Here is a 110,520-nt window from a genome sequence, read left to right on the forward strand (position 1 = left end):
CATCCAATATATGCGGAGGTATCGTCTCTACTGTTATAGATAACGAAAGACTTCCCGGCTACATATTTGCTGAAGGAGAAGTACTAAAAAATAGCTTTTCAGTTGTTAGCTTTGAAAACGTAAAGTTTGAGATGGGCTTATCCACGGGAATCTTTAAGAGAGGTCCCATATACACAATAACCTCAGGTAAAGGCTTTTTCATATACGAGCTTGATAACAAACCCGCAGGTTTCCTCCCTCAAGCCCTTTTAAGGGGAATTGAAAAAAGGAAAAAGGAATACCTCTGGTACACTCCCCTCGTTATTATGAACGAGGAGGGGGAACTATTAGCACTAAGGACCTTCAAAAACTTTACCGATAGGTACGTAGAGGTTTGGGCTCCAGTAGAAAAAGGACAAAAAGTCAAGTTAGCTATCGTAATCCCCGACGAGATACTAAGAGACACGGAAATTGTGGCTAAGTCCGTCAAAGAAAAAATAGGCTTTGCGGAACTGGTTATTAACTTTTCCTGCACTGCACGACAGTACACCTTAGAAGACCGAGCCCACGAGGAAGTTGAAATCTACGGCAAAATACTAAACGCCCCCATTTTTGGTTTTTTCACCCACGGTGAAATAGCTTTAGGAATTGACGGAAAGAAACTGAAGTTACACAACCAGACCTCTGTTGTAGTAGCTATCAGGGAGGAAAAATGAGAGACAACATTAAACTGAGAATATTTATTAACTACTTGGACGAACTTACGAGGAAGTATGATGAGATTTTTTCCCTAAAAGAGCAATTAATGAAGGAACTCCAAGAGAGAGCCACTTATGACCTTCTAACAGGCCTCTACAACCGTTACGCCCTTTTTGATTTTCTGGAAAGGGAGCTCCAGAGGCTCAAGAGAAAGGGAAAGGGCAAAATATACGTAGTCTTTCTTGACTTAGACAACTTCAAGGTCGTTAACGATACATTCGGACACAGAAAGGGGGATGAAATTTTAAAAGCAGTGGCGGAGCTCCTGAAGGAGAACTTCCGCAAGTACGATATCGTCTCCCGCTTCGGAGGGGATGAATTTGTCATTGTTATCAGCGATGAAAACGGTTCTTGCGAGATAAACACTCTCCTTTCTAGGGTGAGGAAACTAATAGAAGAAGAATTTTCCCCCTATTCCCTCTCTGTTAGCTATGGAGTTGCTGTTGCCCCAGATGAAGGAACTGATGCCTACCAGCTGATACAGCTGGCAGACAGCAGAATGTACGAGATGAAAAATGGAAAGAAGGGGAAGACCCCCCCGACTATTTGTTAAGGGCAGCAAATATCTTCTCTATCTTGTCCTTGAGAGTTTCTGCCGTAAACGGCTTAACAATATAGTTGTTGACACCAGCCTTAATGGCCATTAGGACGTTTTCCTTCTTAGCTTCAGCAGTAACCATCAAAATCGGCAAGTGCTTTAGTTTTTCATCTTTCCTTATTTCCTGAACGAGCTCTATTCCAGTCATGTTGGGCATATTCCAATCTGTAATGACAAGCTGATATTTATCAGGATTCCTCCTGAGTATCTCAAGAGCTTGCTTACCGTCCTCGGCCTCGTCAACGTTCTTGTAACCGAGCTGGGCAAGAAGCGTCTTAAGTATTTTCCTCATCGCTGCCATATCATCAACGATGAGGATATTGATGTCACTGTTAGGCATCGCCATCCTTTACCTCCTTTCTGGTAGCTTAGCGTACTCGTGAACAAGTTTAACTAAGTCTGGCGCATCAAATTTTACAAGGTGAGCATCTGCTCCAACAAACTTACTTTTATCAACGTTAGCTCTATCGCTTAAGGAAGTGTTTATTATTACTGGAATTTTGGAGAGCTCCGGGTCCTCCTTAACTTTCCGCGTAAAGGTCAGCCCGTCCATTCCCGGCATTTCTATATCTGAGATTATCAGCTGGACGTACTCCGTTATATCTTTACCGGACTTCTTAGCATCTTCAAGCCACTTGTGGAGAAGTTGTAGTGCCTCTATGCCGTTCTGAGCTTCAAAGACTGTATGTCCATCAGCTTCCAGTATTCTTCGTATAATCTTCCTAGCTACCGGGCTGTCGTCAAGTATGAGGATGTTAAAGTGTCCCTTCCTCTCAATACCCTCTATAACGTCCTCCGGCGTTTCTACGCCGAATATCTTTATCATTCCAAGCTCGTCAAGAATTCCCTCAAAGTCTAAAAGGAGCAGTAGCTTGTTATCTTCAATCTCTACAACGCCTATTACTTTACCTCCAAGTTTTTCGTCTATGCTCCTCGGAGGTCTCCTTATATCTGCCCAACGTATTCTTCTTATTCTCTTTGCCTCGTGAACAACAACTCCAACAATTTCCCTAAGAAACTCCATAACGATAACGTACTTGCCAGCCCCCGGAGGCTCCTTTATCCTCATCCAACGGGCAAGGTTGATTATGGGAACCATCTGTCCCCTTATCTTCGCAAGTCCTTCCGCTTCCTTTGGAAGTCCGGGAGCTTTCACTATATCCTTAGGCTTAAAAATCACCTCCTTAACCTTAGCTACGTTTACGCCAAGTATCCACTCGTAGGTGCCACCATCTTCAAGGACTTCAAACATCCTAAAGTCTATAATCTCAAGCTCGTTAGCTCCTGTCTCAAGTATTTTGGGGAGAAGTTCCTTTTTCCTTGCCATAGCTTATTTCCTTTGCTGGTTTTTAAGAATCTCAGAAATCGCTAATATGAGGTTACTGCTAATCTGGCTTGTTATCTCTGCAATCTCAGACTCTTTGTCAGCCATCTCTTCAACGTCGTCGGCATTGAGGGCAAGGAAGAGCTCCTTGAGTAACAGTTTAACGTCAAATAGTCTCTCTTCAACGTCGGAGAAGTACTTCTCTATTCCGGGGTATTTCCCGATAATCTCTGCTAAGTCCTTATCCTGCGGGCTCAGTAGCCTTATAAGCGTATCAACCTCTGAGATAATTGAGATATCGGGGTTAATGCCGTCTACAAACTTGCTCTTAATAACCTCGTTAACCTTCCTGCTAAACTCTCCAAGCTTAGCAAGCCTATCAAGGATGACAGCAGCGTCACCTATATCAACCAAGTAGAATGTCTCCCATATCTTGTGGAGGCTCGCGTCGGTCTTCTCGGCTATCTTGATAACCTTGTCGGACTGTTCCCTTACAGAGGTTATAAGGTTGTTGGATCTGTGGATGTTCTTGACGATTTCGTCTATCTTCTCCTTCTGGATGTTAACAACCTCTGAGAGGTTGTTGATTACGGAAAGAACTTCTTTTGAGGATTCCTTAAGGGAGGTGTAGGTGTTCTGGTTTTCCTTGAATATGTTCATACCCTCTTCAACCGCCTGAACGCTCCTGCTCGTTATCTCTGCCGTTTTGCCCATCTGCTCACGCATGTTCTTAACAACTTCCCTTATCTCAATTGCCGACTTGTTGGTCCTCTCTGCCAGCTTCCTTACCTCATCGGCAACTACGGCAAAGCCCCTTCCGGCCTCTCCAGCCCTTGCCGCTTCAATAGCCGCGTTGAGGGCAAGGAGGTTCGTCTGTTCCGTAATTGAGGTTATAACTTCAACTACCCTGTCTATCTGCTCCGTCTGAACTTGAAGGGACTTAACGACTTCCTCCATCTCCCTCGTTATGTCCCTAATGTACTGCATCTGCTGGATTGACTCTATCGTCTTGGTCTCGGCCGTCTCAAGCTCTTTTAGGACAAACTGGTAGTTCTCAAGGAGCTTCTCTGAAACTTCAACCAGCTTGTTAACGGCCTTTTCAATGTCCTCAGTAGAAACTATCTGGCTCTCAGATAGCTTAAGAACTTCTTGAAGTTCCTTAATAGCAACAGAGATTGCCACTATGGTCTCTAAGTTGTTTACTAAGGACTGCTTTGTAGCTTTAAGGTTCTGAAGGAACATTCTTTGGGCGTTTTCAAGCTGTTTTTCTATCTCCTTCTCTGCCGTTGCGTCCTTCCAAGTGGCTAAGTAGTACCTAATAGAACCGTCCTTGTTGGTTATGGCGTGCCTGTAGGAGGCCATTACGTAAGGGCCAACCTGTATGTCGGCGTTCTTCTTGTGTTCTCCCGGACGTAGAGCTTTGAGGAGCTCCTTAACCCTTTCTGGATCCTTGTGGAAGAGGTGAATACTCGCTCCCACGAGCTTGTCCGGGTCAATACCAAACTCAGAAACGAAAACCTCCCTCCACTTGTGGGCTATCTCCAGAGCTCTCCTGTTGGCGTAGACTATCTTGTTACCGTCCCTTCCCGGTTTAAAGTCGGGCGTCGCTAAGAAGATTGCCTCCTCCATTAGGGAATCAAGTATCTGCTTGTACATGTGTATGTCATTTTCAAGGAGCTCTTTTTCCTTCCTTAGGGATTCAAGCTTTTTTGAGAGTTCAAGGTTCTTCTGAGAAAACTTTGAGAGCTCTCCGTTAAGCGACTCTTTTTCTTTCCTTAAAGAGTCACACTCCCTTTTTAGCTTTTCGTTTTCTTCCTTCAAAGACTCAAGCTCCTTACGGAGCCTCTCTATCTCCCTTCTCTCCCAAGAGCAAAACATCACTAATCCTCCCGATTGAAGATTGACTCTATGTTCAGAATTATCAGAAGCTCCCTATCAAGCTGAACAACGCCGGATATGTACTTAACGTCTATTCCTATCGTGCCTATGGGCTCTGGCAGGATGTCTCCCTCTAGGAACTTTATAGAACCAACAATCTCATCAACGACTACTCCCACCTCTCCCTTTGGAGTTTCAACAATGACAATCTTGTTCCTTGAGTAGATATCCTCAGGAATCTCGTCCACTATCCCAAGGTGCTCTTTAAGGTTTATGACAGGAACGATTTTTCCCCTTAAGTTCATTACGCCAATTACAAAGCTTGGGGCTTTGGGAACGGGGGTTATATCTCTGTTGTTCGTAATCTCAACTACCTGTTCTATTGGAACGCTTACAAGCTCTTCCTTTAGCTTAAAGGCTATTACCTGAATTTCTTTCTCGTGAACCTCGCCTATGAGCTCTTCAACGCCGATAACGTTTATCTCTTTCTTCTCTGGCTGGTTCATCTCCTCACTCCAATTAGCTTGACCTTGTAGTCTGAAAGGAGGGAGTTTAGGTCCAAGATTAGAACTACCCTTCCATCTCCTGCAATCGTTGCCCCGGCTATACCGGGAATGTCTGAAAGGAGCTCCCCAAGGGACTTAATGACTATCTCCTCCTCACCGTAGAGGGCCTCTATTGAAACGGCTATTAACCTTTCCCCAACCTTTACGATTACGATAAAGTGCTTTTCGTCCTCGTCCTCAACTTCAAGGAGCTCGTTGAGAGAAAAGAGAGGTAGAACCTCGTCCCTAAGCATAAAGCTCTTAAAGCTTCCGACCTCCTTAACGAGGCTCTCGTCGTACCTTACTACCTCAACGACGGAGTGGAGGGGCACGGCGTAAACCTGTCCCCTTATGCCTATCATGAGGGTTCTTATGATTGCTACAGTTAAGGGAAGCTTGAGAAGGATAGTAGTCCCTTTACCCAGCTCGCTGTCTATCTCTATTGAGCCCCTCAAGGAGTGAATCGTGCTTGCAACAACGTCCATACCGACGCCCCTTCCGGAGACGTCGCTCACCTTCTCGGCCGTAGAAAATCCCGGCAGGAAGAGAAGCTCGTAGGCCTCCTTGTCGGACATCTGGGCTGCCTGCTCCGGCGTTATAAGGCCTTTTTCAAGGGCTTTCTTCTTAACTTTTTCAGGGTCAATGCCCCTACCGTCGTCCTCTATGCCAACTACGATGTGGTCACCCTCGTGGAATGCAAAGAGCCTAATGGTTCCGGTTTCAGGTTTTCCTTTTTGAACTCTCTCCTCCGGAGGTTCTATTCCGTGGTCAACGGCGTTCCTGACAAGGTGGATGAGGGGGTCTTCAAGCTTATCAAGGATAGACCTGTCAAGCTCTGTATCTTCTCCCTCTATAATGAGCTGAACCTTTTTGCCAAGCTTTCTTGCAAGGTCCCTAACCACTCTTGGGAACTTGCTGAATATCTTCTTTATCGGCTGCATCCTCAGCTTCATAACGGCGACCTGAAGGTCGCTCACAGTTCTATCAAGACTCGTTACCGCCTCTATTAGCTTCTCAACGGCCTCACTCCTGCACTCCCTATCAACGTCGGCCGTTACCCTGAGTATCCTGTTTCGGTCAAGGACTATTTCACCAACGAGGTTCATAAGGTTCTCTACCCTTTCAACGTCTATCCTTATGGTCTCTGAGGATTTCTTCTCCGACTGCTTCTTCTCCTGCTTCTTTGTAGACCGTGGAGGGAACTCTTCTTTCTTCTCAGCTGGAGGAGGTGGTGGAGGCAGTTGAGGTTCTTCCTTCTTCTCCTTTGGTTTTATTAAGTCCTTAACGTCCTTACCCTCTTCAATTAACTTCTCAATCTCCGGTATAACCTCCATAGGACGCTCGTCCGGAGGCATCAGGATGATTTCCTCAAGGATGCCTGCAAGGTCCTTGTCGGGGAAACGCAGAATTAGCTTTTTAAGCTCTTCAGAAATTCCCTCTACGAACTCTATTTCACCTTCCTGAATTTCTTCTTCTCTTTTTTCCCTTTCTTGCGAGGGTTCTTCACCTTTTAGAGCAGCGTCAAGCTTTGATAGGAGTGTCTGAATCTCCTCTATATCCGGGAGCTCCTCCCTCTCCTTTAACATCTGGAGGGCAGACTTCAGCTGGTCTATTCCCTCTAAGATAACGTCCATGAGCTCCGGAGTGAGCTCCATCTCGTCGTTTCGGAGTTTATTGAAAACGTCCTCTATCCTGTGGGCTATCTCAACGATTGGTGTAAGGTTCAGGAAACCGGCTCCCCCCTTTAGGGTGTGCATTCCACGGAAAATCTTGTTGAGGAGCTCCTTATCTTGCGGGTTGTTTTCAAGGTCAACGAGGTCTTGGTCAAGGTTTTCAAGTATCTCCTCAGCTTCTACCAAGAACTCTTCAAGTATCTCTCTAAGCTCGTCGGGGATGTTTACCTTCATGACTGCCTCTACATTCCGAACTGTTTCATTATTTGGTCTACTTCATCCTGAGAAATTTCTTTCTTCCACTCCAGCTCTTCTAATTTCTTCTGAAGGTCCTCCCTTCTCTCGTTCTCGCTCTCCTCAATACCGGCCAAGATAACAATCCTTAGTATGCTCTTTTCAACATCGGAAAGAAATCCCTTGATTTTAAGTAGCCTCTGAGCCATGATGTCCTGAAACTCAAGGAGCGTCAAGGCGTTCATTAGACTCTCAAGTGTACTGGAAAGGAGCTTCTCTGCCTTCTCTTTCTTTTCACCCTCGGGAAGTTCCCTGATGAGCGACAAAGCTTCCTGAACGGCCTCCATAGAGCTCCCTATCAGGTCTATTATCTTCTTCGTTGCCTCTTCGCTCTCTGAAATTGCTGTGTCTATGTGGCGGCTTACAGTCTTGAAACCTTCTTTTTGCTGGGAAATCTTGGAAATTTCAGATTTAAACGACTCTATGAGGTCTAAGAGCTTCTTGATTTCCTTCATAAGGTTTGTTTCCATCTCTCCTCCCAACATTCTCTAAAACTAATTCTATTTTATAAAATTTCAGTTTTCTGCAATGAAAAAACGGATTGCTATAATTAGATACATGAGGGAGGGAAAAAGTAAGAACAACTCTTCAGGAGGGGAAAACTCATGAAAAGAGTCTGTGCCATAGGAATTCCCAATGACGACGAGGACCTACAGTCGCTGCTTGAAGGTTTTTCTCCACTAAAGGAACTCTCATTCTACGTTGAACCCGTTGATACAGTACCCACTCGTGAACTGGCCGATTTTATAGACCTACTCGCAATATCTCCCTCAAAGAAAAACCTTCCACTGATAGACCACGCTGTTGAGTCACTTAACCTCCCAGTTGTTGTGGTCCTGCCCTTTAGAGGAAAAGAGAAACTACTGGAAAACATCTATCCCTACATCAATAGAGAGAGTGCCCTCATACTTGTTACCTACAGCGGAGAACTCTTTGTAAAAACAGGAATTAAACTCATTGTCAGAATTTCAAACAAGCTCAAGCTTGAAGTAAGGTCAAAGGAATTTCTACAGCTGAGGCTCTCTCCCAACTGCTCTCACCTTGAGAAGTTCAAGGCAAAGAAGCTCCTAAGGAGGAACTCCCTTTCCTTCAAAGAAGCACTAATGCTAAAACTTTTCTTTGAAAGCCCGGGAGAAGTTATCCCATACGAAAGGTTTTTGGAGCTCGGAATAAAGGAAGATAGCTTGCCTGTTTACATATCAAAGCTCAGGAGAATGCTCAAATGTCTTGAGCCATCGGTAGTCATAAGGAGTAACAGGAAAAACGGCTACACCTTAACTCAGGGCTTGTAAACGATTGTTGAAATCGCGTGTTTGTAAACCAAGATGTTACCCATGTAGTTCCTTATCTTAATGCAGAACCTGTCAAAACCTTTTAGCTTCCCTTCAACCCGACTACCGCTCCGGAAGTAGATTATCACCCTCTTTCCCATAGCGCTGCGGAGCTCCCTGCTCTGCACGCCCCCCATGTAGGAGCAGGCAATAAGCTTGTGACCTTCCGCAAGCTTCTTCTCAACGTCCTTCTTCTGCTCTTCCGTTAGAATCGGTGGGATGGCTGGAATGAGAGAGGACGGCCTGATAATAAGCTCGTCTTCTATCTCTTCAAAGACAATGTCGCCAGAGGAACGCATTAGCTGGAGGAGCGGTTTTATACTCTCAGGGCGAACCTGAAGCCTTTCGGCCAGCTCTTCTATCGTTCCCCTGAACTCACCTTCAGACTCAAGGAGCTCTATGAGCTCTATCTGTGCATCCTCAAGCGTTTTATACCTTTTCATCCCTCTCCTACTCAAAGATTATTGTGGCAATAGCGTGTTTGTAGACAAGGGATTTCCCTTTCGGAGCAGTCATTGAAAGCGTAAAGTTGTCAAAGTCAAGGAGCTTACCTTCAAGCCTTGTTCCGCTTATGAGGAAAACGATAATGTCCTTACCAAGTAGAGAGTTAAGAACTTGGTCCTGAAGTGAAACTTTCTTCTTTTTCTTCTCCTCCTTCTCATCCGGCTGTGGCTTTGTCTCTTCCACGGCCGGTACCTCCTGAGTATCTTTTTTCTCCTCTTCCGCTTCTTCTTTTGCTTCTTCTTTGCTCACTAGAACGATTAAAAGTCCTTTACCTCTCTTTGACTCTGCCTTAAGGAAACCTTCCTCCTCAAGGTCTGAGAGGGCTTTCTTTATAAGGTAGGGAGATGCGTTTGCTAAGTTAGCAAGCTCTTCAAGGGTACCTGAATACTCCCCAAACTCAGAAAGGTACTCCTTAATCCATATTTTTACTTTTTCTGATTTAGACTGAGATGCCATTTCGTCCTCCGGATAATATTTGCAACTTTAAAAGGTTGTATCCAAGCTGCATTAGCGCAAGTGCTCAAACGGTTTTTATTTGCGGCAAAATTTTAGTCTCAAGTATTTTTGTGTCAAGCTCTCCTCTTATAAAGTTTTCATGCTCTAATAGTTTTATATGAAAGGGTATTGTTGTTTTCAAGTTTCCCTCAATGATAAACTCAGAGAGAGCTCTCTTCCCTCTCCTGATAGCTTCCTCTCTCGTTTCTCCCCAAACTATTAGCTTTGCAAGGAGCGAGTCGTAATACTGGGGAACTGAATACCCCTCGTAAATGTGGGTATCAACCCTTACTCCGAACCCTCCGGGAAGGAGTAGCTTTTCTATTTTTCCCGGCGTTGGACGGAAGTCCTTTTCAAAATCTTCACACGTTATCCTAAATTCTATAGCGTGTCCTTTCAAAGTGGGTTGATTTAAGTCAAGTTTTTCACCGGCAGCTACCTCAATCTGATACCTTATAAGGTCCTTACCGGTAACAAGTTCAGTAACAGGGTGCTCCACCTGAATTCTGGTATTCATTTCTATGAAGTAGAAATTCCTGTCCTTATCAACGAGGAACTCAACCGTTCCAGCACCCTCGTAACCAATGTACTCTGCAAGCTTTTTTGCCGCTTCTGAAAGCTTCTCCCTTAAAGTCTCATCCACAAATGGGGATGGCGCCTCTTCAACTACTTTTTGGTGTCTCCTCTGAAGGGAACACTCCCTTTCTCCAAAGGTTACCACATTACCGTGACCATCGGCAATGAGCTGTATCTCTATGTGCCTTGGGTTTTCTATGTACTTCTCTACGTAGACCTCCCCATTACCAAAGGCAGCCTCAGCCTCAGCCATTGCAGTAGCTATGAGGGTTTCAGCCTCATCGGGAGACTCTATAAGCCTCATTCCCCTTCCTCCACCCCCGTGGGCAGCCTTCACAAGAACTGGATAGCCAATCTCCTCACACGCCTTTAGGGCTTCTTGAACGTTCCTGAGGATTCCACTACCCGGAACTACCGGAACGCCTGCTTTAACAGCTACTTCCCTCGCCTTGGCCTTATCGCCCATCAGAACCATCGCCTCTGGCGATGGCCCTATGAACTTCATACCGCAGGCGGTACATATTTCGGCAAAACCCGGATTTTCCGATAGAAAGCCGTAACCGGGATGTATAGCGTCAGCCCCAGTGACTTCGGCAGCTGAAATTATGGCCGGAATGTTCAAGTAGCTTTCCTGAGGAAGAGGACCTCCTATACAGATAGCTTCATCAGCTAAGTAAACGTGAAGGGAGTCCCTATCAGCCGTTGAGTAAATAGCAACGGTTTTTATACCGAGCTCCTTACAGGTTCTAATGATTCTTACTGCTATTTCACCTCTGTTGGCTATGAGGACTTTCCTGAACATAAGACTACCTCGGTTCTATGTAGAAGAGGGGCTGACCGTACTCCACCGGTTGACCGTTCTCCACGAGGATTTTCCTAACTATTCCGGAAACTTCTGACTCTATCTCGTTCATAACTTTAAGGGCCTCTATTATGCAGAGTGTTTGCCCCTTTTCTACAAAGTCCCCTTCCTTCACGAAAGGCTCAGCGCCGGGGGCAGGAGCTCTATAAAAAGTTCCCACCATTGGAGCTTCTACGACGTAGTAGTTGGTCTTTTCTTCCTCAGAAGGAGCTTCTTGAGCGACCGGCTCTGCCGTTTTAGTTTCTTGAAGGGGAGCTGGAGCTCCAGCTCCCTTTTCCCTCTTAAACTTGACCCTAACTTTCAGACCTTCAGTCTCTACTTCAAGCTCTTCAACAGAAGTATTTTCAAGAGCCTTTAAGAGTTCCTTTACTTTGTCCAGCAACAGCTCCTCCAGTTAAATCATTTAACACTTACCCTTTCTATGTACTCACCCGTTTCAGGGTTAACTTTGATGTAATCTCCGGGGTTTATAAACATCGGAACTTGAACAACCGCTCCCGTTTCCAAAGTAGCAGGCTTAGTAACGTTAGAAACTGTGTCGCCCTTAAATCCGGGCTCAGTATCAACAACCTGAAGAACAATACTCTTTGGCAACTTCACAGAAATTGCTTCTCCTTTATAGAACTGAACGATAGTGGTTGTATTTTCCTTTAGGAACTTAGCTTTCTCGCCGAGGGCAGCGGCGGAAACGCCAACCTGCTCGTAAGTCTTGGAGTCCATAAAGTAGTAGTACTCTCCGTCGTTGTAAATGTACTCCATTTCCCTCTCTTCAAAGTCGGCAAGTTCTAACTTTTCTCCAACTTTGTAGGTTTTCTCAACAACGTTTCCAGTTTTAAGGTTCTTGAGCTTAATTCTTGCAAAGGCCTGTCCTTTACCGGGCTTAACGTGCTGGTAGTCTATTATCTCGTAAGGCTGTCCGTCAATTTCAAGTTTCATTCCCTTGGCTATCTGGTTAACATCTATGGAAGCCAACTTTTACCTCCTAACCGTGTGTTTTGCGCAAAATTATATCAGCAAAAGCTACCTGTGCTAAAATCCTTTCCACCCGAAAGCTACAGGAGGCAGTGTGAAAAAACTGCTTCTATTTTTCCCTTTACTTTCACTCTTTTCCTTTACAACGTGCGGAAGTAAGGGAGACCCAAAACCTCCCTTCAGCAAGTTGCCTTCTCCACCCCGTATTTCTATTATACAGCAATCCTTTAAAAATCCAGTAGTTGTCTGGCAAAAAGTAACCACATTCGCCGACGGTAGAAAACTGCCAATACCGGATAGAGTCTCCTACGTAGTCAGCGTTAACTTCGGAAAACGAAAAGTCAAGGTTGATAAGACCTTCTTTTCTGACCCTATACCTATCTCAGACGGTGAAAGGCGTTGCTACGCTATAATCGCCATTTACGACAGTTACGAGAGTGAGCCTTCAGAGCCGGTCTGTATAATCGGCAAGGAACCGATAGAGGACAAACCCCGTATTAAAGAGGTCAAGTCAGGTGATGGATTCGTTGCTTTTACTTTTGAGCCTTATCACGATTATTCAGTTGAAATTTTCAAGAACGCCCACCCTCCTTTTGTAAAACCCTTTAAGACTCTACCACCGGGAACTCTTAACTTCAAGGATGAGGCGGTAAAGAACGGCTCTACCTATACTTACCGCTTTAGGTTTTCTAAGGACAGCGTTAAGGGAGCTCTCTCTAAAGCTATAACGGTGACCCCCCTTGACACGACTCCCCCGCTTCCTCCGAGAGCTCCAATCGTGCTTAAATCTTTAAAGGGTTGCTTAGTTATTTGGGAGCCCTCACCCTCAGCAGACGTTAGCGAGTACAGAGTTCTCGTTAAAGGAAAACGGTTTTCAACTAACGGAAAGGGAATATACTTCTACTTTCCAGAGTGTCCAAGAGGAAATGTTTTTGTTGTAGCGGTTGATAAGGCAGGAAATCTTTCAAAACCAGTGAAAGCAAAGGAGGTGGTAGATGAAAAAAGTTGCAGTAATAATGGGAAGTAAATCGGACATGCCTATCATGGAAAGCTGTACTGAAACTCTTGAGAAGTTCGGCATTCCCTACGATGTAAAAGTTCTCTCTGCCCACAGAACTATTGATGAGGTTATCGCTTTCTGTGAGAAGGCAGAGGAGGAGTACGACGTTATCATTGCAGCTGCCGGTTACGCTGCCCACCTTGGAGGAGTAATCGCCGCAAAGACGGTTCTACCCGTTATAGGAGTTCCTCTTGATGCCTCCCCTCTTAAAGGAATTGACTCTCTCCTCTCCATCGTTCAGATGCCGGGAGGTATCCCGGTTGCAACAGTAACGATAGGTAAAGCTGGAGCTAAGAACGCAGCAGTCTTGGCAGCAGAAATTATGGCGATAAAGTACCCAGAACTAAAAGAGAAACTGAAAGCTTACAGGGAAGAGATGAAGAAGAAGGTATTAGAGGGTTAAGATGAAAGTCTACCCTGAATGCATACCCTGCTTTATGAAACAGGTGCTTAACGTTGCAAGGGTTGCGGAGATTCCCGACTCCGCGACCCTTGATATACTCCGGGAAACAGCCAAGTTCATCTCAAAAGAGCTCCGACCAGACAAATCTCCCGGCCACAACGCAACTTTCATCCACAGGATTTTTAAGGAAAAAACGCAAGTAAAAGACCCCTACAAGACCCTCAAAGACAGGTATAACGATATTGCCTTAAAGCTTGAACCTATCTTAGAAAGGGACATCTACGAAAAGGCTGAAGACAAGCTCTCCATAGCCATAAGGCTAGCAGCCTTAGGAAACGTTATAGACTTCGGAATACCGAAACCCTTTAGTCTTGAAGAGGAAATAAAAAATGTCCTGAGCGCACCCTTTGCCTACTTTGATATTGCTCTCTTAGAGCGCTTTTTAGTCCCCGGAAAGCAGGTTCTCTACGTGGCCGATAACGCCGGAGAGATAGTCTTTGACAAGTTCCTGATACGGGAGCTTAAAAAGTACGGACTGAAGGTTGTCCTCGCCGTAAGGGGAGGCCCTATCCTCAACGACGCAACAGTTGAAGACGCCTTCAAGACAGGAGTCGTAGATTACGTAGACGAGCTCATAACAACGGGAAGGGACTTTATAGGCATTGACTTTGACTTCGTATCTCAGGAATTTTTAGACCACTGGAACAGGTCGTTCTTTGTTATCTCAAAAGGACAGGCTAACTTTGAAACGCTGGACGGCATTGATTCAAAAGATATATTCTTCATCCTCAAGGCTAAGTGCCGGCCTGTAGCGAAAGAGCTCAACTGTAACGTGAACGACCTCATATTCCTCTATAACAAGCGCCTTTTTGAGATAAGAGAGAATGAAGGTTGTTAAAAAGGATGTTACTAACGTTAAAGAAATTGCAAGAGCTCTAAGAGAGGGAAAACTCATCTGTGCTCCAACGGATACGCTTTACGGGATACTGGGAAACGCCTTAGACAAAAAAGCAGTCGAAGAGGTCTACAGAATAAAGGGTAGAGACCCTCAAAAACCCCTCATAGTTCTCTTTGAATCTGTGGAGCAGCTTACAGAGCATGGAGTTGTAATACCGGAAAGGTTTAAAGACAAACTAAAAAAGCTTATTCCGGCTCCTATCACCTTTGTTCTCCCTTTAGACTCTGAAAGTCCCTTTAGAGCTCTCTTTTGTAGGGACAACTTGGCCGTTCGGATTCCAGACGATAATTTTTTAAGAGCTCTCATAAAGGAGACTTTTCCCCTCTTTGCGCCCAGCGCTAACCCTCAAGGAGAAAAGCCGGCAACTAACTGCAAGGAGTGTTATCGTTACTTTAGAGATAAACTCGCCTACTGCGTTGAAGGGAAGCCGGGGAACGTTCCCTCAACGATTGTCTCTCTCCTTGGGAATACTCCAGAGCTTATAAGGGAAGGAGCTATCAAATTCTCTAAGGTAATGGAGGTCTTAGTTGGAGAGGAAGCTTAAAGTTGTCTTTATGGGAACTCCAGACTTTGCCGTTCCCTCCTTAAATGCCTTAAAGGAAGCTGGCTACGAAGTGCCTTTAGTGATAACCCAGCCAGATAGGCCTGCTGGAAGGGGAAAAAAGTTAACGCCACCACCTGTAAAAGTACTTGCAGAAGAGCTTGGCATCCCAGTTTACCAGCCAGAAAAGGTAAAGGGGAACAGGGAACTCCTTGAAACCTTAAGGAAGATAAATCCTGACCTCATCGTCGTAGCAGCCTACGGGAAAATCTTACCCGACGAGATACTCAACCTACCAAAGTTTGGCTGCATAAACGTCCACGCCTCTCTCCTACCGGAGTACAGGGGAGCTTCCCCCATTCAGTCTGTCCTACTTGACGGTAAAGAAGAAACCGGCGTAACGATAATGAAAATCTCTCCAGAGCTTGACGCCGGCGACATCATCTCTCAACGAAAAGTAAAAATAGAAAAATCAGACAACGCTCAAACTCTCCACGATAAACTCGCCAAAGTAGGGGCAGAGCTCCTTGTAGAAACGATTCCAGACTACGTCTCAGGAAAAATTACCCCAGTTCCTCAGGACCACTCTAAGGCTACCTACTGTAAACCGATAAAGAAAGAAATGGGAAGGATAGACTGGACACTGCCGGCAGAAAGGATATTCAACATGGTAAGGGCCTTTACCCCTTGGCCTTCTGCCTACGCAGAGTTTAAAGGAAGAAGGGTAAAAATAACAGAAGCAGAACCGGTAAACCTTCAAGGGAAGCCGGGAGAGGTTGTAAAAGCAGATAAAGAGCTCGTTGTAGCTACTGGGGAGGGAGCTCTCAGGATAAAGAGAATTCGCCCCGAAGGCAGGAAAGAGATAACTGGCGAAGAGTTTATCAGGGGTTACCGAGTAAAGGTTGGCGATATGTTCTCATAGAGAATATATTCCACCTTACAATTTTACGGGGAAAAGGATGGAACTTGAAAGGAAGCTGGAGCTCTTTAGGGAAAAGGCGAGAGAGGCAGGGTTAAAGGTTACTCCCCAGAGGATAGCAATTTACAGGGAACTGGCCTCCCGTAACGACCACCCATCGGCGGAAGAGCTCTTTGAGAGCTTAAAGAACAAGATAGAAGGGATTTCCCTTACCACTGTCTACAGGACGCTTGCAAGCCTTGAGAAGGCCGGACTTGTAGTGAGAGTTCCAACCCTTAAAGACAAGGTTCACTACGACGCAAGGGTAGAACCCCACAGCCACTTCGTCTGTGTAGAGTGCGGAGCTATTTACGATATTGACATCCCCTCAGAACAGCCCTTCAACAAGCTCAAGGAAGAGGGATTTGAAATCGTAAACTGCACAGTTCTGTGCTACGGCATATGTAAAAAATGTAAAAAAGAAGTTAAATAAGGGGGAGGGAAACTCCCCCTTACAATGTTTACTCCATAGTTTCATTATTCTCTGGTTGATTAACCTCATTCTATCACCGTTGAAGAAGTTTCGTGAGACTCCTCAAGTTCACTTTCGTTATTTGCCTCAGTAGTTCCTGTTAATTCCTCGTGTTCTCCTTCCATCTCACTTTCGGTAGTTGCCTCTGACGTTTCAGCGTGCTCCTCGTGTTCTCCCTCCATCTCATTTTCAGCAGTTACCTCTGACGCTTCAGCATGCTCCTCGTGTTCTTCCTCATAGGGTTCCATACAAATGACACCAGAATCTGGAGTCATGATGCAGAATTCTTCATGCTCAAGCTCTATAATCATATCCTTAGTTCCGTCACCTTCGTAAAGGTAGGGAATCCCCTCTTCCACTTTAAAAGTAACAGCATCATCTTCTACACCACTTCCAGAGCAGTTCGTTATTTCTCCAGTTATCGTTTTAGCGTTCTCGTCAGAACTGGTAATAGTAAAAGTGCAAGTTCCGTTTATTGAACCATCCTTAGACTTTAACAAAACTGTCTTTCCATCAAGATACTGCAATGTCTCTCCTAAACGTTGATAAACCGACTTTTCTATGTGATTTTCAGCAACAGTAATCTTATCCTTGACTTCCTCTCTCAAGTCTTCAGGGATGGGTAAATTGTCCACCAAGGACACGACATCAACGTCAGCAGAATGCTCCTCTTTTTCAAGGTCTACCTCTTCCTCAAGCTCATCCTTCAGCTTCTCAATAGCTTCTTCTTTTATCTTTATACCGTTGTCAGGATTTCCATCCTCATCAAGGGAGATAAGAAAGGCAGAAATAAGTTCCATTTTCTTCTGAAGTTCTGCTGGATCGGTTGTATCATCAGAGAGAAGGTCAACGAGAGTCACGAGGTCTTGACCCTTTGTTTCACCTATAACAACCTTACCTACTTTGAAAACCACAGTATCTCCCGGTCTATACTTGAAGTAGCCGTTTTCGTCCGTTCTTCCTGTTATACCTGAGGAAGTTTCATACTCAACGTTTGCTACTTCACTGTCAACAAATTGACCAGTTAAAGTTGTAGACACTGAGCTACTTCCTCCACCTCCGCAACTTGCAAGTCCCAAAGAAACTAACACTGCGGTTGCTAAAAAAAGCTTTTTCCTCATCTCCAACTCCTCCCGTTTTAACTTAACTTTGGTATTGATGTTAGCATTCAAAAGTGAAAATTTCGTGAAAAACCTTACTTTAAAAACTCATTTAGACGACCGTAAAACACGTAAGTATTATGAAAGCCCCTGCGCTTATTCCGGTTGCTTCCGCGAAATATAACAACGTCTATTCCAAGTTTACGGCAAACAGGACAGCTGCACTCTCTCCAAACCTTACTTTCTAGGAGCTCCCTGTATAGTTTCTCATACTTTCCTTCTTTAAACTCTTCCCTGAAAAAGAGTCTATCGTAGGTCATAACGTCCTCAATCAAAGCGTCAAGTTCTTTTACTTTTCCACTATCGTACTCCCTTAAAGCCCTTAAAATTTTTTGCTCCTGTTCATAAATATCAGAAGGACTAAGGTTAGACCTCATTATCTTTTTCTTAAGTCTTGGATTCCTGCTGTCTGGAACTCTTATAGAGGCGTACCATTTGTAGTCAATTCCTAAATAGTTTTCCTTAGCTTTAAGCCAAGCTTTTCTTAGGTAAGAGGCGCTGTCAAAACTAAAAATCCCCCACTTAACCATTTCTGGAAGGAGCTCCTCCCTTAAGACCCCAAGGAGGTGAACCCTCACTCCTTCAAGATCTACTTCCTCAGCAAGTTTTTTTAAGAGCTCTTTTATAAAGTCCGTCCTTCGGGGGACAAGTCCTCCAATGGCTATAAACGTGTAGCCGTAACGAACAAGCTCTTTTACGCTGTCTATGTAGGTTTCAACCGAATACCCTTGCGCTGCCCCAACGGGGATAAAGGAGGCGTTCTTTGAAAGTTTTAAGAATTCTCTTGCGTTTTGCAGGCTAAGCTGTCTTCTTTCTTCAAGCTCATCAGTAGAGAGTGTAAGCTTTAGTTTTCCTTTTCCGGTCTCTTTTAAGTCAACGAACTTAAATTCCTTTTCCTTTCCCCTCTCTACAGTTACGGTTTCACAGCAAATATGGTCAACGGATATCCCGTAGTCAAATCCAAGCAGGTGGTAGTGGGAAGCCGCCTTTTCAACAGAAAGGGGAGGACGTTTTTCATTTACGTAAGTAAAAGCTCCACAGTCGCCAAGAACTGGAAGTTTACCCTTTGTCCTTAAGTAATCCTTTATGTTTGAAAAGCCCCTTATTTTCGGTTTTCCGTTTTCTTTTATGAGCTTTAGTTTCAGCTCAAACATTCCAAGGCTAACCAAGACTCCATCGTAGGGAGGAGGGGAGTATATTTCGTGGGCAAAGATGGAGTTTTCGTATCCCCCGCTGTAGCTGTCTGTTAAGGGGTCAAAGTCCTTATGAACCCAGTCTTCCCAGTAAGGCAGAAAGAATTTCATCGGCCAATTATAGCACCTTGGGACAGTCAAACCTGAAGTCGCACTGCTTGCAGGTTTCCTCGTCTATTTCGGCAGGGAGCTCCCAGCTGTTCGTCTCCCGAGATTTTTCTATCCTCTCTACTATTCGTTTAAACTCAGAGATAAACTCCTTAACTTCCCTCACAGTCTCTTCTTTCTCAAAGTCAACAACGTAAATGGCGCTCTCTGGCCTTTTTTCACAGTTAAGGAGCTCATTCATAAAGTAGAGAACCGCCCTCTTTGGAAACTCCCCACTCCTTTCTTTAAAGAGGTAACCGTAGACGAACATCTGCTTTCTGTACCTTTCAAGCTTTTCCCTTCCAAAAGGTTTCCTCTCGTCCGGCCTTCTCATTCCCTTGTAGTCCCATATCTCAAGCGCCTCTCCATCCCTCTTTAAGACGTCAACTATCCCGTAGAGGATGAAGTTATCAAGCTCCTTTATTAGTTGGAGCTCTGCCTCAAGAACCGAACTAAAGAAATTCTTTCCCTCAATCCTGCAGAACTTTTTTAAAACAGAAAGGGCACTTTCTCTTGCCTTCTCACTTGAAGCCCTTACACCTTCAGCTTCCATTGCACTTTCTATTCTGTGAAAAATCTCCTCTATTACCTTTTCATCGGGAACTTCCCCGTTTTTTAGAAAGTAAAGGTGAGCTCTCTTTAAAAATCTGTGAATGATGCTACCGTACCACTCTTGAGTAGGGTTTGAGGGTGCGTAACCCAAGAACTTGTAAAAGCCGTACTGCCTCGGACAAATTGAGTAGGAAATGATGTCTCCAGTAATGCTGTAACGCCTCTTTAACTTCTTCCTTGAGGAGGTTAGGGGACTTCCAAGGTGTAAGGAAAACCTCTCTAAACCCTCTACCAGCTTCTCAATGTCCACCTCTTTCCCTCTCCCTTAGCTTTTCTCTAAACTTCCTTGAAAACTCCTCATGCCATTCTCTCTCAAAACCGGGTAGAGCGGCAAGCTTCCAAGGTTTACCCTCCTCAGGCGTTTCCTCTTCTGGCTTCCTAAGTATCAGGAGGCAGTACTTTGCCCTTGAGTATGCCACGTAGAACTTCCTGACGGCGTCTATCGTGTTCCTCTCCCAGCTTAAGTCCCTTCCAAAGAGCCTTTCAAGGCGACCGAGCTTAAAGTCTCCCCTGTGTTCCGTTAGGTCTCCAACTATTACAATGGGAAACTCAAGCCCTTTTGACTGGTGGAAGGTCATTATGGGAAACATATCCTCAGGAACGGACTCAACCTCTTTAAGGTCTGCGTCTTTCACGGAAAGGAGGTAGAGGAAAGTTCCGTAAAACTCACTAAGCCATTCCTTTTTAACTTTACCGTTTTCAACTGGAATCTCCCCTACCCTCTGAGAAAAGAGCGAAAGAAGCTGGCTGAACTTTGCCAAGTTTAAGGAAGTAAGGAGCTCCTCCTTAAAGCTCTTTAAAGGCTCAAACTGTAAGAGAGAGTAGAAAATTTCCATAACATTAAAACTTTCTTCCTTTGACGATTCTACCTTTTCCTTCCAGTTTCTCACGTGCTCTTTCAGTTTCGGGGAGGCCTCAGAGTTAAAAGTTCCCTTCCAAAACTTTACCTTCTCGTCTATAACTTCCTGAAATTCTTCAGACGGGAAGATTTCGCAGAGAGCTCCAATAACCGTTGCCACTTCTTTTTGCATTACAAGGGCTTTTGAGCGCGGGTTGTAAACGGGGATTCCTTCCCTCGTGAAAACCTCTTTTATGTAGCCTGCAAGCTTTTCCCCAGCCTTTGAGAATTCCCTCGTGCTCGGGAGTAAGAGAACAACGTCAGAGTAGTTTTTTATAACCCCTTTTCTTTTTAGCTCCTTTACGAAAAAGCAGCACTTTCTTGCAAGCTCCTCATTGCTACCTGCCTTTATCTCTACAACAGAATCGCCGAGAAACTCGTGACTTTTTATGCCGGATGCAAACTTTATTTTCTCCTTGTTCTTTACCGAGAGCCTTTCCCAACCTCTCCTAATCTCATTGTTAACTTTAAGGTGCTTTGTTATAAAGTAGTTTATGAAAGCCACTATTTCCCTGTCAGACCTGTAGTTCTTGCTAAGGTTTACTACCTTTACTTCTGTGCCAAACCTCTCTTTACATTTCTTTTCAAAGTCTATAAAACAGTCAACTACAGCTCCCCTGAACCTGTAGAGGGCTTGGTTATCGTCTCCAACAACCGTTATGTTTTTACTCCTTGAAGCAAGGGCAAAGTAAATTTCCTCGTCAAGGGGGTTCGTATCCTGATACTCGTCAACCATAACCCAGTCTATTCCGGGGAAGAACTCACTCCCGTCCCCGTTAAGAAACCTTTTCCCCTCTTCAGACTCAAGAAACCGTAAAAAGAGTTCTTCAGCGTGAACGTAGTCAAGACGCTTTTCGTTCTTAAGTAGTTTCCTGTAGCGGACGTAGAGCTCTACAGCTTCCCCAAGTGTCCCCTTCTTCCCTCTGAGCCTCCTCCAGTCAACAAGGTTCTGAGGAATGAACTCAAATAGACGGCTCAAAACGTCAAGCTTTTGAAGGTAGAGCTCTTCTTGTGTAATCCCTTCCCTCTCAAGCTGGAAGAAGTCAAAGAAGTATCTGTACTTACTCCCCTCTTTTAAGTCCTGAAATTCCTTAAAAAGGATGATGTCTCTTTCAAAATCTTCCAAGAGCCTGTAACGTTCAAAACGGCTAAATTGAAATTCTTCCATCACCTTCAGGGCTAAGGAGTGAAGGGTTCCGGCGTAAATGTCGTAGGGTTCAAAGGAAAGTTCCTTTACTTTTTCTTTCAGAGCTCCGGCGTAGGTTACAAATCGGGAAAAGAACTCCTCAGAGGCCTTCTTTGTAAAGGTAACCAAGAAAATTGAACGGGGATTCACCCCCTTAACGGCAATTAGGTAGAGAGCTCTGAGAACGATAACCTCCGTCTTCCCTGAGCCGGGACCTGCAACTACCTTTAAAGGCCCATCTGTATAGGTTATGGCCTCTTTTTGCTCGTTGTTTAGCCTTTTTCCTCCAATTTCCTCTACGAGCTCAAAGAACCTTTCATCACCTAAAAGCATAGCCCAAGCTCTTTAGAACCTCCCCTAACTTTCCAATGTCACCCATATTACCGTAACCAAAAACTATGAACTCCTTTCCTAACTTCTCTGCAACCTTCTTTATACAGTCAAGGTAGTCCTTTCTTGCTCCACCCCTGTAGTAGACGATAACATCATAAGCCTTTAACCTTTCGGCGATTTCTCCTTCAAGCTCCCTACACCTTTCTTCTGACATAACTGCGTTGTAAGGAGAAATCATCTCATCCCCAGAAACAAGGCCGTAGCCTGCACTCAAGATAAAGAAAGGAACGCCGAGCTCCTTTGACTTCCGGTAAAGGTGCCTTATCCTTGCAGACTTGTAGAGCTCCCCAGCAGGTCTTGGTTTTTCTTCTTTTTTATTTCCGCAGGCCGTAACGAGGACAACCTTCTTTTTCAATTCCCTTCCTCTTAAGGAAAAGTTTCGTATTATTATTTTACAAATCTCCTTAAAAACTTTGGAGGGATAAGATGAAAATCCTTAGCACAGTCTTGGCTCTTTCACTCGCACTATCACCACTCGCCTTTGGTAACGAGGTAAAAAACGAGGTAAAAAAGGACGAGGAGCTTATTAGGACAGTCCTGAAACCTTTAGAGAAAAGGGGAATAAAGATAGGCAGTATCCAACCCCTTACAGACTTAAAAGTTCCCGGCTTTGACGGTTTCATCGTAGAGGTGATAGATGAAGGAAACGCAAGAAAAATAAAAAGGTACATATGGGTATCAAAGGACGGAAAATACATAGCTCTAAACCTCCTTGAAGTTACAGAGGTAAAGGGCGACAAAATCCTGAAACCTCTACAACCAAAGAACGCCGTCTCACCACTAAAGATGGACCTCTCTTGGCTGAAAAGTGTTGACGAGAAGTTAAATAAAGCAGGAATTCCCCACGTCATAGGAAAGGGAGATAAGAAGCTCTACATCGTATGGGACGTCTTTTGCCCCTTCTGCTACAGACACTTTAACCAGTTCAACGAGGAAACGGCTAAGAAACTGGACGTAGAGCTCCACCTGATTCCCTTTGCCGTTCACGGTGAAAGGTCTATTAAAGGCTTTGTCCACTTTGCAAAACTTGCAAAGGAAAAAGGCATAGAGGAAACCTTCAAGCACCTATACTCCTTAGGAAACGGAAACTTCAGGAAGTACTCATCTGAAATCCAGAAGGAGATGAAGAAAGAGGGAGAAGATAAAGAGCTTGCTAAAGTCTTTAAGGAACTTAAGGACACCCTTGCAAAGAACAAAGTTAGAGCGACGCCAACCATCATATTCATCCCCTCAGGAAATGAAGGTTACATCTTCGTTGGATTTAGACCTCTTGAGGAAGTGGTAAAGCTTAAATGAAGGATGGAATTACACTTAAGAACCTTTCCATAGGGTATAAAACTCCCCTTCTGGAGGGACTCTCCCTTCACATGGCAGAAGGGGAGTTCTGGGTAATCGTCGGTCCAAACGGCGTTGGCAAGAGCACCTTAGTTAAGACTATCTTAGGAATAGTGCCTCCCCTCTCGGGGAGGATTCTCATACACGGTAAAGACTGCACCCACGGGTGCGAGGAAAAAAGATTCTTAAGTTACGTTCCACAGATGGAAGACTACTCCCACCACTTTCCAGCAACAGCCCTTGATGTTGTCCTTTCAGGTTTCTTCCCAAGGTTAGGAAGGTTTGAAAGGATTACAGAGAAAGAGGTTGAAAGAGCTCTCTACTGGATGGAGCGTTTCGGAATTGCAGACGTAAAAGAAAAACCGTTCAACGAGCTCTCAGGGGGACAGCAGAGGAAGGTTTTAATAGCGAGAGCTCTCGTTGGAAATCCCCACTACATCTTCCTTGACGAGCCAACTACGGGCGTTGATCTCAAAAGTTCAAAACGGATACTTGAGATAATAGACACCCTCCACAAGGAAAAGGGATTTGGCATCTGCATGGTAACCCACGAGCTAAACTTTGTCTGGGACTACATTGAAAAAGTAGTTCTCATCGGCTACAGAGAGTTCTTCGTTGGTAGGAAAGAGGAAATTCTCAACGAGGAGCTCCTTTCACGCATTTACCAAGTAGATGTGAAAATAGCCAAGACAGACTTTGGCCCCGTTTTCCTCATAGGTGATAAACACGTTTAAGAGGTGTGCTGTGGCAAGGGTAGCCATTCTTCTTGAAGATTTCGTTGAAGAAGTAGAGTTCATCTATCCCTTTTACCGCTTTAAGGAAGAGGGCTTTCAGGTAGACGTTCTGGCGCCTCGTTCTGGTAGCTTTAGGGGCAAAAAGGGGCTCTCATTTGAAGCAAACGGGAAAGTTAACCCTGAGAGAGCTCCAGACTACGACTGCGTCTTTATCCCCGGCGGTTACGCTCCGGACAGGCTCAGGAGGAGCGTTAAGGTTTTAGAGTTTGTCAGAAACGCCTTTAATAACGGGAAGTTGGTGGCGGCAATCTGTCACGGCCCTTGGGTTCTCATATCGGCCGGCATTGTCAAAGGAAAGAAAGTAACGGGCTTCTTCTCAATAAGGGACGACTTAGAAAACGCTGGCGCCGTATATACGGGAAGTCCCGTTGAGGTGGACGGCAATCTCGTAACAGCTACAGACCCTTCTGCAATGCCGGCAATGCTGAAGTTAATCGTGGAAAGGCTTAAGGGAAGCGGGAACTAATTCCCTTCTTTGTAACCGGATACTGCCCAAAACTTCCTTCCCATATCAACGAGGAGCGTTAGAGCAATAGCAGTATCCTCTGGCGACAGGAAACGTTCTACTCCTTCTGAGAGCAGGAAGCTTGATAAAGGCTTCACAGAAACGTTAAGTAAATGTTTTTCAAGAATTTTCCTGAGGTAGCCAAAGTCAACTGAAGACGTAAGGTCAGCCCTTCCCGGAAACTCTAAGTAGTTGTCTATCAAGGTGTGTTTACTGAAGGCCCTAAAAGTTCCCACCTTGCGGTTTCTAAGGTCTTCGCAGGAGCTCCCATAGTCAAAGGTTAAAAAGTAACCTCGCCTGACCCTCTTAAAAAGTCTTTCAAGAAAGTCTTCCCATCCGGTAAAAAAGCTGTACTCACAGCCCTCCTCAAGCTCACAGGGAAGACTTCCAGAGTAGGGGATAAGATCCTCCATAAGCTTTTCTCCCTCCAATTTTACAACCACCTCCCACAGTTTCTCCTCCCTTTTTACGACCCTCTTAAAGGGAAAAGCGTCAAAGAACTCGTTTGAGATAACGAATCCCGAAAACTCTTCTATCTCCTCTACGCAGTTAACAACTCTGACATCTGGTACAAGCTCCTTTGCAACTTCTGACTTTTCAAGAATTACGTAACTCTCAACAGGAAAGCTTTCCATCAAATCCTTAGCAAGAAAACCCTTTCCTCCACCAAGTTCCAAGATGTTTAAAGGGATATCCTTTTCCCGCGAAATCCTCTCTATGTGGTGGGCAATCGTCCTTCCAAAGACCGGTGAGAGCTCCGGCGCTGTAAAGAAATCCTCGCCGGGAAGAGCTCTAACTCTTTTTGTCGTGTAGTAACCAAACTCTGGATGGTAGAGACAGAGCTCTACAAACCTGTCAAAGGTTATAAATCCTTCCTTTTCAATCTCTCTCCTGATAATCTCCTTCAGCATACCGTGTAGACGCTCCCATCTCTGCGGATTATTCCTTCCATCTCCATTTCAACGAGAAGCATAGAGAGCTCCGTAATCTCCATCCCAGAGAGCTCAGCTAATTTGTCAAAGGTCATAGGCTCTGAAAGTAAAAGCTGGTAGAGTTCTTTAAACTTTCCGGGGATTTCTCTTCTTGTCCTTCTTTTTAAAAAGGGGAGCTCTTCAAAAATATCCTCTGGCGAAAGGAGAGGGATAGCCCCTTCCTTTAAAAGTCTGTTAGTTCCCCTACTAAATGGTGAGTCCACGTTTCCCGGAACAGCAAAGACCGTTCTTCCCTGCTCTAAGGCGTAACTAACTGTGATGTTTGCTCCACTCCTTTCCCTCGCCTCAACGACAACGACAGCGTGGGATAAACCGCTTACTATCCTGTTTCTCCTTGGAAAAGTCTCCTTAGAAGGAAGCGTCCCTAAGGGGAACTCTGAAACGAGAGCTCCACCCTCTTCCACTATTCTTTTAGCCAGCTCCCTGTTACCCCTTGGATGAATAACGTCAACGCCACTACCAAGCACCGCAACGGTTTTTCCTTTCCCAGCTAAAGCTCCCTTATGGGCAGAAGAGTCTATCCCGTAGGCAAGACCACTTACCACGCAGATTCCACTTTCTGACAGGAATTTGGCAACTCTAAAGGCTGTTCGCCTGCCGTAGTCAGAGCACCTCCTTGAGCCAACAACGGCAACGCAAGAGTTTTGGGGAAGTTTCCCCGCTACGTAGAGAACTATTGGAGGTTGCTGGATTTCCTTAAGCAGAGAAGGATACCTATCAGAACACAGGGGAACTATCTCCACTCCGAGTTTTTCTGCTTTTAGGAGTTCTTTTTCCGCTTCTTTAAGTTCTTCATCAAGCTCAATAGCTTCCTCTTTTACGCCTTCTGAAATAGAGCCGAACTTTTCAAGGAGCTTCAGGTAGCTTCTTCCCCCAAACCCCTTTTTGAAAGAGAGAGCTAAAGAGAGTAGGAGCTCTTCCATCAAAGTCATCAAATTATCCTTATTGCAGAGAGTATCCTTTTCTCCGTTTTCTCTTTCCTGTAGGAGTAGTAAAGATCATTGTTGCAAACCGTACAGCCTTCTATCTCTCTGATAACTGGAACACCTGCAGCTTTTAGCTGTATCCTGTTGGCTTTCCTAAGGTCAAAGAGGTACTTGCCGTTACCGAGAGGCTCAAAGCAGCTCTCATACTCGGAGCTGAAAAGCTTTCTAACGTCTTCTCCTACCTCGTAACAGTTTTTACATATACAAACTCCGAGTATAGCCTCCCTAACGGGGGAAAATCTACTTATGTATTTAACCGCGTTGTAAGTAATGCCTTTCAGCGTTCCCCTCCAGCCGGCGTGGACAATACCAACCGTTCCGTCCCCAACTAAGAACACGGGCAGACAGTCTGCGCTCAAAACTCCTATCCAGATTTTTTTACTGTCCGTCACCAAGGCATCAGCCTTAGGAGGAAGTGATGATTTCTTACCTACAAAAGCAATCCCAGCACCGTGAACCTGAAAAGGCTTGATAACCGGTAAACCTTTGAGCTCCTCTATTTCCCTTCCGTCAACTGGCTTTCTTGATACAAAAATTTCGTATTTCACCATAGTGGTAGAATTGTAACATGCTGAAGGTTAAAGTTACCGTGAGGGTAAAGGACAGACAGTTCCCTGCTCTCTACGGCCTTTTGCCATCTGAAGCTTTTGAGCTTTTTAAAAAGCAGGTTGAGGTCGTCCTAAGAGAGCTCCCGTCTGAAAGGCTAACCAACAGGGCCTTAAAGGAGCTTATGAAAAAAGAGGGGAAGAAGAAACTTCAAAAACTGGAAAAGAGCTTCAGGAGACTGGACTCAGCTTCTCCCCTTTCAAAGAAGATTGTTTACAGCTCCTTTTACAGGGTTTTCCAGAGGCTCCACTGGGCAGAGAGGGCAGGAAGCGAAAGGGAGATAGAACTCCGAAACTGGATTACCTCCTCTATTGACTTCCTAACAGAAGTCCTTAGAGTGCTGGAGAAGAGGGATGGTTGAAGAGAGTAGTTACTGGGTCCTACAGGAAGTTTTCGTAGATTCTGGAGTGGCTGGAGATTTGGTGGAATGCGAGCTTAACCTCAAGACGGCTTCAAGTTTAAAGAAGGATGGGGAAAAAAGGCTAAAGGTTACCGTTGAGATTTCTGGCTCTCTTATCTGCGGGCATGAGCAAATTGCAAACATTCGGTTTGTAAACGTAACGAAACTCTCCTTAAACAGAAAAGTAACAAGGGAAACTATTCTTAAGAGGGTTACTAAGAAAAAAGTAGAAGAGCTAGTTTCTTTTCTTCCTCTCTACTTAATGAAAGCAGGAGTTGTTGTGAAGGAGCTTTCCTATGAGCTGTAGTTGCCGAAAAGGGAAAAGTATCAAGAAGCTTGAAAGCGAAGAGATAAAAGAGCTTTTAAAGTTCCTTGAAAAAGAACCTGCAATTTTTACGTTCATCCTTGACCTTATAAACAGCTTTAGGCCGACAGATTCAAAAGATATTAGAGCAGAAAGGGTCTTTTTGACGGTTAGAGAAATTCAGGAACTTGGCCTTTTGGACTTTTTACAGGCTGAAGAGCTCCTTAGGATTCTTAAGAAATTCTTTGTGCAGAGCTCCGACGCTCAAAGGGGAAATTTCTTAGAGGTGCTCGTCTCCCGCCTTGGACCTTTTACATTTGAAGGAAGGGTGAAAAGGGTTAATCAGTGCAAGGTCTTTTTGAAAAGCAGGAAACTTTCCGAAAAAGAGATAGACGTTGCCTTCTCTGGAAATGGATACCTTGAAGTCCACGAGTGCAAGTCAAACATGGCAAGGCAGTGGAGAGACCCCCTTTCAAAGAGAAGCCGCCGCGGAGCAAAGCTTTACTTTCTCAACAACCTTCCCGATGTATGTAAAGGCGATAGGCAGGTAATTCCCTGCTGTAGCGGCCCTGACGGAGAGCTTACAACTAAGTACGTAAAGAAAGTTTTCAGGTTTTACGGCTTTAAGAGGATAAAAGTTTTTGGAAGGAAGGAACTAAAGGAAAAGTTTCTTAAAAAACTCCAGAAATCTAAAAGCCATCGCAATAAATGCTAATGTATTCCCTCCCCGCAAAAGGGGAGGGGAAACGGTTTATATCCTGTCTTTTATTAGGAGCTCCAGCCTCTTCCTAACTTCCTCTGTAATGTACTCCGGCTTTGTCTGGATTGCTCCGACGAGGGCTGTCCTTGCAGGAGAGTTTTCAAGGTCCTCAGGCTTTATGTTCTTGATAACCCTCTTAAGCATTCTCTTGGCGTTCTCTATGTTCTTGGCCATCGTTTCTAAAACCTTCTCAACGTTGACTTCTTCACCCTCTTTCCAGACATCGTAGTCAGTTGCAAGAGCTACAGAGGAGTAGGGAATCTCTGCTTCCCTTGCAAGTTTAGCCTCAGGGATGTTTGTCATTCCTATAACGTCAACCCCCCAGCTCCTATAAATCTTAGACTCGGCCTTTGTTGAGAACTGAGGCCCCTCTATACAGATGTAAGTTCCCTCCTTGTGAACCGGAATTCCCTCCTCAACACATGCGTTGTAGATGATTTCGTTGAGGAGCGGACAGGTAGGAGTGTCAAAGGGAATGTGAGCAACGATTCCGTTTCCAAAGAATGTGGATGGTCTGTTTTTGGTTCTATCAAAGAACTGGGTAACGATAACAAAGTCTCCGGGCTTTATCTCCTCCTTCATAGAGCCGACTGCACTTACAGAGATAATGCAGTCAACGCCGAGCATCTTAAAGCCGTAAATGTTTGCCCTGTAGGGAACTTCTGAAGGAAGGTAAACGTGTCCTCTGCCGTGTCTTGGAAGGAAGTAAACATCTTTTCCTTCAAGCTTTCCGTGGATGTAGGCGTCGGATGGCTTTCCAAAAGGCGTTTCAAGATAAATCTCCTCAACGTCAGTAAGGCCTTCTATGTTGTAAAGACCGCTTCCGCCGATAATTCCTATTTTCATCAGAACCTCCCTACTTGAGCTTTATTATTGTTCCCATTCCCCAGACGTTGATAACCTTGTCTCCATCGTTATCTACACCTTCTAAGATTTGGATGCTAATGTTCTTCACGCCGTCAGCTTTCAGCTGGACAGCTTGCTGTTCAAGCATGCCAACAACTCTCATTACGGGATCAATTGGGAGCTCCCCGTTAAACCACTTGCTCTGCTTTTGCTGTGCAAATGCGTAGGCAATGTTTACAATTTCGTGCTCCTGAGGAATTTCACCGAAGGATAGAATCATAACTTCCCTCCTTGTATGAGATTTAACCAGTGGATATTGTACCAACTAAGCTATAATTCTATCTCCAAAAGACTTTTTCTACCGTAAAAACGGAGTAAACAATGATAGAAGTCAAAGTAGGAGATGTAACGAACCTATACTGCTTTTACGAAGAGCTCCTTGTGATGGGAAAAGGAGTCGTAATTGAAGTAGATGAGTCCAAAAATCTCATTGCTTGGGAGGTGGACGACGTAGTCTCTAAGGCCTCTTTCTTGGAAAAGAGGCTTTTCTTAAAAAACGGCGATAGGTGGATAGGAGCAGACATTGTCTTTAGGGACAGAAACTTCCTCAGCGCTAAGCTTCTCAGAACCATTTACGAACCTAGGCTTAGAAGAAGTTACCTTAGAGTAACCACTTCTTTGTCTTCTCCTGTAGAGGTTGAAGTTTCCAAGCTTTTCTCTCCTAAAGCCCAGTCCAAGAAATATCCCGTATTTGACATTTCAGAAGGCGGGATAGGCATACTCGTTGAAAAGAAAAACAGGTTCTTCAAAATGGATGAAGGATTGGCCCTGTCCCTACACTTAACTCTTGATAACAAGGTTCACTACATCCCGGCCAAGGCTAAGGTCGTCCACATAAGTGAGTTTGCCGGAAGAAAGAAGGTAGGACTCTTTTTTGTAGACATTTCTTCCGACGACAGGGACAGGATACTAAGGTACATAACAAAGAGACAGAGGGAAATAATCCGGGGACTCAAACTATAAACTGTCCATTAATCACAACCTAACAGGAACTCCTTTTTCTTTAAGGAAGGCTTTGAGTTCAGGTATAGAAATTTCTCTAAAGTGAAACACAGAAGCTGCTAAAACAGCATCAGCTTTTCCTTCTACAAGTCCCTCATAGAAGTGTTCTTTCGTTCCCGCTCCTCCAGAGGCTATAACCGGAACGGAAACGGCCTCAGCTATCGCCCTTGTCAGTTCTATATCGTAGCCCATCTTTGTCCCGTCCCTGTCCATTGAGGTAAGGAGTATCTCTCCTGCACCCCTGTCAACTGCCTCTTTTGCCCACTCTACAGCATCCTTTCCCGTAGGTGTTCTTCCCCCGTGAATGAAGACCTCCCACCTGTTCCCTACCCTCTTTGCGTCTATAGCAACGACTATGCACTGAGAGCCAAAGAGTTTTGCTCCAAGGGTTATAAGTTCGGGATTCTTAACGGCGGCGGTATTGATAGAGACCTTATCAGCTCCGGCGTTAAGGAGCTCCCTTATGTCCTCAACCGTTCTTATACCACCTCCTACCGTAAGAGGCATAAAAACCTGTTCCGCCGTTCTCCTTACAACGTCTATCATTATCTTCCTTTTTTCATAACTGGCGGTAATATCAAGGAAGACAAGCTCGTCAGCCCCCTGTTCGTCGTAAACCTTAGCGTTTTCAACGGGGTCTCCGGCATCAACGAGGTTAACAAAGTTAACGCCTTTGACCACCCTACCTTCCTTAACGTCAAGGCAAGGGATGATTCTCTTTGCAAGCATCTTTCTACCTCTCCTTAAAGTCGGCAAGATTTTAACAAACTTGTAAATCTTTAATCTTTGCTTTAAATTTGGGAGAAACAGTAAGCTATGGAGGTAACATGTCAGCAGAAGTAATTAAGAAGGCCTCTGAACTCGCTCAGGCAATTGCAGAATCTGAGGAGCTTAAGAACTTAAGGGAAGCTGAGGCGAAACTCCAGAACGACCCAGAGGCTATGGAGCTCCTTCAGGAAGTTCAGAGACTCCAGCAGATGGCACAGATGTCCGGAACTCCTGAGGCAATGCAGCAGCTTGAAGAAGCCTTCAACAAGTTTGCCGAAAACCCAGTTGCAAAGGAGTACTTAGAGGCAAACCAAAAGTTCAGCCAGATGATTGAAACAGTAAACGCCCTCCTTCAGGAGGCCATAGAAGGTCCTAAGCACGGACACGGTTGCGCTGGCTGCTCCGGTTGCGGAATGTAAACCAAACCCCGCTCTCCGCGGGGTTTTACTTCTTGTATATAAACCTTCCGCAGTAGGGGCACTTGGTCTTCCCCGGCTGTAATCGGTGTAAGAGCTCCCTAAACTCAGCACTTGAGTAGGTCATACCACAACCTTCGCAAGAGCCTGTTGAGATATCGGCAAAAACTAAGCCGTTGAACTTTTCTTTCATCTTTTCAAACTCTTCAAGCTCTCCATTGGGAATGGAGGACTTAATCTGCTCAATTTCTGAAATAACCTTCTCTATTTTCTTATCAACAGCTGCCTTTTCTTCGTTTAAGTCGGAAATATTTTCCTGAAGCTCCTTTATCTTTGGCTGGAACTGCTCCTTCACCTTAACGTAAGCATCCTTCAAGGCTTCTATTTCTGTCTCAACTCCCGTTATCTGCTGGCTGGCTTTTATGATTTCATCCTCGCTCTTTGCTATCAGTCTAAGTATCCTCTTAAACTCCTCCCTATCCTTTGCACTTTCTTTCTGTCTTTTAAGCTCTTCTATTCTTTCCTTTTTATAGGAGATAAAGTTTTTAAGCTCCCTAAGTTGCTTCCTTTTTTCTTCCAACTTAAGCTTGGCACTCTCTATCTTCTTCTCAAGGTCTTCCACTTTTGAAAGGAGCTCCTCTTTTTCCTCTTCAAGCTCCCTCTTTTTTGTCTTTAGCCTGATTAACTCTATCTCCTTCTGTTGGAGTTTGAGTAGCTCCTCTCTCAACACCATGGTCATACCACCTCAAAGGGAGATTTTTCGCACAGGAGTTTAAATTTCAGCGAAGGAAAAGCCTTGGCAAGTAGTTCCTTTAGTTTCCTGTAAAAGAGCCTCTCCGTCCCAAAGTGTCCCATGTCAAAAAGGGTAAGTCCTAAGTCTATACTCTTTAAAGCGTCGTGATACTTAACGTCCCCCGTAACGTAGACATCGGCTTTACCGGCAACAAGGTCTATAAAAGAAGCCCCACTTCCAGAGCAGATGGCCACTTTCTTGACAACATTTTCAGGTTTGAACCCAACTACCCTATAAACGTCCTTCTCCAGAATTTCAGAGAGTTTAAAGAAGAGCTCCCTCTGGGATAGTGGAGTGGGGAGAGTTCCTAAACTTCCGTAGGGAGGAGAAGTAACTATTGGAACTCTATCTAAAAGTCCAAGCTCATCGGCTATTATCGCCGTTGGACCTAAGGGGGAAACGTCAAGGTTGGTGTGGAGGGAATAAACGGCCACCCCTTTCTTAGCAAGTTCAAGGAACAGGTTGTTCGGATACTTAAATGGAACGAGGGACTTAACGCCAGAAATGGTTACAGGATGGTGGGTTATTAAAAGGTCAACTTTTTCCCTTAAAGCCTCACTGAGAACGGTTCTTGACACAGAGAGGGCAAAGCCTACTACCTCAACCTCCTGCTCTTCCCAGCCAACCTGTAAACCGGAATTGTCCCAAGAGTCCTGCAGGTCAAGGGGAACTGCCGATTCAAGGAAAGCCGTTATTTCCTTTAGCTTAACCATCCTTCCTCCCGTGAAGTGGTAGAATTCTACAAAATCTCTCAAGGAGAAACCATGGCCTATAAGGATTTAAGGGACTTCATAGAAAGACTAAAGCGTGAGGGAGAGTTAAAGGAGATTGATTACCCCGTAAGCTCCTACCTTGAGATAACAGAAATTGCCGACAGAGTCGTCAAAGCTGGTGGTCCTGCCCTTCTCTTTAAAAACGTTGACGGCGGAAACATCCCCGTTGCGATAAACCTCTTTGCAAGCTACAAAAGGATGACCCTTGCCCTTGAGGATGACCCGGACAGAATCGGAGAAAGAGCAGCCAAACTCCTAAAGCCGGAAAAGCCTTCTGGTTTCGTTGAAAAGTTAAAAAAGCTCATAGAGCTTAAAAAAATTGCAGACATTTTCCCAAAGCTCGTGGATAAAAGAAAAGCTCCCTGTAAAGAAGTAATAATGAAAGAGCCTGACCTTTCTAAGTTCCCAATACTCTTCTGCTGGCCAAGGGACGGAGGTCGTTTTATCACACTGCCTTTAGTCTTCACGAAAGACCCGGAGACCGGAGAGAGAAACTGCGGAATGTACCGCCTCCACGTTTACGACAGGAAAACTACCGGGATGCACTGGCACTGGCACAAAGTTGGAGCTAAGCACTTTTTAAAGGCAAAAAGGATGGGAATAAAAAAGTTCCCTGTAGCCGTCGCAATTGGCTCTGACCCTGCCGTTATCTACTCGGCAACAGCCCCCCTGCCTGAGGACGTTGATGAAATGGTCTTTGCAGGCTTTATAAGGGGAAAAGCCGTTGAAATGGTAAAGTGTGAGACTGTTGACTTGGAAGTCCCAGCAAACGCTGAAATTGTCCTTGAAGGGTACGTTGACACGGATGAGCTCCGCTTTGAAGGGCCTTTTGGAGACCACACTGGCTACTACTCACTTCCGGACTTTTACCCCGTCTTCCACATAACCTGTATTACCCACAGGAGAAACCCCATATACCCGGCAACCATTGTCGGTAAACCTCCGATGGAAGACTGCTACATAGGGAAAGCTACGGAAAGGATATTCTTACCCTTACTCAAAACGCAGCTTCCCGAAATCGTTGACATGTGCCTTCCAATAGAAGGTGTCTTTCACAACTTTGCCTTCATCTCCATAGACAAGCGCTACCCCGGACACGCCAAGAAGGTTATCTCTGCCCTCTGGGGAATGGGACAGATGAGCTTTACAAAGAACATCGTGATTTTTGACAAAGACACCAACGTCCATGACATCGGAGAAGTGATATGGCGGTGGGGCAATAACGTTGACCCGAAAAGGGACATTATGTTCACGGAAGGTCCTGTTGACGCCCTTGACCACACCTCTCCCCTTCCCTTCTACGGGAGCAAAATGGGCGTTGACGCAACAAGGAAGTGGAAGAGTGAAGGATTTGAAAGGGACTGGCCTCCAGATATAGAGATGGACGAGGAAGTAAAAAGAAAAATTGACAGTATATGGGATAAGCTCGGCCTTCCAAGTCCAAAAGAGAAGAAAAACCCTTGGAGCTGGGGAAAGTAAGGTTGGACATAGAATTTGAGTGGGACTCAAAAAAGGACGAGTTTCTCAGAAAGGAACGTGGTATATCCTTTGAAGAAATTATAGAGCTAATAACCCCTGAAAACCTTTTAGCCGTGAGAGAGCATCCCAACCCTCTAAAGTATCCCAACCAGAAAATTTTCATAATCAACATTAACGGATATGCATGGGTAGCTACTTACCCCAGTCGGAAATGGACTAAAGTTTATCTGCGGAGGTAGAATGACTCCCAAGAAGATTAAGTGGAAAGATATTAAATTGGACTCCTACGAACAGGAAATAGAGGACAACATTGAAAACGCTAAGCCTGTGAAAAATGAAGAATACTGGAAGGAAATAATTATCCAAGCCGCTAAGAATACTACAATAAAAAATGAAAGAAGGCTTATCTTAGAGTTCCGTAGCAAAGAGACAAAGAAAAAGGCTATTCAACTCCTAAAAGAAATGCTGGGGGAAGAGTTCCACGTAATCGGTTAACCCTTTGCCAAATTTTATAACGTCAGCTATGTTTACACCTGCAAGTTTTCCTACCTAAAAAAGGAGATGAAAGTTTGGAAAGGACGAGGTTTCAGAAAATCCTTGAAATAGTTGCTTCTATTACCGGGGTAGTAGCTCTATTCATAACGGCCATCGGCTACCCTCAGATAGGCTTTGTCGTTGCCCTCTTTGCATCCATCCTATACGCCACCTACGGTTACTTAACAAAGCAGTACGGAATAATGGTGAGCTCTCTCATCTACGGCGTAGTAGAGGTTGTAGGTATAATCAGATGGGTATTCTTAGGAGATAACCATGGATAAAAGATTAAGGATTCTCCTCTCCAATGACGACGGAATAAGGTCTGAAGGTCTTAAGGCCCTGTACGAGAAACTATCGGAGTTTGCTGACGTTATAGTAGTTGCTCCTGACAGGGAAAGAAGCGCCGTTGGGAGAGCTCTCACTCTCCACAGACCTCTAAGGTGCGAGCGCATTAGTGAAAACTGGTACGCCGTTGATGGAACTCCTACAAGCTGCGTTTATATCGGAGTTCACGCAATAATGAACGGCGAAAAGCCGGACATGATAGTTGGTGGAATAAACAGGGGACCTAACCTTGGAGAGGACATTACCTACTCCGGCACAGTCTCTGTAGCTATGGAAGGAGCTCTCCTCGGCATTCCCTCGGTGGCCTTCTCCCTCGTTACCTTTAAGGACTTTCAGTGGGAATCTGCTGCCGAGTGGGCAAAGAGAATAGTTCTTAAAACTTACCAGCAGGGTATCCCAAAAGGGTGCTGTCTAAACGTTAACATTCCTAACTTGCCTTTTGACGAGATAAAAGGCGTTATGGTTACCCGTCAGGGAAAGAAGGCCTACTCTGAGAAAGTAGAAGCGAGGAAAGACCCTTGGGGAAGGGTTTACTACTGGATTGGCGGAGAAGAACCCAACTGGAAAGCAGAGCCCGGAACCGACTACTGGGCCGTAAAAAACGGCTACATCTCCGTAACGCCAATTCACCTTGATTTGACAGACTACAGAGCTCTTGAAATACTCAAAAAGTACAAGTGGTAGTTATGGAGATAACGGCTCTTTCCTACTGGCAGGAATTTGCCCTTAAATACGGTATCTACGGACTTGCCTTCAACGCCTTCATTGAGGCAATCTTCTTTCCAATCCCTCCAGACGTCCTCCTCATCGCCCTGTGTGCGGCTAACCCGGAAAATGCCTTTCTCTACGCTCTCGTTGCAACTGTCTTTTCTACCTTAGGCGGAGTTCTTGGCTACTACATCGGCCTTTTTGGAGGGAAACCCTTAGCGGAGAGGTTCTTTGGCAGCGAAAAGGTTAATAGAGTCCATAGACTTTACGAGTCCTACGAGAGCCTAATTATCCTCCTTGCAGGTTTCACGCCTATTCCTTACAAGGTTTTTACCATCACTTCGGGAGTCCTCTTTGCAAGCCTCAGAAAGTTAATAGTCTACTCCCTCATCGGAAGAGGACTCAGATTTTTCTCTGAGGGAGCTCTCTTTTACTTTTACGGAGCACAGATTAAGAGCTTTGTCATGCACAATCTAAACGTTATTTTCACAGCCCTCGGTGCAGTAGTCTTAGTGCTGTTCCTTGCATACAGAAGATACAAAAAGGGTGTTCTACCATGAGCAGGAGAAGGTTCTTTAAGTTTCTCGCAGACTCCGTCGCCAAAGCTGCTGCGGAATTTGCCTATGAAGTAACAAAGCCCGATAAGACCTTTATTAGACCCCCCGGAAGTGGCGATGAAGATACTTTCCTTGCCCTCTGTACAAAGTGCGGTAAGTGTATTTCAGCCTGCCAAACCGGCATTCTTGATAGAGTAAAAGAGATGAACCCCATTATCGTAGACACGCCGTTTATGAACTTTGACAACAACTACTGTGAAAGGTGTTACGCCTGTATTGAGGCGTGCGAGAGCGGAGCTCTCAGCAGGAAGAACTTAGAAAACTACAGGTACGTTGCCGTCTTAGACATCTCAAGGTGCGTTGCGTATCAGGATATCTTCTGTCAGACCTGCTACTGGTCGTGTCCTAGAATGGATAAGGCTATAACCCTTAAGGACTTTACCTACCCTGAGTTCCACCAAGAGGCCTGTCTTGGCTGCGGAAGGTGCATTCACGCCTGTCCAACAATTCCAAAATCCATTAGCTTTAAGAAAGTAAAAAATGAAAACGGTTAAGGCTTACGAAGTTTTAAAGAAGGTAAAGGACAAACTCCCTTGGAATAAGGTTCTCATCTACGGCGAGGAGAGCTACCTAACTCAGCAGTTCCTGAAGAAGATTGGAGCTATACGCCAGCTTGAAAAGTTCCACGCCGACGAAGAGCTCGGGAGTTTCCTTAACTTTACTGGAACTTCACTTTTTGGAGATTCCCCTATTCCCGTTCTACTTGGAGTGGAGAAACTAACGGAGCTCCTTAGGAAAAAGGCCGATAAGGAGAGGTTCATTAAGTTTCTTAAATCCTTGGACAGCTTCATACTCGTTTCATACGAGGAGCTTGATTACAGGAAACTAAAAAGCGAGGTTTTCTCAGCCATAGGGCAAATAGTAGACATCGTTATACACTCTGAAAACTACCCAGAAGAGAAGATTTACGCTCTCCTTGCCAAAAAGTTCCGCTTAGAAGGACGGGAAGTTTCAAGGGAGCTCCTTAAACTCATAGTGGAAATCGTCGGAACGGACCTAAGGGAGCTCCGAAACGAAACCGAAAAGCTCCTTCTCTACCCGGGAGAGTTAACTCCAGAGGTCGTTAAACTCCTTCTCTTTTCAAGCGGGAAAGCAAACGTCTTTGAGCTCATATTTCCCCTTGTTGAGGGAAGCAGAAGGGAATATCTTAACCAGCTTGAGGAGCTCCTTCAGAAAGGAGCAGACCCTCTATCGCTAATAGCTCTCCTTCAAACACAGCTGAGACAACTGATAAGTATGGCTACAGGCGATAAGGTAAGGCTACCTCCTGACACAATCAAAAAGCTCCGAGCTCTCCTAAAACAGAGGAGCTACATAGAGCTCCTTTTACTCCTTAAGAAACTCCACGAAAAGGAGTTTGCCGTTAAAAGGGGAATCATCAGCGGAGAAGAGGCACTTAAATCCTTAGCCTTTGAACTTTAAGCGGAGGTCCTATGACGCTTATCTACTTCATTATAGCCCTCGGCGTGCTGATATTTATCCACGAGCTTGGACACTTTATAGCTGCAAGGCTCTTTGGAGTGAAGGTTGAAACCTTCTCCATAGGCTTTGGTCCAAAGCTCTTTAAGTTTAACTGCTGCGATACGGAGTTTGCCGTTAGCCTTATCCCCTTAGGTGGTTACGTGAAAATGTCCGGGGAGAACCCGGATGAGCCAGCCCAAAACCCCTACGACTTCTACGCTAAACCGCCGTGGCAAAGGATTGTTATCGCCCTTGCCGGTCCTCTGATGAACCTTATACTGGCCCTTCTCTTCTTTGCCCTCTCCTTCTCAATCGGCAGGTACGTTCCAGCTTACCAGTTTGAGACCGCAAAAGTAGGAGCAATCGCATCCCCTGAAATCTCCCTTAAGCCCGGGGACGTAATACTCTCTGTTGACGGACAGCAGGTCAAGAACTGGAAGGACTTTTCAAGCTACGTTGCCCTAAACCCGGATAAGGAGCTCACCCTCAAAGTAAAAAGGAACGACGAAATCGTTACTGTAAAAGTGCACACCGGAGTTGATGATAAAAACGGCATAGGAACCCTTGACGTTATTCCGGCTATAAAGCCCATCATAGGAAAAGTCGTTAAAGGCTCTCCCGCGCAAAAAGCTGGTCTTCAGCCCGGCGACGTAATTCTCTCTATAAATGGCAAGGAGATAACCTCTTGGAAGCAGGTTGTAGACCTCATAGGAAACAGTCAGGGGAAACCCATAGAGCTCCTCATCCTCAGAAAGAACAAAAAGCTGAGGATAACCGTTACTCCCCAGTTTAACGAGAAGTTTGGCCGCTACACCATAGGCATAATCCCTAAGATGGATATGGTTTTTGTTAAGTTCTCCGGCCTTGAGGCGCTTAAGAAAGGTCTGGATGAGTTTAAATCCCACACTGTAATCTTCTTCTCCTACCTTTCAAAGCTCATTACCGGCGAAGCCTCCGTCAAGAGCCTTGGCGGTCCAATAATGATTGCAGAGGTCGCCGAAAAGGCCGCTGAAACGGGAATCTCAAACTTCATATACTTCATGGGATTTATTAGTCTCCAGCTTGGATACTTTAACCTCATGCCCCTTCCAGTCCTTGATGGAGGACTAATACTACTCTTCTTAATAGAAATGCTGAGGAGAAGACCTCTCTCCTTAGAGTTCAGGGAAAAGTTTCAGCAGGTCGGCTTTGCAATACTCGCCCTCTTAATGATTATCGTTTTCTACAACGATATAATGAGATTGATACGGTAGAGGCAAGAGCCTTAAGATGGACTGGTATAAAAGTTGGATTCTGAAAGCTAGAGAACATAGGGCCTCTGCAGACATACTTTTCTCACAAGGTAAGCTAAGAGATGCTATAAGTCGCTACTACTATTCAGCTTTTTCTATCATGGTTGCTGTTTGTGGACAAGCTCCCAAAGGAAGGTGGGAACACAAAGGAATACTTAAATACTTTTTCAAGTGGTGTAAGGAAAATGGAATAAACCTTCCAAAGGAAGATAGAGAACTGTTAAGCGTCTTTTATGACAAAAGGAGAACTGCAGACTACACTACGGAAGTCATACTTTTAGAGGAAGTAAAGGCCTACACCAAACTTGTAGAACGGCTCTTTGAGGTGGTTGATGGTTGGAGAAAAAACAACACTTGAAATCTTGTGGGAAATTCAACAGAGGCTAAACAAGAAGGGTTATCCCGTAAAGATAGACCTTTCAGAACCTATAGAGGGAGCAGACATAGGATTAAAGATTATAGTCAACGCTAAGAAAAACTGGAATCTGGAAAGAAGCATTGTTCATGAGATTTTTGAAGTTCTTGATAAATATGAGCTAATACCGTCTGTTAACTGGGAATGGAATCATACTTCAAAGTGAAATCTCTCTAACGAGCTCCCTGTTCTCTACGTGCCACTCAACCGTTCTCTTTATTCCCTCCTCCAAAGAGACTTTGGGTTCCCACCCAAGGAGCTCCTTTGCCTTCTCTATATTAGCCCACGTAGCCTTCATATCGGCCTTGTGGAAAGGTTTATAGACCACGCTTGCCCTCTTCCCAAGGTACTTCTCAATGAGCTCTATAAGGTACCTCAATTCGTGGGGTTTGTTCCCTCCAAGGTTTATTATTTCGTAACCGGTTTCTACTTCAAGGGCTCTAACAGTTCCTTCTGCTATGTCGTCAACGTAGGTAAAGTCCCTCTTCTGAGTTCCATCACCGTAAACGGTAACCGGAATTCCCTCATCTATCATTTTTATAAACCTAAAAACTGCCATGTCAGGCCTGCTTGCAGGGCCATAGACGGTAAAGTAGCGAAGAACCGTTACGTCTATGCCGTAAAGGTAGTGATAGGTATAGGCCATAACTTCTGCACCTTTCTTGCTTGCAGCGTAGGGAGAAATTGGAGTGTTAACGGGGAGGTCTTCTTTAAAGGGCATAGGTTGACCGGCGTAAAGGGAAGAAGTTGAGGCCAAGACGAACTTCTTAACTCCAAAGTCTTTACAGAGCTCCAGCAAGTTTAAAGTTCCGAGGGTATTCGTTGTAACGTAAACAAATGGATTAACGATGCTGTAGCGAACGCCTGCCCTTGCAGCTAAGTTTATGACACCGTCTATTTCGTTGTCCTCAAATATGACTTTTAGAGCTTCAAAGTTCTCTATGTCTACCCTGTAAAAGCGAAAGTTCGGATTTCCCTTTAAAGTGTTGAGGCGGTACTCCTTAAGCTTTACATCGTAGTAGTCGTTCATATTGTCAACGCCAACGACTCTATAGCCCTTTCTTAAAAGAAGCTCCGCCGTTTTATGACCTATGAGGCCTGCCACTCCTGTAACGAGAATGGTCTTCATGGAGCTCTCCAAAAACTTTAAAAGTTCCCTGTGATTCTACCACTTATGAGTGAGGGGGATTTCATCCCCCCTCAGATTCCCCCCTTTGGCAACTACAAGAACTCCCTTTCGTTTTTCAGGGCATTTCAACCTTTTACTAAGTTGGTAAGGAGGAGTTTTGGAGAATTAGTTGCAATCCCTTCCAATTTTTAGGGCATTTCAACTGGATTTTGGCACATAACAGAAAAGCAAGTGTAGGGGGAATAAAGTTGCAATCCCTTCCACTTTTTAAGGCATTTCAACAGGTCAAAAATTAGGACATTGAAAATCAAGGGCTTTCGGTTCTAAAAGAGTTTCATGAACAACTACGAGTCGTTGAAACACAATAAATAAACACCAAAGAAGGTTACACAATACTGAACTTTGTTAGGTAGTTGAAATGTCCTCCCTTATTCGGCTGTCAATGAGCTGGATTATTCTTGATTATATCAAAGGTGTTCTCCAATACGAGAATTCTACAAGTTTGATATAATGAAGGTGCTAAATTTCTTCAAGAGCGGGGGAGAGCCAAAATGGAAGAAAAGAAAGAAGGTTTTCTCGGCGAATTTGAAGAGCTATTTAACGTCTTCTGCTTGATTCTATCAATCATAACAATGGCTGGAAGCTTGATAGTATTCCTATCAAAAGCCCCTTGGATTCCCCCGAAGTGGAGCGCAGTGATTATCATCGGACTTGGAACTTCGGCAGCTTACCTTTGGTCCTTCACAAAGAAAAAAGTTGCCCTTTCCCTAATCGTCGGTCTTCTGCTCTTTGCTGAGTGGGGAGCTCTCTTTGCCCTCTTTAAGATGGGGCTCCTAAAGTAGCTCCTCCTCTCCCCCCTCCTTTTTTCCTCCTTCCACCTTAAGGGGTATAATTTCCCCGTCCACTCAGAAGGAGGTTTTTATGTTCATTAAAACCTTAAAGCTCAAAGGTTTTAAGTCTTTTGCCGATGAGACGGAAATCAGGTTTTCAGAAGGTATCAACTGCATCGTTGGACCTAACGGCTGCGGAAAGAGCAACATCGTTGACGCTCTAAAGTGGGTCGTCGGTGATACATCCCCTAAGGGGATGAGGGCAAGCAACTTAAAAGACGTCATCTTTAAAGGTTCTGAAGGTAGGCGAGCCTCTAAAAGCGCTGAAGTATCGGTAACTCTCCTCAAGGACGACCTTTTTTCACTTTCTGAACCAGAAGTAGAAATAACAAGGAGGGTTAAATCAAACGGAGACAGCGAGTTCTTGATAAACGGCAGGAAGGTGAGGCTTAAGGACATTCAAGGATTTTTCACGTCCATCGGCCTCGGAAACAGGGAGTACGCCTTCTTTGAACAGGGACAGGTTGACAGAGTTCTCAGAATGAGACCTCAGGAGAGGAGAGCTCTCATAGACGAGGCCGCAGAGATAACCCTCTTTAAAGAGAAAAAGGCAGAAACCCTGAAAGAGCTTGAAGAGGCCGAGCAGAACCTTGAAAGCGTTAGGGGAGTTATTGAGGAGGTCGCTAAAAATTTAAAAACGCTAAAGAGCCAAGCAGAAAAGGCAAAGAAGTTTCAGGAGCTCCGCAAAAAAGAGAGGGAGCTTGAGCTAAAGCTCTTAGGATTTCAGCTAAAAAAGGTCAGGACAGAAAAGGAACTTTCTGAGAGCTCCATTAAGGTCCTTCAAGAAGACAGGATTTCCTTAGAGAGGGAAATATCTACTCTTCAGGTAGAGATAGAGGAGCTCCGAAAGGAGCTTGAGGAGGTAGGAGCCGAAATAGAGGCAACATCAAAGGAGCTCTACGAGGTTGAAAAGAGCAGGAAGGAAGCCTCTGTGAGAAAGGAGTTCTTCCAGAAAGAGGTTAAGCGTCTTGAAGGAGAAATAGAGGAAAAGAAGTTAGAGAAAGAGCACAAACTAAGGAAAATAGAACAGGTCAAGAAGGAACTTGAACTCCTTTTAAAGGAGGAAGAAGAGCTCCTAAAAAAACTAAAAGAAACTGAAAAAGCCGAAAAGGAAAAGAGAGGAAGGCTCAAAGCCTTAGAGTCAGAAAAGAAAAGCTTAGAGGAAAAGAGAAAAGAGTTACAGTCCCGACTCAATACCATCTCTGCCCACATAACAAAGCTCCAGCTTGACATAGCGAGGGAGGAAGAACGTTTTAAGTCCCATAAGAACGCAGTAGAGAGGATACCTGTTGAACTCTCAGAGCTCCAGAAAGAAAAAACCTACTACGAGGAGCAGTTAAAGAAGGCCTCTACTGAGGAAGAAAAGCTTAAAGAGGAAAAGCAGGCTCTACTAGAGAAAATAGAGGCAAAGAAAAGAGAGAAGAGGAAAAAAGTAGAGAAACTAGAGTCTCTTGAGACAGAACTCTCAGAAAAGAGAAATGCCGTTACTGCCCTGCGCGCTAAGATAGAGAACACAGAGAGGATACTTAACTCTATAAACCTTGGAAAGCTTGAAGAGAAAATCGTTGAAAGCGGAAAACAGGGCAAAGTTAAAGGTTACATAGGACTGCTTAGAAGCCTCCTTGACGTTGACTCCGGCTGGGAAAGGATAGTTGAAAGTTACATTTCAAGGTTTGGAGCTGGAATCATCCTTAAGACCTTTGAAGATATTCTCTGGGTCAGGGACAGAATAAAGGGCAACGGAAGAGTTCTACTCCTTTCTGCAGATGTAGAGGAGGTCAAGGGAGAAAAGATTCAGGAGGCAACTCCGCTATTAGACCACGTTAAGGCAAGGGATACGAGGGTAGAAAAGCTCGTTAAAGTCCTCTTTTCTAACGTTTTCTTTGCAGAAAAAAACGCTCAGGACTTAGCGAAAAAGTATCCCCACTGCACCTTCATAGACAAAGACGGTAACATTTTCTCCGGAAAAGGCTCTTACGTTGGAAAGTTTCAAAAGAGCTCCCTTTTAGAGCTTGAAAAAGAACTTACGAAGATGAAGGAGGAGCTCCTTAAGGAGGAGGAAGAACTCTCAGAGCTTAAAGAAAAACTTCCTCCTATCAGGGAAGAAATAGAGGAAGTAGAGGCAGAGATAGAAGACCTTAAACAGCGTGGTCAGGAAGTAGATATGGAGCTCTTCACCTTACAGTCTAAGAAGAAGGAGCTCCGCCAGAAACTAACTGACATTTCAAGGAGAGAAGAAGAACTAAAGGAGAGGTTAAAGACGGCACAAAATGCCCTCTCTTCCCACTCGTCCAGAGTAGAAATGTTTAAAAAGAAAATGGAAGAGCTGAACGCGGAGAAGGATAAAACCTTACAGGAAATCAAAAAACTGGACGAGGAAATTTCTAAGATTGACTCCATCCTTAACCGTGAGAGGGAAGAATCATCAAGACTTTCCTCTGAAACTCTACTTCTCAAGGAAAAGGCGAGAACCCTCAAAGAGAAGAGAGAAGGAAAGGAGAGATTTTTAAAAATCCTCCAAAAAGAAGTTGAGGAAACAGAGAAAAGGATACAGAAAAGCGAGAGTGAGCTTGAGAGAGCTCTCTCCGGAATAAAAAAGGCAGAAGAGATTCTCTCTGGCGTTGATGAAACAATAGACGACATAAAAGAGGAGCTAAAGGCTTTAGAGGAAAGGAGAGGAGAGCTTACGAGCATAGTAAAGAACAAGGAGGAAGCCTTAAAGAGTAGACAGAAAGATCTTTCAGAAGTTCAGAAGAAGTTAAAGGACTTAGAAATAAAAGCTGCCCGTCTTAACGTGAAAGAAGAGGAACTGATAAAGAAAATCCTTGAGCTTGATGGAAGCGTTTCAGAAGCCCTTGAGCTTGGAGAGCTTGTCTCTGATGAAGAGGAAGCTAAGAAAGAGCTCATAAACCTTAAAGAGAAAATTTCTCGGATTGGCTCTGTAAACCTTCTTGCCATAGAAGAGTACGAAAAGATAAAAGAACGCTACGGGTTTATTCTTGAACAGGAAAAGGATTTAATAGAGTCAATAAAGAACCTAAAAGCGGCCATTAAGAAACTTGACGAAGAGATAGAGAAAAGGTTTACGGAGACCTTCAAGGCCGTAAACAGGCACTTTAAGAGAACCTTTAGACAGGTCTTTGGAGGAGGAAACGCAAGGCTTATTCTCACAAGTGACAACTTGGCTGAAGCCGGAATAGAGATTGAGGCCAAACCACCCGGAAAGAAACACAGCAACATAAACCTCCTCTCTGGAGGAGAGAGAACCTTAGTTGCCCTCTCTTTCCTCTACGCCTTGTACTCCGTTCGTCCAGCTCCTTTTGTTGTTCTTGACGAGGTGGACGCAGCCCTTGACGAGGCCAACACATTAAGGTTTGTGGAGCTCCTAAAGCAGATGGCGACAGAAACACAGGTGATAGTCGTTACACACAACAAGCTAACAATGGAGGCTGCGGACGTCCTATACGGAATAACGATGGAGGTTCCGGGAGTTTCAAAGGTAATTGGCGTTTCCTTTGAGTCCCTCGCTATTTAAAAGAAAGGGGGGAACTCCCCCTTTAGAACGTTCCGCCGTGAATATGGCAGGTAGTACACTCTGAACCCGGCTTGTGGGTTTCTAGATTCACAGGCAACCCAAGTCCGTTAACGGGAGAGTAGTCGCTACTTCCTTCATGACAGGCGGCACAGAGGGAAGAAATTTCCTTTCTCTTCGTTACAATATCATCACTTTCACTACCGCTTTCTATCGGAAGGTTTAGATAGTCTTCAAGTTCTTCCTCAACGGACAAGTCGTAAACTTTATCCTTACCTACTATAGTTCCCTCAAACTTTAGTCCCTCAAAGTAGGCTGTCGTTTGCGGGTCAACAACAGCGTACTTCATCTCCGAAGTATTATCGCTCTGCACAATCGGCCTTTCTACAAGTAGGGTCTCTCCCACCTTCTCCACAATCAGCTCTTCGTTATTTGAGGCATGGGGATTGTGGCACTGGCTACAGGCCAGAGACTCATGTTCAGTGTGAAAGAGGAATGAACCGTCAAAGGAAATGTCCTTAAAAGATTTATCCCCAGAAGTGTAGTCCCTGCCGCCGTGGTAGTCAGAACCCCAAGCCACGTCAACGACCGGAGGTTGAGAAGGAGGAGTTATGCTCCTGTCGGCTGTTCCGTCACCGTCGGTATCGGCAAGGGGCTCACTTTTTAGGACGAGCCATCCGTTTGTGTGACAAGTAAGGCAGAGCTCCTCTACCCTGTATTTGTAAGTCCCGCCGAGCTTTCCAAAGTCGGTGTCTGGCTCAACGATTCCGTCCATGTCCGGCTGCCAGTGGCAAACAACGCAGTCAAAGTCGTCTATACGGCCGTTTCCGTTAAAGTCGTGCTTTGAAACCGTTCTGCTACTCGTTCCAGCGTAAAAGTGGAGTCTCTCCATACCGTCGTGACACACAAGGCAGTTCCTCTCTGCCCCTTCAGAGACTCCGTTTAGACCGTGACAGGCAGAGCAAACGTTTATTGCGTTCTTTCTTCCAACCTTTTCCACAGCCCTATCTATGACTTTCTGGTAATCCTCAACCGATAGGTCGGCCGTTGCCATGGTGTGTTTAAACTCTTGGTGACATCCCAAGCAGTCCTTCTGTCCCCAAGCTTCCCTGTGGTTTTCCTCTGTAAGATAGGGGGCGCTCCTAACGGCAACGTTTACTCCGAGGTCGGTGTAGTGAATGTCCTGCTCACTAATCTCTCCACATCCAGCAGCTGTTAGAACTCCGGCCAACAAAGCGAAAGAGAAGAAACGTTTCACCCCTTGCCTCCTGAAAAGGCTTTTGGGTTAATTGTAATACACATAATTCTACATTGCAAACATAAAAAAAAACTAATTAAAGGTCAACCTAAGAGCTCGTAAACCGTCGCCATACCGAAAAAGAGCGGCTTGAAATGGCCTTCCCTGAATCCCTTCTTCAGTGCAAGCTTAATAAGCTCCTCGTAGTGAGGAAAGTTCACTATAGTTTCAAATAAGTGGTGGGTTACATCCTCCTTAGAGCGAATCTTCCCCATGGGCAGAAGAACGTACTTGAGGAAACCTACAAATGTTTTCCTCAGGACGGGATTTTGCGGTATGGAAACTTCAAGTATCCTGACCGTTCCCCCTCGTTTCAGTACCCGCCTTATTTCAGCCAAAGCCTTTTCGGTATTCCCAAAGTGTCTCAGGCTTAGTGAAACGAGAACTGTATCAAAGGAAGAATCTTTAAAGGGAAGGTTTAGAGCATCCCCCCTAACGAAGGGGAGTTCCGGAAGCTTTCTCCTCGCAACCTTCAGCATAGAGAGGGAATAGTCAAGGCCAATAACTGTCTTTGCTTTCTCTTTTACAAGAGCTGCTATTTCCCCCGTTCCACAGGCAAGGTCAAGGGTAACGCCTAAATTTTCAAGGCCTTTAATGAGTTCCCTCTGCCACCTTGAGATTATTCCAAGAGAAAGGGTCTTTGAGATGGAATCGTACCTATCGGCTATCTTGTCAAATATCTCAACTCCTACAGGCTGTTTTTTCCCCATCTCACTTCCCAGAGCTTAACAGTAACTTTTTCGTCTCCTCCCAAGAGCCCTGCGGTTCAGGGAACTCCTCCTTAAAGAAGCGCTCATACCTTCTAATAACTTTTTCCCAAGTCGGAAGGCTCGTTTGGGCTCCCTCAGCCTCTATTGTAAAAGAGGCAACAACAGATGCTATCTTACCAGCAGTAGGAACATCGTAACCTTTAAGGAGTGCAACTAAAAAGGCCGCCCTGTGGGAATCGCCTGCTCCTGTCGGATCAACAAGCTTTGCAGGCTTTACCGCCGGTACCCTGTAAACTCTATCATTAAAGATGATAACTGAACCGCGAGCCCCCATTGAAACGCATACAAGGCGAGGACCTTTTATCTCCTTAAGGCTCCTTATCTTCAGGAGCTCCTTTATCCTCTTTGCCTCGTGATTATTCATAAAGAGCATGTGAACGTAGGGAAGAATCCTAACGACTCTATAGGGGTAAGAGAAAGTCTCCTGACCGGGATCAAAACTTACAACCGCTGGAACTTTCTTGGATCTTAGAAACCTGTAGTAAAACTCAAAGTGGCCCGTAGAGAAGTGGAGAACCTTGTACTCCTTAGAGAGCTCCTCAGCAAACTTCTGATTTTTAAAGAGCAGTTTAGAAGTTTCCCGTCTGTTCTCGTAGTAGTAGAGTATCTGGTCGTCGCTACCTTCTATACTTATGATGAAGCTTCTCGGCATAGGAGAATTACTGTTCTCTATCACTCCCCTTACGTCTACTCCCTGCTCTATAAGGGTTCTCTCATAGTTAAACCTCTTAAAGTCGTAGCCAGAGACCGCAAAAACCCCACTCTTAGCTCCGAGCCTTGCCGCAGCAACGGCAACGTTTGCCCCTGCTCCCCCGTAGGTGTACCTGTACTTTTCGGCTTGAACGGTCTCATTTACGCTGGCAAAGCGCTTTACCAGCAAAACGTTATCTATTACTATGCTCCCAAAGGCAAGTATATCCCTCAAAACTCCCCCGTCTCTAATAACTTCTTGAGCTTTTCCCCCACCGAGTAAAGCTTCCTGCCTATACCAACCTTCTCAACGAAAACAGCACCAGCCCTTCTTTCTTTCCTCAGGGCGTTCCCTATCTCCTCAGAGGAGAAAAGGTTATCAACGACTAAGTAAGAGTCCTTTATTAGCCTCTTTTTTGTCTTCTCACTCAAGTCCGAAGCCAAGATAAGCGTCCCTTCCCTACTTCTAACCCCCTTTATGTTGTCCTGTCCGATAACCGTTACTCCGGTTCTGTGGGAAAGAGAAAGGAGGTGGAGAAAGTACTCTTTTAAGGCCTTAAGTGTTGTTTCGTAAACCTCTTCCGGCGTTACTTTATTTTTAAACCTCTTTTTCACAAAGCTCTTTATACAGCTATAGGTGGGACATACGTTAAAGCCCCTACCCGGCAGTTTCCTCGCAAGGTCGGGCAGGGGCTTCCCTTCAAAGACGACAAACCTTATAAACTTATCGGTTTCATCCTTTACCTTACAGCCGGCACAGGCCCTCATTCCTCATCTTCCATTGCTTCAAGCTCTTCAAGCTTCCTGTAGTCACTCTCCTTGATTATATCTATGCCGACAATCTGACCGGTTTGACCAACAAGCTTAGAGGCAAGCCTTGCATTTACTCCGTGTTTACCGATAGCAAGGGAGAGCTGGTCGTCTGGAACAACTACCTCAACCCTCAGCTCCCCGTTCTCGTCCTCGTAGCTCTCTGCATGGAGAACCTTGGCAGGGGATAAAGCCCTTGCAACAAGCTCCGCTACGTCGTCAGACCACTCAATTATCTCAACCTTTTCACCTGAGAGCTCCTTTGATATAGGGATAATCCTGCTCCCTTTAACGCCAATGCACGCACCAAGAGGGTCTATGTAGTCTGCGAGAGCTTTAACGGCAACTTTTGCTCTAACTCCCGGTTCTCTTGCAACGGCCTTTATCTCAACAAGCCCATCTGCAACTTCTGGAATCTCTATCTCCATAAGTCTCTTTAAGAACTTTGGATGAGTCCTTGAAAGAATCACGTAAGGAGGAGGGTAGTCATCAATCCTTGAAGGCTTCCTGCGGTTGTAGTGCTTGTAGTCAAAGACGACGTCGTATATGTAAGCCCTAACCCTGTCGCCTATTTTGTACCTTTCTTTTGGAATTTTCTCCTCTTTTGGCAAGATACCAACTACTCTTCCAAGGTCAACTACAATGTCACCGTTTCTCCTTATCTCCTTAACGGTTCCAGAGATAACATCCCCTATTTTCTGTTTAAAGTAATCGTAGAGAGCTCTCCTCTCTGCCTCTGTAATTTTGTCGTGTATAACCTGATAGGCGGTCTTTGCGGCAATCCTTCCGAGCTCTTCCGTCTTTATCTCAATGAGGACTTTATCTCCAAGCTTTACGTCCTCCCCAAAGAGCTCCTTAGCCTCCTCTAAGGATATCTCGTGGTCTGGATCCTTAACGGACTCAACTACGACCTTTTCCTGATATATGCCAAAATCCTTTCCATCCTCGTCAATTTTTACGACGAGCTTTCCCCTGTACCCTGCTTTCTTAGCGGCGTTGATAATTCCTACCTTTACAGCCTCAATAACGTCCTCTTTGGATATGCCCTTTTCACGGCATAGGAGTTCTATACTTTTACCGAGAGTTTCCATCAAAAGCCTCCTTATTTACTTGTTGAAGAGGGAATCTATGTCCACTCTTGCGCTCTTGATATTTTCGTAGGGTATTTCTACTTCTGCGTTCCTTGATACATCGTGTACCGTAACGCCCCTTTCTGACGTTGCAACAACCTCACCTTTAAAGTTTCTCTGGTTGTCCATAGGCTCGTGGGTCTTTATCTTCACTACAACTCCCTTGTGCCTCTCAAAGTCCCTGCGGGTCTTTAAAGGCCTGTCAAGTCCGGGAGAGGAAACTTCCAAGTTGTAGGAGTGGGGAATAAGGTCCTCAACGTCAAGGAGAGTTCCTATCCTTTCGCTTATCCACTGACAGTCAGAGATAGTAATACCGCCCTCAGGTCTATCGGCGTATATCCTCAGAACCCACCCTACCGGCTCTCTCACGAACTCAATGTCTACAAGCTCAAAACCGCCTTCCTCCAAAATTGGCAAAAGAAGCTCCCTTACTCTATTTACAATTTCTTGAATTCTTTCCTCCATAGCGAGCTCCGGGATTGGAGTTAAATAAAAAGGAGCGGTTCCGAAGAACCGCTCACACAAAAAAGGAGTATGAGTGCGATGAACACAGACAGCTTCTAACCGCCGATTCTAAATTTAGGGCGATTCGGTGCCGTTAGCAAACGACAGCAAAGTTACCTGTAGAATTTCATAGCCTTCTGGGCTTCCCTCTCAAGCTCCCTTCTCTTTATGGCCTCTCTCTTATCGTACTTCTTCCTTCCTTTGGCCAAAGCTATTTCTACTTTTACTTTCCCCCGCTCGTTAAAGTACATCCTTAAGGGAATTATCGTTAGACCCTTTTCCTGACTCTTTCCAAAAAGTCTTTTTATTTCCGACTTGTGGAGGAGAAGTTTTCTCTTCCTCGTTGGCTCGTGGTTGAAGAGGTTGCCGTGGCTGTAGGGAGCTATGTAGGCGTTAAAGAGGTAAGCCTCACCGTCCTCTATTCTGACAAAGGCATCCCTAAGGTTTGCCTTTCCTTCCCGTAGAGACTTTACTTCCGTTCCCTTTAGCGCTATACCAGCCTCGTACTTCTCAAGTATCTCATAGTCGTGGTACGCCTTTTTGTTTTTTATTTCTGGAGCTCTTCCTGCCATTTCAGTATCACTCTCCTCTTTTCAGCGTCAACTCTGTCAACGGTAAATTTATACCTGTGCTTGTACTTTAGCTTTACTCCTTTCGGAAGGCTCACGGCAGGAACGTAGCCTGCGATGTCGCCGGGGAGCTCCACCCAGTAACCTCTTTTATCTTCCTTTACAACTATTCCTTCTACTTCCATTCCCGGCCTGTACTTTTCTTCTACCTTTTTCCAAGGATCCTCCGTTACTTCCTTCAGGCTGAGAACAAGCCTTTCTTTATCTCTCTCTATCTTTCTTATCTTAACCCTTATCCTGTCGCCTATCTTTGCAACATCAAAGGGCGTTTTTAATCCAGACCACGATATGTCGCTCTTGTGAACAAGACCGTCAACCCCATCAACGTCAACAAATATCCCAAAGTCAACTATGTTCTTAACGGTTCCTTCTACTATATCCCCCTCCTTAAGCCTCTTGAGTGTTTCTTTCCGCTTCTCCGCCCTTTTCTCTTCAAGGAGCCTCCGACGGGAAATTACTATGCTTCTCCTTTTCCTATCAACGGAAAGTACCTTGGCCTCTATTTCTCTATCAAGCCAGTCATCCGGCTTTGTAACCGGCATTATGTCAACTTGCGACATCGGCAGGAAAACGGTAAGCCCATCCTCCAGCTGAACCTTATACCCCCCACGAACTCTCTGCCTTATCCTTCCCCTTACAACACCTTTCTTCTCTATCTCCGTAGCAACCCTTTCCCATTCCTTTATTGAACGGGCACAGTTAACAGAGAGGAGGGCGTAACCCTCTTCTGTTTCAGGCTCAACGATGCAAACGTCTATTTTGTCCCCTACCTTCGGTTTGTAGCCGAGCTCCTTTACAGAGACTACCCCTTCCGACTTCCAGCCAAAGTCAACAAAGACCTCGTGGTCAGTAACCTTAACAACTGTGCCCGTTATAACCTCCTGATTGAGGCGCTTAAAACTATCTTCCAGCAGCTTGGCAAACTCCCCTTCCACTCCAGTTTCCCCCTTCACCAAGAAGTCTAAGGTAGTCAACAACTTCATCTATAACCCACTGAGGGGTAGAGGCCCCAGCAGTTACTCCTACAACTTCTGCTCCCTCAAACCAAGAAGGGTCTATCTCTTCCTTAGATTCTATATGATAGCTCCTCTCATTAACGCTCTTAGAAATCTGATAGAGCTTTGTTGTGTTTGAGCTGTTCTTTCCTCCAACGATGAGCATAACGTCCACCTGAGAGGCAAGCTCCCTCGTCTCCTTCTGTCTTACAGTTGTGGCTTTACATATTGTATTGTATACCTTTAACTCCTTTGCTTTAAGTGCAAGCAGGGAGACCGCCTTACGGAAAAAGTCCATATTTAGTGTCGTCTGGCAAACAACACCAAGCTTTGAAAACTGGGGAAGTTCTTCTAACTCCTCTAAGGAATTAACGATGATAGGGTCTTTTATATGTCCAGCTATTCCTCTTACTTCCGGATGCTTGGGATTCCCCAAGATTAGGACAGGATAACCCTCCTTCTCTAACTTCGTAACTTTGTCGTGAATCTCTTTTACGAAAGGACAAGTAGCATCAACTATTTCAAGCCCTTTTTCCTTCAGGTAGTTGAAAACTTGAGGAGCAACGCCGTGGGAACGAATTATTACAGTATTCCCCGTCTCTAACGCCTCCATATCCTCAACAAAGTCCATTCCAAGGGCTTTAAGCCTTTCTATTTCTCTCTTGTTATGGATAAGTTCCCCAAGACAGTAGGCCTTTCCTTTCCCTTTTTTGGCGGCCTCAACTGCAATGTTTACAGCTCTCTTCACTCCCCAACAAAAGCCAGCGCTCTTTGCTACCCTAATTTTCACGCCTTTAGCTCCTTTATCCTTTCCATAAGTATATCAGCCGCCTTCTGGTAGTTCTCCTTCTTGTCCTCTAAATCTATGCGGAAAGGCTTCCCAAACTTTATCGTAACATCCGGAAGACCTGAAAAAAGTTTCTCTTTTCCTATCACTTTCTCGCTTCCTTCTATAAGGCAGGGAACTACAGGAACCTTTGCCTTTAAAGCTACCATCCCTGCCCCCCACTTAGGCCTTAAAAATTTGCCCGCTGGAGCTCTCTGCCCTTCCGGAAAGATACATACGAGCTCCCCTTTTCCAAGCACTTCTAAGGCGGTTTTTAAAGCTTTTAGGTCAACTTTACCCCTCTTTACAGGAAAAGCGTTTCCCCAGTGCTTTATAAGAGTTGAAAGTAGTGGAGTCTCAAAGAGCTCCGCCTTTGCCATAAAGAAAACGGGCCTTTTTTTAACAGCAAAGGCCACAAGGGGAGGGTCAAGGTAGCTCCTGTGGTTAGCTACAAGAAGGACGCTTCCAGTAGCTGGTATATTTTCTCTTCCATAGACTTTCAGCCTACAGAAAGTTGCTATAAACCTTGCAACGCTATGAAGCCAGACCCAGTAAGCAACTTTTTTCTTAACCCAAGGATAGTTTGCGGTGAGAGCTTCCATAGGGCTATTTTATCAAATACAAAACCAGAACGTACTTTCAAGAGGTAAAGATGGAGATTTACCACCCACCGGTAATGCTCAAAGAAGCTATTGAATACTTAAAGGCAGAAGAGGGCGGAATTTTCGTTGACGCCACCCTTGGCGGAGGAGGCCACACAGAAGCTATCCTCAAAGCAAACCCAAAAAACAGAGTCATCGCCATAGATAGGGACGAAGAGGCCATAGAGAGAGCTCTTAAAAGACTTGAACCCTTCGGGAATAGGATTTCCATCTACCACGCCAACTTCTCACAGATAGGCGAGGTTCTTGAATCTGAGGGAGTTGAGAAAGTTAACGGAGTTCTCTTTGACCTTGGCGTTTCCCACTTCCACCTTAGAGGAGAAAGGGGCTTTACCGTCTGGAAGGAACAACCCCTTGATATGAGGATGGACAGGAGACAGAAGTTAACCGCTAAGGATGTTGTTAACGAACTGTCAGAAAAAGAGCTTGCAGAGATAATCTTTAAGTATGGAGAAGAACGTTTTGCAAGGAAAATTGCAAAAGAGATAGTTAGAAAGAGGAAGATAAAACCCATTGAGACAACGACGGAACTTGCAAAAATTGTAGAGGATGTAATCCCAAAGAAACTCTGGGCTGGAAAGAAAAAACACCCGGCGATAAAGACATTTCAGGCGATAAGAATCTACGTGAATAAAGAGTTTGAGGAAATAGAACAGGGAATACCCGCCGCAGCAGAGCACTTATCCTGCGGGGGCAGGATAGTCGTCATAACGTTTCATTCGCTTGAGGACAGGCTCGTTAAGAACATCTTAAGAAGCCTTGAGGGCTTTAAGGTAATAACCAAAAAACCCCTTGAACCGACAGAAGAAGAGCTAAAAGAAAACCCCGCAGCCCGGAGCGCAAAACTAAGAGCTGTTGAAAAGGGAACAGAATAAGGGTTAAAGCTACTTTCAGGGTATCCTTCCAGAGCATCAGAATTTCCAGAGCTCTTCAAGTTCCCTATTAACAGCGTAAGGCTTTATGCACTTTTCATAAAACTCCTTTAGTTCCCAAAGGTCTATCCCGTGGTTGACGCAAAAATCCCAAATTGTTTCCACACTATTGTCGGTAAAGAAGTCTATGAGCTGTAATAGCTTACTTTCCTCAATTTTGCGCGTTTTAACAGCCTCCACTACATCACAAGCACTTATCCAGTGTTCTTCTTTAAAGGAAGAGTTAGCCGTAGCTAAGGCAAGGTCTGTCAGCTTACCCATCCAATTCCTCTTCTATTCTCGCACCCTCCCTGTCAACGTCAAGGATAAGGTAGCGGGACTCTATGCCGAGGGAGTCAAAGACGTTGCACATGGCCTTTCCGATTTCGTCAAAGTTCTTGTCTGCTAAAGCTCCTATACAGCTTCCTGCACCTGAAAGGTAAACGGCGTAAGCTCCTGCCTTGTAACCTTCTGAAAGAATCTCCCAGAAGGAGGGAATGAGGTCACAGCGGTAGGGCTGGTGAACCCTGTCCTTAACGGCCTCTTTTAAGAGTCCAAAGTCTTTCTTCTGGAGAGCTCCAAGGAGAAGAGAAACCCTCTGGATGTTAAAGATAACGTCTTTTCTGTCGTACTTTTCTGGAAGGACGGAGCGGGATTCCTCAGTTGAGAGGAAGAGCTCTGGAACTACAATGATAACTTTTAACTCTTCTGGCCAGTCAAGCTTTATGTAGGAAAGGTCTCCGTTTGTTGCAGCAACTACAAAGCCTCCGGTGTATGCCGGGAGAACGTTGTCCGGATGGGGCTCAAACTTAAAGGCAACGTCAATTACCTCTGGGAGAGAGAGCTCCTTCCCCGATATCTTCTCCGCAGCCAGTATCCCTCCAACGATTGCTGTTGCAGAGCTCCCAAGTCCCCTTCCTAAGGGAATCCTGTTGACGAGCTTAACTTTTATGGGCCGATTTAAACCTAAGTACTCCATAGTGCTCCTGTAGGCTCTTAAGAAGAGGTTGGTCTCGTCTTTTGGGAGCTCCTCAGCTCCTTCTCCCTCTATCTCAACCGAGTAAAAATCAGAAGGCTCAACGATAAAGTCGTTATAGAGGGTAAGGGCAAGCCCTAAGGCATCAAACCCCGGACCGAGGTTACTTGTAGACGCAGGAACAGAAACTTTAAACTTCATCTTTTACTCCTTCCTATCGTCGTACTCAATCACAACGTCGGGTTCGGGAGCGGGTAGTTTTCCTACGGGCTTAGTTATCTCAAACTCTCCGCTCTTTATCCACTCTTTAAGGATGTTGGCTATCTCCCTCGCCTTATAGTAAGAAGAGAGAGGAGACGTAGGAACTTTCTTACCCTCAACCTCTATGAAGCCCCTGCGGAGCTCCCCGTAACTCACGTACTTTATCGGCTTGATGTTTCCTGAAGGATAGTCCACAGAGTAGTCTACAACCGGAGCAAAGATTTCATCGTCTCTCACAGACGTGTAGTAGGCAATCCTTTCGTTGAGAATAGGTATCGGAATTCCTATACCAACAAAGAGAGAAACGCCGTAGCCCAAGAAGGAAGCTGCCTTTATAAAGTCCGTTGACATCTGCTTCATATCACCAACTGTCATAATCGTTCCAGAACCTGACATAGGTTGACCTTTCTTACTTCTCTTTACCCCAAAGGGAGCGTGTTGCGTTCCGTGGAAAGCTATATAACCAATGCCGCCCCCTAAGAATATCTTCGTTCCAATTCCTATAGTCTCAAAGAATGGGTCGTTTAAGAGGGGGCTTAGCTGTCCCGCACTGGAGTAAGTGGCATTCCCGAGGTTGGGTTTTAAAGTTCCCATATAGGTGTAAATAGTGCGGGAGGACCTGTTAACTGCCACGTTGTAGTTCTGATAGGCGTTTCTCGGATTACAAAGGATTGCCTCGTTTATGTTCTTTATGTTAATAAGCTTCTTTATCTCCCTCCTTGGATAACAGTCCGTCCCGTAAGCGTAGGCCTCAAGCTCTATGTCCTCACCGGCTATGAGTTCTTCAATAACGTGAGCTCCACCGTACTCAAACCTTCCGGGGTAAACCTCGTTCCTCGGGTCGTTCTCCGGTAGAGCTGTTGCACCGATGTAGAGGTCAACGGCGGCAAGTCCTCCGTATGCAGGAACTCCGTTAAGGTAAATTTCCTCCATCTTCATTCTTGGTTTCGTATGGCCGACGTTGAGGAAAGCTCCAGAAGAACACATTGCTCCAAAGGTTCCAGTCGTTACAATGTCAATCTCTTCAGCCGCCTTAACAACCCCGAGCTCTTCAACTATCTCTATCATCTCCTCGGCGGTAACAACTACCGCCTCACCTCTCCTTATCTTCTCGTTTATCTCCTCGTAGGTCTTTACTACCTTAAACTGCTCTCTCTCCATTTACTCTACCCCTGTCCTCTGGAGTTCCTCTTTTTCCTCTTCGCTCAGAGGCCTTATCTCTATCACCTATTGGCTCCGCGATGAGGTCAACGTTACTTGCAAGATCCGTTACAACTGCTTTTACTATTTCGCCGGGACGGAAATGTCCTTTTAAATATATGATTCCATCTATCTCATAGGCGTTCCTGTAGCTCCTTGCCTCTACAAATCCCGGCATCTCCTCACTCTTTCCGTCAACTATTAGTTCAAACCCTTTTCCCACAAGCTCTCTGTGCTTTTTCTCGTATATCCAGAACTGAGTCTCCTCTAAGAGGTTAAGCCTTGACTCTTTCAGTTCTTCTGGAAGGTCTCCGAGCCTGTAAGCTGCAGTTCCTTCCTCACGGGAGTACTTGAAAAAGCCCGCCCAGTCAAATTCCACGTCTTTTATAAAGGAGTGGAGCTCTTCAAATTCTTTTTCACCTTCGGTAGGGAAACCGACTATGAAGGTGGTCCTGATAGCTATCCCCGGAATTCTCTTGCGGAGCTTCTCTATCAGTTCTTCAGCGTAACGCCTTGTGTATTTCCTGCCCATTGAGGCAAGAACTTTATCGTTTATGTGCTGGAGGGGAACGTCAATGTACTTAACGATTTTCTCTGAGTCTGCAATCAGGTCAATGAGAGAGTCAGTTATGTGAGAAGGGTAGGTGTACATAAGCCGTATCCACCTTATGCCTTCTACCTTTTCCAGTTTCTTTAGGAGTTTAACGAACCCTTCCCTCTCGTTTCTATCGTGGAGGTAGGCCGTAGTGTCCTGAGCTATGACGTAGAGCTCCTTTACCCCTTTATCTGCCAGAATCTTGGCTTCCTCCACAAGTTCTTCAATAGGCCTGCTCCTTAAAGGTCCTCTAATAAGAGGAATGGCACAGTAAGCACAGGCGTTTGAACACCCCTCAGAAATTTTGAGGTAGGCAAGGTGCTTAGGGGTAAGAACCTCCCTTAAGAGGTAAGGCTTCGCGGCAGCAAATTTCCTGTTGAGTATTTTTTCAACGCTTCTTTCTATCTCATCAATGCCTAAGAAAGCGTCAACCTCAGGGAGCTCTTTTTTTAGCTCCTCCTTGTACCTCTGGTAGAGACAGCCAGCGACTATAACCCTTTTTTCGGGGTCTTCTTTCTTCTCCTCAATCGCCGTAAGGATTTCGTCTATGGACTCCTCTTTGGCTGGCTGGATAAAGCCGCACGTATTGATAATTATTATGTCGGCCTCCTTTAAGTCCCCAACGAAAACAACATCTCCCGTACTTTTAAGGAGACCTACAATGTTTTCAGTATCAACCCAGTTCTTGGGACATCCCAAGCTTATGACCGCAACCTTTTTCTTCAAGTGTCCTCTCCTTTGAGGAGTTCAAAAAAGTTAAACAACTTCAATCAAGTTCCCTTCCTTAATCTTACCAGCTTCCTGAATCCACTTCACACCTTTTTCTTTCAACCTCTCTATAAGGAGCTCTGTCCTTTCTTCCGGAACGGCAATGAGGAGCCCTCCTGAAGTTTGAGGGTCAAAGAGGAGCATTCTCGTATCCTCGTCAACGGAGTCAGAAAATCTAACGCTATTTCCAACGTAGTCAACGTTATCATAAGTAGCAGCAGGGAGAAGACCCATCGCAGCGTATTCCTTTGCTCCTTCCAAAAAGCGTAGCTTTTCAGAGTAAATCACTGCTCCAACTCCACTAAACTTCACCATCTCGTAAAGGTGTCCCAAGAACCCAAAGCCGGTTATATCCGTGCAAGCATTCACTCCAACTTCAACCATTGCCTCTGAAGCGTACTTGTTCAGCGTTGTCATAACCTCTGAAACTTCTTCTATCTCTTCCTGAGAAGCCATCCCGGCCTTTATGGCTGTCGTCAGAACGCCTATACCGAGGGGCTTTGTGTATATGAGGACATCGCCGGGCTTTGCCGTGGAGTTCCTAACAAATTTTTTTGGGTGGACAATCCCCGTAACGGAAAGACCGTATTTCGTCTCAAGGTCGTCCACCGTGTGCCCACCAATCAGCGAAACTCCAGCCTCTTTTAGCTTAGAAATTCCTCCCCGCAGGATTTCCTTAAGGTATTCCATAGGAACCCTGCAGGCGTCAAACATCACAAGGTTGATAGCCGTTAAAGGCCTTCCGCCCATAGCGTAAACGTCAGAGAGGGCATTCGCAACGGCTATCTGGCCGTAAACAAAAGGGTCATCAACCACAGGAGTTATAAAGTCTGCCGTTTGAACTAAGGCAACTTCATCTGAAAGTTTGTAAATACCAGCGTCCTCAGACGTCTCTATTCCGACAAGGACGTTATCATCCACTGGTATCTCAAGCTCTTTGAGAACCTTCTCAAGCCCGACCGGGCTTAACTTCGCCCCTCAGCCGGAAGCCCTAACCGTCTGGGTCAGCTTAAAGGGTTTCAATACTTACCTCCAGAGCTCCGTTCTACAGCTTAACTGAGTATACACTAAACCCTTAAGGGAAAAGTTTAGCCCTTTAAACACTCAAAGTTTTCTCTAAAAAGTTTAACTCCATACTTTTCCCTCAAGCTTTTAAGGAGCTCCTTCTCTTTCTCCCTCAGCTTTTCCCCTTCAAGCCTTAAAGTTATGTAGTTACGGGCTTCCGTAAGGGTAATCTCCTTGGGGGGAATAAATTTGAGAACCTTAACTACGATGTACCTGTTACTACCGAGGTCGGCGATTAAGACCTTACCAGCTTTTTTGTCCCCTCCCATAAATATCAGCGTTCCTACAGGATCCTTAGGGTCGTTGTAGTAGCTTTTTTCCTTAGCCGTAAACTGGGCAAAAGCCCTTGCCACCTGTTTCCAGTCTTTACCTTTCTCAAGTTCTTCTTTTGCCTTCTCTGCCCTCTCTTTACTGCGGAAGTAGAAAACAACCGCTTTTGCCCTCTCCGGCATTTTGAACTTTTCCCTGTTCTGCTCGTAGAACCTCTTTATCTCCTCTTCGGTTACGGTTATTTTCTTGCGGAGCTCCTTCCTGAAAACTTCTATAGCTTTACCGGCATAGTACTCGGTAAGCATCCTCTGAAACTCAGGGTTTTTATCGTAACCCTTCTCTACAGCTTTCCTGTAAAAGTACTCTGTTAGGAGCTCTTTTTTCAGCTTTTCTTTCAGCTTTGAGGTATCTTTTCCTTCTGCTGCGACTTCTATCCCGCAGCAGCTTGCAACCACTCTACCGTCTTTCTGGGTGAAGGCTATTTTCTTTTCAACACTGGCGTAAATGTCCCTCACAGCCTCGTCGTACTTCTTTACCTTTAGCTCGTTCCTTATAAACTTCCTGTCCCCTTCTGTCATCTTTGAAGGGTCTTTGTCTGGGAAGAGCTCCTTGAAACGCTTAACTATCTCCTCGTCCGTTACCTTTTCTGCCACTTCTTGAGCTTGTAGGGAAACGTAGTAACGAGAAAGGTACTCCTTCTTGAACCTTTCAATTTCCCTGTCCAAACCGTACTTTTTAGCAAGTCCTGAATCTTCAACGTACTTAATTACAAGCCTTCTATTTATCATTCTGTTAAGTAAATCTTCCGGGTGCTTTGAGAAGTAGTCCTTCGCCTTAGGCTTTAAGAGCTCCTCAACGTACCTGTAATCTCCCAAGGTAATTCTTATCCCCTTGCCAGAGGCAAGTAGCGTATCCTCAGTGCAGACAGTTTCCTTCTTGGTTTCCGCTTTTTGAACGCCACTTTCGCAGGAAGTTGAAATAAAAGCCACCAATAGAAGGGCTGGCAAAAAGCGTCTCATTTCTATCCTCCATTAAAAAAGTGAAATCCCTCAGGCCCTACAAAGGGCCTGAGGGCTAAGAAGTACCAAGGAACATTTTACTGCTTCTTCTTCCTTCTAAATCCAAACAGTCCGAGGAGACCAGAGAAGAGAACTCCAAGGTTGAATGCCCCAGAAGCAGGGCTTGCAGCTGGTGTTACTGAACAGCCTCCACCGCCACCACCGGTAGGCGTCTCGGCCTCGCTTCCAGCAGTTGGCGTAATGTTCCTCAGGATAGCTACAGCAAGCTCTCCTTCACCTGTAGCCCTTGAGTCTGCCCTAATGGCAGCAACGTTCAAGGTTAACGTCTTGGAGTAGGAGTCGTAGGAAGCCCATCCCCTGTTGATAGCTTCCCTCATAGTAATGGACTCAGGGTTGAAGCTATCTTTGTCAACTTCGTAAGAAACTTTCTCTCCCTCTGAATGTCTTACCTTGACTATTTCGGCGTAGTTGAGGTAAAGGTCGTCAATGCTGGCTACGCCAAGGTCAGAAAGCTTAAACTCCAGCTTCTCTATGTAGTGGGAGAGAATAACTGGCGTGAATACCGCTTCAACCCCTTCTCTTTCGCCTGCATCAACGATTTCATCGGCAAGGTGTTCAAAGCCAAGGAGCTCCGGTAGTTCATTCTTAAGCCTTACAACAATAGCCCTTCTTGGCATTTCTCCTTCTGGAAGAACCTCTGTCTCAACCTCAACGGGAACTCCTTCAAACTTCATACTCCACTTCTTGTTCTTCCACTCTTCTGGTGCTGTAGCCGGAACAGCAAAGGCAATACCGTCAATGCCGCTACTTTCAACAGGTATCGGAACTAAGTGTCTGTCAATGTCAAGGCCGTTAGAGAGGGCGTTTACGAGAAAGTCTCCAGCGTGCCTAATCATAACCTCGTAGTTCTTTCCTCCCCAACTCATGGTTCCGTAGATAGGCTCTCCTTCCTCGTTCTCCGGGGAGTTAAAGAATACTAAGGTATGAGCTTCAACAGCTTCTCTGTAAGCCTTAGGAGGTATTTTTACAGGAACTGTAACGATTTCCCTTCCAAGTCCGAAGTACTTAATCGTTCCATCAGAGTTCTTAACAATAAGGGAAGATAGCGTTTCATCTCCTTCTATGTCCCCCATGTTAGCCTGAGGAAGTCTTCCATTCCTTGCATCGTGGCAAGCAGAACAGGAGAGCTCCTCTCCATTTATGCTCTTCTCGTTAGCACCAAGGGCATACTCTTTTGGAAGAACGCCGTGGTCAATGCTAAATGGAGCCGTCCAGATGTAAAAGACAGGGTCTGGGTTTTTAACTCCTTCCGCCTTAAGAACCTCAGTGATAGCTCTCTTCATAGCATCATACTCAGTATCCGTGTCAATCTCCGGCATGAAGTCTCCGTTGTCGTCGCAGATTGGGTCACCCAGTATCGTCTTAACACAAACCTTGTTGTTCTCCCAGTAGTAAGCAGGAACTTTCTTGTCGCTCTGTCCAGCAGGTAGGATTCCCGAAGAGGCAGCCTCAGAGGTTACCTCACCGCTTAAGGCCGCGTTTATCTCCCTCGTGTAAAGAACCTTACCGGTTGACTTGTCGTACCAAGTAACGAGGGTAAGTGGGTCTGCAATTCTGTATATGAACCTCTGGCCACCCGGCTCATCTGGCCTAAAGCCGTTGTTGATTATGACGGTAGCCCATCCCCAAGGGAAAGATTCCTGAGGAACTTTCCAGATACCAAACTGGGTTCTCTCAAGCCTTAAAGCAGCTTGCCTTGGGTCAAAGTCAACCTTGTAGATTGGAACGACAACGTCCTTACCGTTAGCAGTTTTAGCTATCGGGAAGGGCTGTGGAGCACCATACCCAGCTATTGGCATGAATGGACCAAATCCGGGGGAGAACATATCAATGGGTAAAAACTGAACGCTGTTGTTCTCGTTTTCCTTGTAGTAGAGCATCCTGTTGTCAAAGTTGTAGGAGTATCCAAGAACATCGTAGAAGGCCCTGAAGGTCCAGTGGGTTCTGTAAGGAATGTGACACACTTCACAGGCAATCTTTTCCATGTGAATCGCAGCGTTCCCTTCAGGTCCAAACTTCTCTTGGTGAACTTGAGCTGCAAGCTCCCTTGAGCCACCGAAGTGACAGTCTACACAGGTCTTCAAGGATGGGTTGTAGTCAAGGGACTGGTCCCAGTGACCTCCCCAGTCGTTACCTTTGAGGAAGTCGTGGTGGACGGGGTGGAGCTCCTTCTCCTCTTCCGTAAGCGTTCCCTCTCCATGGCAGGAGAGACAGGTCATACCACCTTTCTCGCTGTCAAAATGAACGTCGTAACCTATTGGGACATCGTCAAAGGAGATAACTGATTTTGCCTTCTGCATCTTGGAGAAGGCCTGCTGCTTCTGAACTGGGTCGGCAAGGTCGTAACCCTGAAGGTCTGTTGCCTGTAAGTTACCCTTATCCTCTCCTCCTCTGTGGATATCGTAAGAGAAGACGTCTCCCCTCTTAACTATCTCAGCAGCAAGACCGAGGGTTCCTTTTCTCGTTACCCAAGTGTAGTAGGTCGTGTCTTTTACGTTGTCCCCGTTTGTGTCAACCTCTGCAGACGGGTAAACGATTGCCATGTGGCAGTAGGAGCAAACAAATCCCCATTCCCTATTCTTAGTACCGTTTGTCATCTGAGGATAAGGATTGTCTGCCGTTCCGCTGCTTGTCGGAACGGAGTAGGTGTAGGTTTCTTCCTCCCTGTTTTGAAGAATCGGTAGCTCAACTTCTCCCTTATCGTTAAATTCGTCAGCGTCGTAGTAAACTTCCGGCTTCCAAATATCACCGTCTTTTACGAACCTCACGTAGGCTAAGGGAACCCCGTCTTGGTCAGTGTCAACTCCCATTAAAGAGGCAGTGGAGATGTACTTAAAGAAGAATCCTGCAAAGGTTCTGTAAACTACGTTTCCATCCTTGTCCTTTAAAAGAGCCGCTCCGCCACCAACGTAGGGCTCTCCGCCGTCTTTGTCCTTAGTGGTCTCTGGGTGCTCAAAGTAAACAACCCTCGCTACCTCTCTGGTCGCTCCGTTTGCGTTGTTTGGATAGAGAATAAAGGGTTTTGCTTCTGTTCCGTTCCTTATTACGTCGTTTATGAATGTGTCGTCAACGCCGTAGACGGCCTTTAGAACCTCTAATGGAACGGAGTTGTAGTAGGCAGACTCAACCTTTGCAACGGTCTTTCCGTTAATTGTTTCTCCAACTTTTGGAGGAACTCCAAGGGAAATGACTATCGTTTCTCCTTCGTCCGTAACTCCCTTAAACACCATAACTCTTGGGTTTGCAGGCATTATCGGGTAAACGTCGGCAACTCCAAGCTGGGTGTGAACAGTCTTATCCTTCTGGGAGGCGTCAGCGTGACACATGAAACAGTCGGTATCGTTGACTCCAGAACGCTTGAAGTTAAAGACTCCCGGTTTTCCTATGTAACCGGCTCCGACCTCGTAGTCTGAGTAACCCAAGAGGTCTCCGTCAATTCCTACCTTCGCTATAAGGGTATCGTCGTGGATGAACCAGTCCTTATTACTTGCCAGAGCTTCAAAGTCACTATCGCCGAGCCTCTCTTTTAGAACCTCATCAAGAGGCTTGTCCTCCCTTCCAAACTGAGCAGCTCCTCCACCTGCGTGGCAGGAGTTACAGGTTATGTTGTGGTTCATAGTTCCCATATCAAAGTTGAAACCTTTGTAAGCGTTGGCATCTGCAGGGTTTATGCCTTCTACTGCTCCATCTGGAACTGCAGGGTCGTTTAGAGGATTCTTTGCCGCCAACTGGCGGTAGGAAGGTGGTCACCAGCCCCCGTAGTGGGACTTACTGCGGAAGTAGCGCATTTTCAACACTTGATTGGTCACAAAATCCTTAGTTCCAGTATCATCACCGTGGGTTTCTTCGTTGTCCATCCAGCCCATGTCGTGGATTCCAACAGCTCCGTGGTGGGACATGCGGAGGTCCTCAATTATCTCCTCGTGACACTGGCCACAGGTCTTTTCCCAGCTGACCGGTTTACCCTTTTTAAGGGAAACGACGTTCCCGTTTTTGTCCTTTACCTCTATGGTCTCAGAGGAAAGTCCGCTGATGATGCTGTTCCCTTCCGTGTCAAGGAGCTTTATGGCCTCGTGATCGGCATACCCTTGCGAGGCAAGAACCGCACTCAGTATAAAGGAAGTTGTAAGGGTCAGCTTACTCTTTCTCCACCTCGCCCTCATCTCGTCCTCCAATGCGTTTACAAAATTTTTACATTCCGGGATTCTAATTCTAACAGAACATCCATAATCTTTCAACATTAATAATCTTTTATTAAAGCAAACTCGGCGAAGGAAGGTAACCTATAGCACGAAGTCCCTCAGGGGTTATCTTTCTGCCCCTTGGAGTTCTAACTATGAACCCCATTTCAATGAGGTAGGGCTCGTGGACGTTAGCGATGGTTTCAACGTCCTCCTTTAAAACCATAGCTAAGGTGTTTAGACCTACTGGCCCCCCTTTAAAGACTTCAGCTATAGTTTTTAGTATCTTCCTGTCCATCTGATCAAGGCCATAGGAGTCAATACCAAGCTCATCAAGGACCTTCTTGGCTCTATCCTCGCCGATTTTTTCCCAGCCATGAACTGTAGCGTAATCCCTAAAGCGTTTGAGGAGCTGGTTTAATATCCTCGGAGTTCCCCTACTTGAGCGGGCTAAAATTTTGAGAGCTCCCTCACTCAAAACAATTCCAAGTTTTTCAGCATTTTTCTTGGCTATCCTTGCAAGTTCTGAGGCAGTATAGAGCTCCAGCCTACAGATGAGTCCAAACCGGGAGCGAAAAGGAGGAGTTAAAAGGTTAAGCCGGGTTGTTGCGCCTATAAGGGTAAAACGGGGGAGCTCTATTGAGAGAGCTCTTTTACTCCCAGAACCCGTAACGATGTCTATCCTAAAGTCTTCCATAGCCGAGTAGATGCTCTCTTCCAAGCTTCTGTTGAGCCTGTGAATCTCATCTATGAATAGAACGTCCCCCTCGTTTAAGGAAGTAATGAGAGCTATTAAATCCCCTTTCCTTTCTATAGTTGGAGCAGAAACTATCTTGATTTCTTTTCCGAGTTCCTTAGCTATTATCATAGAGAGAGTCGTTTTCCCCGTTCCCGGAGGACCGTAAAAGAGGACGTGGTCAAGGGGCTCTCCCCTCTTCTTCGCCGACTCAATCGCCACCTTCAGTACTTTTTTTACTTTCTCCTGACCTATGAACTGGTCAAGACTTTCCGGCCTTTCTATCAAGTTTCTCTCCCAGAGAGTTTCTGAACGGCCAGCTTAACAGCCTCTTCAAGGGTTAAGCCACTAAGGTTTACACCTTTTAGTTTAACTACAATCTCTTTCTTAGAATAACCCAATGAAAGGAGAACTTCCATTAGCTCTTCCGGTACTTCCACACTCCTTTCAAGTTTCCCTCTTAATTCAAGTATTATCCTCTCTGAGAGCTTTTTACCAAGTCCCGGAACAGAAGAGAGGGCTTTTACGTCACCGGCCGAAACTATCGCCTCAAGCTCTTCCTTTGAAAAGTGGGAGATTATGCTCATAGCCACCTTCGCACCCACTTTCGGGATTTTTAAGAGGGTCTCAAAAAGAGAACGCTCCCCTAAGGTCTTAAATCCGTAAAGGGTTGGTGTCCCTTCAGGAGGCAGGATGAGCTTTGTAAAGAGCTCTACAGTATCCCCCTCTTTTACCTCCGTAAGAACCCTAAGGGGGACAAAAACCCTTAGAGCGAAAGAGCCACACAGAACAGAGATACTATCGGGATACTTGTAGACAACCGTTCCTCTTACAAGGTCAACCATTTTACCTTGCTACCGTTACGTTTTCGGCAAAGCCTTTAATCCTGAAGGAGAAGGTTCTACCCTTTAAAGGAGCCACCTTAGGTTTAACCTTTACTTTCAAGTTGAGGTAAGACCTTTTAGGAATTCTAAGGTCAACGTTAATATAACCCTTCACGCTTATTTCAGCATCTCTACCGGCTCCTTTTGCCTCAAGGCTTACAACGTTCTCCCTTTTTACAGTAAAAGTTCCCTCTACCTTACCAAGGTTTAAACCCGGAATGGAGAAAAGACCAAAGGAGAGCTCTCCAACCTTTACGTTCTGAAGGGAAAAACTTCCTCTTCCACCCTTAAGGAGTTTCTTTTCAGCATCTAAACGGAACTTTCCGCTTAAAGACAAAAGCCCCTCTACCTTTACAGGCAACTCTTTAACGCACTTTGCTACGTTAAGAGATTCAAGAAAAAACTCTAAACTTGATACAGGGTAATCAAGTTCTATTTCTCCCTCACCACTACACGCTTTTAAGGAAATCTTTAAGCGTTTACTACCGGAAAAGATACTGCTTATCTCTGGAAAAATTTCAACCTCTTCAATAGAAAAAGGTAGAGATAAAAGGCTCAGCTTTTTAACTTCTACCTTGGGAGGAAATCGCTCAACCTCTACTTTCCCGTAGCTTATCCCCCTTTTGCAGAGCTCCCCCTCAACAAACCTTTCAATCGGTAGCGATAGGTAGAGAAATACCGGAAAGGAGAGAAGGAATATTAAAAAAGGGTAGAACTTCTTCATCCTTCCTCGCTCCTCATAAAGTTGAAGGTAACCTTTCCAGAAACGAGACCGTTCTCATCCATATCAGAGATTTCAAGGGAAGTTGACTTGAAGTAGTAGGGAGAGCTCTCCAAGCTCCTTATGAACCTACCGAGCTTGTTAAGGGAAACTTCTGAGAAACTCACGGTTACAGTTTTAACCTCAATTCCTTCCTGAACCCTGCCTACAGAAACCTTTACGTTCTTAACCTCAATAGAGTACGTTTGAGCCCTCTTTTTCACGTAGTCAGCCACGTTCAAGTTCTTCCCTCTCCTAACTCTCCGCAGGGCAGGTTCAACCTCCGATTTAAGGGAGACAAACTCCAGAGCCTTAGGCCTTAGCTTTTCTACCCTCTCTTTTAACTTCTGAGACCTTTTTAAGTACTCTCTTTCAAGTGAACTAATTGGGGAAAAGACAAAAGTTACAAATGCAAGGAAGATAGCAACAGGAGTTCCAATAAGGACGATTAACCTATCTCTTTCATTAAGTCCGGAAAGGTAATCTACAAAGGTTTCTTTCAACCTTTCAAGCACCGCCCTTTACCCCAGATACCGTAATCGTGAACTTAATACCCTTATCGGTTTCCTTAGTAACATCTGTATTTACCTTACTGAAACTACTCTTTAGCCTGTCCGTAAAGTTCTTCAGAGCTCCTGAGCTTTTTGCCAGTCCCGTGAGTTTAAAGCTATCGGCCGCAGAGCTCCCCTCCACTTTCAAAATTTTTACGTCGTTAACCACAGCCTTAGAGACGCCGGAAACGTAAAGGAGAACAGAAGGTTTATCAAGGAGCAGAAGTTCTCTTAACCTTTCAAGCCGAGATAAGGCTTGAGAGAGCTGCTCTTCTGGTGCAACAACTCTTTCGCCGAGTATCCTTTCTACCGCTTTTTTGTATTCCTTTTTTAGCTCCAGATAGTTCCTTTTAGCCTGAAGGTAAGAAAGGTACTCTGCAGCTGAAAGGAAGAGAAGTCCTGAAAGAACCATAAAGGCAGAGGCGATTAACTTCCCTTTATTTTTTGTAAAAAATTCTGAGCTAAAAAGGGAAAGCTCTTTAAAAGATGCCCTGCAGGAGGATTTCCTAAAGTGAAAAAGGCCGAAAGCCCCAAAGTAGAGGGGAGTTTCTCCGCCAAAGGGTTCAATATTTGGAATCTCTACGGTTAGCCGCTCTTTCAAGAGTCTAACAAAATCGTCATCAAGAGCTCCTCCACCTACAAGGATAGCTCTCTTTGACTTAACAAGGGGAAAGATTCTGTCTTCAAGGAAAGAAAGGTCGCTTTTAAGAGCTTCAAAGCCAGCTCTTACAATTTCAACAGACTTTAACTTCCCGCCAACAATTTCTACAACAGCCGTCTTTGAAGCACCAGCGTCAATAACGGTTAGCTCATCCTCCCCATAAACTAACCTTGCAGCCGTAGCTACCCCGATGATATCAACAGTAATAGCAGTAAGGTCCTTAAACGACTCCTCTAAGGGCTGTAATGTCTCTCTTTTCTCTACGAAGACTAAGAGCTCACACCCCTCCTTTTCCCTCTTTACAGGACAGAAAGAGACCGCTATTTCCTCTGGTAAAACCCCAATGTCAGAGGAAACGTCGTTAAGGATTACTTTTTTTAGCTGGTGTCCCCTACATAAAGGGTAAAAGGACCTTTTTATAAAAACGGTCCTCGCAGAAATGCCGGCTACGATTCCCCTCCCCTCCGGAAGGCCTGTCCCAAAGAACCTACCGTCAAACCACTTTGTAACCTTAGAGCCTACATCAACGCCTATCATTGAACTACCTTCCACTCAAGGACTTTATACCTATTCGCGTAGGCCTCAACTGTAGCCGTGGTATCGCCGCTATGTGCTGTAGCCTCTATCCGGAAGTAATTGCACCTCACCGTTATTAGAGGCTTTATTTCAAAGTAGAGCTCCTCATCAAAACCGGGGAGCTCCTTTAGTTTTGTTAAATCTTTTATAGGACGGTTCTCAATTATACTATCCACAGCGTCCTCGCCCATTTGAGGAGAAAGGGCTAAGAGAACCTCTTTTGGAGCGGAGTTCACGTTAACTTTCCCGCCATAGACCGTAAGGTAGTTCCTCAGCTTCTTAAAAACCCTGTCATCAACCCCCTTTACGTAAAATAGCTCATAGATACTCTTCATAGGAACATTTGAAGGCCGGTACCCAAGCCCCTCGTAGTAGAAACTTTCTGCACCGTTCCCAAAGACTTCATCATCGCCATCAATCCAGTCCCTAAGAGCATCAGCCAAGTCTACATTAAGCTCCAGTTTTTCAAAGAGCCTTTGAGCTATACCGTACCAGCGGTTATCCTTCAGATTGTTAACGTTAATCTTGCCACACTCGTCCTCTATTCTAATGGAAACAGAAATTCCCCGGTAGTTGTAGTAAAAAGGGGAAGCCCAATCGTCACCGATACCGTCAAAGCCGTTGTTGTCGTTTCTCAAGAAGTAGAGGGCAAGCTTCACAGCAGAAACGGCGGCGTGGTAAGCAACGGTATAGTCCCTGAAACTTTCAGCCTTTTTAAAGTTTAGCGTTGAAACGTAGTAAAGGGAAAAGAGAAAAGAGGCGGTAACAGAAACCATAACAAGGACAAGGAAGAGGACAAACCCCTTCCTACTCCCTGAAGAACTCAAGAATCTTTTCCTCATTAGGCGAATTTATAACACCCTTTTCGGTAATTATCGCCGTTATGTTCTCGTGTGGCGTAACGTCAAAGGCGGGATTTTTAACCTTAGCCCCGTAAGGAGCTATGCGGCAGTCACGACAGTGGCAGAAGAGAACCTCCTCTGGAGCTCTCTCCTCTATGGGAATCTCCTTACCGCTCCTTATTGAGAGGTCAAAGGTTGAGGTGGGAGCAGCAACGTAGAAAGGAATGCCGTGCTCCTTTGCAAGGACTGAAAGGGCATAAGTTCCTATCTTGTTGGCCGTGTCGCCGTTTAGGGCAATCCTGTCCGCTCCGACTATTACACAGGTAATCTCTCCAGAGGCCATGAGCCAGCCTGCCATGTTGTCGGTTATGAGGTAGTAGGGAATTCCTTCCTGCTGTAATTCCCAAGCTGTAAGCCTTGCCCCCTGAAGGTAAGGACGGGTCTCATCAACGTAAACTGTTATCTCTTTACCCGCCTCAACGGCGGCCCTGATAACGCCGAGAGCCGTTCCGTAGCCGGCAGTTGCGAGAGCTCCCGTGTTACAGTGGGTAAGGATGACTTCGCGGGAAGAAAGGAGCTCCGCTCCGTACTGGCCTATTTTCTTGTTTGTTTCAACGTCCTGCTGTTCAATGTTCACAGCTTCTGTTTCAAGGGCCGCAACGATGTCCTCAATAGTCCTTCCCGCCTCAACTATCCTCTTCATTTTCTTTAAAGCCCAGAAGAGGTTAACTGCCGTTGGACGGGTTGCAGCGAGCCTGTTGATTATCAGTTCAAGCTTAGCTTTAAAGTCCAAAAAGTTCTTGGTTTCTCCCGCTACCTCCTTTGCGCCAAGAACAACTCCGTAAGCAGCAACAACGCCTATAGCGGGAGCTCCCCTAACGACCATCTCCTCTATTGCCCGTGCAACACACTCGTAGTCCTTACACTCAATCCACTCTTCCTTTAGAGGAAGCTTCCTCTGGTCAAGGAGTAGGAGGGAATCTCCTGTCCACTTTAGAGGACGTATATCCTTTATTCTCGCCATTTCCTACCTCCTCTTAACGACTAAGACAGGACACTCGGCCTTTTTTATGACTGCCTTGGCCGTGCTTCCAATCTCAAGGATTCTCTCCATAAGTCCTTTACCGTGGTAACCGATAACTATAACGTTAACCCCTTCCTCCTCTGCCACCCTGACTATCTCGTCTGAGGGAGTTCCTACGGTGAGAACCTTCTTTACATTAAAACCTGCCTTCTCAAAGTCCCCTGCAAGGATGTCAAGCATCTCTTGGTGGCGCTTTAGAACTTCCCTTTCAACTTCGGGCAGGTGGGAGTAGAGAAGAGCAACGTCAAGGGCAAAGGGGTCGTCAAACTGGGGAAGGCTAAACTCAAGTGGAGATATAACGTGGAGGAGAACAACCTCCTCTGCTCCGGCCTCCCTTAGCTTTAAGGCGTAATCCTTTGCAGTTTCTGCAAGTTCAGAAAAATCGGTCGGGTAGAGGACTTTCTTAAAAAGTGGCATTAAACACCTCTTTTATTTGGCTTTGTGAAAAATCATAGCATTTTTTCTTTTGCCTCCTGCCAAAGGAGCTCCATCTCGTCAACAGACATATCCTCAAGCTTCTTTCCCATCTCCTTAGCCCTTTTCTCCATATACCTAAACCTCTTCTCAAACTTCTCGTTCGCCTTAGAAAGGGCTAACTCTGGATTGATACCCAAGAACCTAACCAAGTTAATGGCCATAAAGAGGAGGTCTCCGGCCTCTTCCTCCAATTTTTCCCTATCCCCTTCTTTTAGTGCCTCTGAGAGCTCCTCAATCTCCTCCTTCATCTTCTCCTTTATTCCATCAAAGCTATTCCAGTCAAAACCTACCTTTGCCGCCCTCTTCTGTAACTTGTAGGCCCTCTCCCAAGAGGGTAAAGACTCTGGAATCCCGTCAAGGAGAGACTCCTTCTTCTTCCCTTCCTTCTCCTTAAACTTGTCCCACTCCTTTAAAACATCATCGGCAGTTTTTATGTCCTCCCTGTCTCCAAAAACGTGGGGATGACGGAAGACAAGTTTTTTAGCAATGGCGTCAACAACATCGCTTACATCAAACTTTCCCTCTTCCTTTGCTATCTGGGAGTGAAAGACTATCTGAAGCAGAAGGTCTCCAAGCTCTTCTTTCAGACCCTCAAAGTCCTTCTTCCTTATGGCGTCAACGACTTCATAGGTTTCCTCTATAAGGTAAGGAACAAGGGACTCGTGGGTCTGTTTTCTGTCCCAAGGACACCCTTGGGGAGACCTTAACTTTTCCATTATTTTCACCAAATCATCAAAAGAGTACTTTTTCATCCCTTCCTCCTTGAGACGGGAAAAAGCAGGGTCGTGCAGGAAAAAAGATAAGCCTGAAGGGAATGGTTAGAACCTTTCTATGACGGGAACGGGATTGATTTCCTTAATAGACCTGACCTGTGGCCTGTAGATGAGCTCCCAGTCAACAACGGGGAGCTCCCCCGTTTTTTTAAAGATTTTCCACTTGGCTTCAGAAATAGCCTTTGATACCTCCTTAAAGAGCTCGTAGCTAAAGGGCTCCGTAACAACAATCTTAAGCCTTACTCCCTTTTCTCCATCCTTAAGTGGCAGAAGGTCAACATCCCTAACAAAGGGAAGATCTTTTAAAGAGTCCTCAACTGTTACAGCAACCTTTAAGAGGTTCACCACCCCTCCCTTTAGATTCGCTTTGACTCGTAGCTGAGTATTAGGCTCTTCACCCTTGAAACGTACTCCTCCACCTTTGAGGCGTGGCTTTTTGAAAAGGCTATCCCGTAGTACTCAAGTCCCTTAACAACCGCGTAGAGCTCTTCTGCAAAAACTGTCAGTTTTTGAAGCTGTTCAGGTCTAAAAATTCCCCTTCTGTAGAGCTTCTTTATAAAGAGAGAAAGGAGCTCCGGGTAGCTCTTCACACCAATTGCGTCTGTGCCAACTACTCCCTGCATAAAGTAGAAAAAGGCCTGATAACAGTTTGAGAGGGCAGAGTTCAAGTAGTCGTTTTCCAAGGCCATCCAAGCTACTTTTAACCTTTCTTCAGCCTTTTTTAGACTTTCCCTTTCCATATTTTAACCTTAACAAACTTTTAGAACATTTATTATTGTATCATAAATTCAGTATTGCAAAGGTCGGAAAGAAACATTTTGTATAAATTCCTGTGAAAAACTTTGCGGAGAGAAGAGGATGGGAATAAAGGTCTTCAATACGCTAACCGAGAAGAAAGAGGAGTTCGTTCCCCTTGAGGGTAAAACCGTCAGGATGTACGTCTGTGGCCCAACAGTTTACGACCACGCCCACATAGGTCACGCAAGGAGTGCAGTCGTCTTTGACGTTATTAGAAGGTGGCTTGAGTACAGGGGTTACGAGGTCATATACGTTCGCAACTACACAGACATAGACGACAAAATCATAAAGAGGTCAAGGGAAGAGGGAATACCTTGGTACGAGGTAGCCCAGAAGTACATAGACTCCTACGAAGAGGATATGAGGGCTCTCAACGTCAAAGAGCCAACCTACAAGCCGAGGGTTACAGAGCACATACCGGAGATAATAGAGGTAATAAAAGGGCTCATTGAGAAAGGTTACGCCTACGAAGCAAACGGAGACGTCTACTTCTCCGTAGAAAAGTTCCCCGGTTACGGAAAGCTCTCTAAGAGGAAGTTAGAAGAGCTCATAGCCGGAGCTCGGATAGAGCCGGGAGAGGGTAAAAAGAACCCCCTTGACTTTGCCCTCTGGAAAAAATCAAAGGAAGGCGAACCGGGATGGGAATCCCCTTGGGGAATCGGCAGGCCCGGCTGGCATATAGAGTGTTCTGCAATGTCAATGAAGTATCTCGGCGAAACGATGGACATTCACGGTGGAGGACTTGACCTAATCTTTCCACATCACGAAAATGAAATAGCCCAATCTGAGAGCTACACCGGAAAACCTTTCGTCCGTTACTGGATTCACAACGGCTTCGTAATGGTCAACAAGGAGAAGATGAGCAAGTCCCTCGGAAACTTCTTTACAGTAAAGGAAATCCTTGAAAAGTTCTCCCCGGACGTCCTAAGGCTCTTTTTACTTTCAACCCACTATAGAAGCCCGATAGACTTCTCAACAGAAAGGCTTGAAGAGGCAGAAAGGAGCTTAAAGAGGCTACTAAACTTCCTTGACTCCAAGGAGGTAATACGTTCCTTACCCGAAAAGGGCGAAGAAGAAGACGTTATTGACGTTGAAAGCTACAGGAAAAAGTTTGAAGAGGCTATGGACGACGACTTTAACACTGCAAAGGCTTTCGGTGTTCTCTTTGAACTTGTAAAAGAGGCAAATCAGCTTAAGGACAGATACCTTAGGGAAGGCAGGATACCAAAAGCGACAAAAACCTCCCTCGTTGAAGCAGTAGAGCTTGTTGAAAACATGCTTAAGCTCTTGGGACTAAAGCTTGAAAGGGAGAAGGAAGAGGGAATTGAAGATGAGCTGATAAAGCTTTTAATAGAGGTAAGGGGAGAGCTCCGAAAGCGCAAAATCTTTGACCTTGCAGACAGGATAAGGGACAGATTGAAAGAGCTGGGAATAACCTTAGAGGACCTCCCAACGGGAACTGTTTACAAGAAAGGCTAAGATGGGTAAGTTAGAAAAGGAGATTGAATTTTACAGAGACTTGTTTAGCAAAGTGTTTACCCTGTTTCTCGTAGTAAGTGGGGGAACTGTTGCCCACTTCTCACAGAAGGGAGTGGATTTACTTACCGCAGTAGGCATCCCTGTTTCGTTAATTCTACTTTGTTCTGTCTTAGTAACCGGATATCTTTATAAAAGTAAGGTAAATCAACTGGAGGACTAAGCTAATGGAAACTTTAGTCGTAGCTATATTTGCCCTTATGTTCATCACCTTAGGACTATTTTTCATCTACCTTGCTGTTCCGAGTAAAAAACACAGTTAACGCTAAAGGCAAAAAAGATGGGTATCTACGACAGGGACTACTACAGGGAAAGAAAGGAGACCTCTAAAAGGTCGTTGTTTAAAGTTGCCTACTGGGTTATGGTTGGACTTTTTGTTCTGGCCTTTGTTGTTTACGTTCTGGCAGTCTTTTCCCGGTAGAAGCGACACTTCGCTCCCTGCCGGGTCTCCCTCTCTTCAAATCTTTTCCTTATAAGGTTGATTACCCTGTGCTTTTCCCTGTGGCTACACCAAGAGGGGGCAACTAAGACTTCTGAGGGGGATTCCCCCGTTATTCTCTGAATTACCATTCTTTTAGGTAACCTCTCTATAAAGTCAACCACCAAGTCGGCATACTCTTCCTCTGTAAGGAGTTTAAAAGGCTTTTCCCTGTAAATCTTCTCAAGCTCTGTTCCCCTCATTACGTGAAGGGGGTGTATCTTCACGCCGTCTATACCGAGGGAGGAAAGAAAGTCTGCCGTCTCTAACATGTCCTCCCTGTCTTCTGTCGGAAGCCCCAGAATAACGTGGGCACAGATGTTTATCTTTGGAAACCTCCTCGTCCTAAGGACTGCGTCTATAAAGTCTGAAACGCCGTGTCCCCGATTCATCCACCTTAAAGATTTAAAGTGGGAGCTCTCAAGGCCGTACTCTATCCAGACCAAGTAGTCATCGGTGTAAGAGTTTATGAGCTCTAAGGTTTCGTCAGGAACGCAGTCGGGACGAGTGCCGACTATCAGGCCTACAACTTCGGGGAACTTCTTTATCCTGTCGTAGATTCCTCTAAGGGTATCCGGAGATGCGTAAGTATTGGTGTAGGCCTGAAAGTAGACTAAGAACTTATCTGCCCCGTAACGCCTCCTGACCCTCTCTATTCCGGTAGCTATCTGCTTCTCAATGCTCATTTGCCTTTTCTGCTCGTCGTAGCCAGAGCCGGAAAAGCAGTAGATACAGCCCCCTCTTCCTTTCGTTCCATCCCTATTTGGACAGGTAAAGCCGGCGTCTACCGTTACCCGGTAGACTCTCTCACCAAAGATCTCCTTAAGGTAACGGGAAAAGGAGTAGTACCTCTCCATTAGAGTTTTTCTTCTCCTCCTTCCTCCTCAAACTCAATTCCTACCGGAATAAACTCGGCAACGTCTGAAAGTCCCCACTCTTCAAACTTTTTCTTTCCCTCTTCCTCACACTCCAAGGGAACTACAAAGAAGAAACTTTCTCCAGACTTCCTACAGTGCTCTGCAATGGCCTTTGCCTTCTTCTCAGCCTCCTCAGTCTTAACCGTGTAGCAGTCCTCAACCTGAACGGCTATCTGCTGTCTCTCTCCGTTCTCATCCTCAAAGACGGCTAAAAAGTCCGGCAGGTACTCCTCCCCCTCTGCCATGGGCTCGTAGATTTCAAAACCCTCTTCCTCCATCAGAATCGCCATAACTTCAATCAGCTCTTCCTTAGTTAGTCTCTCTTCCATCACTTTCTCCTGAAAATTTTTAGCTCATTTTGAATTTTCTAATCTATAATTTCCTGTAGCAACTACAAGAGCACAAGGAAAATGAAATGTTAAGCTCTTCACAGATAAAGCTAAAAGCTCAGGAGCTCCTAAAACCTCTGGCTGAGGCCGTCAGCTCTACCGGAATTTCACCAAACGCCGTTACAGTTGCAGGTTTCTTCTTCTCACTAATCTCTGGTTTCTCCATAGCAACGGGAAACCTTAACTTAGGAACTGCCTTCTTTATACTCTCTGGCATCTGCGATATGATGGACGGAATAATCGCAAGGGTTACTGGAAAAACGTCCCCCTTTGGAGCTTTCCTTGACTCTTTTCTGGACAGGTATTCAGACTTTTTCCCTCTAAGTGGCCTCGTTGTTTTCGGATTTGAAGAGGATAACCTTCCCATCGTCCTGCTTTCCCTTTTCTCTATGGTAGGGGCTTTTGCCACAAGCTACGCAAGGGCAAGGGCAGAGTCCCTCGGAGCAGACTGTAAGTCCGGCCTTGTAGAAAGGCCTGAAAGGTTCTTCATCCTCCTCTTTGCGCTTATTTCTGGCCTTTTCGTAGAAGTTCTGTCAGTCCTTGCCGTTCTATCAAACCTTACGGCCTTCCAGAGACTACTCTGTGCAGCGGAGAAGCTTAGAAAGTGAAGAGGTTCTTTGTAGTCTCCCTCTCTGTTTTGCTCTTAATCTCGTTAATCTCACTCTTTGCAATTTCTTACGTGGATAGAGCTCTCTTTTCCAAAAAACCCGTATCCTTATCCCTGCGTGTAGAGAGGGGAACTTCCGTAAAGGCTCTCCTCAAGGAGCTCAAAGAAAGAAATGTTGTAGATAATCCCCTCTTAGCCTACATCTACCTTAGGCTGAAGGAGCTAAAAATAAAGGAAGGTTGTTATGACCTAAGGGGAAATCTATCCACAGTAGAGGTGCTTAAAGAACTCTCTAAGGGAAGGCCGTGCTTAAAGAAGGTTACAATTCCCGAAGGTTCAGACATCTTTGACTTAGACAGAATACTATCCAAGGAAGGCTTCTGTAAAAGTGGGGAAGTTTTAAGCCTTTCAGAGGATAAGGGTTTCCTTTCGGAGCTCCAAATCCCCCACTTAGAAGGCTACGTTTACCCAGACACCTACTTTGTTAACGAGAAGGCCTCCTGCAAGGACGTCATAAGAACGGCCGTCTCCCACTTTAAAAGAGTTACCGGTAAACTCTTTTCCGAGTACACACCTCCGAGGCTTGTAAAAAAGGCCTTAGGGGAAGTTACAGAGGAAAAGCTCTTAGTAGTTGCGTCTATTGTGGAAAGGGAGACAAACGTCAAGGAAGAAAAACCCATCATTGCCGGCGTGATATACAACAGGCTTATAAGGGGAATGAAGCTCCAGTGTGACCCGACAGTCTACTACGCCTACAAAAAGGCAGGAATCAAGAAGAAAAAACTCCACAGGGGGGATACATCATTCCCTTCTCCCTACAACACCTACTACGTTAAGGGACTTCCTCCTACGCCAATCTGTAACCCCGGAATTGACTCTATAAAGGCAGCAATGTACCCAGAAGAGACCCGTTACCTCTACTTTGTAGCAGCCGAAAAGGGACATATCTTTTCCACAAGTTATAATCAACACTTAAAAAACATTCGGAAACTCTATAGAGATGGCAAAAAGGTTCGTAATTGATAGCTCAGGGGAGAAGTACCCATTTTCTAAAGGGGTCTTGGTTCGCTCACTCACCAGAACGGGACTTTCGGTGGAGGAGGCCTACGAGGTAGCAGATGAGGTAGCTTCCTCCTTCAGGGGAACTATCACCTCTGAGAAGCTGACAGAGCTCGTATACAACATACTCAAGGCAAAGTTTGGAAAGAGCTTTGCAAATAGGTATAAGAGCCTCGTAAAAGAGGGTGAGATTTTAGTCTCAGAGGATGACGGAAAAACCTACGTCCCTTTCTCCCGAGGGATTCTGGCAAGCTCCATCAGGTCTGCCGGCGTTGACGTTCAGGAGGCCTTTGACATAGCAAAGGAGGTTGCCGAACACTTTAGGCGTAGCGCCAAGTTTCACATTTCCCGCTCTGAGATTAGGGACATTACGAGCAAGCTCCTAAAGAAGAGGCTCGGAAAGGAGTACGCCCAGAGGTATCTCTTCTGGCGTCAGACTAAACAGCTAAGCAAGCCGATAATAATCCTCATCGGTGGCGCAACCGGCGTAGGCAAATCGCGACTTGCTGCTGAGCTTGCAGGAATTCTTGAAATAAACCGTATGGCCTCTACCGACTCCATCAGGGAAGTTATGAGGAAGATGGTTTCTAAGGAGTTCGTTCCCTCTATCCACGTTTCAAGCTACGAGGCCGGAGACGTTATCTACAAGTACGCAAAGCTTGAGAGGAAGCAGAAAATCCTCTACGGTTTCCTTGACCAAGTAGAGAAAGTCCTCACAGGAGTTGAGGCAGTAATTCAGAGGGCAATCAAGGAGAACATCAGCCTCATCGTTGAAGGTATCCACCTAATTCCCGGCATCTTTGAAAAGATGAAAAACAAAGCTCACATAGTCCACATAATTCTCACAACCTTTGACGAGGAGATACACCGGAGTAGGTTTAGATCCAGAGAGAAGATGTCCCAGAGAACGAGCAAAAAATACCTGAGGAACTTTGGGGCAATCAGGCTCATTCAGGACTTCCTCTACAGAACGGCTCACGAAAAAGGAATACCGGTTATAGAGAACATTGACTTTGACCAGACGAGGGAAAAAGCCCTTGAGGTAATCACAGATAAACTCATAGAGGAGGTTGGAATAAAAGTATGACTCTTCTCTTCATAGGTCTTGGGGGATTTTTCGGCGCTATATCCCGCTTCCTCATTTCCGGTTTTGTTCAGAAGCTCTTGGGTACCACGTTTCCCTTTGGAACACTTTCAGTAAACGTTATAGGTAGCTTCCTCATAGGTTTCCTCGTAATGCTCTTTGAGAATATGCTCTCCCCCGAGTGGAAGGCCTTTTTCATAACCGGTTTCTTAGGAGCTCTAACAACATTCTCAACATTTAGCCTTGAAACGGTTGTCCTCCTTCAGGAAGGCCTATACGAGAGAGCTCTCCTAAACGTCGCCCTAAACGTTCTTACCTGCCTGATTGCTACAGTCTGCGGAATGGCCCTCTTTAAAGCTATCTTTAAAGTGTAAAGCCTTTCGGAGGTGTAAATGTTTCTTGACATTGAAAAGGGAAAATTCTTGGTGAACTTAGCAAGGGCAGCAATTGAGGAATACTTAAACCACGGAGTCCAGATAGAACCGCCTGCTAACACGCCATCGGAGCTCTTTGATAAGAGAGGCGTCTTTGTAACGCTTAAAAAGTTCCCGTCTGGAGAACTCCGTGGCTGCATAGGCTTCCCAGAACCAATAATACCTCTTGTAATAGCGACAATTTATGCAGCTATCTCTGCTGCAACTAACGACCCTCGTTTTCGCCCGGTAAGACCCCACGAGATGGAAAACCTTGTTGTTGAGGTTACGGTTCTAACTCCACCTGAAAGGCTTAACGTCCCGCCCAATGACCTTCCCAAGGCCATAAAGGTAGGAAGGGACGGCCTCATAGTTCGCTGCGGTGCCGCGGCAGGTCTACTGCTTCCACAGGTTCCAGTAGAGTGGGGTTGGAACGAAGAGGAATTCTTATCTCAGGTTTGCATAAAAGCAGGACTTCCACCTAACTGCTGGCTAAATCCCGCGTGCGAGTTTTACAAGTTCCAAGGACAGGTTTTCACAGAAGTAAAACCCTACGGAGAAGTTATAGAGGAAGATTTATCACCTTAAGGAGGACAGGTTGCAAGAGTGGCTACTTGAGTTTTTAGTTACGCTTCCTGCTGTTCTTTGGGCAATAACCATCCACGAGTTTGCTCACGGAATCGTTGCCTATAAACTTGGCGACCCTACCCCAAAGATAACAGGAAGGTTAACCCTAAACCCTTTTGCTCACATTGACTTTATAGGGTTCTTAGCTCTTCTCATCGTCCACTTTGGCTGGGCAAAACCGGTACTGGTCAACCCACAGAATTTTAGGAAGCTCAGCAGAAAAACAGGTGAGGTACTTGTAGCCTTTGCAGGACCTTTCGCCAACTTCCTGAGTGCCTTCGTTAGCGCCCTGATACTAAAACACTTCCCATTTGGAACTCTCCCTCCAAACGTCTCAGAACCACTCTACTACATGGTTGGATACAGCCTCCTCATCAACGTTGCATTCGGAGTATTTAACCTCCTACCTGTTCCTCCCCTTGATGGCTCTAAAATTCTTGAAGCTTTCCTGCCCCCAAAGCTCTACTACTCCTATAAAAAAATTGAACCCTACGGTTTTATCATCCTCATAATCATCGTTATCAGTCCCGTTTTAAACTGGATACTCCTTCCACTCGTTAATGCCATAATAAATGCAATGAGAGCCATAACCTAATAGGGAGATTACCTTGATTTTTAAGGAGCTAATAAAGAAAAAGCGGGACGGAAGAGAGCTCTCCAAAGAGGAAATTGAGTTCATAGTGGACTCCTACACAAGAGGGAAAGTTCCCGACTACCAGATGGGAGCTCTCCTCATGGCCATCTATTTTCAGGGACTCAATTACGAGGAAATGCTACACCTAACAGATTCAATGTTAAGAAGCGGGAAAACCGTAACTGTTAAAACAGAAGGTATCCTTGTAGATAAGCACAGCACAGGAGGAATAGGGGATAAAGTTTCCTTCATCATAGCTCCCGTTCTTGCTGAAATGGGATTTAAAGTTCCGATGCTATCGGGGAGAGCTCTTGGCTTTACCGGAGGAACAGTTGATAAGCTTGAAAGCACCGGGGCAAAAACGGAGCTCTCACAGGAGGAAATCTCACAAATCACAGAAAAGTTTGGCTTCTCAATCTCTGCCCAGACCAAGGAGATAGCACCGGCCGACAGGAAAATCTACGCCCTGAGGGACGCTACAGAAACGGTAGAGAGTATCCCCCTCATAGTATCAAGCATTCTAAGTAAAAAGTTGGCCGTGAACACAGAGGCCATAGTCTTTGACGTGAAGGTTGGAACTGGAGCTTTCATGAAAACACAAAGAAGGGCTGAAGAACTTGCAAAAGGACTTGTTGAAGTGGCAAAGCTCTACGGAAAAAAAGCTGGAGCTCTCATAACTGAGATGAGCCAGCCCTTAGGAAGGTTTGCCGGGAACGCCCTTGAAATCAAAGAGTCCATAGATGCACTATCTGGGAAAGTAGAAAAAGACCTCCTTGAGGTAACTGCCTCTTTAGTCGGCCTCCTCTTTGAACTTACCGGAAGAGGAAGCTTTAAAGAGGGAAAGAAAAAGGCCGAGGAGGTTATCCTCTCCGGAAAAGCCCTTGACAGGTTTATTAAGTGGATTGAATACCTTGGAGGAAGTCCAGAGGTAGAAATAGCCAAGAAAAAAATAGTGGTGGAAGCTCCTACTTCTGGCCACATAAGCAGTATAAACGGAGAGGCCTTAGGATACCTAATTGTAGAGCTCGGAGGAGGAAGGAAGAAAGCCGGAGAGGCTATTGACCACTCGGTAGGTCTTGGCTTCTTGAAGAAAATAGGTGACTACGTTGAAAAGGGAGAACCCATAGGCGAAATCTTCTACAGACTCGGAGACCCTACAGAGCTTGTCAGAAAATTCCTATCTGCCTACAAGATTTTAGAAACTCCCTGCGGGAAACCGGCTATAGTAAAGAAAACCATAACTTAAAACCACGCTCTCTAAGTTTGATACCTTCTGTAAACAGCTTTAAATTCAAACTACAGATAATCCATAATGGAATGAGGTGAATTATGAGGAAAGCTTTAGCATTACTAACTCTCTCCGTCTTTTTCGTTTCTGGGTGTGCTACAACACAAGAAGGGCAGACCAGTAAAACCGCTACCGGAGCTGTTATAGGTGCTGTTGTTGGCGGAGCTCTCGGCGCAGCCACAGGACCCAAAGGGGCTAACAAAGGAAAGAGAGTTCTAATTGGAGCAGCCATTGGAGCTTTAGTTGGAGGTGCTATAGGCTACGCCCTTGAACAGCAGGCCAAGGAGCTCGGCGAGGACTTAGGAGTAGAGCCCATAGACAACACCAATCCCGAAGTAAAACCTAAGGAGCCTCCAATTTCAGAGAGTAAACCCGTTGCAGTCGTTAAAGAGCCAGAAAAGGTAAGAGTAGTCCTTAAGAACTCCCTTCTCTTTGACTTTAACAGCTACGAGCTTAAACCTTCAGCAAAAGAGACATTAAGGAGAGTCGCCTCCACCCTCACAGCCCACCCAGACACTGTAATCGTCATAGCCGGCTTTACGGACAGCACCGGCTCTTTTAGCTACAACGTGGGACTTTCTGAGAAAAGGGCAGAGGCAGTTAAGAACGAGCTGGTTCTAAACGGCGTTGACCCAACGAGAATACTGGTCTTTGGCTGTGGGCCTAAAAAGCCGATAGCACCTAACAACACAGAAGAGGGAAGAGCTCTAAACAGGAGAGTTGAAATTCTCGTCTATCCCAAGGGAGTTACGATACCACATCCCTGCGAATAACATATATTAAATCATCTGATAACTCTATGGACGGAGCTGGATGAAGAAGTTCTACATAAAGACCTTCGGCTGTCAGATGAACGTAAACGACTCAGAGAAGATGGCCGGTATTCTCCGGGACATGGGATACGAGAAGGCCGAAAGCCCGGAGGAAGCCGACGTTATCATAGTTAACACCTGCTCAGTAAGGGCAAAGCCCGACAACAAGGCATTTAGCTTTATCGGAAGCCTCAAAAAAATTAAGAAGAAAAAACCTGAAACTATCATCGCCGTTGCAGGCTGTGTTCCCCAAAAAGAAAAAGACTCTATCCTGCGCTTTTCTCACGTTGACTTAGTCTTTGGAACGTTTAACTTCATGAAGCTTGACAGCCTCCTTGAAAGGGCAAAGAGAGAAAGAGTCGTTGAGATTCTAAACTCAAAAATCCCAGAAGAGGACAGAGTTCCCCTAATAGACAGCTACCTTGAAAACCCTTACGTTGCCTACGTTACAGTCCAGAGGGGATGTAACAGGTTCTGCACCTACTGCATCGTTCCCTTTACAAGGGGAAGGGAAAGGAGCGTTAAGCCGGAGCTCGTCGTAGAGGAAGTTAAAAGGCTTGCAGAAAGGGGAGTTAAGGAAGTTCAGCTCCTCGGTCAGAACGTTGACTTTTACAACTACGAGGGAGTGGACTTTGCAGACCTCCTCTATATGGTCTCAGAGGTTGAGGGAATAGAGAGAATTCGCTTCCAGACATCCCACCCTGCCGGCTTTAACAGGAAAATCGTCAAGGCCATGAAAGAGATAGAAAAGGTCTGCCCCTACGTTCACCTTCCTCCTCAGAGTGGTTCAAACAGAATCTTAGAGAGAATGAACAGGGGCTACACGAGGGAGGAGTACATTGAAAAAGTAATGATGCTGAAAGGGGAAATTCCCGACGTAGCCCTTTCTGGTGACTTCATCGTAGGCTTCCCCGGAGAGACGGAAAAGGACTTTGAGGATACCCTTTCCCTTGTTGAAACCTGCGTCTTTGACCAAGGGTTTGTCTTTGAGTTCTCTCCAAGACCATTTACAAAGGCAGCAACCTTTAAAGACGACGTTCCAAAGGAAGTAAAGAACAGGAGACTTCAGGAGTTACAGGACCTCATAAAGCGCCAAGCAGAAGAGAAGAACAGGAAGAGGCTCGGCAAGGTAGAAGAAGTCCTCGTTGAGGGAAGAAGTCCTAAAGGAGGGGAACTTTCTGGAAGAACCAAGGATAACAAGCTCGTCGTCTTTGACGGTGACGAAGGCCTTATAGGAAAGTTCATAAAGGTTGAAATAGTAGAGACTTCACCCTTCTTCTTAAAAGGAAAACCGATTTTAGAAGGAGCTTGAGTTATGGTAGAGGTATCGGTAATAGGAATCACGCAGGATAGGTACAGTGGCCTTCCGATTATTATTCTCGGTAACGAGCAGGAGCGCTTTGCAATTCCGATTTGGGTTGGACACTGGGAAGCAGAGCTCCTTGAGACGGAACTCCTCGGAGCAGTTCCTCCAAGACCCTTCCCCTACGACCTCATAAGAGAAATCATCTCTGCCTTTAGAGGAGAAGTAGAGAGGGTTGTAATTAACGACTTTGACAAAGGTATCTACTTTGCAGTTATAGAAGTTAAACGTTCAGACGGAGAAGTTTTAAGGATTGACTCCCGTCCCAGTGACGCAATAAACTTGGCCGTAAGGGTAAACGCTCCGATTTTCGTTAAAAGGGAGGTAATAGAAAAAGCATCCGTTATTCCCCTTGATGAGTGTGAAGGGGATAACTGCAGGGAACAGTGGGAGCAACTAATAAGGGAACTCTTTGAGGACTAAACTACGTGGAAACCTTATTTACCCTGCTTGTAGGAGCTATCGGCTTGGTGCTCTTCCTGAAGTTTTACAGGAAGGCAAGATGTAGCCGGTGCAAAAGGAAAACCTGTCCTTTCCATCCTCAGAAAGAGGGGAAAAGTTTACCTTCTTCTAAACGGTAAACTTTCCAGCGTAGGGATTTTATGAGCTCTGAGTCGTGGGTAACAACGACTACGGACTTTTCTGTGCTCTTTAGGAAGTCTAAGAGCCTATTAAACCTCTTTCTGTCAAGGCCGGTTGTAGGCTCGTCAAGTATTAGAGCTTCGGGATTCATAGTAAGGACGCAGGCAATAGAGAGGATTCTCTTTTCTCCTCCAGAAAGGGAATAAACCGTTCTTTCCCTCAAGTGCTCTATGGAAAAGAGCCTGAGAACCCTATCTATCCTTCTCTTTACCTCTTCCCTGTCAACTCTTAGGTTTAAAGGAGCAAAGGCCAGTTCCTCCTCAACGGTAAGGGAAAAGAGCTGGTCATCTGGGTTCTGAAAAACGTAGCCCACAGTAGTCCTAAGCCTAAAAAAATCCTCCTCGCTCCGAACTTCCTTCCCTCTTAGATAGATTTTCCCTTTCTCTATGGGAACAAAACCCATTAAAGCTTCTATCAGTGTCGTCTTTCCAGCTCCGTTATCTCCGGCAATGATTACTTTTTCTCCACTACTCAGACTAAAGTTAACCCCGTCTAAGACCTTTCTACTCCCCCTTTTAACCGTGAGCTCCTCTACTCTCAAAATCTCCATAAAACTACCACCGCAAGGTAGATAAAGCTTGTGACTGCAAAAATTATGTCTTTTCTTTTCAGTGAAAAGTGGCTATAAACGGGAAACTCTCCCCTAAACCCCCTACACAGCATCGCCTTGTAAACTCTATCTGCCCTCCTGTAGCTCCTCACAAGGAGGTTAGCAAGAATGTAGGCAAAGGTCTTATAGGTTTTTATGGAGCTCTCCGGCTTAAACCCCCTGCACCTTGCAGCCTTTAACATCGTTTCGTACTCTTCCTTTACGGTGTGGAGGTATCTATAACTGAAAAAGAGTATCTGGCAGAGGCTATTTGGGAATTTGAGGTGATGGAGAGCGTGAAAAATTGAAAAGATTGAGGAGGTGGAGAGGAAAACAGCAGTAAGACTTAAGATAAGGCTTGACTTAAGGAAGAGTAGCAATCCAAGCTTAAGACCATCAAAGGAGATACTTACAAACCCCACGCGTAACATATTTGGACTTTCATAGGTCAAAACCATACTAAGGACGATGAAAAGCAGAAAAGTGTTAGCAATAAAGAGATGTTTTGCCAGCTTTAAAACCTCTTTCTTTGCCATCAGAAGACTAAAGAATACAAAGGGCAGGTAAAAAAGCGCCCCTTTAAAGTCCTGAACCAAGGCAATTCCCCAGCTAAAAAGGAAAAGGACAACTATCTTCACCCGAGGGTCAAGTGTGTGAAGGAAGGTTTTACTCTCCATCCCTTCTCCTTGAAAGAACCAAGGAAACTGCCCCAAAGATTCCGAGTATCCAGCCAAAGCCTGCAAAGACGTCCTTAGTAGAAGTGCCGGAGAGCTCCTTACGAATCTCAGAAAGTTCCACCTTTATAGGCTTTACCTGCTTTTCTATTTCTTCTCTTACAATTTTCCGTAGGAGCTCCTCGTTAACTTTCTGAAACTCTCCAGCTTTTTCTTCCTTTACAGTTTTACTTTCTACCTTCTCTGTCTCTACCCCTGAAGAAAGGTTAAGCTCTGAAACGGCCTTGTGTCCTAACTCTCCGGTTACAACCACTTTGATACTCTTTGGATTCTCAAGCTTAAAGGAAAACTCCCCGTTCTCGTCGGTTTTTCCAGTTAGAAGGAGCTCCCCCGTTTTCTTGTCGTAGACCTCAACCTTACCCCCTTTTACGGGAGCTCCGTCGTTAAAGTAGGAAAACACTGTAACCTTATCCCCCTCAAAGTCCACAAAGGCAGATATTTTATGGGCAAAGGCCGACAAGGGAACTATCAGGAGAAACAGGAGCAAAAGCACAACTCTCATCTCATCCTCCGTAGGATTTCTGGGACTGCTCTTTTTAGAAAGAGGAGAATGAAGGCGTTAACGAAAGCCTCTACAACTGCAACGGGAAGGTGAGCTAAAAGTGCAAGCTCCGCAGTTTTCCTGAAGGCCTCTCCAGTAAAGACAAGCTCAAGGGCAACAAGTAATCCAGAGCCCATAATTGCCACAAAGCTGGAGAGAGCTCCAGCAACAATAAGCGCCATCTTCCTCTCACTGCTTAAGAGCCCCTTACAGAGGTAGTAAGCAACCAGTGCCGGAAAGGCCATGTTGAAGGTATTCACCCCCAAAACGGTAAGCCCTCCAAACTGAAAGAGAACTGCCTGAAGGAAAAGCCCCACAAGCAGGACAGGAAAAACGGTCCATCCTAAGAGAATCCCAGCAAGGCCGTTTAATACCAAGTGCACGCTGGTAGGACCTGCAGGAACGTGGATGAGTGAAGCAACAAAGAAGGTGGCGGCAAGGAGGGCCGCCAGAGGAATCCTATCGTTATCAAGTTTTTTTAATCCCACATAAGTTCCGGCAATAGTTAAAGCCCATCCTGCAACAAGCAAAGAGCCCGGTAAAACCCCTTCCGATATATGCATCTCTACCTCACCCCGTTAGGTTTAGGATAGGCCTTGACCCATATAACGGCGTCAAGCTCAACTGGATAGAGTTTTCCGTCTTTGTGTCTTAACTTTCCTCCATCGCCGATTGCAGAGAATCCCCACCAGCCAGCCCACGGAATCGTGTAGACAAAGTAACCATTCTCATCCGTCTTAATAACCTGAGTAACGAAGGCATCTGCAGGGACTTCTACGTTTCCGGGATTTAGGTACTCAACCTCAACGTCAACGTTTGCAGCAGGCTTACCGTTTATAAAGACCCTGCCCCTAAAGGTATTTCCTTCCCAGATTCCAAAGGGCCTTGTAAGGGGGACTATCTCAGCCTTAAGGCCTATAGGTTTATCCCAACCTTCCTCAAGGCCGAAGGCCTCAATGTAAACCTTTGTAATCTGCTTTATGAACTTTCCTTCAGCCGGCTCAAAGTAGGGTTTTGGGTCAACGTAGAACTGGTATACTCCCGGCCTCCTTACCCTAAATTCCGTTTTAAAGCTTGGAACTTTCTTAGCACTTCCCTCCATAGCCGGGATTTTGACTTCTTTCCATCTGAGCTTCATCTTCTTTCCGTTGATAACAGCTCCACTGTCAACAATTCCAAAGTCCATGTTAGGTCCACCCTCCATCGGGTGGGTAAACCTTGCCTCAAGGGTCACGGTTCTTTTGTTCCCCTCAAGTACGTCGGTAGAGGGCTTGAGAACTACAAAGTGAGCTTGAGCTGCAACAGGTAAAGCCAGTAGGCTTGTCACCAAAGCTACAGTCTTCTTCATGTACAACCTCCTTTTATGTCAATTATTTTACCGAAATTTTAATGCAGGTTTATTTTGTAGTCAAATTCTGTATAATAGTGATACCAAGTATGAGCGTATCTCAAACAAAGATTACTGAATTACATATACTTAACTTTGTTATGTATACATAACTATATTTTCTATAAACACTCAACCGGAGGTTGTTCATGAGGAAAACCCTCGGGATGGTAACGGTGGCCCTACTGCTAAACTCTGGCCCTGCGTTCTCAGAAGAGTGGACAAAAAAGGAACTGGAGATCCTAAAACAGCGAATTGAAAAACTTGAACAAGAGCACGAAACTGGCCCACAAATCCACGGCGGAGTGGTTCTTTACTATCAGGGGGCTCACTTAGGGAAAATTGAAGGGGAAAATATCCCTTCTCCTTCCGGAACAGGCTACGTGGCAGACCTTGAAATCTCCTTTAAGCTTACTGAAGAGGACGAGTTTTACATGAGACTCCACGCCGGCGAGGGCTCTGGAGCAGATAAGATTTTTGACGTGAAGGAGGGAGCTCTCTTTGCCAACCTCAACACCCTTTCAGACGACAACCCTGAAAATGAGGCCACCTTTAAGCTCCTTGAAGCCTACTACACCCGTCCCTTCCTTGACGGAAAGGTAACCCTTTCAGTAGGAAAAACAGAACCTCCAGTCTTTATTGACGATAACGAGTACGCCAACAACGAGTACAGCCAGTTTGTAGGAAAACCTTTTGTCAACAACCCGATAATTGATGGGGAGTTTCAGTTTGCCCCAATAGTGGGAGTGGTTATCTCTCCAGTAGATAAACTGGAAATCTCCGCAGTCCTTCAGAGTAACGAGCAGAGCAAACTCTACTGGAACGGCTCAGAGTGGAGCGTAAAGGAGAAAAGCCTCTACGATAACGTTTTTGATAACCCCTTCTTTGCCCTTCAGGTGAAAGTCTCCCCAGAAATCGCCGGCCTTTCTGGCAACTACAGGCTCTACTACTGGAACGACTCAGCAGACCACATAAAAGTAGGAGAGGATGTTAGCGACCCCACGAAAAAGCCCTCAACGGACAAGGGGTGGGGAGTGGGTATTTCCATAGACCAAGAGATTTCTGAAAAGGCCGGCATATTCGCAAGGGCTGCGTGGGGAAACGATAAAGTCTACGAGGTTGAGCAGTTCTACTCTGTAGGTTTAAACCTTAACGGCATCTTCCCAAGTAGAGAAAAGGACATCCTCGGCGTAGGCGTTGCAGCCTTAATACCAAACGATAAGCTGGAAAACAGCTCTACTGAGTGGCACTTTGAGGCCTACTATAGGACACAAATCTCAGAGAACCTATCTATAACGCCAGACTTCCAGTTGGTTCTAAACCCACAGGGAGATAGCAGTAACGACAACATCTTCACAGCAATGGTAAAGGCAGAGTTCTCCTTCTAATAAAAGAGCTCCCTCTCCTTAAACTGCGCCCCTTTACCCTGCGGAGAGGGAGCTCCTCTCCTCCCTCGCAAACCACCTGTAAAGTGCCGGAAGCAGGAAGAGTGTATTAAAGGTTGACGTAACAAGTCCCCCAACAACAACCGTTGCCAAGGGCTTTTGAATCTCACTTCCCGTTCCGGTAGCAAAAAGGAGAGGTAAAAGCCCCACAGCACTTGTAAGCGCCGTCATAATAACGGGACGTAACCTCATAACAGCACCTTTTAAGGCAGCCTCCTCTACCGGTAACCCTTCCTTCCGCAGCTGTTCTATACAGGAAACAAGAACCATACCGTTCTCAAGGGCTATTCCAAGGAGGGCAATAAAACCGACCAAGGCAGGAACAGATACGTACTGCCCCGTAAACCAGAGAGCAGTTATCCCGCCAACGAGGGCTAATGGCAGGTTAAGCATTATGAGGGTTGAAAGGCGGAAAGAGTTAAAGCTCATAAAGAGGAGAAGGAGTATAAGGGCTAACGTTACAGGGACTACAACCCTTAGCCGACGGTCGGCCTCCTCCTTTAGCTCAAACTCCCCACCCCACGTGATTAAGTAGCCTAAGGGGAGCTCCACCTCACGGGCTATCGCGCTTTTAGCCTCCTTCACAAAAGAGCCTATATCCCTTCCAGAGACGTTACACTGAACCGTAATGAACCTATAGAGGTTTTCCCGTGTAATCTGGCGAGGGCCAATAACTTCCTTTATCTCGGCCACCTCCCTTAGGGGAATAAACTCTCCACTCTGGGTAGACACAGGGAGGTTTCCGATAGATTCAATATCCGACCTGTACTCCGGCTTAAACCTTACGAAAATGTCAAACCTCTTTAGTCCCTCAAAAACTTCACCAACCACCTTCCCGCCGACTCCGGCCTCTATTACCTCCTGAACGTCGGCAAGTGAGATTCCGTAGCGGGCTAACTTCTCCCTATCTGGACGGATGAGGAGCTGGGGAGCTCCAATAACCTGCTCTACCTGAACATCAACTGCACCGGGAACTTTCCTTATAACCTCAGCCACCCTATCGCCGAGCTCCTTTAGAACCTTTAAGTCCTCCCCAAATATCTTAATGGCAACTTCTGCCCGAACGCCCTCTAAGAGCTCATCAACGGCCATCTCTATCGGCTGGGTAAAGTTGGTGTGAACGCCGGGAATCTCCCCGAGCTCCCTGCGAATCAAGTCAACAAGCTCCTCCTGAGTTTTCACCCTCCAAGTTTCCTTAGGACGGAGAATGATGAACATCTCGGCACTGTTAACTGGGTCCGTATGAGCTCCAACTTCACCGCGACCTATCCGAGATATAACGCTCTTAACCTCCGGAATCCTTAGGAGTCTCCTCTCAACGAGCATGGTGATACGCTTGCTCTCAGAGAGGGAAATTGAGGGCGCCATAGTGAGCCTCAGGACAATCGTTCCCTCCTCAAGCTTTGGAACAAACTCTGAGCCAAGGCGAGACCCAAGCCATCCACCGGAGACTACAAGGGCTAAGGCCACAGAGAGAGCTACAAGGCGGTGCTTTATAAAGAAACGACCAAAGGGGGTGTAAACGGCAGAAAGCTTCTCAAGAATCTTCTCGCTGAAAGTACTTTTACCCTCTCCCTTCATAAAGACGGAGGAAAGAGCCGGAACTACAAGGAAGGTGTAAAGGAGAGAGCCGGCAAGGGCAAGGATTACCGAGTAGGCAAGGGGTCTAAAGGTTTTCCCCTCTACCCCTCCAAGGGAGATAATCGGAAGGAAGACGAGGGAAATAATGAGAATGGCAAAGGCTACCGGCCGGGCAACCTCCTTACAGGCCTCAGCCACAATGCGAATACGGGACTTCCCTTTTTCCTCTTTTAACTTCCTGTCAACGTTTTCAACAAAAACGATAGCACCGTCAACGAGCATTCCGATAGCTATCGCTATCCCTCCAAGGGACATGAGGTTTGCAGAGATTCCAAAGTACTTCATACCTATGAAGGCAAAGGAGATAGAGAAAGGAATGGCAAAGGCTGCAACGAGGCTCGGACGAAAACCGCCAACAAATAGGAAGAGAACGGCAACAACCAGAACAAGTCCCTGCCCTAAGGCTGTTGTTACAGTGGAAATACAGGCCTCCACCAAGCTCTTCTGTTCGTAGTAAGGAACTATGCGAATGCCCTCTGGAAGAACTTGGTTGAGTTCCTTAATTTTCTCCTCTACCCGCTGAATAACGGTAGAGGAGTTCTCACCGTAGAGCTTTATAACCTGACCGGCAACAACCTCCTTTTCTCCATCTTTGGTCTGGAGTCCCCTCCGAACAGCTCCTCCTATCCTTACATCGGCTATATCCTGTAGGCGAATCGGCGTCCCATTAACGGTTTTAACAACAATCTTTCTGAGCTCCTCAATTCCCCTTAAAAGCCCCTCAGAGCGGACAATCAGCTCCTCGCCGTGCCTCTCTATAAAGCTCCCTCCGACGTTAAAGTTACTTGACTTGATAGCCCTGATAACGTCGCCCAAGGTAAGGCCGTAGTAGCGGAGAGCTCCCGGGTCTACGAGAACCTGATACTGCTTTTCAAAGCCACCAATTCCGAGAACTTCCGTAACTCCCGGAACGCTCATAAGGTGGGGTTTAATGAACCAGTCCTGAATAGCCCTGAGCTCCTCAAGGGAGTACTTACCGGTAGTATCCTCAAGGTAGTAAAAGAGTATCAACCCCATAGCCGTTGAGATAGGGCCAAGCTGGGGCTCTCCAAAGTTTTCCGGAATTTCTCCCCGAACTTCCTGAAGTCTCTCACTTACCATCTGACGGGCAAAGTAGATGTCCGTCCCGTCCTCAAAGTAGAGGTTCACCAAAGAGAGCCCAAAGTTTGAAACGGAACGGATTTTCTTTAGGCCGGGAAGTCCGTTCATTCCAGTCTCTATCGGGTAAGTAACGTACTTTTCCACCTCCTCCGGCGCTAACCCGTGGGTCTCCGTAAAGACCTGAACCAGAACGGGGGTAACGTCCGGGAAGGCGTCTACGGGGAGTTTCTTAAAGCTGAAGTAGCCCCCTACAACCACGAGAACGGAAAAGAGTGCAACGAGCAGTCTATTCTTAAGGGAAAAGGAGATTAGCCTCTCTAACATCGTTCCCCCTTTTTACCTCAGTGGACGTGCCCGGCGTGCTCAAAGGCCTCCTTCTCCATCTCGGCCTTTAAAGTAAAAGCACCGGAAACGACGTACTCTTCCCCTACTGAGAGCCCTTTGCGAACCTCTATCCACTTACCGTAACGCTCTCCGAGCTCCACTTCCCTCATCTCAAAACCTTTCCCCTTACGGACGAAAACGACCGGGTGGCCGTGAACGTACTGGACTGCACTCTCCGGAACTGCAAGAACCTCCCTTCCTCTACCGACGGGAAGAAAGGCCTTTATAAGGAGACCGGGACGGAGCTCCCCGGAACTGTTATCCAGAACGACCCTTGCCCGAACAGCCCTCGTCTCCGGGTCAACAGATGGACTAACGTAGTCAACTACAGCCGTTATCTCAGGCTGTCCCTCTCCAAGGACAAGACGCACCTTTTGCCCCTTTTTAACGTAGGGTATCCACTGACGGTAGACGGAAATCACAGCCCAGACTTCCGAAAGGTCTACAACCCGAAAGGCAACCCTTCCTGGCCCTACCATTTCCCCCGTTGAAAGGTGCTTTTCAACGATTACTCCAGAAATCGGAGCTCTCAGGGGATAACGCCCCAAGGGGACTTCCCCCTCCTCAAACCCCTTAATCTCTGCCGGTGAAAAACCTAAGGTGAGCAACTTCTGTTCTAAAGCTCTAAGCTCAATCTCTGCAAGCTCCAACTCCTGCTTTGCCTTTAAGAAGCTCTCCTCAGCGACTATCTTCTTACTCCAGAGGATTTTCTCCCTTTCAAAGAGCTCCTTAGCAAGCTCCCACTTTTTCTTAGCTATCAGGTAGGAACTCTTTAAATCGGCAAGCTCCGGACTGTCAATAATTGCCAAGACCTCTCCGGCCTGAACCTTATCTCCCAAGCCTTTAAAGACACGGCGAACAAAGCCTTTAACCGGAGGAACTATGTGAACTTCCTTTTCTGGAACTTCAACGATTTCTGCAGGGAGCTCCACCTGCCGAGAAAGGAGTTTTAAGGTAGCTCTCTCTGTGCGAATCTTGAACTCCTTAATAACGCTGTCTGGGAGCTCTACTACTCTTTCGTGTTCGTGTTCGTGTTCGTGTTCATGCTCACGGTGAGAAACTTCTTCCTCAGCCAGAGCTCCACAAAAGGATAAGGCCATAAAGACAAAAAGAAGAAACGCTCTTAAGAACACGCCCTCCTCCGTCAAAAGAATCTGTAGTCCGGCCGTGCAAGGATGTAGAAAAGCTCAGCCCTTAAAGCGTGGTACTTCCTGTAAGCCTCAAGTAGTGCCAGCTTCAGCTCAAAGAGAGTCCTCTGGGCATCAAGGACTGAAAGAAGGTCAACTTTGCCGTAACGGTAGCCTTCAAATACCCGTCTGTATATCTCTTCAGCCCTCGGTATGAGCTTTTCCTCTAAGGTTTTAATCTCACGGGTAACTATCTCAAGCTTTCCCCTTACCTCCTGAAACTTCCTCTCAAGCTCTAAGCTAACACTTTCAAGGAGGAAACGCTTTCCGGCCATCTCTCTCTTTAAGGCCATCAGCTTATAGCCGTTTCTGTTAAAGACCGGAATGTCCAGACTAACGCTTAACAGGTAAGCCCTTTCATCATCCTCATTGAAGTAGCGCACCCCTCCAGAAAGGGTTAAATCCGGCAAGGCCTCTGCCTTTACAAGGTCAAACCTCTTTTTAAGAGTCAGAATTTCGGCCTTTACCCCCGCCACTTTCGGGTGTTTATCCGGTAAAACCCTTTCAGGAACTTCCCTTAAGCTGAAAAAGTCTCCTTCAGGCTCTACCCCTTCTCTCTTCAAGAGAGAGTAGAGTTTCTGCAGGGCTACTCTATACTCGCCGATAGCACTTTGGAGCTCCACCTCAATCCGGCCGGCGGCTATCTCAGCTCTGAGCTTTTCAAGCTCTGAAACTTTACCGGCCTCAAATTTCAGCTTTGACACCTCTACAAGTTTTTGAAGGACACGGCTAAGTTCTCTATAGAGTTTTACCTTTTCTTTTGCGTAGAGAACGTCTGTAAAACTTAAAGCGGTTTCTTTAAAGAGCTCTGCCCTAAGGAGAGACTCCTCACTTGAAATAACGCCTTCCTGAGAAAGGATTTCTTCCCGACGCTTTTCCCTCTTCCCAAAAAGGGGGAAACGCTGTGAAAAAAGTAGGGTTACCTCTGAAGAGCTGAAAGCTCTAAACCTTCCAGAGCCCAAAAAATCTTCGGTAGAGAGCTCTAACTCAGGATTGGGTAGCTTTTTAGCGTCCTCAGAAAGGGCGCGAATCGCCTCCCTTTTTTCTTTAAAAACCTTAACGCTTGGGTAGGAACTTAGCACCTGCCTCAGGGCATCCGAAAAGGAGATTACTTCCTTAGCAAAGACATTAAATGGAAGGAAAACTAAAAAAAGAACTAAAGGAAAAAATTTTAGATGCATCCCCTAAACCCCAAAATTAAAACATTGTTATTTTAGCAAATTTTGATAAAACCAAGCAGGAAAATTAAAAAAGGGGGGCACAGCCCCCTCTCGTTAGTCCTCTTTTAGAAGGAGCTCCACAATTGTTCTAACCGGCTGGCCTGTAGCTCCGGGAGAGTAGTACTTCCACTCCTTGTCAAGGAAGGCAGGACCAGCAATGTCTATGTGAGCCCAAGCTTTTACCTTCTCTGTGTCAACAAAGTTCTCTAAGAAGAGGGCTGCAGTTATTGCCCCGCCGTACCTTGATTTTCCAACGTTCTGAATGTCGGCGTAAAGGCCTTTAATCTCCTCCTTTAGGTCGTCGTCCAATGGCATGTGCCACATCTTTTCGCCAGTTTCAGAGGAGAGTTTTAAAAGTTCCTTACAGAGCCTATCGTCCCTTGTAAAGAGTCCGGAAGTGTAGTGTCCGAGGGCAACAACGCAAGCTCCGGTCAGAGTAGCCATGTCTATCATAAGGTCTGGGGAGAGCTCTGAGCCGTAGATGAGGGCGTCGGCTAAGATTAACCTTCCCTCTGCATCTGTTGAGTGAATCTCAACGCTTTTACCGTTCTTATAGACAATTACGTCGTCAGGCCTATATGCCTTTCCGCTTGGCATGTTTTCAACTGTTGGAATAAGGGCGTGAACCTCTACCTTTGGCTTTAGCTCTCCAACGGCCTTCATTATTCCGAGAACGGCGCAAGCACCGGCCTTGTCGGACTTCATCGTCTTCATAAACTGTTCAGGCTTGATGTTTAGACCACCGCTGTCAAAGGTAACGCCCTTACCTACAAGGACAACCTTCTTTTTGGCCTTCTTCGGCTTATAGGCCAAGTGGATAAACCTCGGTGGGTTGTCGCTTCCCCTTCCAACGGTAAGGATTCCAACCATTTTGTTCTCTTCAAGCTCCTTCTCGTCAAAGACCTTACACTCAAATCCGTACTCCTCTGCCAACTCCTTAGCAACCTCTGCCAACTTTTCCGGAGTAATAACGTTTCCGGGCTCGTTGACAAGGCTTCTTGTAAAGTTTGCAGCTTCGGCTATGAGCCTACCGGCCTCAAAGGCCTTCTTAAACTCCTTTTCACCGGCAACCGTTACCTTCTCTACATCAAACTTGTCTCCCTCACCGCCCTTATACTTGTTAAACCTGTAGCTTCCAAGGACTATTCCCTCAGCTAAAGCCTTTACAGCCCTTTCCTCAAGCTTATCTGCTCCAAAGGTTTCAAAGACAACCTTTTTAGCCTTTAACTTGACGGCAGTCTTTATCCCCTTGGCAGCAGCAGTGCGAACAGTATCGGGTTTGAGCTCCCCTTTCTTTCCAAGCCCAACGTAAATAAGAGCTCTGAAGCTTTCCGTTCCCGGAAGTGTGGCTACTTCTCCTGCTTTTCCAGAAAAGTTAACGGCCTTAAGCTGTTCTGATTCGTCCTTAGTAACGTTCTTAAGCCCCTCATAGACGCCAATCACAAGGGCATCGGCCTTTTTATTTGCAGGGAGCTCCGCCACGTATGTCAGCTTCATTCCTTAACCTCCTTCCTTTCCCATAGTTAATCCAACCGTAGTTAATTTTACTCTACCTTTGTCGTTGACTTGAACTTCTGGAAATCTCAAACAAAAGCCGTGCTACCGAAGAAGACACCAAAACAATCTCAGAGGAAATAAAAGAAAGCTGGTGGGAGAGAAACAAACAAAGGATTTAACAGTTTTTTTGAACCTCAGACTGCCCTTTGGGTTTTGTAGAATTAATGAAAGAAACCCTATGAAGGGAACAGAGGGGTGAAAAGGAAGAAAGTGAAATTCTTACTAAAGAGAACATTGGCTAAAGTCTTAATTGGAGTAGCTCTAGCTTCTTCTTTGCATAGTTTTCCTGTTAAAAATGCTAAAGCAGAACCTCTGTTAGTAGATGCTCCTATACATTTTACCTCTTGGGATCGTCATTCGGATGTTAACTTTAATCCAAATAACACCCCCCACAAACAGAAGAAAGAATTCGCACCACCAGAATTGCCTTATTGTAGGATTGTAAGAGCAGATGGTAGAGGTGTAATTATTGACTATTATCCAAAAGACTATAATGAAACTCATAAAGCTTACACTCTAAGGTGGGCTGTAAATAATTTATTTAGACCTTCTATTGGTACAATAACTATTAATTATCTATATACAGCAGGTTATAACGTAGAATTAGGAGCAAGCGATAAAGCTTTTATTCAAGATTGTTTAATTAGGGCTTCAAGAAGAGTTTTGGATAACACTGGCGGGGGAGTAGACGGTTATGGTCCTTATGAACTTCTTTTAAAAGAAACAAAAGGAAGAATCTTTGATAATTATGTTGTAAAATTTAGACCACCTTATTAATTCTTTAAGGCACGTCAACCGACGCTTCAAAAGTTACGTTGCTTGCAAAACTCTATTAAGAGCAGAACCCAATTTTTCACGAAGGCCAGTCTTCTACTGTCTCGTTGTGTCCAGCGTTCTTACAATTTCAACAGATTTGGGACTATTATAGAAAATAGCAAAACCCAAATTTCAGGAAGGTCAGAATGGGAGAGATAGTAATCAAAGTTCCCGGAGACGTAAAGGAAGTTTTTACAACTGTGGATGAAGCCTTAGCGCGTTTGAAAGAGTTTAAAGATATAGAAAATCAACGAAAGGCTTTAGAGTTCATAATAAAGAATGCAGGACGAATTTCTGAAAAGGACTTACCGTCTGAGGAAGACATCCATTGGCAAGAAGATAAGGGATGAGAGTACCAGTATTTTTAGACAGCTCAGTGATTATAGAGGGACTCAAAAAGAACAGTACGGCTCTGGAGATAAACAAGCATTTACTTAAAGTAGTTGATAAAGTTGAGCTTTGCATAAACGGAATCGTCTTTAGTGAAGTAATTTACCAGCTAACTTATAAGAGAAAATTCTCATTGGATGAATTAGAGGCTTTCTTAAGCAAATTCAAATTTTTAGAAATCGGAAAAAACGTAGGAAACATAGCCCTGAAATACATGAAGTCCTACAAACTTAGACCAAACGACGATCAAATATTTGATATCACTGGACGAAGACTTCACTACACCTGCAAAAGAAGAAGGAATTGTTCTAATTAACTCTGCTGAAACGCTAAAGAAGACATTAACATAATTTAACCTCTCTGGTCAAAGGTTTTAAGGGCCGGAGAAGGTCTCTTCTTCCTGTAGTTTTCAGCCTCAGCGGGGAGGATTTTCCTGAGCTTTCTCTGGATTACAAAGTTCAGTCCGAATATCACAAGGGCTACTACGGTCGCACCTGCAAAGGCGCTCTTCATGTTCATAGAAAGGACAGCAAACTGCTTTCCGGAGGACTGAACGATAAAGTCAATCATTATGAAGAATATGAAGAGAGAAACTATAAAGTAGGTCTGCTTCACGTACTCTATGTAGTCTAAGATTATTGCCGTTAAGAAGGTAATCCTAAAGCTAAAGGTAAGGGCGTAGGCAAAGCCTCCCGGTTTTATTGCGTTAAGGGGTGAAAAGTTCTCGTTTTTAGCCTGAAGTAAAAACTTTAAGGCAGCGTTTACCCTCATAAGTCCCGTTATAGTTGGAAGTCCAATAATCAGAAAGGCTATTAGTCCCCAAAAGAACATCGTCCAGTTCATTTTTCCTCCTTCCTCGTAATTTCTTTAAGGAGTTTTCCTACCCTCTGGAGGATTCCCTTTTCCTCCTCTTGGATGGAAGGGTCTTTCATGATACCAACAAAAGCTTTTAGGAGGTGTTCTTTTGCCTCCTTTAGCCTTCCGAGCTTAAAGAGACATTCGCTGTAGTGTTCGTTTATAACGGGGTCTTCTGGCTTAAAGGTCAAGGCCTTCTTCAAGTACTCACAGGCCTCCTCGTAGCTACCCTTTTTAAAGAGAACCCAGCCCTTCGTGTCAAGGAAGGCCGGACTGTGGGGTTCTTTTGAGAGTGCCTTATCCACGAGCTCCTCGGCCTCGTCCAAGTTCTTCCCTCTCTGGGCGTAAAAGTAGGCCAAGTAGTTGTAGGCGTCTGGGGTTGGGGAGCTCTGTATCAGCTTTTTAAGATACTCTTCCGTCTCTGAGTCCTTTCCGAGCTTTTCGGAAAAGTAGGCAAGGTAGAAGTATAGGTCTGAAACGTCCTTAAACTCTCCTTCCCACACCTTTAGGAGGTTGTAGGCCTCTTGGGTGTTCCCCTCTCTGTCGGTGATTATTGCAACCTTCAGCAAGTACTGGGGCTTTTTGGTGAGCTCCCAGAGCCTCTCAAAGTAGGCCTTTGCATCCCTGAGTCTGTTGAGCTTGTAAAGGACTAAGGCGGTTCTCTCAAGGACTGTAGGGTTTTCTGGGTAGATGTCTAAGGATTTTTCATAAGCCTTTAGAGCTCCCTCAAGCTCTCCCGACATCTCATAGGCAAGGCCGAGCATAAAGTAGACGTTGGGGTTGTCGGGATTGAGCTTTGTGATACGCTCAACTATTGGAATCACCTGTTTGTACTCCTTCATCTCAAAGAGGGTCGCCGCGACCCAAGAAAGGAGCTTAAGGTCGTAAGGTTCAAGCTGGACAAGCCTGTTTATTACCTCTAAGGCCTTCTGGGGTTTATTCTCTTTTAGGTAAATGCCAAGGAGCTCCTTTAGAGCGTAAACGTTATCCGGATTGTTTTTTAAAACCTTAGTTAAAAAGGTCTCTGCCTCTTTGTAACGCCTTTCCTTTTTAAAAATCTTACCAAGCAGGACGTAGGCGCTTTCCATATCTGGGTTTAGCTCTATCGCCCTCTGAAGGTAGCGTATAGCTCCCTCTGTATCTCCTTTTAGGTAACGAACCTGTCCCGAAAAGTAAGCAATTAAGTAGTCGTCAGGGAAGAGCTCCCTGCCCTTACTTAAAACTTCCTCTGCTTTATCGTACTTTTTCTCGTTTATGTAAAGGTTGGCCAGCATCACGCAGGTTTCCCTATCGGGAGAGAGCCCCAGTATCTTCCTGTAAACCTCCTCTGCTCCCCTGTAGTCCCCCCTAACGACAAGTATTCCACCCTTTAGCTTTAAGGCCTGTAAGTTATCAGGGTCAATAGAAAGAACTTTCTGGACAAACCTTTCGGCATCGTTTAACTTCCTCAAATCAACTGCCATCTTGGCAGCTTCAAGAAGGTACTCTACCCGTTTAGGGGACTTCTCTACTGCCTTTTTTATTGCCTCATAGGCAGCTGTGTAGTTACCCCTGTTCCTCTCGTTAAGGTAAACCATGTAGTAGAAGAGAGCTCCCGGCTCAGGACGGTAATCCCCTTTAACGGTAACTTTTTCTTCCCTTGGCTTAACCTTAAGCTTTTCCTTTACCGGAACAGAAACCGAACCACAGGAGACGGCAAACAGCAGGATTGACAAAGAAAGAGCTCTTCTCATACTTCTTTCCCAAAAGAGGAGTTGTCTGAAATAATAACAAATAGAATTGTATCTTAAACAAGGTTTCGCAGATGAAGAGGACAATAGAGAGGCTTAAGAAGCTCTTAAACCTTTTGGTGGAAGACAACTTTAAATACTTTGATAGGGTTAAAGACCCAGACAAAACCCTCGCCATTCTGTTTAAGGAGCTCCTTCCCCACCTTGATAAAAAGAGAAAGCTCTGGGTAAACAAGGTATTAAACCTGCTAAGGAACTACGGTAGTTTTTCTGAGGAGGAGAAAAAACGCTTTATCAAGGAGCTCCACTCCGTCGTAACGTTAAAGTTCTCAGAAGAGGAAATAGAAAAAGCCCGCCAGAGGGAAATCCCAAAGGAGAGAGTTCTATCCCCTCCGGAGAAACTTGAAAAGAAGAAGAGTTACCCTATAAAGGCCTTCTTCCAGCCAATTGAATCCGTCAAAAGCCTCAACAAGAGAAGGATAAACAGGCTCAAAAAGCTCGGAATAGAGACAGTAATTGACGCCATATACTACCTCCCCTACCGTTACGAGGACAGAACAACCGTTACCCCAATGGCCTATTTAAGGCCAGATGGGCAGTTCCTCGTAAAGGGCAAAGTCGTTAAGGTATCCCTCTTTGAGACGAGCAAGAAAAAAAAGAAAATCCTCAAGGTTCTCCTCTACGACAGAACGGGAACGGTTACCTTAGTTTTCCTTCAGGAAAAGGTCTTTGGCTACTACAGGACGCTCTTTACTAAGGCAAAGGAGCTAAAAAAGGAGGTTCTTGCCTACGGCCTTGTAAAGAGGGAATCCGGTGGCTACTCAATGGTTCACCCAGAGGTAGAAATCCTTGACCCCTACAAGGGAAAGCTTGAAAAGCTCGGGATTATACTGCCAATCTACCACTCTGCAGAGGGAATAAAACAGGCCACCGTAAGGAAGGACATACAGGAGGTTGTTAAGAGGGTCATACCTTTCCTGCCGGAATACCTACCCGAAGAGATAATAAAGAGGCTGAACCTGCCGGGAGCTCCAGAAGCCTTCTGGAGGGTTCACTTCCCCTACGACGAGGAGGCAGAGGAGCTCCTCTCCTTTAAAACCCCAGCCCAAAAAAGGGTAATCTTTGACGAGCTCTTCCTCTTTCAGCTTGCCCTTGCCATCCACAGACAGAAGATAAAGGAAGAAAAGGGTATCTCCTTCCCCGTAAGCGAAGAGCTAATTGAGGAGTTTAAAAAGAGCCTTCCTTTCAAACTTACAGGAGCTCAGGAGAGGGTTCTAAAAGAAATTGCTGAGGACATGAAAAGAGAAGAACCAATGAACCGCCTCGTTCAGGGGGACGTAGGTAGTGGAAAAACGGTCGTCGCTGCAGCGGCAGCCTTCTTTGCTGCAAAGACGGGCTACCAGACGGCTGTTATGGCACCAACCGAAATCCTCGCCAACCAGCACTTTAAAAAGTTCAACGAGTTCTTAAAGCCCCTCGGAGTAAGGGTTGGCCTCTTAACGGGCAGTATGACAAAGAGAGAAAAAGAAACAATGTACAGGGCGATAAAGGAAGGCTACATACAGGTCGTTATCGGAACTCACGCCCTGATTCAGGAGGGAGTTGAGTTTAAAAACTTGGGACTTGCGATAATAGATGAACAGCACCGCTTTGGAGTAAAGCAGAGGGTAGAGCTAAAGAAAAAGGGCAGGATGCCCGACGTCCTCGTTATGACTGCCACACCTATTCCGAGAACCCTCGCAATGACCGCCTACGGAGACCTTGACGTTTCAGTCATTGACGAGCTTCCGGCAGGTAGGAAACCGGTAAAGACGGAAATAATATTTGAGGACGAAAGGGAAAAGCTCCTTGACCTTCTAAAGAAGGAGCTTGAAAAGGGCAACAAGGTCTACATCGTCTACCCACTCATAGAGGAGTCGGAAAAGTTAGAGCTAAAGGCTGCAACAGAGATGTTCCACTACTGGGAAGAGAAACTAAAACCCTACGCCGTGGGGCTACTTCACGGCAGGATGAAACAGGAAGAAAAAGACAGAGTAATGGAGAGTTTCAGAAAAGGAGACTTTCAGGTTCTCGTATCAACAACCGTTATTGAGGTCGGCGTTGACGTTCCGGATGCAACTGTTATGGTGATAGAACACGCCGAGCGTTTTGGCCTTGCACAGCTCCACCAGTTAAGGGGAAGGGTCGGAAGGGAAGATAAGGAATCCTTCTGCTACCTTGTAACCTCAAGGAACGTCGGAGAGGACGCCACAAAGAGGTTAAAGGTTCTTGAGTCAACAAATGACGGCTTTAAGATAGCCGAGGCAGACCTCCAGTTTAGAGGGCCGGGGGAAATCTTTGGAACAAGACAGTCAGGCCTTGGGGACTTTAAAATTGCAGACCTGAGACGGGACTTTGAAATACTCAAACTGGCAAGGGAAGAAGCCCAGAAACTCGTTGAAAAAAATCCCGAGCTTAAAGGTCTTGATAACCTTAAGGAGCTCATGAAGTTTAGGTTTGGGGAAAAATTTGACCTTGTTGAAGTAGGTTAAATCCTTAGACTTTAAAGTCTATCGTAGCTCTCATCTGGAAGTGATTTTGTTCATCTACCCAAATTGGAATTTTTCCTTGAAGGCTAATGTCTTTAAATACGCAAGGTGAGGGATGGCCGTAGGTATTCTTAATTCCCGCTGTAATTATCCAGTAAGAACTTTTACATACTTTTACTAGTTCTTTTCCCTTCTCTTTCCAAGAATCGTAAGAACCGTGATGAGGAACTTGAGTAAGAAAAGGATATTTACCCTTTGATTGCAATTTTTCAACTATCTCCAGCAACTGCTCAGCATAAACATCACCAGAATATAATTGAGCTATCGTTTCAACTTCGGGAAACCTAGAAAATAAAATTCTCCATTCCGGAACTGGAGTAAAATTTAAATAACAATCATAAACTGGTTGAAGCGTAACTCCAAATTCTTCCATATTAGTTGGTGAATGATAACAAATTATTGAAGTTTCATTTCTTTTTCCTGTAGGAATATTTTCATTAATCTTCTGCTTAATTTTTTCAAACTCTATATCAAACTCTTTCCCTTTTTGTTCCTTCCCTTTTAACTGAAAACGAAGAAAGACCTTTTTACTGCCTTTTTCATTTTTCAAAATTACTGTTATCTTATATAGATTTTCATCTAAATTATCTATTATCCTATCTACATCTCTATCTACTGATTCTTTTTCTTTTATCAATTTTTTAATTTCTTCCTTAAGTTTCCTGATTTTACCCTCTATACTTCTATCCAATTTTGGATAGAAGAAAAGAAATTCCCACAACTTTCTACCAGAATCGCTGATATAGGCACTCCAAAATCCTCTCACCATATAAACATTTTCCTCCACTTTTTCTTCACTACTTAACAAACTTTTCCAAATTTCTGAAAGCTTTATTTCTTCTAAAGGTTCAACATCTTTAGCCTTTCCTTCTTGTTCTTTTTCGTTTTCCTCTTCTCTTTTTCCTTCTTCATTCCATCTTTTGCCCAAATATATCAGAAGATTAGCCTTTTTCTTTATCCACTCGTTAGTTAACAAATATTCATTTACTATTTCCACAGTCTCACTATTACCCAAACTTTCCTCTGAGTATTCTTCTAAAAGAATTAACAGCTTCTCCATCCATGTTAAATATGGAATAATAGCAACATCTATCCGACCATTCCTTTCCTTAAGCAAATAATCAAGACCTTTGTAATGGTCTTCGTGAAAATGAGAAAGAACAAATAAATCTATTAATCTTTCACCATTAGCTAGATATTCATGAACATTCCAAAAATGTCTCATTCTTCTTTCTAAAAGACGTGAATTCCACCTATTGCCACAATCGTAGATAAAACTAAAAGGAATTACTTTCTTTTCCTTTATAAAACATATATGATTTGAACAGAACAATCCTTGACCAACTGCATGGAAGGTAGTAAGAAGATTAGCTTTTACAGAAGGTTTATTTTTTGTCCCCACTTCTACCCTCCTTCCTCCTCTCCCACTTTCATAATTTTGATTGTCTTCAATGGATTATAGCAACTCATTCCTTAAGTTTACAGCCTTTGCCTATATTTAATCAAAAACTTTTTGAGGAGAGCAAAATGATAGAGAGGCTTCAGGAGTTAAGGGAGAAGGTTTCTAAGCTGAAGGAGAGATACTCCGAGATAAGGGGGTATTTTTGACATAGAGGGCATGAAGAAGAGGCTCTCTGAGATTGAAGAGGAGATGTCCTCTCCAGACTTCTGGAACGACCAAAAGAGAGCCCAGTCCATTTCAATGGAGAGGAACAGGATAGAAGGTGAACTCAATACCTTCTCAACGATAGAGCAGAAGCTTGAGGACGCTGAGGTTCTCCTTGAAATGGCCGAGGAGGAAAACGAGGAGAGCCTCCTTGATGAGGTGGAGGAGACATTAAAACAGCTCCAGAAAACCCTTGACAGCCTTGAGGTAAAAACTGTCCTTTCCGGAGAGTTTGATAAGAACAACGCCATAGTTACCATCCACGCCGGCGCAGGAGGAACTGAGTCCTGCGACTGGGCAGAGATGTTAATGAGGATGTACCTGCGCTGGGCAGAGAAGAAGGGATTTGAGGCAGAAATCCTTGACCTTCAGGAGAACGAGGAGGCCGGAATAAAGAGCGCAACCATTCTCATAAAGGGAGCTTACGCCTACGGCCTTTTAAGGGCTGAACACGGAACCCACAGGCTCGTAAGGATTTCCCCCTTTGACGCCAACGCAAGACGCCACACTTCCTTCTGTGGAGTTATAGTCGTTCCGGAAATAGACGAGGAGATTGATATTGAGATAAGGGACGAGGACATAAGGGTTGACACCTTTAGGGCTTCTGGAGCAGGAGGACAGCACGTAAATAAGACAGACTCTGCAGTGAGAATTACCCACATTCCGACGGGAATAGTCGTTACATGCCAGAGTGAAAGGTCTCAGATACAGAACCGCCAAAGGGCGATGAAAATCCTGAAGGCTCGCCTTTACGAGTACGAGAGAAGGAAAAGGGAAGAGAAACTGGCAGAGGTAAAAGGTGAGCACAGGGACATTGCTTGGGGTAACCAGATACGCTCTTACGTTTTCCACCCCTACAGGCTCGTTAAGGACCACAGAACCGGAGTGGAAACCTCTAACGTGAACGCAGTTATGGACGGGGATATAGACCAGTTTATTGAAGCTTACCTTAAACAGAAGGCAAGAGCTACTCAGAGTAAATAACTACCCTGTTTTTACCACTCCTTTTGGCCTTGTAGAGAGCCGCATCTGCCCTCTGAACTAAGTCCTTAAAGCTCTCTACAAGGCTATTATCTGCAACCCCTATACTGACGGTTACTTTAACCTTTCCTATTCTCGCCTCTTCTATGGCCTTCCTTATCCTTTCAGCCACCACTACAGCCCTTCTAAGGTCGGTGTGGGGGAGGACAACCAAGAACTCCTCTCCACCGTACCTAACGGCAATGTCACTCTTTCGGAGGTTTTTCCTGATTATCCCTGCTACAGTCCTCAGCACCTTATCGCCAAAGAGGTGGCCGTACTTATCGTTAATCTGCTTAAAGTTGTCTATGTCTATCATCAGGACGGAAAAGTGGTAACCGTACCTCTTTGACCTGTAGAACTCCTGCTGGACGAGTTCCTCTAAGAACTCGCGCCTGTAAAGGCCAGTTAAAACGTCCCTGTAGGCTCTAAAGCGGAGGTACTTTTCCCTCTCTTTAAGGGATATGAGCCACTCCTCCCTTCTGGCAATGAAGAAGAAAATATTTGCAACTTCCCTTAGGAACTCTTCATCCTCTTTAGAAACTTTTTCTGACAGGAAGAAAGCTATCTTTGTCTTTCCGTTGACAAAGACGACACAGTTCTCTCCTTCAAGGTTAAAGTTCCTAACGGTTTTTGGGAAGAATCCGTTTTCCTTAGAGAATACGTACACGCTCTCATCTGCAGAAATAGCTACAACGATGTCCTCCAGAGGAAAGATGGAGCTGAGATGACTGAAGGTTACCTTCAGAATTTCTGAGAGGAAAATCTCCTTTAAAGCGAGCTCCTTTAGTAAGGACAGGATGGAGCTCCTCTGAAGCTTCCTCTTGAAAACCTCAAGAACATCGGCCTCAAACATCTTACCGTAGTCAAAGTAAAGAAGGGCAGAAATGGCCTTTTCAACGAGTTCCTTTCCTTTTATTATTGAGCCGTGCTGTGGCGCAATAATCTCAAGGTCAAGTTCTTTCAACCTCTCTACAGTGTGAAGGACCACCTCTTTACAGGGCATGTATATCTCGTGGAAGCTCCTCACGCTCTCTATGTAGCTCTCATCCTTAGCAAAGAGGCTCCACTCCCCTTCAACCCATCCACCAAAGATGTCGCTTGAGAAGAGAACCTTAGTCTTTGGGTCGTAGGTTACGATGTTACCGGCGTAGTGCATGTAGGGGGTAAGGATAAACTGTAACTCCCTGTCACCAAGGGAAAGCTTAAAGCCGTGCTGGTCAACAAGGTAAAAGGGCGTTAAGAGGTTGTAGTGCTTTAAGAGGAAGTAGGTTCTCCAGTGGGTTACTATGTACCTTTCCTTTTCGGGGAGAACCTTTTCAAGCTCTGGAAGACAGGCAACGACATCGGGGTCCTGATGGTGGCAAACTATGTACTTAATGTCTTCAAGGTTAACCAAGTACTTTACTTTCCTTAGGGTCTCCTTGAAAGTTATCAGCGAGCCGGGGTCTATCAGAACAGACTCTTTACCGTTCCTTATTAGGTAGGTGTGACACTGGAATATATCGCTCTCTATGTAGTGTCCAACCCAAAAAGTCTCCTCGGCAATTTCAACTGGCTTTGAAAGGTCTACTTCCATCTCTAATCCCTGTGATAGGGGTTACCCTTTATTATCTGGTCTGCCCTGTAGATTTGCTCAAGGAGAACAACCCTTGCAATGTCGTGCTGGAGGGTGAACTTTGAGAGAGAAAGCAGGAAGTCGCTCTTCTCCTTTACCTCCTCAGAAAGCCCATCAGCACCACCTATAACGAAGGTTATAAAGGGGTGTTTCAGGAGAAAGAAGGCAAACTCGCGGGAAGTCATTTCTCTGCCACGTTCATCAAGGGCAACGGTAAAGCCCTTAGACTTTTCAAGGAGCTTCTTCCCTTCCTCTTCCTTCGTCCGCCCCTTTTTAACTTCATAGAGCTCTAAAAACCCTAACCTTGAGAGGTAGTAGTTCTGAGCCTCCTTAAGGTGAGGAGCTATCTTCCCAACAGCGACAAGCCTTATCTTCAAACCTCTGCTTCCTCCGAAACGAGCTCAGAGACCTCTACCCTCGGTGCATCCATCCAGAGGGACTCTAAGTTGTAGAGCTCCCTAAACTCCGGCCTGAATATGTGAATTATGACATCGCCGTAGTCCAGCAATATCCAGTTGGCGGTCTCATACCCTTCCATACTGAGAGGAAGAATCCCCGTTTCCTTTAATTTCTTCTTTATCTCGTCAGCTATAGTTCTTGCGTGGGTATCAGAACTTGCAGAAAGAACTACGAAGTAATCTGCAAGAGTAGTGAGCTCCCTAAGGTCAATAACAACAGGGTTCTCTGCCTTTTTGTCAAGGGCTGCTTTGAGAGCAGTTTTTAGCTTTCGTAGGGTGTCCAAAACCGTCCTCCTTATAGGGTTTCTTTTATTTTCCACCAAATAGAACGCTTTAGCGGATTTATAACAGGCTCAACGTTAAGTATCCTCTCTCCAAGCAAAATCCTCCTTGCTTTCACGCCGTAAGGGGAGTTTGGATATTTTTTCGCTACCTCTGAAAGTATCTTCTCTCCCACTTTTCTATTTTCCTCCGCTATCCTCTTCCAACTCTCAATATCCTTACCTATAAGCTCTATCCTGCTCTTAGCCACCCTCCTCTCTTCTGGATTATCGGAGTTTAGCCTCTCCTTTTCTTTTTCAAGCTGTCTCCTAAGTCTACCTATCTCCTCTTCTGCCTGAATGCTCGTAAAGTAGTAAGCTCTCCCGAGTAGGTACTTAAGTCTATCCATCGGCTCAACGTCGGAGTATTCCCTTAAAACTCTCTCATAGCGCCTAATAGAGGCCGTAAACTTGTGAACCATATCGTAAGTTCCGGCAATGTAGAGTTCGTGCTCGGCAAGGATTTTTCTGGCTATTTTTCTGTACTCCTTTGCTTTTGAGGCGCGACCATCCGTAGGATAACGCTTTAGAAACTCTTCAAAAATCTGGTAGGCCTTCTCAGTGAAAGTTTGGTCCCACTCAGGACCCTTTATCAGGTTAAGGTAGGAAACTCCAAGCCTGAAAAGGGCATCCTTGGCGAAGGGAGAGGCTGGGTAGAGCTCCAAGAACTCCTCGTACTGGATAGCCGCCTCTTCAAAGTTTCCATCGTTAAAGTAAGCATTTGCAAGAGCGAATTTCGTTCTTTCTTTCTCCTTGGGGGAGAGCTCCCCCTCAAGGGCCTTTTCCAAGTAGTTTGTAGCCTTTCCCCAGTCCTCTTCTTTAAGGGCTTCAAATCCTTTCTGGTATAGACCTTCCGTAGTTTGAGGAATCCTCTCGCACGAAAAAGCCAAAGCTAAAGCCAAGAAGAACATCCAATTTTTCAAGCTCATCCTCCGTTATCCCTTCACGACCATGAATTTCTCAACGTGGTAGTTCTCAACGGGAATTACCTTGATTTCGCGACCGAAAACCCTTTCAATCCTGTCAATTATATCTTTTTCATCAACTTTCAACTTTTCAACCACGGCAGGGTTGGCGTAGACCTTTATGACCTTACAGTTTCCATCCGCCTTAATGGAGGATATTATCTCCCTCTCTATCTCAAAGGCCACTGTCTCAACGGATTTAACTCTCCCCTTCCCTTCACAGTAAGGACAGGTCATCGTCAAGGTCTTACCCAAACTTTTCTTCACTCGCTTCCTCGTCATCTCAACAAGCCCAAGGTCTGACATGCTAACGATTTTCGTCTTCGCCCTGTCCTTAGAGAGCTCCTCCTCTAAGGTTTTAATTAGGAGCTCCTTGTTCTCTTCCTCCTTCATGTCTATGAAGTTTATTACGATGATTCCACCTATGTCCCGAAGTCTTAACTGCCTTGCTATCTCTTTCGCAGCTGCAAGGTTTATCTTTAAGGCCGTCTCCTCTAAGGTCTTTGTTTTCCTGAACTTGCCACTGTTAACGTCTATTGAGACCAAGGCTTCAGTTTCATCAATTACTATGTAACCTCCGTTCTTAAGGTAGACTTTCCGGGATAGAGCCTTCTCAATAGCTCTTTCAACCCCAAACTTCTCAAAGAGAGGAATATCCTCTTCGTAGAGCTTTATCCTGTCAGAAAGCTTCGGGATAAAGGCCTTTGTAAAGTTTAGAGCTCTTTCATACTCTGTCTTTGAATCAACTATCACCTCAGAAACGTCATCGGTGAGGAGGTCTCTTAACGTTCTTGGAACAATTTCAAGGTCCTGATAGAGTAGAACTGGAGGCGGTTTACTCTCTGCCTTTTCTACAAGACCTTTCCAGACCCTTAGTATGTAATCAAGGTCCTTCTTTAGCTCTTCCTTGTCAGCCCCTTCCGCCGCCGTTCTAACGATAATTCCGTACTCGTTAGGCTTTATCTCGGTAGCAATTGCCCTTAGCCTCTCCCTTTCTTTTTCGTCGGTTATTCTCCGGGAAATCCCTACCCTGTTAACGGTTGGAAGGAGAACCAAGTAGTGGCCGGGCACTGTTATGTTGGTTGTAACCCTTGGACCCTTAGTTCCTATTGGCTCCTTTGAAACCTGAACGATTACTTCCTGTCCCTCAGAGAGAACTTCCTCAATAGAGGGAAGCTCATC

The 110,520-nt window shown here is 45.4% G+C and carries 123 protein-coding genes (2 of these 123 only partly in view); 50 read left to right on the forward strand and 73 right to left on the reverse strand.

The annotated features are described in order from the left end of the window. Both CLV27_RS04885 and CLV27_RS04890 read left to right on the forward strand, forming a co-directional pair. A protein-coding gene (locus CLV27_RS04885) for an FIST C-terminal domain-containing protein (protein ID WP_132526395.1) crosses the window boundary here: on the forward strand, nt 1–695 show its 3' portion. The gene continues 457 nt to the left of window position 1, outside the view; the window shows 695 of its 1,152 coding nt (coding positions 458–1,152); its start codon lies beyond the left edge, outside the window; the stop codon is at nt 693–695. Continuing rightward, on the forward strand, nt 692–1,291 hold the full coding sequence (locus tag CLV27_RS04890; protein WP_132526397.1) for a GGDEF domain-containing protein: 600 nt from the start codon (nt 692–694) through the stop codon (nt 1,289–1,291). Before CLV27_RS04885 ends, CLV27_RS04890 begins: the two co-directional genes overlap by 4 nt. Here the strand turns inward: CLV27_RS04890 and CLV27_RS04895 are convergent. The 6 genes from CLV27_RS04895 to CLV27_RS04920 are packed head-to-tail and all read right to left on the reverse strand — an operon-like array spanning nt 1,281 to nt 7,520. After that, nucleotides 1,281–1,682: a response regulator gene (locus CLV27_RS04895; RefSeq protein ID WP_132526399.1), complete on the reverse strand. Its 402-nt coding sequence runs from the start codon at nt 1,680–1,682 to the stop codon at nt 1,281–1,283. The genes CLV27_RS04890 and CLV27_RS04895 overlap by 11 nt on opposite strands. 3 nt (nt 1,683–1,685) lie before the next feature. Then, on the reverse strand, nt 1,686–2,663 hold the full coding sequence (locus tag CLV27_RS04900) for a chemotaxis protein (RefSeq protein ID WP_132526401.1): 978 nt from the start codon (nt 2,661–2,663) through the stop codon (nt 1,686–1,688). 3 nt (nt 2,664–2,666) lie between these two features. Continuing rightward, nucleotides 2,667–4,538, reverse strand: coding sequence for a methyl-accepting chemotaxis protein (locus CLV27_RS04905; protein WP_132526403.1), 1,872 nt, complete (start codon nt 4,536–4,538; stop codon nt 2,667–2,669). A 2-nt stretch (nt 4,539–4,540) separates the two neighbouring features. Then, nucleotides 4,541–5,044: a chemotaxis protein CheW gene (locus CLV27_RS04910; RefSeq protein WP_132526405.1), complete on the reverse strand. Its 504-nt coding sequence runs from the start codon at nt 5,042–5,044 to the stop codon at nt 4,541–4,543. After that, complete coding sequence (locus CLV27_RS04915) at nt 5,041–6,990, reverse strand: chemotaxis protein CheA (protein WP_132526407.1); 1,950 nt, start codon at nt 6,988–6,990, stop codon at nt 5,041–5,043. The genes CLV27_RS04910 and CLV27_RS04915 overlap by 4 nt, the downstream gene beginning before the upstream one ends. Before the next feature lie 8 nt (nt 6,991–6,998). Next, nucleotides 6,999–7,520 (reverse strand): hypothetical protein, encoded by a 522-nt coding sequence (locus CLV27_RS04920; RefSeq protein ID WP_132526409.1) that lies wholly within the window; start codon nt 7,518–7,520, stop codon nt 6,999–7,001. 135 nt (nt 7,521–7,655) lie between these two features. Here CLV27_RS04920 and CLV27_RS04925 point away from each other — a divergent pair, with 135 nt between their 5' ends. Continuing rightward, nucleotides 7,656–8,342: a helix-turn-helix domain-containing protein gene (locus CLV27_RS04925; protein WP_132526411.1), complete on the forward strand. Its 687-nt coding sequence runs from the start codon at nt 7,656–7,658 to the stop codon at nt 8,340–8,342. Here CLV27_RS04925 and CLV27_RS04930 read toward each other — a convergent pair. The 5 genes from CLV27_RS04930 to efp form a co-directional block, all read right to left on the reverse strand. Beyond that, on the reverse strand, nt 8,330–8,824 hold the full coding sequence (locus tag CLV27_RS04930; protein WP_132526413.1) for an RNA chaperone Hfq: 495 nt from the start codon (nt 8,822–8,824) through the stop codon (nt 8,330–8,332). The two genes, CLV27_RS04925 and CLV27_RS04930, sit on opposite strands and share 13 nt — an antisense overlap. A 7-nt stretch (nt 8,825–8,831) precedes the next feature. Then, on the reverse strand, nt 8,832–9,341 hold the full coding sequence (locus tag CLV27_RS04935; protein WP_132526415.1) for an RNA chaperone Hfq: 510 nt from the start codon (nt 9,339–9,341) through the stop codon (nt 8,832–8,834). A 64-nt stretch (nt 9,342–9,405) separates the two neighbouring features. Then, entirely contained in the window at nt 9,406–10,758 is a 1,353-nt protein-coding gene (accC, locus tag CLV27_RS04940) for an acetyl-CoA carboxylase biotin carboxylase subunit (RefSeq protein ID WP_132526417.1), read from the reverse strand. A gap of 4 nt (nt 10,759–10,762) precedes the next feature. Beyond that, nucleotides 10,763–11,203 (reverse strand): acetyl-CoA carboxylase biotin carboxyl carrier protein, encoded by a 441-nt coding sequence (gene accB, locus CLV27_RS04945; RefSeq protein ID WP_132526419.1) that lies wholly within the window; start codon nt 11,201–11,203, stop codon nt 10,763–10,765. Between the two features lie 14 nt (nt 11,204–11,217). Further along, the gene (efp, locus tag CLV27_RS04950) at nt 11,218–11,790 is read right to left on the reverse strand and encodes an elongation factor P (RefSeq protein WP_132526421.1); all 573 of its coding nucleotides are present in this window, start codon (nt 11,788–11,790) and stop codon (nt 11,218–11,220) included. Between the two features lie 94 nt (nt 11,791–11,884). On the opposite strand from efp, the gene CLV27_RS04955 reads away from it, so the two are divergent. Genes CLV27_RS04955 through CLV27_RS04980 form a run of 6 tightly spaced genes read left to right on the forward strand, consistent with a single transcriptional unit; the run spans nt 11,885 to nt 16,143 of the window. Then, nucleotides 11,885–12,817: a fibronectin type III domain-containing protein gene (locus tag CLV27_RS04955; protein ID WP_132526423.1), complete on the forward strand. Its 933-nt coding sequence runs from the start codon at nt 11,885–11,887 to the stop codon at nt 12,815–12,817. Then, complete coding sequence (purE, locus tag CLV27_RS04960; protein WP_132526425.1) at nt 12,786–13,253, forward strand: 5-(carboxyamino)imidazole ribonucleotide mutase; 468 nt, start codon at nt 12,786–12,788, stop codon at nt 13,251–13,253. Before CLV27_RS04955 ends, purE begins: the two co-directional genes overlap by 32 nt. 1 nt (nt 13,254) lies before the next feature. After that, the gene (locus CLV27_RS04965; protein ID WP_132526427.1) at nt 13,255–14,151 is read left to right on the forward strand and encodes a damage-control phosphatase ARMT1 family protein; all 897 of its coding nucleotides are present in this window, start codon (nt 13,255–13,257) and stop codon (nt 14,149–14,151) included. Further along, entirely contained in the window at nt 14,138–14,755 is a 618-nt protein-coding gene (locus CLV27_RS04970; protein WP_132526429.1) for an L-threonylcarbamoyladenylate synthase, read from the forward strand. The genes CLV27_RS04965 and CLV27_RS04970 overlap by 14 nt, the downstream gene beginning before the upstream one ends. A gap of 10 nt (nt 14,756–14,765) precedes the next feature. After that, nucleotides 14,766–15,674, forward strand: a complete 909-nt coding sequence (gene fmt / locus CLV27_RS04975) for a methionyl-tRNA formyltransferase (protein ID WP_132526676.1) — start codon at nt 14,766–14,768, stop codon at nt 15,672–15,674. Between the two features lie 37 nt (nt 15,675–15,711). Next, entirely contained in the window at nt 15,712–16,143 is a 432-nt protein-coding gene (locus CLV27_RS04980; RefSeq protein WP_132526431.1) for a Fur family transcriptional regulator, read from the forward strand. Nucleotides 16,144–16,208: 65 nt separating this feature from the next. Here CLV27_RS04980 and CLV27_RS04985 read toward each other — a convergent pair whose 3' ends face one another. The 5 genes from CLV27_RS04985 to CLV27_RS05005 form a co-directional block, all read right to left on the reverse strand. Further along, complete coding sequence (locus CLV27_RS04985; protein WP_132526433.1) at nt 16,209–17,303, reverse strand: hypothetical protein; 1,095 nt, start codon at nt 17,301–17,303, stop codon at nt 16,209–16,211. A gap of 74 nt (nt 17,304–17,377) precedes the next feature. Then, entirely contained in the window at nt 17,378–18,646 is a 1,269-nt protein-coding gene (gene dpdA, locus CLV27_RS04990) for a tRNA-guanine transglycosylase DpdA (protein WP_132526435.1), read from the reverse strand. A gap of 7 nt (nt 18,647–18,653) precedes the next feature. Then, nucleotides 18,654–19,544 (reverse strand): PD-(D/E)XK nuclease family protein, encoded by an 891-nt coding sequence (locus CLV27_RS04995; RefSeq protein WP_132526437.1) that lies wholly within the window; start codon nt 19,542–19,544, stop codon nt 18,654–18,656. Further along, the gene (locus tag CLV27_RS05000; protein WP_132526439.1) at nt 19,534–21,711 is read right to left on the reverse strand and encodes a UvrD-helicase domain-containing protein; all 2,178 of its coding nucleotides are present in this window, start codon (nt 21,709–21,711) and stop codon (nt 19,534–19,536) included. Before CLV27_RS05000 ends, CLV27_RS04995 begins: the two co-directional genes overlap by 11 nt. Next, on the reverse strand, nt 21,698–22,126 hold the full coding sequence (locus CLV27_RS05005) for a DUF6884 domain-containing protein (protein WP_132526441.1): 429 nt from the start codon (nt 22,124–22,126) through the stop codon (nt 21,698–21,700). Before CLV27_RS05005 ends, CLV27_RS05000 begins: the two co-directional genes overlap by 14 nt. Before the next feature lie 71 nt (nt 22,127–22,197). Between CLV27_RS05005 and CLV27_RS05010 the strand changes: the two genes are divergently transcribed. Genes CLV27_RS05010 through CLV27_RS05020 form a run of 3 tightly spaced genes read left to right on the forward strand, consistent with a single transcriptional unit; the run spans nt 22,198 to nt 24,366 of the window. Beyond that, nucleotides 22,198–23,067 (forward strand): DsbA family protein, encoded by an 870-nt coding sequence (locus CLV27_RS05010; protein ID WP_132526443.1) that lies wholly within the window; start codon nt 22,198–22,200, stop codon nt 23,065–23,067. Continuing rightward, a complete protein-coding gene (locus tag CLV27_RS05015; RefSeq protein WP_132526445.1) occupies nt 23,064–23,840 on the forward strand; it encodes a metal ABC transporter ATP-binding protein in 777 nt (258 codons plus the stop codon). The genes CLV27_RS05010 and CLV27_RS05015 overlap by 4 nt, the downstream gene beginning before the upstream one ends. Nucleotides 23,841–23,850: 10 nt before the next feature. Next, nucleotides 23,851–24,366 (forward strand): type 1 glutamine amidotransferase domain-containing protein, encoded by a 516-nt coding sequence (locus CLV27_RS05020; RefSeq protein ID WP_132526447.1) that lies wholly within the window; start codon nt 23,851–23,853, stop codon nt 24,364–24,366. On the opposite strand, the gene CLV27_RS05025 is transcribed toward CLV27_RS05020, so the two are convergent. From CLV27_RS05025 to CLV27_RS05035, 3 genes are read right to left on the reverse strand one after another with little or no spacing between them, the layout of a single operon-like run. Continuing rightward, a complete protein-coding gene (locus CLV27_RS05025) occupies nt 24,363–25,316 on the reverse strand; it encodes an SAM-dependent methyltransferase (RefSeq protein WP_132526449.1) in 954 nt (317 codons plus the stop codon). The two genes, CLV27_RS05020 and CLV27_RS05025, sit on opposite strands and share 4 nt — an antisense overlap. Continuing rightward, nucleotides 25,310–26,329, reverse strand: a complete 1,020-nt coding sequence (dprA, locus tag CLV27_RS05030) for a DNA-processing protein DprA (RefSeq protein ID WP_243644881.1) — start codon at nt 26,327–26,329, stop codon at nt 25,310–25,312. Before dprA ends, CLV27_RS05025 begins: the two co-directional genes overlap by 7 nt. Further along, nucleotides 26,329–26,931 (reverse strand): purine nucleoside phosphorylase YfiH/LACC1 family protein, encoded by a 603-nt coding sequence (locus CLV27_RS05035; protein WP_132526680.1) that lies wholly within the window; start codon nt 26,929–26,931, stop codon nt 26,329–26,331. Before CLV27_RS05035 ends, dprA begins: the two co-directional genes overlap by 1 nt. Nucleotides 26,932–26,951: 20 nt before the next feature. Here CLV27_RS05035 and CLV27_RS05040 point away from each other — a divergent pair, with 20 nt between their 5' ends. From CLV27_RS05040 to CLV27_RS05050, 3 genes are read left to right on the forward strand one after another with little or no spacing between them, the layout of a single operon-like run. After that, complete coding sequence (locus CLV27_RS05040) at nt 26,952–27,350, forward strand: hypothetical protein (RefSeq protein ID WP_132526451.1); 399 nt, start codon at nt 26,952–26,954, stop codon at nt 27,348–27,350. Beyond that, the gene (locus tag CLV27_RS05045; protein WP_132526453.1) at nt 27,343–27,696 is read left to right on the forward strand and encodes a hypothetical protein; all 354 of its coding nucleotides are present in this window, start codon (nt 27,343–27,345) and stop codon (nt 27,694–27,696) included. The genes CLV27_RS05040 and CLV27_RS05045 overlap by 8 nt, the downstream gene beginning before the upstream one ends. Further along, nucleotides 27,686–28,408, forward strand: coding sequence for a hypothetical protein (locus tag CLV27_RS05050; protein WP_132526455.1), 723 nt, complete (start codon nt 27,686–27,688; stop codon nt 28,406–28,408). Before CLV27_RS05045 ends, CLV27_RS05050 begins: the two co-directional genes overlap by 11 nt. Before the next feature lie 36 nt (nt 28,409–28,444). Here the strand turns inward: CLV27_RS05050 and mtnP are convergent, their stop codons facing one another. Both mtnP and CLV27_RS05060 read right to left on the reverse strand, forming a co-directional pair. Next, nucleotides 28,445–29,299 carry an S-methyl-5'-thioadenosine phosphorylase gene (gene mtnP, locus CLV27_RS05055; RefSeq protein WP_132526457.1) on the reverse strand — a complete coding sequence of 285 codons (855 nt, stop codon included), beginning with the start codon at nt 29,297–29,299 and terminating at the stop codon, nt 28,445–28,447. Nucleotides 29,300–29,309: 10 nt separating this feature from the next. Beyond that, nucleotides 29,310–29,579, reverse strand: coding sequence for a hypothetical protein (locus tag CLV27_RS05060; protein WP_132526459.1), 270 nt, complete (start codon nt 29,577–29,579; stop codon nt 29,310–29,312). Nucleotides 29,580–29,680: 101 nt separating this feature from the next. Between CLV27_RS05060 and CLV27_RS05065 the strand changes: the two genes are divergently transcribed. Continuing rightward, on the forward strand, nt 29,681–30,322 hold the full coding sequence (locus CLV27_RS05065; protein WP_132526461.1) for a flagellar brake protein: 642 nt from the start codon (nt 29,681–29,683) through the stop codon (nt 30,320–30,322). 12 nt (nt 30,323–30,334) lie between these two features. On the opposite strand, the gene hisF is transcribed toward CLV27_RS05065, so the two are convergent. Further along, nucleotides 30,335–31,090 (reverse strand): imidazole glycerol phosphate synthase subunit HisF, encoded by a 756-nt coding sequence (gene hisF / locus CLV27_RS05070; RefSeq protein ID WP_132526463.1) that lies wholly within the window; start codon nt 31,088–31,090, stop codon nt 30,335–30,337. Nucleotides 31,091–31,188: 98 nt separating this feature from the next. On the opposite strand from hisF, the gene CLV27_RS05075 reads away from it, so the two are divergent. Beyond that, complete coding sequence (locus CLV27_RS05075) at nt 31,189–31,548, forward strand: YlbF/YmcA family competence regulator (protein ID WP_132526465.1); 360 nt, start codon at nt 31,189–31,191, stop codon at nt 31,546–31,548. Nucleotides 31,549–31,573: 25 nt separating this feature from the next. On the opposite strand, the gene CLV27_RS05080 is transcribed toward CLV27_RS05075, so the two are convergent. Beyond that, a complete protein-coding gene (locus CLV27_RS05080; protein ID WP_243644882.1) occupies nt 31,574–32,284 on the reverse strand; it encodes a zinc ribbon domain-containing protein in 711 nt (236 codons plus the stop codon). After that, complete coding sequence (locus CLV27_RS05085) at nt 32,281–33,051, reverse strand: Nif3-like dinuclear metal center hexameric protein (RefSeq protein WP_132526467.1); 771 nt, start codon at nt 33,049–33,051, stop codon at nt 32,281–32,283. The genes CLV27_RS05080 and CLV27_RS05085 overlap by 4 nt, the downstream gene beginning before the upstream one ends. Before the next feature lie 51 nt (nt 33,052–33,102). On the opposite strand from CLV27_RS05085, the gene CLV27_RS05090 reads away from it, so the two are divergent. The 11 genes from CLV27_RS05090 (at nt 33,103) to CLV27_RS05140 (ending at nt 40,131) form a co-directional block, all read left to right on the forward strand. Then, on the forward strand, nt 33,103–34,590 hold the full coding sequence (locus CLV27_RS05090; RefSeq protein ID WP_132526469.1) for a menaquinone biosynthesis decarboxylase: 1,488 nt from the start codon (nt 33,103–33,105) through the stop codon (nt 34,588–34,590). Then, nucleotides 34,572–34,829 carry a BrnT family toxin gene (locus tag CLV27_RS05095; protein ID WP_132526471.1) on the forward strand — a complete coding sequence of 86 codons (258 nt, stop codon included), beginning with the start codon at nt 34,572–34,574 and terminating at the stop codon, nt 34,827–34,829. Before CLV27_RS05090 ends, CLV27_RS05095 begins: the two co-directional genes overlap by 19 nt. Before the next feature lies 1 nt (nt 34,830). Further along, entirely contained in the window at nt 34,831–35,085 is a 255-nt protein-coding gene (locus CLV27_RS05100) for a hypothetical protein (RefSeq protein WP_132526473.1), read from the forward strand. Between the two features lie 74 nt (nt 35,086–35,159). Next, the gene (locus CLV27_RS05105) at nt 35,160–35,408 is read left to right on the forward strand and encodes a nicotinamide mononucleotide transporter (protein ID WP_132526475.1); all 249 of its coding nucleotides are present in this window, start codon (nt 35,160–35,162) and stop codon (nt 35,406–35,408) included. After that, on the forward strand, nt 35,401–36,156 hold the full coding sequence (gene surE, locus CLV27_RS05110; RefSeq protein WP_132526477.1) for a 5'/3'-nucleotidase SurE: 756 nt from the start codon (nt 35,401–35,403) through the stop codon (nt 36,154–36,156). Before CLV27_RS05105 ends, surE begins: the two co-directional genes overlap by 8 nt. A gap of 2 nt (nt 36,157–36,158) precedes the next feature. Then, the gene (locus CLV27_RS05115) at nt 36,159–36,740 is read left to right on the forward strand and encodes a YqaA family protein (protein ID WP_132526478.1); all 582 of its coding nucleotides are present in this window, start codon (nt 36,159–36,161) and stop codon (nt 36,738–36,740) included. Continuing rightward, entirely contained in the window at nt 36,737–37,291 is a 555-nt protein-coding gene (locus tag CLV27_RS05120) for a 4Fe-4S dicluster domain-containing protein (RefSeq protein WP_132526480.1), read from the forward strand. Before CLV27_RS05115 ends, CLV27_RS05120 begins: the two co-directional genes overlap by 4 nt. Next, nucleotides 37,278–38,219, forward strand: coding sequence for a DNA polymerase III subunit delta (holA, locus tag CLV27_RS05125; protein ID WP_132526482.1), 942 nt, complete (start codon nt 37,278–37,280; stop codon nt 38,217–38,219). The genes CLV27_RS05120 and holA overlap by 14 nt, the downstream gene beginning before the upstream one ends. A gap of 11 nt (nt 38,220–38,230) precedes the next feature. Beyond that, entirely contained in the window at nt 38,231–39,511 is a 1,281-nt protein-coding gene (gene rseP / locus CLV27_RS05130; protein ID WP_132526484.1) for an RIP metalloprotease RseP, read from the forward strand. 16 nt (nt 39,512–39,527) lie between these two features. Continuing rightward, a complete protein-coding gene (locus CLV27_RS05135; protein ID WP_132526486.1) occupies nt 39,528–39,908 on the forward strand; it encodes a HEPN domain-containing protein in 381 nt (126 codons plus the stop codon). Then, nucleotides 39,883–40,131 (forward strand): hypothetical protein, encoded by a 249-nt coding sequence (locus CLV27_RS05140; protein WP_132526488.1) that lies wholly within the window; start codon nt 39,883–39,885, stop codon nt 40,129–40,131. Before CLV27_RS05135 ends, CLV27_RS05140 begins: the two co-directional genes overlap by 26 nt. Here the strand turns inward: CLV27_RS05140 and CLV27_RS05145 are convergent. Continuing rightward, entirely contained in the window at nt 40,123–41,094 is a 972-nt protein-coding gene (locus CLV27_RS05145; protein ID WP_132526490.1) for an SDR family NAD(P)-dependent oxidoreductase, read from the reverse strand. The genes CLV27_RS05140 and CLV27_RS05145 overlap by 9 nt on opposite strands. Nucleotides 41,095–41,645: 551 nt before the next feature. Here CLV27_RS05145 and CLV27_RS05150 point away from each other — a divergent pair. After that, nucleotides 41,646–41,936, forward strand: a complete 291-nt coding sequence (locus CLV27_RS05150; protein WP_132526492.1) for a hypothetical protein — start codon at nt 41,646–41,648, stop codon at nt 41,934–41,936. 79 nt (nt 41,937–42,015) lie between these two features. Then, on the forward strand, nt 42,016–45,519 hold the full coding sequence (gene smc, locus CLV27_RS05155; protein ID WP_132526494.1) for a chromosome segregation protein SMC: 3,504 nt from the start codon (nt 42,016–42,018) through the stop codon (nt 45,517–45,519). Nucleotides 45,520–45,541: 22 nt separating this feature from the next. On the opposite strand, the gene CLV27_RS05160 is transcribed toward smc, so the two are convergent. The 10 genes from CLV27_RS05160 to CLV27_RS05205 form a co-directional block, all read right to left on the reverse strand. Beyond that, complete coding sequence (locus tag CLV27_RS05160) at nt 45,542–46,774, reverse strand: cytochrome c3 family protein (RefSeq protein ID WP_132526496.1); 1,233 nt, start codon at nt 46,772–46,774, stop codon at nt 45,542–45,544. Nucleotides 46,775–46,857: 83 nt separating this feature from the next. Further along, entirely contained in the window at nt 46,858–47,523 is a 666-nt protein-coding gene (locus tag CLV27_RS05165) for a ubiquinone/menaquinone biosynthesis methyltransferase (RefSeq protein ID WP_132526498.1), read from the reverse strand. Nucleotide 47,524: 1 nt separating this feature from the next. Continuing rightward, nucleotides 47,525–48,508 carry a PfkB family carbohydrate kinase gene (locus CLV27_RS05170; RefSeq protein ID WP_132526500.1) on the reverse strand — a complete coding sequence of 328 codons (984 nt, stop codon included), beginning with the start codon at nt 48,506–48,508 and terminating at the stop codon, nt 47,525–47,527. Beyond that, entirely contained in the window at nt 48,505–49,041 is a 537-nt protein-coding gene (locus CLV27_RS05175) for a YlxR family protein (protein WP_132526502.1), read from the reverse strand. Before CLV27_RS05175 ends, CLV27_RS05170 begins: the two co-directional genes overlap by 4 nt. Further along, complete coding sequence (gene nusA / locus CLV27_RS05180) at nt 49,038–50,174, reverse strand: transcription termination factor NusA (protein WP_132526504.1); 1,137 nt, start codon at nt 50,172–50,174, stop codon at nt 49,038–49,040. The genes CLV27_RS05175 and nusA overlap by 4 nt, the downstream gene beginning before the upstream one ends. A 15-nt stretch (nt 50,175–50,189) precedes the next feature. After that, nucleotides 50,190–50,678, reverse strand: coding sequence for a ribosome maturation factor RimP (locus CLV27_RS05185; protein ID WP_132526506.1), 489 nt, complete (start codon nt 50,676–50,678; stop codon nt 50,190–50,192). 152 nt (nt 50,679–50,830) lie between these two features. Continuing rightward, the gene (gene smpB / locus CLV27_RS05190) at nt 50,831–51,289 is read right to left on the reverse strand and encodes an SsrA-binding protein SmpB (protein WP_132526508.1); all 459 of its coding nucleotides are present in this window, start codon (nt 51,287–51,289) and stop codon (nt 50,831–50,833) included. After that, entirely contained in the window at nt 51,265–52,329 is a 1,065-nt protein-coding gene (locus CLV27_RS05195) for a S1 RNA-binding domain-containing protein (protein ID WP_243644883.1), read from the reverse strand. The genes smpB and CLV27_RS05195 overlap by 25 nt, the downstream gene beginning before the upstream one ends. Next, entirely contained in the window at nt 52,247–53,131 is an 885-nt protein-coding gene (gene ispH, locus CLV27_RS05200; protein ID WP_132526510.1) for a 4-hydroxy-3-methylbut-2-enyl diphosphate reductase, read from the reverse strand. The genes CLV27_RS05195 and ispH overlap by 83 nt, the downstream gene beginning before the upstream one ends. Continuing rightward, on the reverse strand, nt 53,128–53,769 hold the full coding sequence (locus CLV27_RS05205; RefSeq protein ID WP_132526512.1) for a lysophospholipid acyltransferase family protein: 642 nt from the start codon (nt 53,767–53,769) through the stop codon (nt 53,128–53,130). The genes ispH and CLV27_RS05205 overlap by 4 nt, the downstream gene beginning before the upstream one ends. 50 nt (nt 53,770–53,819) lie before the next feature. Here CLV27_RS05205 and rsmH point away from each other — a divergent pair, with 50 nt between their 5' ends. After that, nucleotides 53,820–54,704 (forward strand): 16S rRNA (cytosine(1402)-N(4))-methyltransferase RsmH, encoded by an 885-nt coding sequence (gene rsmH / locus CLV27_RS05210; protein WP_132526514.1) that lies wholly within the window; start codon nt 53,820–53,822, stop codon nt 54,702–54,704. A 36-nt stretch (nt 54,705–54,740) separates the two neighbouring features. Here the strand turns inward: rsmH and CLV27_RS05215 are convergent, their stop codons facing one another. From CLV27_RS05215 to CLV27_RS05305, 19 genes are all read right to left on the reverse strand, one after another. After that, a complete protein-coding gene (locus CLV27_RS05215) occupies nt 54,741–55,022 on the reverse strand; it encodes a hypothetical protein (RefSeq protein ID WP_132526516.1) in 282 nt (93 codons plus the stop codon). Further along, nucleotides 55,015–55,917 (reverse strand): homoserine kinase, encoded by a 903-nt coding sequence (thrB, locus tag CLV27_RS05220; RefSeq protein ID WP_132526518.1) that lies wholly within the window; start codon nt 55,915–55,917, stop codon nt 55,015–55,017. Before thrB ends, CLV27_RS05215 begins: the two co-directional genes overlap by 8 nt. 3 nt (nt 55,918–55,920) lie before the next feature. Then, entirely contained in the window at nt 55,921–57,138 is a 1,218-nt protein-coding gene (locus tag CLV27_RS05225; protein WP_132526520.1) for a homocysteine biosynthesis protein, read from the reverse strand. Further along, entirely contained in the window at nt 57,119–58,498 is a 1,380-nt protein-coding gene (rimO, locus tag CLV27_RS05230; RefSeq protein WP_132526522.1) for a 30S ribosomal protein S12 methylthiotransferase RimO, read from the reverse strand. The genes CLV27_RS05225 and rimO overlap by 20 nt, the downstream gene beginning before the upstream one ends. A gap of 30 nt (nt 58,499–58,528) precedes the next feature. Beyond that, nucleotides 58,529–59,563 carry a selenide, water dikinase SelD gene (selD, locus tag CLV27_RS05235; RefSeq protein ID WP_132526524.1) on the reverse strand — a complete coding sequence of 345 codons (1,035 nt, stop codon included), beginning with the start codon at nt 59,561–59,563 and terminating at the stop codon, nt 58,529–58,531. 65 nt (nt 59,564–59,628) lie between these two features. After that, nucleotides 59,629–60,894 (reverse strand): peptidyl-prolyl cis-trans isomerase, encoded by a 1,266-nt coding sequence (locus CLV27_RS05240; RefSeq protein ID WP_132526526.1) that lies wholly within the window; start codon nt 60,892–60,894, stop codon nt 59,629–59,631. Nucleotides 60,895–60,971: 77 nt separating this feature from the next. After that, nucleotides 60,972–64,682: a cytochrome c3 family protein gene (locus tag CLV27_RS05245; RefSeq protein ID WP_132526528.1), complete on the reverse strand. Its 3,711-nt coding sequence runs from the start codon at nt 64,680–64,682 to the stop codon at nt 60,972–60,974. 18 nt (nt 64,683–64,700) lie between these two features. After that, entirely contained in the window at nt 64,701–65,117 is a 417-nt protein-coding gene (locus CLV27_RS05250; protein ID WP_132526530.1) for a hypothetical protein, read from the reverse strand. A 91-nt stretch (nt 65,118–65,208) separates the two neighbouring features. Continuing rightward, on the reverse strand, nt 65,209–66,159 hold the full coding sequence (ruvB, locus tag CLV27_RS05255) for a Holliday junction branch migration DNA helicase RuvB (RefSeq protein ID WP_132526532.1): 951 nt from the start codon (nt 66,157–66,159) through the stop codon (nt 65,209–65,211). Beyond that, nucleotides 66,156–66,716, reverse strand: a complete 561-nt coding sequence (ruvA, locus tag CLV27_RS05260; protein WP_132526534.1) for a Holliday junction branch migration protein RuvA — start codon at nt 66,714–66,716, stop codon at nt 66,156–66,158. Before ruvA ends, ruvB begins: the two co-directional genes overlap by 4 nt. 1 nt (nt 66,717) lies before the next feature. Next, entirely contained in the window at nt 66,718–67,479 is a 762-nt protein-coding gene (locus CLV27_RS05265) for a hypothetical protein (protein ID WP_132526536.1), read from the reverse strand. Further along, nucleotides 67,476–68,030: a type II secretion system protein GspM gene (gspM, locus tag CLV27_RS05270; RefSeq protein WP_132526538.1), complete on the reverse strand. Its 555-nt coding sequence runs from the start codon at nt 68,028–68,030 to the stop codon at nt 67,476–67,478. The genes CLV27_RS05265 and gspM overlap by 4 nt, the downstream gene beginning before the upstream one ends. Then, the gene (locus CLV27_RS05275; RefSeq protein ID WP_132526540.1) at nt 68,023–69,264 is read right to left on the reverse strand and encodes a hypothetical protein; all 1,242 of its coding nucleotides are present in this window, start codon (nt 69,262–69,264) and stop codon (nt 68,023–68,025) included. Before CLV27_RS05275 ends, gspM begins: the two co-directional genes overlap by 8 nt. Beyond that, a complete protein-coding gene (gspK, locus tag CLV27_RS05280; protein WP_132526542.1) occupies nt 69,261–70,145 on the reverse strand; it encodes a type II secretion system minor pseudopilin GspK in 885 nt (294 codons plus the stop codon). Before gspK ends, CLV27_RS05275 begins: the two co-directional genes overlap by 4 nt. Further along, on the reverse strand, nt 70,111–71,169 hold the full coding sequence (mtnA, locus tag CLV27_RS05285; protein ID WP_132526544.1) for an S-methyl-5-thioribose-1-phosphate isomerase: 1,059 nt from the start codon (nt 71,167–71,169) through the stop codon (nt 70,111–70,113). Before mtnA ends, gspK begins: the two co-directional genes overlap by 35 nt. Before the next feature lie 3 nt (nt 71,170–71,172). Continuing rightward, the gene (locus tag CLV27_RS05290; RefSeq protein ID WP_132526546.1) at nt 71,173–71,646 is read right to left on the reverse strand and encodes a universal stress protein; all 474 of its coding nucleotides are present in this window, start codon (nt 71,644–71,646) and stop codon (nt 71,173–71,175) included. A 32-nt stretch (nt 71,647–71,678) separates the two neighbouring features. Next, nucleotides 71,679–72,458 (reverse strand): nucleoside triphosphate pyrophosphohydrolase, encoded by a 780-nt coding sequence (mazG, locus tag CLV27_RS05295; protein ID WP_132526548.1) that lies wholly within the window; start codon nt 72,456–72,458, stop codon nt 71,679–71,681. Between the two features lie 66 nt (nt 72,459–72,524). Next, nucleotides 72,525–72,824, reverse strand: a complete 300-nt coding sequence (locus CLV27_RS05300; RefSeq protein WP_132526550.1) for a hypothetical protein — start codon at nt 72,822–72,824, stop codon at nt 72,525–72,527. 11 nt (nt 72,825–72,835) lie between these two features. Continuing rightward, on the reverse strand, nt 72,836–73,219 hold the full coding sequence (locus tag CLV27_RS05305; RefSeq protein ID WP_132526552.1) for a HEPN domain-containing protein: 384 nt from the start codon (nt 73,217–73,219) through the stop codon (nt 72,836–72,838). A 118-nt stretch (nt 73,220–73,337) separates the two neighbouring features. Between CLV27_RS05305 and cysS the strand changes: the two genes are divergently transcribed. The 3 genes from cysS to CLV27_RS08505 all read left to right on the forward strand — a co-directional run bounded on the left by cysS (nt 73,338) and on the right by CLV27_RS08505 (nt 75,234). Then, a complete protein-coding gene (cysS, locus tag CLV27_RS05310; protein ID WP_132526554.1) occupies nt 73,338–74,756 on the forward strand; it encodes a cysteine--tRNA ligase in 1,419 nt (472 codons plus the stop codon). Between the two features lies 1 nt (nt 74,757). Continuing rightward, nucleotides 74,758–74,976 (forward strand): hypothetical protein, encoded by a 219-nt coding sequence (locus tag CLV27_RS05315; RefSeq protein WP_132526556.1) that lies wholly within the window; start codon nt 74,758–74,760, stop codon nt 74,974–74,976. 117 nt (nt 74,977–75,093) lie between these two features. After that, on the forward strand, nt 75,094–75,234 hold the full coding sequence (locus tag CLV27_RS08505) for a hypothetical protein (protein WP_165863687.1): 141 nt from the start codon (nt 75,094–75,096) through the stop codon (nt 75,232–75,234). Here the strand turns inward: CLV27_RS08505 and mnmL are convergent. Together mnmL and CLV27_RS05325 are read right to left on the reverse strand one after the other, a co-directional pair. Beyond that, the gene (gene mnmL / locus CLV27_RS05320) at nt 75,207–76,148 is read right to left on the reverse strand and encodes a tRNA modification radical SAM protein MnmL/YtqA (protein ID WP_132526558.1); all 942 of its coding nucleotides are present in this window, start codon (nt 76,146–76,148) and stop codon (nt 75,207–75,209) included. The genes CLV27_RS08505 and mnmL overlap by 28 nt on opposite strands. Continuing rightward, nucleotides 76,148–76,537: a hypothetical protein gene (locus tag CLV27_RS05325; protein WP_132526560.1), complete on the reverse strand. Its 390-nt coding sequence runs from the start codon at nt 76,535–76,537 to the stop codon at nt 76,148–76,150. The genes mnmL and CLV27_RS05325 overlap by 1 nt, the downstream gene beginning before the upstream one ends. Nucleotides 76,538–76,623: 86 nt before the next feature. On the opposite strand from CLV27_RS05325, the gene CLV27_RS05330 reads away from it, so the two are divergent. From CLV27_RS05330 to CLV27_RS05375, 10 genes are all read left to right on the forward strand, one after another. Continuing rightward, nucleotides 76,624–77,205 (forward strand): CDP-alcohol phosphatidyltransferase family protein, encoded by a 582-nt coding sequence (locus tag CLV27_RS05330; RefSeq protein ID WP_132526562.1) that lies wholly within the window; start codon nt 76,624–76,626, stop codon nt 77,203–77,205. Then, a complete protein-coding gene (gene mltG / locus CLV27_RS05335) occupies nt 77,202–78,227 on the forward strand; it encodes an endolytic transglycosylase MltG (RefSeq protein WP_132526564.1) in 1,026 nt (341 codons plus the stop codon). The genes CLV27_RS05330 and mltG overlap by 4 nt, the downstream gene beginning before the upstream one ends. Next, entirely contained in the window at nt 78,205–79,350 is a 1,146-nt protein-coding gene (locus tag CLV27_RS05340) for an ATP cone domain-containing protein (protein ID WP_132526566.1), read from the forward strand. The genes mltG and CLV27_RS05340 overlap by 23 nt, the downstream gene beginning before the upstream one ends. Continuing rightward, the gene (gene crcB / locus CLV27_RS05345) at nt 79,347–79,721 is read left to right on the forward strand and encodes a fluoride efflux transporter CrcB (protein WP_132526568.1); all 375 of its coding nucleotides are present in this window, start codon (nt 79,347–79,349) and stop codon (nt 79,719–79,721) included. Before CLV27_RS05340 ends, crcB begins: the two co-directional genes overlap by 4 nt. An 18-nt stretch (nt 79,722–79,739) precedes the next feature. Further along, entirely contained in the window at nt 79,740–80,348 is a 609-nt protein-coding gene (locus tag CLV27_RS05350) for a TIGR00296 family protein (RefSeq protein WP_132526570.1), read from the forward strand. 10 nt (nt 80,349–80,358) lie between these two features. Beyond that, a complete protein-coding gene (locus tag CLV27_RS05355) occupies nt 80,359–80,982 on the forward strand; it encodes a site-2 protease family protein (RefSeq protein ID WP_132526572.1) in 624 nt (207 codons plus the stop codon). A 13-nt stretch (nt 80,983–80,995) separates the two neighbouring features. After that, the gene (locus tag CLV27_RS05360) at nt 80,996–82,267 is read left to right on the forward strand and encodes a thymidine phosphorylase (protein ID WP_165863688.1); all 1,272 of its coding nucleotides are present in this window, start codon (nt 80,996–80,998) and stop codon (nt 82,265–82,267) included. 83 nt (nt 82,268–82,350) lie between these two features. Then, nucleotides 82,351–83,082: a YiaD family glycine zipper/OmpA-like lipoprotein gene (locus CLV27_RS05365; protein ID WP_132526576.1), complete on the forward strand. Its 732-nt coding sequence runs from the start codon at nt 82,351–82,353 to the stop codon at nt 83,080–83,082. 40 nt (nt 83,083–83,122) lie between these two features. After that, nucleotides 83,123–84,433, forward strand: a complete 1,311-nt coding sequence (miaB, locus tag CLV27_RS05370; RefSeq protein ID WP_132526578.1) for a tRNA (N6-isopentenyl adenosine(37)-C2)-methylthiotransferase MiaB — start codon at nt 83,123–83,125, stop codon at nt 84,431–84,433. Nucleotides 84,434–84,436: 3 nt separating this feature from the next. Further along, on the forward strand, nt 84,437–84,907 hold the full coding sequence (locus CLV27_RS05375) for a bifunctional nuclease family protein (protein WP_132526580.1): 471 nt from the start codon (nt 84,437–84,439) through the stop codon (nt 84,905–84,907). Nucleotides 84,908–85,025: 118 nt separating this feature from the next. On the opposite strand, the gene CLV27_RS05380 is transcribed toward CLV27_RS05375, so the two are convergent. Genes CLV27_RS05380 through CLV27_RS05400 form a run of 5 tightly spaced genes read right to left on the reverse strand, consistent with a single transcriptional unit; the run spans nt 85,026 to nt 88,338 of the window. Then, nucleotides 85,026–85,676 carry an energy-coupling factor ABC transporter ATP-binding protein gene (locus tag CLV27_RS05380; protein ID WP_132526582.1) on the reverse strand — a complete coding sequence of 217 codons (651 nt, stop codon included), beginning with the start codon at nt 85,674–85,676 and terminating at the stop codon, nt 85,026–85,028. Next, nucleotides 85,664–86,392, reverse strand: a complete 729-nt coding sequence (gene cbiQ, locus CLV27_RS05385) for a cobalt ECF transporter T component CbiQ (RefSeq protein WP_132526584.1) — start codon at nt 86,390–86,392, stop codon at nt 85,664–85,666. Before cbiQ ends, CLV27_RS05380 begins: the two co-directional genes overlap by 13 nt. Continuing rightward, the gene (locus CLV27_RS05390; protein WP_132526586.1) at nt 86,382–86,951 is read right to left on the reverse strand and encodes a hypothetical protein; all 570 of its coding nucleotides are present in this window, start codon (nt 86,949–86,951) and stop codon (nt 86,382–86,384) included. The genes cbiQ and CLV27_RS05390 overlap by 11 nt, the downstream gene beginning before the upstream one ends. Next, a complete protein-coding gene (gene cbiM / locus CLV27_RS05395; protein ID WP_132526588.1) occupies nt 86,948–87,553 on the reverse strand; it encodes a cobalt transporter CbiM in 606 nt (201 codons plus the stop codon). Before cbiM ends, CLV27_RS05390 begins: the two co-directional genes overlap by 4 nt. Before the next feature lie 2 nt (nt 87,554–87,555). Beyond that, on the reverse strand, nt 87,556–88,338 hold the full coding sequence (locus CLV27_RS05400; RefSeq protein WP_132526590.1) for a DUF4198 domain-containing protein: 783 nt from the start codon (nt 88,336–88,338) through the stop codon (nt 87,556–87,558). A gap of 188 nt (nt 88,339–88,526) precedes the next feature. Here CLV27_RS05400 and CLV27_RS05405 point away from each other — a divergent pair, with 188 nt between their 5' ends. Then, entirely contained in the window at nt 88,527–89,765 is a 1,239-nt protein-coding gene (locus CLV27_RS05405; RefSeq protein ID WP_132526592.1) for a carbohydrate porin, read from the forward strand. Nucleotides 89,766–89,798: 33 nt separating this feature from the next. On the opposite strand, the gene CLV27_RS05410 is transcribed toward CLV27_RS05405, so the two are convergent. The 4 genes from CLV27_RS05410 to CLV27_RS05425 all read right to left on the reverse strand — a co-directional run bounded on the left by CLV27_RS05410 (nt 89,799) and on the right by CLV27_RS05425 (nt 96,852). Then, nucleotides 89,799–92,888 carry an efflux RND transporter permease subunit gene (locus CLV27_RS05410; RefSeq protein ID WP_132526594.1) on the reverse strand — a complete coding sequence of 1,030 codons (3,090 nt, stop codon included), beginning with the start codon at nt 92,886–92,888 and terminating at the stop codon, nt 89,799–89,801. A 17-nt stretch (nt 92,889–92,905) separates the two neighbouring features. After that, on the reverse strand, nt 92,906–94,081 hold the full coding sequence (locus CLV27_RS05415; protein ID WP_132526596.1) for an efflux RND transporter periplasmic adaptor subunit: 1,176 nt from the start codon (nt 94,079–94,081) through the stop codon (nt 92,906–92,908). An 11-nt stretch (nt 94,082–94,092) separates the two neighbouring features. Beyond that, nucleotides 94,093–95,217 (reverse strand): TolC family protein, encoded by a 1,125-nt coding sequence (locus tag CLV27_RS05420; RefSeq protein ID WP_165863689.1) that lies wholly within the window; start codon nt 95,215–95,217, stop codon nt 94,093–94,095. A gap of 192 nt (nt 95,218–95,409) precedes the next feature. Continuing rightward, nucleotides 95,410–96,852 carry a leucyl aminopeptidase gene (locus CLV27_RS05425; protein WP_132526600.1) on the reverse strand — a complete coding sequence of 481 codons (1,443 nt, stop codon included), beginning with the start codon at nt 96,850–96,852 and terminating at the stop codon, nt 95,410–95,412. A 255-nt stretch (nt 96,853–97,107) separates the two neighbouring features. Between CLV27_RS05425 and CLV27_RS05430 the strand changes: the two genes are divergently transcribed. The 3 genes from CLV27_RS05430 to CLV27_RS05440 all read left to right on the forward strand — a co-directional run bounded on the left by CLV27_RS05430 (nt 97,108) and on the right by CLV27_RS05440 (nt 98,434). Continuing rightward, complete coding sequence (locus tag CLV27_RS05430; RefSeq protein WP_132526602.1) at nt 97,108–97,689, forward strand: hypothetical protein; 582 nt, start codon at nt 97,108–97,110, stop codon at nt 97,687–97,689. A 185-nt stretch (nt 97,690–97,874) separates the two neighbouring features. Further along, on the forward strand, nt 97,875–98,078 hold the full coding sequence (locus CLV27_RS05435; RefSeq protein WP_132526604.1) for a hypothetical protein: 204 nt from the start codon (nt 97,875–97,877) through the stop codon (nt 98,076–98,078). Beyond that, entirely contained in the window at nt 98,075–98,434 is a 360-nt protein-coding gene (locus CLV27_RS05440) for a PIN domain-containing protein (RefSeq protein ID WP_132526606.1), read from the forward strand. Before CLV27_RS05435 ends, CLV27_RS05440 begins: the two co-directional genes overlap by 4 nt. A 35-nt stretch (nt 98,435–98,469) precedes the next feature. Here the strand turns inward: CLV27_RS05440 and CLV27_RS05445 are convergent, their stop codons facing one another. Together CLV27_RS05445 and CLV27_RS05450 are read right to left on the reverse strand one after the other, a co-directional pair. Next, nucleotides 98,470–98,961, reverse strand: a complete 492-nt coding sequence (locus tag CLV27_RS05445) for a hypothetical protein (RefSeq protein ID WP_132526608.1) — start codon at nt 98,959–98,961, stop codon at nt 98,470–98,472. Beyond that, the gene (locus CLV27_RS05450) at nt 98,958–100,706 is read right to left on the reverse strand and encodes a tetratricopeptide repeat protein (protein WP_132526610.1); all 1,749 of its coding nucleotides are present in this window, start codon (nt 100,704–100,706) and stop codon (nt 98,958–98,960) included. The genes CLV27_RS05445 and CLV27_RS05450 overlap by 4 nt, the downstream gene beginning before the upstream one ends. Nucleotides 100,707–100,777: 71 nt before the next feature. Between CLV27_RS05450 and recG the strand changes: the two genes are divergently transcribed. Then, nucleotides 100,778–103,234, forward strand: a complete 2,457-nt coding sequence (gene recG, locus CLV27_RS05455; RefSeq protein ID WP_132526612.1) for an ATP-dependent DNA helicase RecG — start codon at nt 100,778–100,780, stop codon at nt 103,232–103,234. A 4-nt stretch (nt 103,235–103,238) separates the two neighbouring features. On the opposite strand, the gene CLV27_RS05460 is transcribed toward recG, so the two are convergent. Then, complete coding sequence (locus tag CLV27_RS05460; RefSeq protein ID WP_132526614.1) at nt 103,239–104,693, reverse strand: ComEC/Rec2 family competence protein; 1,455 nt, start codon at nt 104,691–104,693, stop codon at nt 103,239–103,241. A gap of 125 nt (nt 104,694–104,818) precedes the next feature. Here CLV27_RS05460 and prfB point away from each other — a divergent pair. Continuing rightward, nucleotides 104,819–105,941 (forward strand): peptide chain release factor 2 gene (gene prfB, locus CLV27_RS05465; protein WP_425600133.1). Its coding sequence is split into 2 segments (ribosomal slippage): nt 104,819–104,884 and nt 104,886–105,941, totalling 1,122 coding nucleotides; the frame shifts between segments, so codons are not numbered across the junction. Here the strand turns inward: prfB and CLV27_RS05470 are convergent. The 5 genes in view from CLV27_RS05470 to CLV27_RS05490 are tightly spaced (at most 11 nt apart) and all read right to left on the reverse strand, a layout consistent with a single transcriptional unit that may run on beyond the window. Next, entirely contained in the window at nt 105,925–107,556 is a 1,632-nt protein-coding gene (locus tag CLV27_RS05470) for an oxygen-binding di-iron domain-containing protein (protein ID WP_132526618.1), read from the reverse strand. The two genes, prfB and CLV27_RS05470, sit on opposite strands and share 17 nt — an antisense overlap. Nucleotides 107,557–107,558: 2 nt before the next feature. Further along, on the reverse strand, nt 107,559–107,972 hold the full coding sequence (locus tag CLV27_RS05475; protein WP_132526620.1) for a 23S rRNA (pseudouridine(1915)-N(3))-methyltransferase RlmH: 414 nt from the start codon (nt 107,970–107,972) through the stop codon (nt 107,559–107,561). After that, complete coding sequence (rsfS, locus tag CLV27_RS05480; protein WP_132526622.1) at nt 107,969–108,337, reverse strand: ribosome silencing factor; 369 nt, start codon at nt 108,335–108,337, stop codon at nt 107,969–107,971. Before rsfS ends, CLV27_RS05475 begins: the two co-directional genes overlap by 4 nt. A gap of 11 nt (nt 108,338–108,348) precedes the next feature. Continuing rightward, nucleotides 108,349–109,302 (reverse strand): outer membrane protein assembly factor BamD, encoded by a 954-nt coding sequence (locus CLV27_RS05485; protein WP_243644884.1) that lies wholly within the window; start codon nt 109,300–109,302, stop codon nt 108,349–108,351. A 6-nt stretch (nt 109,303–109,308) separates the two neighbouring features. Next, on the reverse strand, nt 109,309–110,520 hold the 3' portion of the coding sequence (locus tag CLV27_RS05490; RefSeq protein ID WP_132526624.1) for an Rne/Rng family ribonuclease. 312 nt of this gene lie beyond the right edge of the window; 1,212 of the gene's 1,524 nt are visible here — the last part of the coding sequence; its start codon lies beyond the right edge, outside the window; its stop codon occupies nt 109,309–109,311.

It is taken from the genome of Phorcysia thermohydrogeniphila, from assembly GCF_004339575.1.
GTDB lineage: Bacteria > Aquificota > Aquificia > Desulfurobacteriales > Desulfurobacteriaceae > Phorcysia > Phorcysia thermohydrogeniphila.

Coding starts and splice junctions, on each gene's coding strand:
- CLV27_RS04890 (WP_132526397.1), top strand. CDS start 692: ATGAGAGACAACATTAAACTGAGAATATTTATTAACTACTTGGACGAA.
- CLV27_RS04895 (WP_132526399.1), bottom strand. CDS start 1,682: ATGGCGATGCCTAACAGTGACATCAATATCCTCATCGTTGATGATATG.
- CLV27_RS04900 (WP_132526401.1), bottom strand. CDS start 2,663: ATGGCAAGGAAAAAGGAACTTCTCCCCAAAATACTTGAGACAGGAGCT.
- CLV27_RS04905 (WP_132526403.1), bottom strand. CDS start 4,538: ATGTTTTGCTCTTGGGAGAGAAGGGAGATAGAGAGGCTCCGTAAGGAG.
- CLV27_RS04910 (WP_132526405.1), bottom strand. CDS start 5,044: ATGAACCAGCCAGAGAAGAAAGAGATAAACGTTATCGGCGTTGAAGAG.
- CLV27_RS04915 (WP_132526407.1), bottom strand. CDS start 6,990: ATGAAGGTAAACATCCCCGACGAGCTTAGAGAGATACTTGAAGAGTTC.
- CLV27_RS04920 (WP_132526409.1), bottom strand. CDS start 7,520: ATGGAAACAAACCTTATGAAGGAAATCAAGAAGCTCTTAGACCTCATA.
- CLV27_RS04925 (WP_132526411.1), top strand. CDS start 7,656: ATGAAAAGAGTCTGTGCCATAGGAATTCCCAATGACGACGAGGACCTA.
- CLV27_RS04930 (WP_132526413.1), bottom strand. CDS start 8,824: ATGAAAAGGTATAAAACGCTTGAGGATGCACAGATAGAGCTCATAGAG.
- CLV27_RS04935 (WP_132526415.1), bottom strand. CDS start 9,341: ATGGCATCTCAGTCTAAATCAGAAAAAGTAAAAATATGGATTAAGGAG.
- accC (WP_132526417.1), bottom strand. CDS start 10,758: ATGTTCAGGAAAGTCCTCATAGCCAACAGAGGTGAAATAGCAGTAAGA.
- purE (WP_132526425.1), top strand. CDS start 12,786: ATGAAAAAAGTTGCAGTAATAATGGGAAGTAAATCGGACATGCCTATC.
- CLV27_RS04965 (WP_132526427.1), top strand. CDS start 13,255: ATGAAAGTCTACCCTGAATGCATACCCTGCTTTATGAAACAGGTGCTT.
- CLV27_RS04970 (WP_132526429.1), top strand. CDS start 14,138: ATGAAGGTTGTTAAAAAGGATGTTACTAACGTTAAAGAAATTGCAAGA.
- fmt (WP_132526676.1), top strand. CDS start 14,766: ATGGGAACTCCAGACTTTGCCGTTCCCTCCTTAAATGCCTTAAAGGAA.
- CLV27_RS04980 (WP_132526431.1), top strand. CDS start 15,712: ATGGAACTTGAAAGGAAGCTGGAGCTCTTTAGGGAAAAGGCGAGAGAG.
- CLV27_RS04985 (WP_132526433.1), bottom strand. CDS start 17,303: ATGAGGAAAAAGCTTTTTTTAGCAACCGCAGTGTTAGTTTCTTTGGGA.
- dpdA (WP_132526435.1), bottom strand. CDS start 18,646: ATGAAATTCTTTCTGCCTTACTGGGAAGACTGGGTTCATAAGGACTTT.
- CLV27_RS05000 (WP_132526439.1), bottom strand. CDS start 21,711: ATGCTTTTAGGTGATGAAAGGTTCTTTGAGCTCGTAGAGGAAATTGGA.
- CLV27_RS05010 (WP_132526443.1), top strand. CDS start 22,198: ATGAAAATCCTTAGCACAGTCTTGGCTCTTTCACTCGCACTATCACCA.
- CLV27_RS05015 (WP_132526445.1), top strand. CDS start 23,064: ATGAAGGATGGAATTACACTTAAGAACCTTTCCATAGGGTATAAAACT.
- CLV27_RS05025 (WP_132526449.1), bottom strand. CDS start 25,316: ATGCTGAAGGAGATTATCAGGAGAGAGATTGAAAAGGAAGGATTTATA.
- dprA (WP_243644881.1), bottom strand. CDS start 26,329: ATGACTTTGATGGAAGAGCTCCTACTCTCTTTAGCTCTCTCTTTCAAA.
- CLV27_RS05040 (WP_132526451.1), top strand. CDS start 26,952: ATGCTGAAGGTTAAAGTTACCGTGAGGGTAAAGGACAGACAGTTCCCT.
- CLV27_RS05045 (WP_132526453.1), top strand. CDS start 27,343: ATGGTTGAAGAGAGTAGTTACTGGGTCCTACAGGAAGTTTTCGTAGAT.
- CLV27_RS05050 (WP_132526455.1), top strand. CDS start 27,686: ATGAGCTGTAGTTGCCGAAAAGGGAAAAGTATCAAGAAGCTTGAAAGC.
- mtnP (WP_132526457.1), bottom strand. CDS start 29,299: ATGAAAATAGGAATTATCGGCGGAAGCGGTCTTTACAACATAGAAGGC.
- CLV27_RS05060 (WP_132526459.1), bottom strand. CDS start 29,579: ATGATTCTATCCTTCGGTGAAATTCCTCAGGAGCACGAAATTGTAAAC.
- CLV27_RS05065 (WP_132526461.1), top strand. CDS start 29,681: ATGATAGAAGTCAAAGTAGGAGATGTAACGAACCTATACTGCTTTTAC.
- hisF (WP_132526463.1), bottom strand. CDS start 31,090: ATGCTTGCAAAGAGAATCATCCCTTGCCTTGACGTTAAGGAAGGTAGG.
- CLV27_RS05075 (WP_132526465.1), top strand. CDS start 31,189: ATGTCAGCAGAAGTAATTAAGAAGGCCTCTGAACTCGCTCAGGCAATT.
- CLV27_RS05080 (WP_243644882.1), bottom strand. CDS start 32,284: ATGACCATGGTGTTGAGAGAGGAGCTACTCAAACTCCAACAGAAGGAG.
- CLV27_RS05085 (WP_132526467.1), bottom strand. CDS start 33,051: ATGGTTAAGCTAAAGGAAATAACGGCTTTCCTTGAATCGGCAGTTCCC.
- CLV27_RS05090 (WP_132526469.1), top strand. CDS start 33,103: ATGGCCTATAAGGATTTAAGGGACTTCATAGAAAGACTAAAGCGTGAG.
- CLV27_RS05100 (WP_132526473.1), top strand. CDS start 34,831: ATGACTCCCAAGAAGATTAAGTGGAAAGATATTAAATTGGACTCCTAC.
- surE (WP_132526477.1), top strand. CDS start 35,401: ATGGATAAAAGATTAAGGATTCTCCTCTCCAATGACGACGGAATAAGG.
- CLV27_RS05115 (WP_132526478.1), top strand. CDS start 36,159: ATGGAGATAACGGCTCTTTCCTACTGGCAGGAATTTGCCCTTAAATAC.
- CLV27_RS05120 (WP_132526480.1), top strand. CDS start 36,737: ATGAGCAGGAGAAGGTTCTTTAAGTTTCTCGCAGACTCCGTCGCCAAA.
- holA (WP_132526482.1), top strand. CDS start 37,278: ATGAAAACGGTTAAGGCTTACGAAGTTTTAAAGAAGGTAAAGGACAAA.
- rseP (WP_132526484.1), top strand. CDS start 38,231: ATGACGCTTATCTACTTCATTATAGCCCTCGGCGTGCTGATATTTATC.
- CLV27_RS05135 (WP_132526486.1), top strand. CDS start 39,528: ATGGACTGGTATAAAAGTTGGATTCTGAAAGCTAGAGAACATAGGGCC.
- CLV27_RS05140 (WP_132526488.1), top strand. CDS start 39,883: ATGGTTGGAGAAAAAACAACACTTGAAATCTTGTGGGAAATTCAACAG.
- CLV27_RS05145 (WP_132526490.1), bottom strand. CDS start 41,094: ATGAAGACCATTCTCGTTACAGGAGTGGCAGGCCTCATAGGTCATAAA.
- CLV27_RS05150 (WP_132526492.1), top strand. CDS start 41,646: ATGGAAGAAAAGAAAGAAGGTTTTCTCGGCGAATTTGAAGAGCTATTT.
- smc (WP_132526494.1), top strand. CDS start 42,016: ATGTTCATTAAAACCTTAAAGCTCAAAGGTTTTAAGTCTTTTGCCGAT.
- CLV27_RS05165 (WP_132526498.1), bottom strand. CDS start 47,523: ATGGGGAAAAAACAGCCTGTAGGAGTTGAGATATTTGACAAGATAGCC.
- CLV27_RS05175 (WP_132526502.1), bottom strand. CDS start 49,041: ATGAGGGCCTGTGCCGGCTGTAAGGTAAAGGATGAAACCGATAAGTTT.
- nusA (WP_132526504.1), bottom strand. CDS start 50,174: ATGGAAACTCTCGGTAAAAGTATAGAACTCCTATGCCGTGAAAAGGGC.
- CLV27_RS05185 (WP_132526506.1), bottom strand. CDS start 50,678: ATGGAGGAAAGAATTCAAGAAATTGTAAATAGAGTAAGGGAGCTTCTT.
- smpB (WP_132526508.1), bottom strand. CDS start 51,289: ATGGCAGGAAGAGCTCCAGAAATAAAAAACAAAAAGGCGTACCACGAC.
- CLV27_RS05195 (WP_243644883.1), bottom strand. CDS start 52,329: ATGAAGTTGTTGACTACCTTAGACTTCTTGGTGAAGGGGGAAACTGGA.
- CLV27_RS05205 (WP_132526512.1), bottom strand. CDS start 53,769: ATGGAAGCTCTCACCGCAAACTATCCTTGGGTTAAGAAAAAAGTTGCT.
- rsmH (WP_132526514.1), top strand. CDS start 53,820: ATGGAGATTTACCACCCACCGGTAATGCTCAAAGAAGCTATTGAATAC.
- CLV27_RS05215 (WP_132526516.1), bottom strand. CDS start 55,022: ATGGGTAAGCTGACAGACCTTGCCTTAGCTACGGCTAACTCTTCCTTT.
- thrB (WP_132526518.1), bottom strand. CDS start 55,917: ATGAAGTTTAAAGTTTCTGTTCCTGCGTCTACAAGTAACCTCGGTCCG.
- CLV27_RS05225 (WP_132526520.1), bottom strand. CDS start 57,138: ATGGAGAGAGAGCAGTTTAAGGTAGTAAAGACCTACGAGGAGATAAAC.
- CLV27_RS05240 (WP_132526526.1), bottom strand. CDS start 60,894: ATGAGACGCTTTTTGCCAGCCCTTCTATTGGTGGCTTTTATTTCAACT.
- CLV27_RS05250 (WP_132526530.1), bottom strand. CDS start 65,117: ATGAGGGCGAGGTGGAGAAAGAGTAAGCTGACCCTTACAACTTCCTTT.
- ruvA (WP_132526534.1), bottom strand. CDS start 66,716: ATGGTTGACCTTGTAAGAGGAACGGTTGTCTACAAGTATCCCGATAGT.
- CLV27_RS05265 (WP_132526536.1), bottom strand. CDS start 67,479: ATGAAGAAGTTCTACCCTTTTTTAATATTCCTTCTCTCCTTTCCGGTA.
- CLV27_RS05275 (WP_132526540.1), bottom strand. CDS start 69,264: ATGATAGGCGTTGATGTAGGCTCTAAGGTTACAAAGTGGTTTGACGGT.
- gspK (WP_132526542.1), bottom strand. CDS start 70,145: ATGAGGAAAAGATTCTTGAGTTCTTCAGGGAGTAGGAAGGGGTTTGTC.
- mtnA (WP_132526544.1), bottom strand. CDS start 71,169: ATGGCGAGAATAAAGGATATACGTCCTCTAAAGTGGACAGGAGATTCC.
- CLV27_RS05290 (WP_132526546.1), bottom strand. CDS start 71,646: ATGCCACTTTTTAAGAAAGTCCTCTACCCGACCGATTTTTCTGAACTT.
- mazG (WP_132526548.1), bottom strand. CDS start 72,458: ATGAAAAAGTACTCTTTTGATGATTTGGTGAAAATAATGGAAAAGTTA.
- CLV27_RS05305 (WP_132526552.1), bottom strand. CDS start 73,219: ATGGAAAGGGAAAGTCTAAAAAAGGCTGAAGAAAGGTTAAAAGTAGCT.
- cysS (WP_132526554.1), top strand. CDS start 73,338: ATGGGAATAAAGGTCTTCAATACGCTAACCGAGAAGAAAGAGGAGTTC.
- CLV27_RS05315 (WP_132526556.1), top strand. CDS start 74,758: ATGGGTAAGTTAGAAAAGGAGATTGAATTTTACAGAGACTTGTTTAGC.
- CLV27_RS08505 (WP_165863687.1), top strand. CDS start 75,094: ATGGGTATCTACGACAGGGACTACTACAGGGAAAGAAAGGAGACCTCT.
- mnmL (WP_132526558.1), bottom strand. CDS start 76,148: ATGGAGAGGTACTACTCCTTTTCCCGTTACCTTAAGGAGATCTTTGGT.
- CLV27_RS05325 (WP_132526560.1), bottom strand. CDS start 76,537: ATGGAAGAGAGACTAACTAAGGAAGAGCTGATTGAAGTTATGGCGATT.
- CLV27_RS05330 (WP_132526562.1), top strand. CDS start 76,624: ATGTTAAGCTCTTCACAGATAAAGCTAAAAGCTCAGGAGCTCCTAAAA.
- CLV27_RS05340 (WP_132526566.1), top strand. CDS start 78,205: ATGGCAAAAAGGTTCGTAATTGATAGCTCAGGGGAGAAGTACCCATTT.
- crcB (WP_132526568.1), top strand. CDS start 79,347: ATGACTCTTCTCTTCATAGGTCTTGGGGGATTTTTCGGCGCTATATCC.
- CLV27_RS05350 (WP_132526570.1), top strand. CDS start 79,740: ATGTTTCTTGACATTGAAAAGGGAAAATTCTTGGTGAACTTAGCAAGG.
- CLV27_RS05365 (WP_132526576.1), top strand. CDS start 82,351: ATGAGGAAAGCTTTAGCATTACTAACTCTCTCCGTCTTTTTCGTTTCT.
- miaB (WP_132526578.1), top strand. CDS start 83,123: ATGAAGAAGTTCTACATAAAGACCTTCGGCTGTCAGATGAACGTAAAC.
- CLV27_RS05375 (WP_132526580.1), top strand. CDS start 84,437: ATGGTAGAGGTATCGGTAATAGGAATCACGCAGGATAGGTACAGTGGC.
- CLV27_RS05380 (WP_132526582.1), bottom strand. CDS start 85,676: ATGGAGATTTTGAGAGTAGAGGAGCTCACGGTTAAAAGGGGGAGTAGA.
- cbiQ (WP_132526584.1), bottom strand. CDS start 86,392: ATGGAGAGTAAAACCTTCCTTCACACACTTGACCCTCGGGTGAAGATA.
- CLV27_RS05390 (WP_132526586.1), bottom strand. CDS start 86,951: ATGAGAGTTGTGCTTTTGCTCCTGTTTCTCCTGATAGTTCCCTTGTCG.
- cbiM (WP_132526588.1), bottom strand. CDS start 87,553: ATGCATATATCGGAAGGGGTTTTACCGGGCTCTTTGCTTGTTGCAGGA.
- CLV27_RS05400 (WP_132526590.1), bottom strand. CDS start 88,338: ATGAAGAAGACTGTAGCTTTGGTGACAAGCCTACTGGCTTTACCTGTT.
- CLV27_RS05405 (WP_132526592.1), top strand. CDS start 88,527: ATGAGGAAAACCCTCGGGATGGTAACGGTGGCCCTACTGCTAAACTCT.
- CLV27_RS05410 (WP_132526594.1), bottom strand. CDS start 92,888: ATGTTAGAGAGGCTAATCTCCTTTTCCCTTAAGAATAGACTGCTCGTT.
- CLV27_RS05425 (WP_132526600.1), bottom strand. CDS start 96,852: ATGAAGCTGACATACGTGGCGGAGCTCCCTGCAAATAAAAAGGCCGAT.
- CLV27_RS05435 (WP_132526604.1), top strand. CDS start 97,875: ATGGGAGAGATAGTAATCAAAGTTCCCGGAGACGTAAAGGAAGTTTTT.
- CLV27_RS05440 (WP_132526606.1), top strand. CDS start 98,075: ATGAGAGTACCAGTATTTTTAGACAGCTCAGTGATTATAGAGGGACTC.
- CLV27_RS05445 (WP_132526608.1), bottom strand. CDS start 98,961: ATGAACTGGACGATGTTCTTTTGGGGACTAATAGCCTTTCTGATTATT.
- CLV27_RS05450 (WP_132526610.1), bottom strand. CDS start 100,706: ATGAGAAGAGCTCTTTCTTTGTCAATCCTGCTGTTTGCCGTCTCCTGT.
- recG (WP_132526612.1), top strand. CDS start 100,778: ATGAAGAGGACAATAGAGAGGCTTAAGAAGCTCTTAAACCTTTTGGTG.
- CLV27_RS05470 (WP_132526618.1), bottom strand. CDS start 107,556: ATGGAAGTAGACCTTTCAAAGCCAGTTGAAATTGCCGAGGAGACTTTT.
- CLV27_RS05485 (WP_243644884.1), bottom strand. CDS start 109,302: ATGAGCTTGAAAAATTGGATGTTCTTCTTGGCTTTAGCTTTGGCTTTT.